The sequence below is a fragment of the Streptomyces sp. NPDC001668 genome, assembly GCF_042893155.1.
GTDB lineage: Bacteria > Actinomycetota > Actinomycetes > Streptomycetales > Streptomycetaceae > Streptomyces.
In genome coordinates this window covers 218,020-333,362 of sequence record NZ_JBIAUQ010000007.1, presented here as the reverse complement: position 1 = coordinate 333,362, position 115,343 = coordinate 218,020, and the positions used below count along the sequence as shown (strand labels likewise).

Here is a 115,343-nt window from a genome sequence, read left to right as displayed (position 1 = left end):
ACAGCAGGGCCACGCACGCGTTCTTGCTCGTCTTGACGTCGATCGCGCCGGACAGCCGGCGACCGCCGACCACCCGCAGATGCATCGGGCCCGCGTAGCCCAGAGAGACGATTTCGCTGTCCAGCGCTTCACCGATTCGGGCGATCATCTCAAGGCTGATGTTCTGGTTGCCGCGCTCGATGCGATTGACGGCGCTCTGACTGGTGCCGAGCGCCTCGGCAAGCTGCGACTGTGTCCAGCCCCGGTGCTGCCGGGCGTCACGGATGAGCTTGCCGATGCGTACGAGGTAGTCGTCTGCCATGAGGTTGAGGCTATCTCAGATATGAGATGGCGCATTCCGGGAGGTCCGTTCGGGGGAAAGCCCGCACGGGCCTGAGGGAAGGTCAGTGGCGCTTGGAGGTGCGGGTCTTACGCCATCCGAAAGGTCCGGGCAAATCAACCGATGTCGTACGACGTCCCGTGCTGCTGTGCGTGTGCTTCGGGCCGTGGCTTCCGCCGCCCGTCGTGATGGACCAGGAGCGCCGGTTGATGTTCAGCCGCACCCCGGGAAGGATCCGGAAACTCTTGCGGAACGTGAGCGGCATGGGGGCCTCCCCTTGAAGGTCGGACGCGTGCTTTCGACGTTGTTCGAATACCCCGGCGCGGCGAAGTGATGGCTGTCGGGTTCGCACCGCCCCGCTGTGGCGGGCGAGTTGGGGCAGGGCGTGTCGTTCGCGGTGTTCGTCACCCGCGACGCCCGTGCCGGCGGCGCGCCGTCTGGATGCCGTCGTACTGCCGGGACGGCATCCGGCCGGCGCGCTCTTCCGGGTTCGGGCGAGCTGCCCGGCGACAGGTTGCGCGGCGGTGAGCGGCAGGGGCCCGGCCCGTGTCCGTGGCCGAGGTCGGCAAACCGGCCGACGCGGGCCCGGGGGGCGCGGCCGCCCTCCCGGCGGGGACCGGTCGGGCATGGCGAGGCGCAAGGAGCCCGCGAACGGCCGCCGTCAGGTCACCGGCGCGGGTCGGTCGCGGCGAGGCTCGATGCCGCAGGCGCCCCCGCTCGCCGGCGGATCCGCGGATCGCCGGGACATCACACCGAGGCCGGGCATGACCATCCGGGCCTCATGTACTAGAGTTATCTCGACATCGAGATATCTGCCGAGGCGTACCGCAGTCGCACGCTTTCGCTGGGTCTGGCAGTAAGGCATACCTAACTTAGCCTTACCTTAGCGGATCGGCCAAGACGGCGTGGCGGCAGGATGCGGTGGTAAGCGCACAAAAATGAAGGAGACTGTCGTGTCGGCGAACAGCTTCGACGCCCGCGCCACGCTCAGCGTGGGCGACGAGTCGTACGAGATCTTCCGGCTGGACAAGGTGGAGGGCTCGGCCCGCCTGCCGTACAGCCTCAAGGTTCTCCTGGAGAACCTGCTCCGTACCGAGGACGGCGCGAACATCACCGCCGACCACATCCGCGCCCTCGGCGGCTGGGACTCCCAGGCCCAGCCGTCGCAGGAGATCCAGTTCACGCCGGCCCGCGTGATCATGCAGGACTTCACCGGCGTGCCCTGTGTCGTCGACCTCGCCACCATGCGTGAGGCCGTGAAGGAGCTCGGCGGCGACCCCGCGAAGGTCAACCCGCTCTCCCCGGCCGAGCTGGTCATCGACCACTCCGTCATCGCCGACAAGTTCGGCACCCACGAGGCGTTCGCGCAGAACGTCGAGCTGGAGTACGGCCGCAACCGCGAGCGCTACCAGTTCCTGCGCTGGGGCCAGACCGCGTTCGACGACTTCAAGGTCGTCCCGCCGGGCACCGGCATCGTCCACCAGGTGAACATCGAGCACCTGGCGCGCACGGTCATGGTCCGCAACGGCCAGGCCTACCCCGACACCCTCGTCGGCACCGACTCGCACACCACGATGGTCAACGGCCTCGGTGTGCTGGGCTGGGGCGTCGGCGGCATCGAGGCCGAGGCCGCGATGCTCGGCCAGCCGGTCTCCATGCTCATCCCGCGTGTCGTCGGCTTCAAGCTGACCGGTGAGCTCAAGCCCGGCACCACCGCCACCGACCTCGTGCTGACCATCACCGAGATGCTCCGCAAGCACGGCGTCGTCGGCAAGTTCGTCGAGTTCTACGGCGAGGGCGTCGCCGCCACCTCGCTCGCGAACCGCGCCACCATCGGCAACATGTCGCCGGAGTTCGGCTCGACCGCCGCGATCTTCCCGATCGACGACGAGACCATCAAGTACCTCAAGCTCACCGGCCGCTCCGAGCAGCAGCTCGCGCTCGTCGAGGCGTACGCCAAGGAGCAGGGCCTCTGGCTGGACCCGAAGGCCGAGCCGGACTTCTCCGAGAAGCTGGAGCTCGACCTCTCCACGGTCGTCCCCTCCATCGCCGGTCCGAAGCGCCCGCAGGACCGTATCGTCCTGGCGAACGCCGCCGAGCAGTTCAAGCAGGACGTCCGCAACTACGTCGACGACGTCGACGAGTCCGGCAAGGAGTCCTTCCCGGCCTCCGACGCCCCGGCCGTCGCCCCGAACGGCGCCCCGTCCAACCCGGTCACCGTGACCGCCCCCGACGGCTCGACGTACGAGATCGACCACGGCGCGGTGACGGTCGCGGCCATCACCTCCTGCACCAACACCTCCAACCCGTACGTCATGGTCGCTGCCGCGCTCGTCGCGAAGAAGGCCGTGGAGAAGGGCCTGACCCGCAAGCCGTGGGTCAAGACCACCCTCGCCCCGGGCTCCAAGGTCGTCACCGACTACTTCGACAAGGCGGGGCTCACCCCCTACCTCGACAAGGTCGGCTTCAACCTCGTCGGCTACGGCTGCACCACCTGCATCGGCAACTCCGGCCCGCTGCCGGAGGAGGTCTCCAAGGCCGTCAACGACCACGACCTCGCGGTCACCTCGGTCCTCTCCGGCAACCGGAACTTCGAGGGCCGTATCAACCCCGACGTCAAGATGAACTACCTGGCGTCCCCGCCGCTGGTCGTCGCGTACGCCCTCGCCGGCTCCATGAAGGTGGACATCACCAAGGACGCCCTGGGCGCCGACCAGGACGGCAACCCGGTCTTCCTCAAGGACATCTGGCCCTCCGAGGCCGAGGTCAACGACGTCGTGGCGAACGCCATCGGCGAGGACATGTTCAACAAGTCCTACGCCGACGTCTTCGCGGGCGACGCCCAGTGGCAGGCGCTGCCGATCCCGACCGGCAACACCTTCGAGTGGGACGCCGAGTCGACCTACGTCCGCAAGCCCCCGTACTTCGAGGGCATGACGATGGAGACCACCCCGGTCTCCGACATCACGGGCGCCCGGGTCCTGGCCAAGCTGGGCGACTCGGTGACGACCGACCACATCTCGCCCGCCGGTGCCATCAAGGCCGACACCCCGGCCGGCAAGTACCTCACCGAGCACGGTGTGGAGCGTCGTGACTTCAACTCCTACGGCTCCCGCCGAGGCAACCACGAGGTCATGATCCGCGGCACGTTCGCCAACATCCGCCTGCGCAACCAGATCGCGCCGGGCACCGAGGGCGGCTACACCCGCGACTTCACGAAGGACGACGCCCCGGTGTCGTTCATCTACGACGCCTCGCGCAACTACATCGAGCAGGGCATCCCGCTGGTCGTCCTGGCCGGCAAGGAGTACGGCTCCGGCTCGTCCCGCGACTGGGCCGCCAAGGGCACCGCGCTCCTCGGCGTCAAGGCCGTCATCGCCGAGTCGTACGAGCGCATCCACCGCTCGAACCTCATCGGCATGGGCGTCCTGCCGCTCCAGTTCCCCGAGGGCCAGTCCGCCGCGACCCTCGGCCTGACCGGCGAGGAGACCTTCTCCTTCACCGGCGTCGAGGAGCTCAACAACGGCACCACGCCGAGCACGGTCAAGGTCACCACCGACACGGGCGTCGAGTTCGACGCGGTCGTCCGCATCGACACCCCCGGTGAGGCCGACTACTACCGCAACGGCGGCATCATGCAGTACGTGCTGCGCAGCCTGATCCGCAAGTAGGCCGCACGGACACCTGCGCCTGAGGGCCGCACTCCCGGTGACGGGGGTGCGGCCCTTCGTCGTTCCACACCGGACGGCCCCCACCTGCGCGACAGTCTTGGCGGGCTGAGCCATGCCAACTAGCCAAGGAATGCCAGTACTTGAGCCATTGGAGATGTAAAGCGGTTTGCATGGAGGGCAGTTGGGAACGCCGACGAAGTGGCTACTTGATGTGAGACCTGGCGGTCGCAATGGCGTACGGCATATCGACAGATTCGGGTATGGCTGTGGGGGACTGGGATCATTTAGGCTGAGCATGTAGTAGCTGTGTGTAGTCTTGCGAGTGCCGCGCGTGGTTCCTTGCCCTGACGTTCGGGGGCACTTGCCTGCGGCAGTGCGTGGCCGCCCACTAGCATGGACGGGCACTGCCCAGGCGCATCGGGGGAGCAGGAGGGCTGAGGTGGTGCATAGGGGGAAACCCTTGTGGCGCAGGAGCAGTAGGTGTGGCAATGAGTCGGACTGTGTGGAGGTCGCTGTGTTCGGGGACCGAGTGCTCGCCCGTGACTCCAAGGAACCCTGCTGCTCGCCCGTACAGTTCACCGCTCCGGTCTGGGCGCGGTTTCTTCACGCGGTGATACAGGACGCGTTAGAGCATTCGTGAAGTTCTTGACCGGCCATCGGCAGTAGGTAGGGGGCCTGGATGGGTGCCGAGGCATCTGCGGTGCAGCAATCAGAGAAGAAGGCGTGGAATCGGTTCGCGCTCACGACAGGGTTAGTGGCGTTCGCGCTGGGCGCCGGAGCGTTGGCGACGCTGGCCGCGGCCCTCGCCTCCCTGCTGGTCGACAGCGTGCTCGCCAAGCGGATCCTGTGGGTGACCGTCGCGGTCGCCATGGCCGTCGGCGCGGGAGTGTGGAAGGCCGGCTATGTCACTGCGGCGCCGTCCCGACCTGGTTCGGATCGCCTCCCGCAGGGTTCTGGGACACGGGCTCCGCGGTAGGCGGGCTCGATGCTCGGCGCCGCTTGATCCGGCGCATCACCCACCACTTCACGACTCCGGCTATCCCGGACGCGCCGAGGAACGTGACCACGACGGTACCTATCCGGTGCCACGGGAGGTGCAGCTCACCGGCCGCCTCGACGACGAAGAGGACCGCTCCGACCACCATCGCGAGTCCGATGAGCGCGAGAACGCCGATCCGCGTCACGAGCCTCGCCTTCACGGCGCCACGGGCGTTCTCGATGTCGATGAGATTCTTCGTCTGTTGCGGGTCCTGGATGGCCTGTGCTTTGAGGTCCTCGTCGGACGATCCAGAAGCCGCGGTGCCCTGTACAAAGGTGCGGACCCACTCTTGTAGGCCCTGAGATATCGACCTGACGACCACGTCGGTCCTCCCCTGGCTTCACCGCCAGCCATGGGCGCCGCAGAACTAGCGGGCCCCGAGGTCTTGCTTGATGCGATCGATCAGGTCGCGAGACTCGGTGTCGCCGAGTGCCAGTTCCGTGATCGTATGAAAGCACTCCTGGTAACGCGCCAGCAGCTCCAGGTCCTCGCCGCCGGTCATGCTGCCGGCGGCATGTTCCAGGTACAGCAGGTCGTCGTCGTCGGGGAAGCTCAGCAGGACGAAGCTGCCCAGAGTGCTGTAGTGCGCCCCGGCCTCGAACGGCAAGATGCGGATCGTGATGCCGTCGCGTGTGCCGAAGTCGAGCAACTGATCCAACTGCCCATCCAGGACTTCCTTTCCGCCGATCTGTCGTCGCACTGCGGCCTCGTCCAGAACGAACGTCGTGGCCGGCCTGCCAGAGCCGTCGAACATCCGCTTCTGCCGTTCCATCCTCAGATCCACGACCCGCTCGGCCCGCTCGGGCGCGAGGCCGCGAGGGGCCAGGAGGGCTTCCGCGTACGAACGGGTCTGCAGGTGGCCTGGGACGACGATGGGGTGGTATGCGTGCAGGGACGTGGCCGCGCTCTCGTAGCCCAGGTACTGGGCGAACTGAGGGGTGACGACGTCGTGATACTTCGACCACCAACTCGCCCCTTTGCTACCCCGGGCCGCCTGTTCGAGCTCCTGCACCTGGGTCGCGTCGGTGATGTGATAGAGCGTCAGCAGTGCCCGTAGGTCGCTGACGGACACGCTGACCGTACCTGTCTCCACCCGGATCAGTTTCGACTGAGACCACTCCACCTGTTCGGCGGCCTCACGCTGACTCAGACCGGCGCGCTCGCGCGCCTGTCGCAGGGCGAGACGTAGTTTGCGCCGGTTCAGACTGGGGTCCACGGGGGTCATCGCCGCTCCTTCGCCCGTGCACGTACCCTGAACCTGATCGGCCATGCACAGAAAGTTCCTAGCTTTTTGCTCCTCTCATTATGGCCCTAGCAAAGAGCATAGAGCCAAAGCCAGGAGCGTGTTCGTGGCCTGGTGCCGATGAGGTGCCGGCAGTCCTGTGAGCCCCATTGAGCTGCGACCGAGCGGGCCGTCTCGTGTAGAAGAGAACGCCGGAACGGCTGTTTGTGCTCCGAAAAGACGCGCTCCGGTTCCGAGGTGTCGGAGCACGGGAGCTCGAAGAGCGCACGAAACCCCCTATAGGTGCGCCGAGTTGCGCTCGGCGCACAAAGGCGGCGCTCGACGTGTACGGGGTGCGGTCGCCAAGTCCGCGCGCTTCGGGTGAGGTTCCCGAGACGGGAGGCGACCGCTGTTCGAGACAAGGGGACGTGGAGCTGGTCGACGTTCGGGTCAGTGATCGTAGGCGGTCAGCGCGAGGATGTGTCGAATGACGCGTGCTATGACAGCTCCGGGTGTGCGCCTTCGGTGCCGTTCCCGTTTCGCGTTCGGCTGCCAGGAGGTCAAGGAGAAGCCGAGTGCGGCCTGCGTCGTGGCGAGGGCGACCAGTTCGAGGAGAAGCCCGCCGACGCGAAGAAGCTGTTGAGTCTCCCGCGTATCGTCGCGATCTGCGACGCCACCCGCTTCATGACCGAGATGAACGGGGCCGAGGCGTTCAAGGTTCGACTCGACGATCTGCACCGGGCGAAGATCCGCCTCGCAGATGAGGTGCTGGTACTCGGCGACCACATCGGAGACAGCACCCGAGCCGAAAACGCCTACGCTCTGGTAGCGCTCGAGCCGCAGCCGTGCGAGGCCGACCGAAGCACTCACGGAAGTGTTCCTCGGCCTCACCACCGACGGCGAGTAGCTCGATGACCTGCACACGGTCCAGTCCACGCACGTCCGGTACGGACTGTGGCCCACATGCCGTCCAGGGCCGCCCAGGCCAGCTCCTTTCCAACCGGACGCCAGGAACTCGAAGCTTCCGTCGGATGTGCCGCCATCCGATCTCCGGTGAAGCCATGCCACGCCATTGACGGGAGTGCGGGCCGTTTACAACTGCGCCCCATGCCGCTATCTTCCGCAGAAGTGGGGTGGGAGCGCTCCCACGCGGACGGACCGGAACCCGCCCGCGCGCGCCGCTCCCGCCCCACGGCATGACGCACCACGCACCTCACACCACCCACACCCCGCACGGCCCGTACCCCAAGGAACGGACTGGACTGTCATGATCCTGACAAAGTTATCGAGGGTGACCCGCCCCAGAGTCCTCTTCCTGGTCCTCGTCTCCCTGCTCGCCACCATCCCCGCCCTCAGCCTGGTCCTCACGACCGGCGGCAAGGCGGAGGCCCACGGCACTCCGATGAAGCCCGCCAGCCGCACCTTCCTGTGCTGGCAGGACGCGCTGACCGACACCGGTGAGATCAAGCCGATCAACCCGGCCTGCAAGAACGCGCAGGCGGTCAGCGGCACCACGCCGTTCTACAACTGGTTCTCCGTGCTCCGCTCGGACGGCGCCGGCCGCACCCGCGGCTTCGTGCCGGACGGCCAGCTGTGCAGCGGCGGCAACGCCAACTTCACCGGCTTCAACGCTGCCCGCGACGACTGGCCGCTCACCCATCTCACCTCCGGCAAGACGGTCGACTTCTCCTACAACGCCTGGGCCGCACACCCGGGTTGGTTCTACGTCTATGTCACCAAGGACGGCTTCGACCCGAAGAAGACCCTCACCTGGGACGACATGGAGGCCCAGCCGTTCCTCAGCGTCGACCACCCGCCGCTCAACGGCAGCCCGGGCACGGTCGAGGCCAACTACTCCTGGACCGGGCAGCTTCCGGCCAACAAGTCCGGCCGCCACATCATCTACATGGTCTGGCAGCGCTCGGACAGTGCGGAGACCTTCTACTCCTGCTCCGACGTCGTCTTCGACGGCGGCAACGGCGAGGTCACCGGCATCCACGAGCCGGGCAACCCGACCGAACCGGTACCGGGCACCTGCACGGCGACCCGTAAGACCACGGGCAGTTGGAACGGCGGCTACCAGTCCGAGGTGACCGTCACCAACTCCGGCGACGTCCCGATGCTGGGCTGGATGGTCGACTGGACCCTGCCGTCCGGCCAGAAGGTCGACAGCCTCTGGAACGGCAACGCCACCTACAACGGCCAGGCGGTGATGGTCCACAACGCCAACTGGAACGGCTCGCTCAGTCCGGGGCAGAGTACGACGTTCGGCTACGTCGTGACCGGCTCCGGAGGCGACACGGCCACGGCCCTTCCCTGCCGCGTCGGCTGAATCACCGTCAGAACGTGCTCGAACCTTCCGCTCGGGGCGGACCCGGTGGGGCTGTGCGCCACCGGGTCCGCGAGCCGCGCCGGCGCAGGGGGGGGGGTGATGGCCGACGCGGATGGTGCATGGCTTGTGGCGACCCGACACGCGACAACGTTGTCGAGTGGTCTATACATGACTCTACAGCCCCAACGGACAACGATGTCAAATCAGTTGGGGGAAACGGCTGGACCGGCACCGAACCCGCACCGGCACATGTCCACCCCGGCTACCGGCTGATCGGCAACACCGTGGCCAGCCAGTCGAGTTGGCGGCGCACCTGCACCGCGTCACCGCCCTCGTGGCCGTTGTACGGATAGGCGTGGATCTCCTTGCGGGGGCCCACGCCGGTCAGTTCGCCGTAGCGGTTGAAGGCCGCGTAGGCCCCGCTCGGCGGACACACCGTGTCGCGCAGGCCCACCCCGAAGTGGGCCGGGGCGGTGGCGCGCCGGGCGAACGAGACGCCCTCCATGTACGCGAGCGTGCGATACGCGGCCTCCGCCGCACCCCGGTGCACGGAGAGGTACGCGCTGATCTCGCCGTACGGGCTCGCGTCGGTCAGGTCCAGAGCGCGCCGGATCCCGCACAGGAAGGGCGCGGTGGCCAGGACGGCCGCCAGATCCGGCACCAGCCCCGCAACCGCGAGCGCCAGTCCGCCGCCCTGGCTGTTGCCGACGGCCGCGACGCGTCCCCCGTCCACGTCCGGCAGTGCCCGTACCGCCGTCACCGCGCGCACCGCGTCCGTGATCAGGCGACGGTAGTGATAGGTGTGCGGGTCGAGCAGGCCCCGTGCCGCGGGACCCGGGCCGCCCGGTGCCGAGGCGTGCGGGTCGGGGGTCGCGCCGCCGTTGCCGTACTGGTCGCCCTGGCCGCGGTTGTCCATCAGCAGATGCGCGTATCCGGCGGTCACCCAGGTCAGCCGCTCGTGGGGGAGCCCGCGGCCGCGGCCGTAACCGGCGTACTCGACGACCGCGGGCAGCGGCTCGCGCACCCCGGCGGGTCTGCTGTACCAGGCGCGTACCGGATCGCCGGCGAAGCCCCGGAAGGTGACGTCCCAGGTCCGTGTCAGCCGCAGCCCGCTCTCCACCGGGCGTGCCGACACCAACACCTCTGTCTGCGCCGCCTCCTTCAGGGTGTCACGCCAGAACTCGTCGAAATCCGGGGGTTCCTGGACATCGGGACGGTAGTGCTCCAGCTCGTCGGCGGGCAGGTCGAACGCAGGCACAGGACACCTCGCATGAGTCGGTCCAAGTAGTGAAACTTGCGGGGACAGCCGGGCGTTGGCGTTCCCTGTCCTACCCCACTCCTGCCCCAGGTATCTCCCGCACACCCCATTGACAGCGCTTTCTCCCTGGCTCTAAGTTGCCGCGCAGTTACCGGTAAGAGCTCGAAAGTTTCGGTTCCGTGTCTCCGTCTGAGAGGACCGAGCGTGAGCACATCCGTCAAGTCGGCCTCTCCACCACTCAGCGTCGAGGACCCGCCCGGAGCCCCCGCCCGCCCCGCGCCGCGCGGCGGATGGCGCCGGTCCCTGCGCCGTGACTGGCAGCTCTACTCGCTGGCGGTCCTGCCGCTGCTGTTCTTCCTGGTCTTCCGCTATCTGCCGATGATCGGCAACGTGATCGCGTTCCGGCGCTTCGAGCCCGGCGGCTCGATGTTCGGCGAGGACTGGGTGGGCCTGCGCTATGTGCGCATGTTCCTCAGCGACCCGACGTTCTGGCAGGTGTTCCGCAACACCCTGTGGCTCGGCGGGCTCACGCTGGTGTTCTGCTTCCCGATCCCGATCGTCCTCGCCCTCCTGCTCAACGAGGTGCGCCGGCGCTCACTGAAGCGGTTCGTGCAGTCGGTGTCGTACCTCCCGCACTTCCTGTCGATCGTGATCGTCGCGGGTCTCACCATGCAGATGCTCGCCACCGACGGGCCGGTCAACCACGCTCTCGGCTGGTTCGGGCACGACGAGATCCGCTTTATCCAGGAGCCCGAGTGGTTCCGCACGATCTACGTCGGCTCGGAGATCTGGCAGACCGCCGGCTGGGGCACGATCCTCTACCTCGCCGCGCTCACCACCATCGACGAGGACCTGTACGAGGCCGCGCGCATCGACGGCGCCAACCGCTGGAAGCAGATCTGGCACGTCACCCTGCCCGGCATCCGCCCCACCATGATCACGCTGCTGATCCTCAACATCGGCACGTTCATGGCGGTCGGCTTCGAGAAGGTCCTGCTGCTGTACAACCCCCTGACCTATCCGACCGCCGACGTGATCTCGACGTACGTCTACCGGGCCGGTGTCGAGTCCAACAGCTTCAGCTACGCGGCCGCCATCGGCCTGTTCGAGGCGGTCATCGGTCTGTTCCTCATCACCACCGCCAACACGCTCTCGCGCCGCACAGTGGGGACCAGTCTGTGGTGAAGCCGAGCCGTTCCTACCGGGTCTTCCAGGGCGTCAACGGGGTGGTCCTCACCCTGGTCGTCCTGGTGACGCTGTATCCCTTCGTCAACATCGTCGCGCGGTCCTTCAGCGGGGAGCGGCAGATCCGCGCCGGTGAAGTGACCCTGTGGCCCAAGGGGTTCAACCTCACCACGTACCGGATCGTCTTCCAGGACTCGATGTTCTGGCGGAACTACGGCAACACCGTCTTCTACACGGTCGTCTCCACCGCCGTGGCCATGGTCCTGACGACCTGCTACGCCTACGTCCTGTCGAAGAGGCACCTCAGGGGGCGCGGGGTGCTCGTCGGCATCGCGGTGTTCACGATGTTCTTCACCGGCGGTCTGATCCCCAACTACATCCTGGTCACCGAACTCGGACTGAAGAACAGCGTCTGGGCCATCGCGCTGCCCAACGCGATCAGTGTCTTCAACCTGCTGGTGATGAAGGCCTTCTTCGAGAGCCTGCCGACCGAGCTGGAGGAGGCCGCGCAGATCGACGGCCTGAGCACCTACGGCATCCTCTTCCGGATCGTGCTCCCGCTGTCCAAGGCGGTCGTGGCGACCATGGTGCTCTTCTACACGGTGTCCTTCTGGAACTCCTGGTTCAGCGCCTTTCTCTACATGGACCACTCCGACCTGATGCCGGTCACGATCTATCTGCGCAACCTCATCGCCGGTGCCACCGGCGGCGGCAACGCGGGCGCCGGCACCGCGGAGCTCAGCCAGGTCGGCGCGAGCATCCAGGCGGTCACGATCGTGCTCACCGCCCTGCCGATCATCTGCGTGTACCCGTTCGTCCAGCGCTACTTCGTCTCGGGCGTGATGCTCGGCGCGGTCAAGGGCTGACAGCCCGTCAATTCACTTACGGAACAAGGGAGTATCCGTGGAGAACACCGGACAGCTGTCACGGCGTCAGATCCTGGCCGCCGCGGGATTCATCGGCCTCGCCGGTCTCACCGGCTGCGGCGGCGGTGAGGACGGAGGCGACTCGAAGGACCTGTCCAAGAAGCAGAACGGCGCGATGAAGGAGTACCAGGCCGGTCAGCAGTTCAAGGCCACCAAGGCACTGTCCTTCTCCATGCTGCACAACGACAACCCGGTCTACCCCCTCAAGAAGAGCTGGCTGTTCTGGAAGGAGGTCACCAAGCGCACCGGGGTCACGATCAAACCCCTCGACGTCCCGCTGGCCGACTACGAGAAGAAGCGCAGCGTCCTCATCGGCTCGGGCGACGCCCCCTTCATCATTCCGAAGACGTACCACCCCGGTGAGGTCCCCTTCGTGTCCTCCGGCGCGATCCTCCCGGTCAGCGAGTACGTGCACCTGATGCCCAACTTCCGCGACAAGGTGAAGAAGTGGAAGCTGGAGCCGGAGCTGGACTCCATCCGCCAGTCCGACGGAAAGTACTACCTCCTGCCCGGCCTGCACGAGAAGCCCAAGTCCGGCTACTCCCTGTCCTTCCGCACGGACATCCTCGACAAGCACGGACTGGCCCTGCCCACGACGTGGGACGAGGTGTACGACGTCCTCAAGGCGCTCAAGGCGGAGTACCCCGACAAGTACCCGTGGACCGACCGCTGGAGCACCAACACCCCCTTTCCGTGCGGGGCGTTGTTCCAGTACCTCGGCCAGGCCTACGGGGTGAAGGCCGGCTGGACGTACGACAACATCAGCTACGACACCAAGGCGCAGAAGTTCGTCTTCACCGCGGCCCAGGACGCCTACCGGCAGATGATCGAATACCTGAGAAAGATCGTCGCCGAGAAGCTCCTCGACCCCGAGAGCTTCACCCAGCAGGACGACCAGGCCGTGCAGAAGCTGCTGGCCGAGAAGTCCTACGTGATCAGCGCCAATCCGCAGGAGCTCGTGCAGAACTACCGCTACAACCTGGGCAAGCAGGTCAAGGGCTCGAAGATCGAGATGGTCCCGGTCCCGCTCGGCCCGGCCGGCCCGATCCTGCTGAGCGGCATCCGGCTGGAGAACGGCGTCATGATCTCCAGCAAGGCGCTCAAGAGCGCCGACTTCGTCGCGATGATGCAGTTCGTGGACTGGCTCTGGTACTCCGACGAGGGCCAGAAGTTCTGCAAGTGGGGCGTGGAGGGCGTCACTTACACCGAGTCCGGCGGCAAGTACACGCTGAAGCCCGGCATCTCGCTGATGGGATCCGACCCGGACGCCCCGAAGGACCTCCAGAAGGACTTCGGCTTCTTCAACGGCGTGTTCACCTACGGCGGCAGCTGGGAGCTGGTCTCCTCCAACTTCAGCCCGGACGAGAAGAAGTTCCAGGACGTCATGTCCCAGCGCAAGGAACTCCCCGTCGACCCGGCACACCCCCTGCAGTCCTTCGAGCAGGAGCAGGCGACGCTCTGGGACACCCCGCTCAAGGACCACGCCATCCAGAACACCCTCCAGTTCGTGCTCGGCAAGCGCCCCATGTCCGAATGGGGCGCGTACATAGCCGAGTTGAAGGCGAAGAACATGCAGCAGCTCGTCGACCTGCACAACAAGGCACACGAGCGGTTCAAGAAGGAGAACGGGTGATCCACCGCATCCCCGCCCAGTCGTCCGGCCCCCTCTCCGACGCCTGGCGCCACTGCGTCGGCACCGGACGGATCGAACTCGCGCTGCGCCGCGACTACCAGGACTCCCTGAAGCTCCTCCAGCGCGACATCGGCTTCCGGCACATCCGCGGGCACGGACTGCTGAGCGACGGCATGGGCGTCTACCGGCCCTACGAGTGGCCCGAGGGCGTCCGGGGTGTCCGCCACTCCTTCACCTACGTCGACCAGGTCGTCGACGCCTACCTGGAGCTCGGCATCCGGCCCTTCCTCGAACTCGGATTCATGCCCAAGGAGTTGGCCTCGGGCACGCAGACCGTGTTCTGGTGGCACGGGAACGTCACCCCGCCCCGGGACATGGGGGAGTGGGCCGGCCTGGTCCGGGGGACCCTCCGGCACCTGGTCGACCGGTACGGCCTCGACGAGGTGCGCACCTGGCCCATCGAGGTGTGGAACGAGCCCAACCTGGCCGACTTCTGGGAGGGCGCGGACGAGAAGGCGTACCACCGCCTCTACGAGGTGACCGCGGGCGCGGTCAAGGAAGTGGACGCGGATCTCCAGGTGGGCGGTCCCGCGATCTCACCCGCCTCGGACGAGTGGCTGGACCGCTTCGCCGAGTTCGCCGAACACCACGATGTCCCCGTCGACTTCGTGTCCAAGCACGCCTACACCTCGGGCCCTGCCCAGCACGTCCCCTTCGGCACCCATCAGGTCCTGGCCCCCGCTCAGCACCTCCTGGACCAGTTCGCCACGCCCCGCGCGCGTCTGAAGGGCACCAGGCTGGGCGAACTCCCGGTCCACATCACCGAGTTCAACTCGTCCTACCGCCCCGACAACCCCATTCACGACACCGCATTCCACGCGGCGTACCTGGCTCCGGTCCTCGCCCACGGCGGCGATCGCGTCGACTCCTTCGCGTACTGGACCTTCAGCGACGTGTTCGAGGAGGAGGGGCCTCCCACGGCCCTCTTCCACGGCGGCTTCGGCCTGCTCACCCACCGACAGATCAGGAAACCGACGTACCACCTGTACGCCTTCATGGCCCGCATGGGCCCCGACCTGCTCACCCGCGGCACCGACCACCTGGTCACCCGGCACCCCGACGGCCGGGTCACCGTCCTCGCCTGGGCGCCGGTCGACGCGAGCGGCGAGACCCCCGGGCCGTCCCGCCACAGGCTGCGGCTGTCCGTGCCGGTGCCGGGCGCCCGGGAGGCGTTCGTACGGCGGTCCGTGGTCGACGAGGAGCACGGCAACGCCCGTACGGCCTGGCAGCGGATGGGCAGTCCGCGCTCACCCGGCCCGCACCAGCTCGACGTACTCCACGAGGCCGCCGAGCCCGGCCGCCGGCACCTGCGCCTTCCGGTCGAGGACGACCGCACCGAACTGGACCTGACGCTGGCCCGCCACGAGATCACGCTCGTGGAGGTGAGCCCGGTCGCGGAGGAGGCACCGGAGTGGTGGGACGAACGACGACTCCTGGGGAGGGAGCCACAGTGAGCGGAGTGAGCGGAGTGAGCCGGGACAGTCGAGCGCCGGGGGCAGCCGCCCGCGCCCCCCGGCCCACCCCTGCCTCCTTCGGCACCGGATCTCTCTCCCGCGCCGCAGCCCTCATCCACACCCTCGTCACCGTCGAGGCCCTGCTCCTCCTCGCCGCCTCCCCGGGCCTGGCGGGGCTGCTCCTGCTGGGCCCCGCCCCCGCCAACCTCCCCCTCGCCGCCGTATGCCTGCTGCCCCTCGGCCCGGCGACGGCCGCCGCCCTGTACGCCCTCCATCACCGCGACCACGACCTCACCGACCTGCACCCGGCCCGGACGTACTGGCGCGGCTGGCGGCTCAACGCGCTGCCGTCGCTCAGGCTGTGGGCCCCGCTGCTGGTCTGGCTCGCGGTGATCGCCTTCACGCTCACCCACTTCACCGCCACCGGGCTGCCCGCCTGGTGGGCGGTGCTGCTCGCGGCGATCGGCGCCGGTTCGCTGCTCTGGGGCGCGCACGCGCTCGTGCTCACCGCCCTGTTCGCGTTCCGGACCCGCGACACCGCCCGCCTCGCCGGCTACTTCCTGTTCCGGCACGCCGGCGCCACCCTCGGCGCCGCCTCGCTGCTCGTCCTGACCGCCGCCGGGACCGCCGTACTGACCGAGGCCCTGCCCGCCCTGCTGGCGGCCCCACTGCTGCTGTCCCTGCTGCACAGCAGCCGCCCGGTGATCGCCGAGACCCAGAAGGACTTCACCGTATGAGCCCGTCGAGCTCCGGGATCCCGTACGGCGGCGACTACAACCCCGAGCAGTGGCCCCAGGAGGTCTGGGACGCGGACCACCGGCTGTTCACCCGGGCCGGCATCGACACGCTCACGGTGGGCGTCTTCTCCTGGTCGCTCACCCAACCCGCCGAGGACACCTACGACTTCACGGTCCTCGACCGCATCCTCGACCGGGCGGCGGCCGAGGGCCGACGGGTCTGTCTGGCCACCGGCACGGCCGCCCTGCCGCCCTGGCTCGCGCACAGGTATCCCGAGGTCAACCGCACCGACTTCGAGGGCCGACGGCACCGCTACGGCCAGCGCCACAACTTCTGCCCCAGCTCACCGGCGTACCGCAGGCCGGCCACGGCGATGGCGGCCCGGCTCGCCGAACGGTACGCGGACCACCCGGCGTTGCTCGCCTGGCACATCAACAACGAGTACGGCGGCGTCTGTTACTGCGAGCTGTGCGCCGAGGCGTTCCGGGACTGGCTGCGCGACAAGTACGAGGGAGCACTCGACGCCCTCAACGACGCCTGGTGGACGACGTTCTGGTCGCACCGCTACACCGACTTCGCCCAGATCGAGCCGCCCAACGCCCTCACCGAGCACTGGCGGGGCCCCGACCACACCGCCTTCCAGGGCTTGACGCTCGACTACTTCCGCTTCACCACCGACGCGCTGCTCGGCTGCTTCCTCGCCGAGAAGGAGGTGATCCGCGCCCATGATCCGGTCACCCCTGTCACGACCAACTTCATGGGCATGTTTCGCCCCCTCGACTACCACCGCTGGGCACCCCACCTCGACTTCGCGTCCTGGGACAACTACCCGCCCCTCGACGCCCCGCCGACCTGGCCCGCCCTCGCCCACGACCTGATGCGCGGCCTCAAGGACGGCGCCCCCTTCTGGCTCATGGAGCAGACCCCGTCCACCACGGCCTGCCGTGACGTCAACCCCCTTCGCAGACCGGGCGAGTTGCGCCTCGCCACCTTCCAGGCGATCGCCCACGGCGCCGACGCGGCCCTCTACTTCCAGCTGCGCGCCTCCCGGGGAGCCTGCGAGAAGTACCACGGGGCGGTCATCGGCCACGCGGGTCGCGACGACACCCGCGTCTTTCTGGAAGTGGCCGCGCTGGGCGAGGAGTTGGCGCTGCTCGGCGACGCGTCCCTCGGCGCCCGCACCCCCGCCCGCACCGCCCTGGTCTTCGACTGGGACAGCTGGTGGGCCCTGGAGATCTCCGACGGCCCATCCCGGCTGGTCAAGTACCAGGAGGTGGTCCACGCCTATTACCGGGCCGCCCGTGAGGCGGGCGCCGACGTGGACGTCGTGCCGCACACCGCCGACCTCACCCCGTACGACGTGGTCCTCGCCCCCGCCCTGCACATGGTCAAGGGCGACCTCGCGGCCCGCCTCGAAGCGGTGGCGGAACGCGGCGGCACGGTCCTCACCACCTTCCTCTCCGGCCGCGTCGACGAGCACGACCGCGCCTTCCTCACCGACGTGCCCGGCCCCCTCGCGCCTCTCATGGGCATCAGGATCGACGAATGGGACGCGCGCCCACCGGAGTTCACCCAGCCGGTCCCCGAACTCACCTCGTCGGGACGGCTCGTCTTCGAGATCGTGCGGCTCCGGGGCGCCGAGACGATCGCCACCTACGGCACGGACTTCTACGCCGGGACCCCCGCCGTGACCCGCAACGCCTACGGGCAGGGCGAGGGCTGGTACGTCGCCACCGCCCTCGACCAGCCGGGCGTCGACCGGATCGTCCGCCGCGTCCTGGCCCGCCACGACCTCATCGGCCCGTACGCCGGCCACGAGGGACTGGAGACGGCCACCCGGGTCGCCCCCGACGGCACCCGTCTGCTCTTCGTCCTGAACCACACCGACTCGACAGTCGAGTTGAGGGCGCACACCACCGCCACCGACCTGCTCACCGGCAAGCGGGCAGAGGCCGGCGCCCCCTTCGCCCTCGACCCGCGAGGCGTGGCGGTCCTGCGGCTTCAGTAGATCGTCCGCCCCCGCTCGTCCGGCACCCCCGACTTCCGGAAGAAGTAGCTGTTGATCTGATCGCGCCACTCGCGGGCGCTGCGCAGCTGCTCCTCGAACCGCTCCGCCCCCCGCGCGTGGCGCGCCGGGTCCACGAGGTCGACCAGCGAGGCCCAGACGTCCTGGGCAGCCTCCACCTCCTCCACGCCCTCGAAGTGCGTGTCGTAGATGTGCTGGATCACCGTCTTGCCGCTGTGCAGCATGTGTCCGTACGACACGTGGTGGAAGAACAGCAGCAGCTCGTCCGGGCAGCTCTCCACGGACTCGTACACCTCGGCCCACGGCTTGGCGTACTGCCCCGCGTATCCGGTCCCGCTCGCCACACTCCGGTCGACGCCGATGCCCTCGCGGTCGGCGAAGTGGTAGGTCCCCCACGGGCTGTACTCGTAGCCGTCGACGCTCGGCCCGTAGTGGTGCCCCGGCTGGACCATGAACCCCACGCCGAGGGGAGCGGTGTACTTCTCGTACGTCCGCCACGAACCGTCCAGCACCGAGCGCAGGCCCGCCCTGAGGCCGGGCGCGGTCCCGAAGGTGAGCCCGATCCACTCGTCGAGGACCCGATGCGGGTCGGCGCCCGGCTCCCAGGCCAGCCGCCCGAACGTGTACAGGTTCGCCTGGGCCAGCGGATGCCCTGTCCAGAACGGGTCGTCCCCGACGTTGGACACGGCGACCAGCCCACCGCGCGCCGACCCGCCGACGGTGGACTCCCCGTCGATACCGAACCGCAGCACCTCGCTCCACATCGGCCCCAGCCAGCACACGTGCCGTTGCTGCCCGGTGTACTCCTGCGTCGCCTGGAACTCCACCGCCAGCCGGGTACCGGGCATCGCCCCGATCAGCGGGGAGACCGGCTCCCGCACCTGGAAGTCCATCGGCCCGTGCTTGACCTGGAGGACGGCGTTGTCGGCGAACTCCCCGTCCAGCGGCACGAAATGGTCGTACGCGGCCCGCGCCCGGTCGGTCGAGCGGTCCCGCCAGTCCTGACGGTGGTCGTAGACGAAGGCCCGCCAGTGGACCGTACCGCCGTACGGCTCCAGCGCGGCGGCCAGCATGTTGGCACCGTCGGCATGCGTGCGCCCGTACGCGAACGGCCCGGGCTGTCCCTCGGAGTCGGCCTTCACCACGAACCCGCCGAAGTCCGGGATCACCGCGTACACGCGCGCGGTGGCCTCGGCCCACCACGACCGCACCGACTCCTCCAGCGGATCCGCGGTCGGCAGCCCGCCCAGCACCATCGGCGCGGCGAAGGTGACCGACAGATGGGTGCGGATGCCGTACGGCCGCAACGCACCCGCGATGTCCGCCACTTCACCGACCCGGTCGGTGAGCAGCCGAGCCTCGGCCGCGTGCACGTTGACGTTGTTCACGGCCACGGCGTTGATCCCGCAGGCCGCGAGCAGCCTGCCGTACTGCCGTACCCGCTCCACCTGCCCGCGTGCCCGCCCGTCCTCCCAGAACAGCGATCCTCCGGCGTACCCGCGCTCCACCTGGCCCATCACCGGGTGCACGGCCACGTTGTCCCAGTGGTCGAGCATGCGAAGCCCCGACGCAGGTTCATGCGTGGCAGGTTGAGTGTCTCCGTGAAAGGCCGACTCCCCGAGCCGTACGACGTGGAACAGCCCGTACAGGAGCCCCCGCGCGCCGGACGCCGTGACGGTCGTGCACCCGTCCCGGCGTCCGTACTCGAATCCCTCGGAGCCGTCGTCACCGGCCAGCTCCAACACCAGGTCGTACGACCCTGGTTCACGCGAGACGGTGCCTCCGAAACGGTCGCAGGCCGCCGCCACCTCCCCGTGGACCGTGTCCACCAGCGGACCCGAGCCGCGGATCAGGGTCCGCCGGGTGCCGATCGGCCGGAACGCCCCGTCCGGCAGCCAGGCCGGATCGACACCCTGCATGTGACCCCCAACTCTGCTGCTCAGGCGAGCAGTTCGACTTCCGAGACCACCGCCTCGCCGTCGAACACGAGTCGGTACTTCCCGTACGTACCCGCAGACCTCACGGAGAACGCCCGTGTCTGCCGGTCCCATGCGAAGGACTCACCGGACCGCTGGTCGAGGGTCTTCCACGTGGCCCCGTCGTCCGAACCCTGGAGCGTCCAGCCACTCGGCGCCTTCGTGCGGTCCGCGGCGGAAGTCACCGTGTACTGGACGCCCTTGACCGAACCGGACACCGGAAGATCCACCGAGGTCACGGGCGCGTCGGTCGCCGAGCTGTTGTCGAACAGCGCCCCTTCCCCGGCGAGCACGTCCGCACGCGGTGTCGGCACCTCGTCGTCCTGGGTGATGGACACCGGAGCCGCGTGCTTCCCCGTGCCCCACTTGGACGGCCGTGGACCCATGTCGAAGTCCAGGACGGCACCCCTGGACAGGACCGAGTGGGGGAGCGAAGTCGACGTCCACGGCCGGCCGTTGACCCGCAGGCCCTGCACGTACACGTTCCGCGCGCTGTTCTCCGGCGCTCTGACCACCAGGTCCCGGCCGTTCTCCAGATGGACCGTGGCCTTGGTGAACAGCGGTGAGCCGACGGCGTATTCGCCGCTGCCCATCACCAGGGGGTAGAAGCCCAGCGCCGAGAACAGGAACCAGGCCGACTGCTCGCCGTTGTCCTCGTCACCGTGGTAGCCCTGACCGATCTCGCTGCCGACGTACAGCCGCGACAGCACCTCCCGGACGTTCCGCTGCGTCTTCCAGGGCTGACCGGCCGCGTCGTACATGTAGGTGACATGGTGGGCGACCTGGTTGGAGTGCCCGTACATGCCCATCCGGACGTCCCGCGCCTCCGTCATCTCGTGGATGACACCGCCGTAGGAGCCGACGAAGTCCGGCGATGCCGTCTCGGGCGTCGCGAAGTACTGGTCCAGTTTGTCGGCGAGCCCGGAGCGGCCCCCGTACAGGTTGGCGAGGCCCCGGCTGTCCTGCGGAGCGGTGAAGGCGTACCCCCAGCCGTTGGTCTCGGTGTAGTCGTAGCCCCACACCCGCGGGTCGTAACCCGTCGACTCCACTCGCCACTTGCCGTCCGCGTCCCGGCCCTGGAAGAAGCCCGCCTTCTTGTCGAAGAGGTTCACGTAGTCCTGGGCCCGGTTGAGGAAGTACTCCGACTCCTCCTGGTAGCGCTTCTCACCGGTCCGCGCGTACAGCGCCTGTCCCATGCGGGCGATGCCGTAGTCGTTGAGGTAGCCCTCCAGCGCCCAGGACAGGCCCTCGTGGGTGTCGGTGCCGGTGTAGCCGAGGAAGGGCGAGGTCGCCATGCCCTTGCGGCCCACACCGGAGGACGGGGGCACGACCGTGGCGTTCTTCAGGGCCGCGTCGTACGCCGACTTCGCGTCGAAGTCGACACCCTTGACGTACGCGTCCGCGAACGCGACGTCGGAGGAGGTGCCGGTCATCAGGTCCGCGTACCCGGGGGAGGACCAGCGCGAGGTCCAGCCGCCGTCCTTGTACTGCTGGACGAACCCGTCGACCATCTCGCCCGCCTGAGAGGGCGTCAGCAGGGAGTACGCCGGCCAGGTGGTCCGATAGGTGTCCCAGAAGCCGTTGTTGACGTACACCTTGCCGTCCACGATCTTCGCCCCGGTGTGCGTCGGGGTGTCGGGAGACGGCATCGGGGAGAACGGGGACGCGTACTGGTACGTCGAACCGACCTTCTCGAAACCGGAGTTGGGGTACAGGTACAGCCGGTACAGGCTGGAGTACAGGGTGGTCAGCTGATCCTGCGTGGCGCCCTCCACCTCGACCTTGCCGAGCAGCCGGTCCCACTGCCGCTGGGCCCGGTCCCGGACCCTCTCGAAGGAGGTGCCGTCAGGGATCTCCTGGCGCAGGTTGTCCCTGGCCTGGTCGAGACTGATCAGCGAGGTGGCGAGCCGCAGCGTGACGGTCCGGTCGGACCCGGCGTCGAAGCGCAGGTACCCCTTGACGCCGCTCGACGTGCCCTCCTGCACGGGCCGGTCGAAGACCCCGTACACGAACAGCCGGGTCGCCCCCGTCGACAGCCCGGACTTCACGTCCGAGTAGCCGGTGAAGGTCCCGCTCTCCTTGTCGAGCGTCAGCCCCGCCTGGTCCGTCACGTTGTCGAAGAGCACGCTCGCGTCGTCGCCCGGATAGGTGAAGCGCAGGGCCGCCGCGTGGTCGGTCGGGGCCATCTCCGCCTTCAGCCCGTTCTCGAACCGCACCCCGTAGTAGTACGGCCGCGCGGTCTCGTTCTCGTGCCGGAAGGCCAGCTCCCGTGCCTCCCGGCCGGTGTCCGGGGTGCCGGAGGCCGCCGACGGCATCACCTGGAAGGTCTGCCGGTCACCCATCCACGGGCTCGGCTCGTGGCTCGCGCTGAACGCCTGGATCGTCGGCAGGTTGTCGTCGTTGTTCGCACGTGCGTAGTCGTAGAGCCAGCTCAGCGAGGACGCGTTGGTCACCGGCGTCCAGAAGTTGAAGCCGTGCGGCACGGCCGCCGCCGGGAAGTTGTTGCCCCGGGAGAAGCCACCGCTGGAGTTGGTGCCGCGGGTGGTGAGCGCGTAGTCCGACAGATGCGCCTTCGGTTTCTCGGGCGCGGCCCGCTCCAGCGTCACGTCGTCCAGCCAGCCCCGGAACTTCGCGGGCCCGCTCGGGGAGTCGTACCCGACGAGGATCCGGTCGACGGTCCTCCCGGCCGCGACCGAGCCGATCCGCGAGACCACGTTGTTCCACTGGTTGACGTAGAGCGCCTTCGCGGCGCCCTGTCCCTGCGGCGAGAGCGGGAATCCGTGCTGGTCGCGCGCCCCGAGGCCGCTCAGAAAGGTGCCGTCGGTGAAAGCCAGGTCCACGGAGACATTGGTCGCGTCGTAGTCCCGGTCGCCGTCCGCCATCGACGGGAAGATCCGGTACGACAGCCGGGTCAGCGGATCGACCCGCACGTTCACGTCGAAGACCTTGTTGTACGAGTAGGCCCGCCCGCCGGCGGTGTGCCGACCGGCGTAGCGCAGCGCTCTCTTTCCGGTGAATCCGGCGCCCGCCTTCGCGGTGGGCGATCCGCTCGGCCCGCGGTCGACCAGCGAGAGCATGTCCTGCGGCACCGGCCCGTCGCTCCCGCCCGTGGAGAACTGCACGTCGGCCAGCTGGAGGATGCCGGACGCGCCGTTGTTCTCCGTGATGTCCAGCCGGAAGTGCTGGTATTCGGCCGGATCCGCGATGTCGTACGACTTTGTCCGGAACCGTTCGTCGAACGACTCGCCGGAGCGGGTGTCGAGGGTCTTCCAGTCCTTGCCGTCCGTCGAGCCCTGGAGCGTCCAGTCCTTGGGGTCGCGCTCGGCGAAGTCGTTGGCCGAGGTCAGCGCGTAGGTGACCACCTTGGCCGGCTTGTCCAGGTCGAACTCGGCCCAGCCGGTGGACTGGAAGGCCAGCCACTTGGTGCCGGACTCGCCGTCGACGAGGTTCTCCTTCACCTCGCCGCCGCCGGTGTTCTCCGCGCTCGCCCGGACGTCCGTGACATGGTCGGTGATGTTGCCCGGGATGCCGGTGCTGTAGCCGCCGTCGACACCGGACGCCCGGCCGCCGTCGACGCTGTTGATCCAGTCGGGTGCGGGATCACCCGCCTCGAAGGAGGAGGCGAACCCTCGCTCGGCCCGGGCGGCGGCCTCGGGCAGGGCGACCGCCGCGCCCTGCGAGCCCACGGTCACGCAAAAGGCGGCCGTGATCACGGCCGCCGTACTCCGTCTGAGTCGAGTTCTGTACCGATCCATCGGCGAGTACCCTCCCTGCACAAGGATGGACAACGTTGTCACACAATCCGTGCAAGGATCAGTAGGGGTCCAAGTGGTCAGTGGTGTCAAGGGTGTTGGCTACGGCATTCGGGGCCTATGTCGCGGATTTTTCCGGCAAGCTTCGCACAGGCCGCGCATATTTCCGCGAGGTCTCAACTCGAAAACACCCATGGCCAACCTTGCATTCGATCTTGCTCCGCCGACCGGAAGTGGACTATACCTGTCGGCGATTCACCCCTCTTGCGTGAACCTCTACACGAACCTCTTGCACGAACCTGCTTGACCTGACCGCGGTGCCGGGGAGGATCCGGTTCACCGCCTGAGTCCTGGAGAAGGCGAGGACTTGAGCATGGGATCCACTTCCGCCGAGAACAGCACCAACGGCAGCGCGGGTGTAGGCCGCCGCGATCTGATCAAGCGGTCGGCCGCGCTCGGACTGATCTCCGTCCCGACGATGAGTTTTCTGTCCGCGTGCGCCAGCAGCGGCGGTGATGACAGCGGCGACAAGGCCAAGGCCGGCAAGAAGACCGCGAAGAACCCCCTCGCGGTCAACGACACCGCGCAGATGGAATTCGTCCTGTTCGACGGCGGTTTCGGCAAGGAGTACGCCGAGGACGCCGTGAAGATCTACGAGAAGAACTTCCCCAAGGCCACGGTGAAGTTCTCCGCCACCCAGAAGATCCAGTCCACGCTCCAGCCCCGCTTCAACCAGGGCACCCCGCCGGACCTCATCGACAACTCCGGCGCCGAGCAGATGGACATGGGCGTCCTGGTCGGCAAGAACCAGCTCGCCGACCTCACCCCGCTCCTGGACGCCCCGTCCTACGACGACCCGAACAAGAAGGTCCGCGACACCCTGCGCCCCGGCATCGTCGAGATGGGCCAGTTCGACGGCGACCCGGTGTGGATCATGTACTACGCGTACACGGTCTACGGCGTCTGGTACTCCCAGAAGGCCCTCGACTCCCTCGACGCGGAGTACCCGAAGACCTGGGACGAGATGCTCGCCGTGTGCGAGAAGGCCAAGAAGAAGGGCATGGCGGGCTGGACGTACGCGGGCAAGTACCCGTACTACATCCCCTTCTCGCTGTACCCGATGATCGGCAAGGTCGGCGGCCGCGAGGTCCTCGACGCGATCGACAACCTGGAGCCGAACGCCTGGAAGAACCCGGCGGTCAAGGCGTGTTTCGAGGCCTACTACGAGCTCTACAAGAAGGGCTACGTCCTCAAGGGCACCCCCGGCCTCGACCACATCCAGTCGCAGACCGCCTGGGCCCAGGGCAAGGCACTGTTCATCCCGAACGGCTCCTGGGTGGAGAACGAGTCGGCGAACGTCATCCCGGCCGACTTCGACCTCGCCGTCTCCGCGCCCACCGGAATCGACTCCTCCGACAAGATGCCCTTCGGCACCATCTGGGCCTCCGGCGGTGAGCCCTTCATCGTCCCGGCCAAGGCGAAGAACACCGCGGGCGGCATGGAGCAGCTGCGCATCATGCTCAGCGAGGCGTCCTCGAAGAACTTCACGTCCAAGGTGAAGTCGCTGACCGCCTACAACGGCGGCACCGAGGGCATCACCCTCACCCCGGGCCTCAAGTCCGGTGTGGCGGCGCTGAAGCTGGCCGGCGACAACGTGGTGAACCCGCGTCTTCAGGACTGGTACGTCCAGCTCCAGAAGGAGCAGATCGGGGTGGCGGGCCTCGGCGAGATGATGGCCGGGCGGCTCACCCCGGCGGAGGCGATCAAGAAGATCCAGGGCTTCGCCGACGCGGCCGCGAAGGACTCGTCGATCAAGCACTACAAGCACCAGTAACGGCGACGGAGCAGCGATGCAGCACGGCAAGTACCGGTTCATCGTGGGGTTTCTGGCGCTGCCCCTGGGACTGTACGCGCTATTCGTGGTCTGGCCGTTCATCCAGTCCATCTACTACTCGTTCACGGACTGGACCGGCCTGAGCCCCGAATTCAAGATGGTCGGGCTGGACAACTACCGGAGGATGCTGGACGACGAGATCTTCTGGAAGTCCCTGCAGCACAGCTTGATCTTCGCGCTCGTGCTGCCGCTGGTGACGATCAGCCTGGCGCTGTTCTTCTCCTTCATGATCAATGTCGGCGGACGGAAGAGAAGGGGAGGGCCGGTCGTCACCGGCGTCCGGGGCTCCTCCTTCTACAAGATCGTGTATTTCTTCCCGCAGGTCCTCTCGATCGCGATCGTCGCCCTGCTGTTCGCCTTCGCGTACAACCCGGACAGCGGTGCCATCAACTCGATCCTGCGCGGAATCGGCCTCGGCAGCGTCCAGCCCCTGTGGCTGGGCGACCCGAGCCTCGCCCTGTGGGCCGTGATGGCGGTCCTCGTGTGGTCCACGGTCGGCTTCTTCGTGGTCCTGTTCAGCGCCGGTATGGCCTCCATCCCGGCGGACCTGTACGAGGCCGCGCTGCTCGACGGGGCGGGGCGGGCCAGCACGTTCTTCCGGATAACCCTGCCGCTGCTGTGGGACACCGTGCAGTCCGGGTGGGTCTACATGGGCATCCTGGCCCTCGGCGCCGAGTCGTTCGCGGTCGTACAGATCATGACGACCGGGCCCGGCGGCCCCGACTACTCGACCACCGTCATGGTCCTGTACGTGTACCAGAAGGCGTTCCGTGACGGGCAGGCCGCCTATGCCACCACCATCGGCGTCGCCCTGCTCGTCGTCACGCTGGCGTTCGCCGCCCTGGTGATGCGGCTGGGCCGGCGCGAGCGGCTGGAGTACTGATCAGATGAAGACGACCGAAACCCCCGTACCGGCCGAGTCCGGTGCTCCCGTCGCCAAGGTCGACACCCATGACCGGCCGCCCCGGAAGGAGAAGAAGGAGGGCGGCGTCCTCAACGTCTTCTCGCACGGCGTCCTGGTCCTCTGGGCGTTCATGGTGGTGATGCCGCTGCTGTGGGCGGTGATGACGTCCTTCAAGGACGACAGCTCCATCTTCAACTCGCCCTGGGCGCTGCCCGACAAGCTGCACTTCGACAACTGGGCGCGGGCCTGGACCGACGCCAACATGAGCGACTACTTCCTCAACACCATTCTGGTGGTGGCGGGTTCGCTCATCGGCACCCTGGTCCTCGGCTCCATGGCGGCGTACGTGCTGGCCCGGTTCGACTTCCCGGGCAACCGGTTCATCTACTTCCTGTTCATCGGCGGCATGAGCTTCCCGATCATGCTGGCGCTGGTCCCGTTGTTCTACGTCGTGAACAACATGGGCCTGCTCAACACCATCCACGGCCTGATCCTCGTCTACATCGCCTACTCGCTGCCGTTCACGGTGTTCTTCCTGACCGCGTTCTTCCGCACGCTGCCGACCTCGGTGGCGGAGGCGGCCTTCGTGGACGGGGCCTCGCACTCCAGGACCTTCTTCCAGATCATGCTGCCGATGGCCAAGCCCGGCCTGATCAGCGTGGGGATCTTCAACTTCCTGGGCCAGTGGAACCAGTACATGCTGCCCACGGTGCTGAACACCGACCCGGACAAGCGGGTGCTGACCCAGGGGCTGGTGCAGCTCGCGGCCAGCCAGGGCTACAAGGGCGACTGGTCGGGCCTGTTCGCGGGCCTGGTCATGGCGATGATCCCGGTCCTCGCGGCCTACATCGTCTTCCAGCGACAGGTGGTGGCCGGGCTGACGGCGGGCGCCCTGAAGTAGATCTCGGGCCGCCCGCGCGGGCGTCACCCCTTCAAGATCCGGATCTTGAGCGGGCGGCGCCCCTTCGGCATGGGCAAGAGCGCGGATAGTGTTCAACCTCTTGACGGGAGGCGACCCGAACGGCTCAGCTTAGAGTTCACTAGTTGGACATAGACGGGGCCTCATTGGTGCGGTCCCGCGCGCAGGAGGTCGTCGTGGAGACTCCGGGGTCGCAGTCGTCACTGCATCGGGCCAACCTGGAACGGGTCGTCCGAGCCGTCCGGCTGGCCGGGTCGCTCACGCAGGCGGAGATCGCACGGACCACGGGACTGTCCGCCGCGACCGTCTCCAACATCGTCCGTGAGCTCAAGGACGGCGGAACCGTCGAGGTCACCCCCACCTCGGCCGGGGGCCGGCGGGCCCGCGCGGTCTCGCTGAGCGGAGACGCCGGCATCGTCATAGGGGTGGACTTCGGGCACACCCATTTGCGCGTCGCGGTCGGGAACCTCGCCCACCAGGTGCTCGCCGAGGAGTCCGAACCGCTGGACGTGGACGCCTCCTCCACGCAGGGCTTCGACCGGGCGGAACAGCTGGTCAACCGGCTGATCGAGGCGACCGGCGTGGACCGCTCGAAGATCGCCGGGGTGGGCCTCGGCGTACCCGGGCCCATCGATGTGGAGAACGGCTCCCTGGGCTCCTCCGCCATCCTGCCGGGCTGGATCGGCACCAAGCCCGCCGAGGAGCTCCAGGGCCGCCTGGGTGTGCCCGTGCACGTGGACAACGACGCCAACCTCGGCGCCCTGGGCGAGCTGGTCTGGGGCAGCGGTCGCGGGGTGCGGGACCTGGCGTACATCAAGGTCGCCAGCGGTGTGGGCGCCGGGCTGGTGATCAGCGGCAAGATCTACCGCGGTCCGGGTGGCACAGCGGGAGAAATCGGGCATATTACTCTTGATGAGTCCGGTCCCGTCTGCCGCTGCGGCAACCGTGGCTGCCTGGAGACCTTCGCGGCCGCGCGCTATGTGCTGCCGCTGCTCCAGTCCAGTCACGGCACCGATCTCACCATGGAAGGCGTTGTTCGACTCGCACGGGACGGAGACCCTGGCTGCCGTCGGGTGATCGCCGACGTCGGCCGACACATCGGCAGTGGAGTCGCCAATCTCTGCAACTTGCTGAACCCGAGCCGAGTGGTCCTGGGCGGTGATCTCGCCGAGGCCGGTGAGCTGGTGCTCGGGCCGATAAGGGAGTCCGTCGGCCGCTATGCGATCCCCAGTGCGGCACGTCAACTGTCCGTGCTTCCAGGGGCACTTGGAGGACGCGCGGAGGTGCTCGGAGCACTCGCCCTCGCACTCAGCGAGATGGGTGATTCGACCCTTTTGGACAGCACGCTGCATGCAGCGGCACCTGCCTTCACTTAGAGAACGCAGGACGCCGTTGCCATCTCGTTAAGTATTTACTTCTTGACGTCGCACGTGTGGCCGAGTTGACTTCCAGCCACCTCGGCCGCAACGACGCGGCCTCGTCAGGGAGGTTTCTCAAGTGAACACGCTCATGCGTCGTGCCGCCGTGTCCGTAGCGATTTCGGCGCTCGCCGTCTCGGTCGCCGCCTGCGGCAAGGCCGGCGACGACAACAGCGGCAGCGACAGCAGCAGCTCCGGCTCCGGCGGCAAGTCGATCGGCCTGCTCCTGCCCGACAACGTCACCGCGCGGTACGAGAAGTTCGACAAGCCGTACTTCGAGGCCAAGGTCAAGGAGCTGTGCAGCGACTGCACCGTCTCCTACGCCAACGCCGCGGCCGACCCGGCCAAGCAGGCCCAGCAGATGAGCAGCATGGTCACCAAGGGCGTCAAGGTGATCGTGGTCTCGGCGCAGGACTCCGCCGCCATCAAGTCCTCCATCGCCTCCGCGGTGAACAAGGGCGTCAAGGTCGTCGCGTACGACCGTCTGGCCCAGGGCCCGGTCTCCGCGTACGTCTCCTTCGACAACGTCAAGGTCGGCGAGCTCCAGGGTCAGGCCCTGCTCGACGCCCTCGGCTCCAAGGCGACCCCGAAGTCGAACGTCGTCATGATCAACGGTGACGACGCCGACCCGAACGCCGGCCAGTTCAAGGAAGGCGCGCACAAGGTCCTCGACGGCAAGGTCAAGATCGCCTACGAGCAGTCCGGCCTGTGGAAGGACACCGTCGCCGCGCAGAAGATGTCCGCGGCCATCACCCAGCTGGGCGCCAAGAAGATCGCGGGCGTCTACGCCGCCAACGACGGCATGGCCGGTGGTATCGCCAACACCCTCAAGGGTGCGGGCATCAGCGGCATCCCGCTGACCGGTCAGGACGCCGAGCTCGCGGCCATCCAGCGGATCGTCGCCGGCACCCAGTCCTCCACGGTCTACAAGGCCTACAAGCCGGAGGCCGACACCGCCGCCGAGCTCGCGGTCAACCTGCTCCAGGGCAAGGACATCAAGTCCCTCGCCGACACCCAGGTCACCAGCGGTTCCGGCGACAAGGTCCAGGCGAAGCTGCTGACCCCGGTCTCGGTGACCGTCAAGAACATCAAGGACACGGTCGTCAAGGACGGCCTGTACAAGGTCACCGACATCTGCACCGCGGACTACGCCGCCGCGTGCAAGAAGGCCGGCCTTCAGTAAGGCCCGCTGAGCCCGGGGCGCGTTCTTCCACGGACCCGCCCCGAGGCCGGCACCAAGCCTGTCCGGCGCCCGCACCGCCTTCATACCCCGCTGCGGGGCGGGCGCCGGACGGAAGCATGGCGGACGCAGCCGTTGCCAAGGGGCATCGGCCGCGCGCATGTTCGACTAGTAAATCCGTGCTCACGACACAACTCGTCAGTCGAGTGCTACGAGCCTGAGTGTCCCGAGCACAACCCCTCCGCGCCTTACCCCAAGCGCGGCATCCCCGCCGGTCAGGCGGCGAAGGAGATGGTTAACGTGTCCGCTACGCCCGTGCTGGCGTTGCGCGGAGTCTCCAAGCGATTCGGTGCGGTGCAGGCCCTCACCGATGTCGAACTGGAGGTCCACGCCGGAGAAGTGGTCGCCCTCGTCGGCGACAACGGCGCCGGAAAGTCCACGCTGGTCAAGACGATCGCCGGTGTCCACCCCATCGATGAGGGTGTCATCGAGTGGGACGGCAACCCGGTCAGCATCAACAAGCCGCACGACGCCCAGGGACTCGGCGTCGCGACGGTCTACCAGGACCTCGCCCTGTGCGACAACCTCGATGTGGTCGGCAACCTCTTCCTCGGACGTGAGCTGCTGCACCGCGGCGTCATCGACGAGGTCACGATGGAGCAGAAGGCCCGCGAGCTGCTGAGCACGCTGTCCATCCGCATCCCGAGTGTGCGCATCCCGATCGCGAGCCTGTCCGGTGGCCAGCGCCAGGTCGTGGCCATCGCGCGTGCCCTGGTCGGCGACCCCAAGGTCGTGATCCTGGACGAGCCCACCGCCGCCCTCGGTGTCGAGCAGACCGCGCAGGTCCTCGACCTGGTCGAGCGGCTGCGCGAGCGCAACCTCGCTGTCATCCTCATCAGCCACAACATGGCCGACGTGAAGGCCGTCGCCGACACCGTCGCCGTGCTGCGCCTGGGCAGGAACAACGGCTCCTTCTCGGTGAAGGACACCAGTCAGGAAGAGATCATCTCCGCGATCACGGGCGCCACGGACAACGCCGTGACCCGTCGCGCGGGGCGTCGCAGCACGGAGGCCGCGAAGTGAGCGACACATCCAAGGTTTCCAAGAAGGACGCCACGACGGGCGACCAGGCCACCGTCGCCCCCGCCGACGACCCCACCGCCGCGCCGGTCGCCGTCGTCGACCCCCGGCTGCTGGTCCGCGAAGAGGGCTTCAAGGGCTACTGGACCGAGTTCACGCGCAAGGTCAAGGGCGGTGAGCTGGGCTCGCTGCCGGTGGTGATCGGTCTGATCATCATCTGGACGATCTTCCAGCTCCAGAACGACCGCTTCCTGAGCGCCGACAACCTCTCCAACATCAGCTACTACCTCTCGGCCACCGGCATGATCGCCATCGGCCTGGTGTTCGTGCTGCTGCTCGGCGAGATCGACCTGTCGGTGGGTTCCGTCAGCGGCCTGGCCTCCACGCTCTTCGCCGTGTTCGTGGTCAACCACGGCATGAACACCTGGCTCGCGCTGGCCCTGGCCATCGTCACCGGCATCGCCGCCGGCGCGCTGCACGGCTGGTTCTTCGCGAAGATCGGTGTCCCCGCCTTCGTCGTGACCCTCGCCGGTCTGCTCGGCTGGAACGGCCTGATGCTGTGGCTGCTGGGCTCCAGCGGCACCATCAACATCCCCTCCGACTCGGGCCCGATCCACCTGCTCGGCCAGAACTCCTTCTTCATGGACCAGGCCATCATCGGCGCCTACCTGCTGGCCGGCCTCGGTGTCGTGCTCAGCCTCGTCGGCAACTTCAACGAGCAGCGTCGCCGCAAGGCCGCGGGCGTGCCCTTCCGGCCCACCAGCGAGATCCTGGTGCGCGTGGGCGCCCTGGCCGTCGCCTCCTTCCTCACCGCCGCCGTGCTCAACAACGCGGCCGGTGTCTCCAACGCGCTGGTGATCTTCCTCGCCGCGCTGGTGATCGTCGACTTCGTGCTGCGCCGTACGACCTTCGGCCGCAAGGTCTTCGCGCTGGGCGGCAGCATCGAGGCGGCCCGCCGCGCGGGCATCAACGTGCCGGTGGTCCGGATCACCGTGTTCGCCATCTCCGGCGGCTTCGCGGCGATCGGCGGCATGTTCTTCGCCGGCCAGACCGCGAGCGCCACGCTCAGCGCCGGTACCGGCAACGTCCTCATGCTCGCCATCGCGGCGGCGGTCATCGGCGGCACCAGCCTCTTCGGCGGACGCGGCTCGGTGTGGTCGGCGCTGCTCGGCATGCTGGTGATCCAGTCCATCCAGACAGGTCTGGACCTGCTGAACATGAACCAGTCGATCCAGTACATGATCACCGGTGGTGTTCTGCTGGGCGCGGTCGTCATCGACTCGGTGTCGCGAAGGTCTCAGAAGGCCGCCGGTCGCGGATAACACCGCTGGGGAGAACCCCGTCAGGCTCATCATCTTGCCCGGTACCCACAAGGTGCCGGGCAAGATTGTTCTCGTAGAACACTAGACTCGACACACCCGGCAAGGCTCGATCAGCTCTAATGCAAGGAGGCACGGGTGCCGCTGCTGACCCGAATCAGGGGACCGCGTGATCTGGACCGGCTCAGCCTTGAGGAGCTGGACCAGCTGGCGGAGGAGATCAGGAGCTTCCTCGTCGGCGCTGTCTCCAAGACCGGCGGCCACCTCGGCCCCAACCTCGGTGTGGTCGAGCTGACCATCGCGCTGCACCGGGTCTTCGACTCGCCCAAAGACCGGGTGCTCTTCGACACCGGCCACCAGTCCTATGTGCACAAGCTCCTCACCGGGCGTCACGACTTCTCGAAGCTGCGCTCCAAGGGCGGCCTGTCCGGCTACCCCTCGCGCGCCGAGTCCGAGCACGACGTCATCGAGAACAGCCACGCCTCGACGGTCCTCGGCTGGGCCGACGGCCTCGCCAAGGCCAACCAGGTGCTCAAACGCGACGACCACGTCGTCGCCGTCATCGGCGACGGCGCCCTGACCGGCGGTATGGCCTGGGAGGCGCTGAACAACATCGCCGACGCCAAGGACCGCCCGCTGGTCATCGTCGTCAACGACAACGAGCGCTCCTACGCGCCGACCATCGGCGGTCTCGCGAACCACCTGGCGACCCTGCGCACCACCGACGGCTACGAGCGCTTCCTGGCCCGCGGCAAGGACCTCCTGGAGCGCACTCCGGTCGTCGGCCGGCCGCTCTACGAGACCCTGCACGGCGCCAAGAAGGGCCTCAAGGACTTCATCGCGCCCCAGGGCATGTTCGAGGACCTCGGCCTGAAGTACGTCGGCCCCATCGACGGCCACGACATCGAGGCGCTGGAGTCGGCGCTGGCCCGCGCCAAGCGCTTCGGCGGCCCGGTGATCGTGCACTGCCTCACCGAGAAGGGCCGCGGCTACAAGCCCGCCGAGCAGGACGAGGCCGACCGCTTCCACGGCATCGGCCCCATCCACCCCGACACCGGCCTGCCCGTCAAGACCTCCGCCGCCAGCTGGACCTCCGTCTTCGGCGACGAGATGGTCGAGCTGGGCCGGGAGCGCGAGGACATCGTCGCCATCACCGCGGCCATGCTCCAGCCGGTCGGCCTGAAGAAGTTCGCGGACACCTTCCCCGACCGCATCTACGACGTCGGCATCGCCGAGCAGCACGCGGCCGTCTCCGCGGCGGGCCTCGCTACCGGGGGCCTGCACCCCGTCTTCGCCGTCTACGCCACCTTCCTCAACCGCGCCTTCGACCAGGTCCTCATGGACGTCGCCCTGCACAAGTGCGGCGTGACCTTCGTGCTCGACCGGGCCGGTGTCACCGGCGACGACGGCGCCTCGCACAACGGCATGTGGGACATGTCGATGCTCCAGGTCGTGCCCACGCTCCGGCTCGCCGCCCCGCGCGACGCGGAGCAGCTGCGCGCCCAGCTCCGGGAGGCCGTCCAGGTGGACGACGCGCCGACCGTGCTGCGCTACTCCAAGGGCGTGGTCGGTCCCGCCGTACCCGCCGTGGGCACGGTCGGAGGCATGGACGTGCTGCGCGAGCCGGGGACCGACGCGCCCGACGTGCTCCTCGTCTCCGTCGGCGCCCTCGCCCCCATGTGCCTGGAGATCGCCGGCCTGCTCGACAAGCAGGGCATCTCCACCACCGTCGTCGACCCGCGCTGGGTCAAGCCCGTCGACGAGGCCATGGCCCCGCTCGCCGAGCGGCACCGCGTGGTCGTCACCGTCGAGGACAACTCCCGCGTCGGCGGTGTCGGCTCGGCGATCGCACAGGCCCTGCGGGACGCCGGCGTCGACGTCCCGCTGCGTGACTTCGGCATCCCGCCGCGCTTCCTCGACCACGCCTCCCGCGCCGAGATCATGGCGGAGATCGGGCTGACCGCGCCCGACATCGCCCGCCAGGTCACCGGCCTGGTCTCCAAGCTGGACGGCCGGTACGACAGCGACCCGGCCGAGGTGGAGCCGGCCCGCGACTGACGGGGATTCGGCCGTACGGGCCGGTCACGCCACTCTTGACAGTGGTATGACCGGCCCGTTCGCGTGAATCCGCCCGCGCCGGGGCATACGACCTACGCCCCCTCTCGATCATGTCGAGGACGACACAGCGTGGGAGGTACCCGTGAGCAGCACCCTCTTCCGGACGAAGAAGGTCGAGCAGTCCATCCTCGATACCGAGGAGCCAGAGCACGCGCTCAAGAAGTCCTTGTCCGCGCTGGATCTGACCGTCTTCGGCGTCGGTGTCATCATCGGCACCGGCATCTTCGTCCTCACCGGCACCGTCGCCAAGAACAACGCAGGCCCGGCGGTCGCCCTGGCCTTCGTCGTGGCCGGCGTCGTCTGCGCGCTCGCCGCGCTCTGCTACGCCGAGTTCGCCTCCACCGTCCCGGTGGCCGGATCGGCGTACACCTTCGCGTACGCCTCCCTCGGGGAACTGCCCGCCTGGATCATCGGCTGGGACCTGGTCCTGGAGTTCGCGCTGGGCACGGCGGTGGTGTCCGTCGGCTGGTCCGGCTACATCGCCTCACTGCTGGACAACGCGGGCTGGCATCTGCCGGCGGCGCTCGGCAGCCGCGACGGGGCCCACGGCTTCGGCTTCGACATCCTCGCCGCCGCGCTGGTCCTGGTGCTCACCGGCATCCTCGTGCTCGGCACCAAGCTCTCCGCGCGCGTGACCTCGATCGTCGTCGCCGTCAAGGTGACGGTCGTGCTGACCGTGATCATCGCCGGTGCCTTCTTCGTCAAGGGTGACAACTACCACCCGTTCATTCCCAAGGCGCAGGACGTGCCGGCCGGTGACAGTCTCCAGTCGCCGCTGATCCAGCTGATGTTCGGCTGGGCGCCCTCCAACTTCGGCGTGATGGGCATCTTCACCGCCGCCTCCGTCGTCTTCTTCGCCTTCATCGGCTTCGACGTCGTCGCCACGGCCGCCGAGGAGACCAGGAACCCGCAGCGCGACATGCCCCGCGGCATCCTCGGCTCCCTCCTCATCTGCACGACCCTCTATGTGGCCGTGTCGATCGTCGTGACCGGCATGCAGAAGTACACCGACCTGTCCATCACGGCCCCGCTCGCGGACGCCTTCAAGGCCACCGGCCACCCCTGGTTCGCGGGCTTCATCAGCTTCGGCGCCGCGGTCGGCCTGACGACGGTCTGCATGATCCTGCTGCTGGGCCAGACCCGGGTCTTCTTTGCGATGAGCCGCGACGGACTGCTGCCCACGTTCTTCTCCCACGTCCACCCGAAGTTCCGGACCCCGCACCGCCCGACCATCCTGCTCGGCGTGATCATCGCGATCGTCGCCGGCTTCACGCCGCTCAGCGAACTCGCCGAACTGGTCAACATCGGCACCCTGTTCGCGTTCGTGGTGGTCGCCATCGGCGTGGTCCTCCTGCGCAAGTCCCGCCCCGACCTGCCCCGCGCCTTCCGCACCCCCTGGGTGCCGGTCATCCCGGTCCTGTCGGTGGCGGCCTCCCTCTGGCTGATGCTCAACCTGCCGGCCGAGACCTGGCTGCGGTTCGCGATCTGGATGGTGATCGGGTTCCTCGTGTACTTCCTCTACGGCCGCACCCACAGCCGGCTCAACCAGCGGGCCGAGACGGAGTAGCTCGCACCGGTCGTATGTCGGCTGCGGGTGCGTTGTGGCTGGTCGCGCAGTTCCCCGCGCCCCTGGGTGGGTGCAGTGAAGCACCGCTTTCAGGGGCGCGAGGAACTGCGCGAACGGCCCCCACCGGCCCGCAGCCGAACGACGACGCTCAGGGACGTACCGTCCGCGGCCCCGCCACCTCCGCCCCCAACTCCCCGACCCTGCGCCGAAGTTCACGATCCGCCGTCACCACCAGCACCGGCCGCTCACCCGCCCCGGCCACCAACTCGACCATGTGGTCGTCCCCGCTCCCGGGAGCCGACTCCACCCGAACCCCCGGCACCGACTCCACCCCCCGGGCCGCCCCCTCCACCACCAGCACGATCTCCACCGGCCCGTCCCGCCCCGGCACCCCGTCCGCCGCCAGCCGGTCCCGCAACCGCTCCGCCGCCCCCCGCCGGTCCCGCCACCACCCGTCCGGCACCGACCCGACGACATTCGCGGCATCCACGACGACCAGCAGCACGTCACTCATGCCCCCAGCGTCCCACGCCCGCGTCCCACGCCCCGTCCCACGACCGGCCCCGGCGAAGAGGGCGTCGACCGTCTGATTAGAGTGGAGCCGTGTCAATGGTCCGTACAGTGAACGGCGACTGGCTCATCCGCGCCCGCGACGGCCGACTCGGCGTCTACGCCACCCGTGGCGACGCGGTGTGGTGCAGGGCGGAGCGGCACCCCGGGGGCGACACCTGGATGCCCTGGCGCAAGGTCGGCGGCGACCAGCGGCTGCATCCGGGGCTCGCCGTGGGACACGGCCCCGACGGCTACGCACACCTCGTCTCCTGGCGGCCCACCAAGGCCGAGGAGGCGGGCCTGGTCCACTCCACGCACTTCCGTGTCCACCTCGCCGCCCTCGACTGGATCCCGGTCGGCCACCCCGACAGGACCGGCGCGCGCACCGGCATGCCCGCCGTGGCCGTCGACGCGGAGGGCCGGGCCCATGTCTTCGTCGGCGACCGCGGGAAAGGCGTGCGCGCCCTCATCCAGAAGGAGCGCGGCGGCTGGAACGCCTGGGCCGACCTCAAGGGCACCGACGTGCACGAGCAACTGACCGCCGTGACGGGGGAGTCGGGCCGGATCGAGCTGTACGGCAGCAACCCGGCCGGCATCCTGCGCTGGCGCCAGGAGGAGGCGGGCGCGTCTCTCGTCCCGGCCGACCCGCTGCCGGCGCGCGTGGAGCCGGGCACGCTCAGCGCGCTGCCCACCTCCAAGGAACACACCACGCTGTTCTTCGCGGACCCGGAAGGCATGCTCTGCTCCTGGCGTGCGGGCACCGAGCCCACCCCGCTGCTCGCGGCGGCCGGACCAGGCCCGGCGGCCCTGCTGCGCTGCACGCTGGACGGCTACGACTGCACGGTGCTCGCCCAGCGTTCGGCGTCCGGCCGGGTCGCCTTCGCCGCCTGTCCGGCCGAGCAGGAGTCGGCGGGCCTGTGGTGGACGGAGTCCGGCCCGCAACTGCCCGTGGGCACGGCCGTGGCCCTCGCCGAGGACGCGGAAGGCCGTGTGGTCGCCGCGACGGTGACCCCCGACGGCGAGCTGAGGATCGCCCGGCAGAAGGACGAGCCAGGACTGGCCCTGGCGGCCTGGCAGGAGGTCTGAGCGCCCGTAAGGCACCGTGTCCCGATCCCCGGTGAACGACAGAGGGCCCCCGCCGCAGCGGAGGCCCTCTTCACTGCCTGGGTGTCACGCCGGGACCGACGCCACGCCCGGAGCCAGGAACTTCTTGCCGTTCACGCGCTCGGAGACACCCTCGCGGTCCAGGTACGGCGTGATGCCGCCCAGGTGGAAGGGCCAGCCGGCGCCCGTGATCAGGCAGAGGTCGATGTCCTGCGCCTCGGCGACGACACCCTCGTCGAGCATGAGCCCGATCTCCTGGGCGACGGCGTCAAGGACGCGCTCGCGGACCTGCTCCTCCGACAGGACGACATCGCCCTGCTCGAGGAGCGCGGCGACCTCGGGGTCGAGCTCGGGCTTGCCGCTGTCGTAGACGTAGAAGCCGCGCTTGCCCGCCTTGACGACGGCCGCGAGGTTCGGGGAGACCGTGAAGCGGTCCGGGAAGGCCCGGTTGAGGGTCTCCGAGACGTGCAGACCGATCGCGGGACCGACCAGCTCCAGGAGGACGAGCGGGGACATCGGCAGGCCCAGGGGCTCCACCGCCTTCTCCGCCACGGCCACCGGGGTGCCCTCGTCGATGACGTTCTGGATCTCGCCCATGAAGCGGGTGAGGATGCGGTTCACGACGAACGCCGGGGCGTCCTTGACCAGCACCGCGGTCTTCTTCAGCTTCTTGGCCACCGCGAAGGCGGTCGCCAGCGAGGCGTCGTCGGTCTGCTCGCCGCGGACGATCTCCAGGAGCGGGAGGATCGCGACCGGGTTGAAGAAGTGGAAGCCGACGACCCGCTCGGGGTTCTTCAGCTTCGACGCCATCTCTGAGACCGACAGCGAGGAGGTGTTGGTGGCGAGGATCGCGTGCGCCGGGGCGACCGCCTCGACCTCCGCGAACACCTGCTGCTTGACGCCGATCTCCTCGAAGACGGCCTCGATGATGAAGTCGGCGTCGGAGAAGCCCTCCGCCTTGTCCAGCACACCGGTGACCAGGGCCTTGAGGCGGTTGGCCTTGTCCTGGTTGATACGGCCCTTGCCGAGCAGCTTGTCGATCTCGGCGTGGACGTAGCCCACACCCTTGTCGACGCGCTCCTGGTCGATGTCGGTCAGCACGACCGGCACCTCCAGGCGGCGCAGGAAGAGCAGCGCGAGCTGGGAGGCCATCAGACCGGCGCCGACGACACCGACCTTGGTGACCGGGCGGGCCAGGTTCTTGTCCGGGGCGCCCGCGGGACGCTTGCCGCGCTTCTGCACCAGGTTGAACGCGTAGATGCCGGAGCGCAGTTCGCCACCCATGATCAGGTCGGCGAGGGCCTGGTCCTCGGCGTCGTAGCCCTGCTGGAGGTCGCCGTTCTTGGCGGCCTCGATGATGTCCAGGGCGCGGTAGGCGGCCGGAGCGGCCCCGTGCACCTTGGAGTCCGCGACGAAGCGGCCCTTGGCGACGGCCTGGTCCCAGGCCTCACCGCGGTCGATCGCCGGACGCTCGACGACGATCTCGCCCTTGAGGACGGACGCCGTCCACAGCAGGGACTGCTCCAGGAAGTCCGCGCCCTCGAACAGCGCGTCGGCGATGCCCAGCTCGTAGACCTGGGCGCCCTTGAGCTGCTTGTTCTGGTTGAGGCTGTTCTCGATGATGACCGAGACGGCCTTCTCGGCGCCGATCAGGTTCGGCAGCAGAGTGCAGCCGCCCCAGCCGGGGACCAGACCGAGGAAGACCTCGGGGAGCGAGAAGGCGGGCAGGGCCGCGGAGACCGTGCGGTAAGTGCAGTGCAGACCGACCTCGACGCCACCGCCCATGGCCGCGCCGTTGTAGTACGCGAAGGTCGGCACCGCGATGCCCGCGAGGCGCTTGAAGACCTCGTGGCCGCCCTTGCCGATGGCCAGCGCGTCCTTGTGCTCCTTGAGGAGCTCGACGCCCTTGAGGTCGGCGCCGACGGCGAAGATGAACGGCTTGCCGGTGATGCCGACACCGACGATCTCGCCGGCCGACGCCTCCTTCTCCACCTGGTCGATGGCGGTGTTCAGGTTCGCCAGCGACGCCGGGCCGAAGGTGGTCGGCTTGGTGTGGTCGAAGCCGTTGTCCAGCGTGATGAGCGCGAAGCGCCCCGCGTTGAACGGCAGGTCCAGGTGGCGTACGTGCGCCTGGGTGACGACCTCGTCCGGGAACAGCTCGGCCGCACCCTTCAAGAGCTCAGTGGTGCTCACTTGCTGCCTCCGGCGTCCTTGTGGTTCGGGTTCTCCCAGATGACCGTCGCGCCCATGCCGAAGCCGACGCACATGGTGGTCAGGCCGTAGCGGACCTCGGGCTGCTCCTCGAACTGACGGGCCAGCTGCGTCATCAGACGCACACCCGAGGAGGCCAGCGGGTGACCGAAGGCGATGGCGCCGCCGTACTGGTTGACGCGCGCGTCGTCGTCCGCGATGCCGTAGTGCTCCAGGAAGGCCAGGACCTGGACCGCGAAGGCCTCGTTGATCTCGAAGAGACCGATGTCGGAGATCGACAGACCCGCCTGCGCGAGCGCCTTCTCCGTGGCCGGGATCGGGCCGTAGCCCATGACCTCCGGCTCGACACCCGCGAAGGAGTAGGCGACCAGGCGCATCTTCACCGGCAGGTCGTTCTCGCGGGCGAAGTCCTCGGAGGCGATGAGGGAGGCGGTGGCACCGTCGTTCAGACCGGCCGCGTTACCGGCGGTGACCCGGCCGTGCACACGGAACGGCGTCTTCAGACCGGAGAGGTTCTCCAGGGTGGTGCCGGGACGCATGGGCTCGTCGGCGGTCACGAGGCCCCAGCCGGTCTCACCGGCCTCCGGGTTGGTGCGGCGCACCGAGATCGGGACGAGGTCGGCCTGGATCTTGCCGTTGGCGTAGGCCTTGGCGGCCTTCTCCTGGGAGCGCACGGCGTACTCGTCGGCGCGCTGCTTGGTGATCGTCGGGTACCGGTCGTGCAGGTTCTCGGCGGTCATGCCCATGAACAGGGCGGACTCGTCGACCAGCTTCTCGCTCACGAACCGCGGGTTCGGGTCCACGCCCTCGCCCATGGGGTGGCGGCCCATGTGCTCGACACCACCGGCGATGGCGATGTCGTAGGCACCGAAGGCGACCGAACCGGCGACCGTGGTCACGGCGGTCAGCGCGCCCGCGCACATGCGGTCGATGGAGTAACCGGGCACGGACTGCGGGAGACCGGCGAGGATCCCGGCCGTACGGCCGATGGTGAGCCCCTGGTCGCCGATCTGCGTGGTCGCGGCGATGGCGACCTCGTCGATCTTCTTCGGGTCGAGACCCGGGTTGCGGCGCAGCAGCTCCCGGATCGCCTTCACGACGAGGTCGTCGGCACGGGTCTCGTGGTAGATGCCCTTCGGGCCCGCCTTGCCGAACGGGGTGCGGACGCCGTCGACGAAGACGACGTCCCTGACGGTACGAGGCACGATGGCTCTCCTCCAGATGCGGGATCTGCACTGCCGCGCTGCGCTGAGCGCGCGCTCAGGACCCATGCTACTTATGGGTAACGTGACTGCCCACCCCTGGAGGCCGGAGCGGCGAAGGTCACACCGCGGGAGGCGCCGTGGAACCCCTCGGTGTCAGCACCGGAGTGGGCACGGGGTGCGATCCCGGCCCCTCCCCGGTGATCACCCCGAACAGCGTACGGGCCGCTTCCGCGCCGAATCCGTGCACGTCATGGCTCATCGCGGAGAGCGTGGGATGGGTGAGCCGGCACAGCTGGGAGTCGTCCCAGGCGAGCAACGAGACGTCCCGGGGGACGCTCAGCCCCATCTCCGCCGCGACCGCGAGACCGGCCACCGCCATGATGTCGTTGTCGTAGACGATCGCCGTCGGCCGGTCGCTCGGCGGGGCGGTCAGCAGGGACCGGGTGGCCCGCCCTCCGGACTCTCCCGAGTAGTCGGTGGTCACCTGCCAGGCCCCGGCCAGCCCGAGCCCCCGCGCCGCGTCGTCGAACGCGGCCGTCCGCAGCGCCGTGTGCCCGAGCGCCGCAGCGCCCCCCACCCGGGCGATCCGCCGGTGCCCGAGCGCCGCCAGATACCGCACGGCCTCGGTCACCGCGGTGGCGTCATCGGTCCACACGGAGGTGAGGCCGCCGGTGAACGACGGATGCCCTACGGCCACCACCGGCATCCCCAGCCGTTCGGCCGTCGCGACACGCGGATCGTCGGCCCGGAAGTCGACCAGGATCGAGCCGCCGACCTGCCGTCCCCGCCACCACGACTCCTGGAGCCCGACCTCCTCCTCCACGTTCCGCACGAGCCGCAGCAGCAGCGAGCAGTTCTGCTCGATCAGCACGCTCTCCACGCCGGACACGAACTCCATGTAGAAGGGTTCGAGCCCCAGCAGCCGGGCCGGCCGGCAGATCGCGAGCCCTACGACGTCCACCCGCGACCCGGCCAGCGTCCGCGCCGTGAGGTTCGGCGCCCAGCCCAGCTCACGCGCGGCCTGGAAGATCCGGTCCCGGGTCGCCTCCGACAACCCCGGCTTGTGGTTGAAGGCGAGGGACACGGCCCCCTTGGACACCCCGGCGCGCGCGGCGACGTCCTTGATGGTGACGCGAGAGGCCGGCTGGGCTGTCATCGGCTGGGCTCCAGGCAGTACAGGGCGGACCGGGCGGCGTCCGCGTCAGGAGTCTCCCAGCCGCTCACCCCGATGGTCACCCGCTCCCCGGGCAGCAGCGTCACCAGCCCCCGGTCGGCCCGCGCCGCCGGATCCAGCCGATCCGCCTGGAGCAACAGATCCCGTACGAGGGTGCGGGCGGTCACGGTCACGGCCCCCGGCGCCACGGACACCTCGAACTCGGGCCTGGGGTAGGGGATTTCCCGGTCGGGGGAGGGAAAGTACAGCGCCCGCAGAGCCCCCGGTACCTGGCCGACCCCGAAGCCGTGGCCTGCGCCCGCGCCGGGTTCCGCCTCCGAACCCCGCCCCGCGCCCGCGCTGGGTTCCGCCCCCGATCCCCGCCCCGCGCCCGCGCTGGGTTCCGCCCCGGAACCCCGCCCCGCAGCGGCGCCGGGTTCCGCCGCCGATCCTGCGTCCGCAGCCGCGCCGAGGCCCTGCCCCGTGCCCGCGCCCGTTCCCAGGCCCGAGCCCTGCCGTGCACCCCCAGCCGCACCGGGTCCTACCTCAGCGCCTTGACCTGCGTCTGCGCCCACTCCGGCTCCCGCGCCGTGGCCCTCCGGCTCCGTGCCCGCACCGGGTCCTACCTCCGCGCCTTGACCTGCGTCTGCGCCCACTCCGGCTCCCGCGCCGAGACCCCCCGGCTCCGTGCCCGCACCGGGTCCTACCCTCGCGCCTTGACCTGCGTCTGCGCCCACTCCGGCTCCCGCGCCGTGGCCCTCCGGCTCCGTGCCCGCACCGGGTTCCACCCCTGCCCCTGCCCCTGCGGCTGCCCCCGCCCCTGCCCCCGCGGCCGCCCCCGCTCCCGCGCCCGCGGCCGCCCCTGCCCCCTCGGCCGTCCCCCCGGCCCACCCCGCCCCGCCGCTTCCCCTCGCGTCCGCCACCAGGAACTCCTTCGCCCCCACCGGCACCACCTCCGCCGGTACCGTCACCTCCGTGACCGTCCGCCGGTCCGCGCGGAAGCGCACCTCGGTCTCGTCGATCACGTCGCCGTCCACCGACATCCGCCGCAGCCGCAGCACCCCCGCCCACGGATCGCCCGCCTGGTTGACCGCCGCCAACACCAGCCCGCGCTCCCGCTCCTGCACCGTCAGCAACCGGTCCGCGTACAGCCGACGCAGCTCGTGATACAGCGGCTTCTCCCGCCCGTCCCCGTCCACCGCCGCCCAACTCGTCACCGGCCAGCAGTCGTTGAGCTGCCACACCACCGTCCCCGCGCACACCGGCCAGTGCGACCGCCAGTGCTCGATCCCGGCGGACACGGCCCGCGCCTGGTTGACCTGCGTGAGGTAGTGCCAGCGGTCGAAGTCGCCCTCGGGGAAGGTGAAATGGCGTTCCAGCCCCCGCCGCAGCTTGCCGTTCCCGTCGTCGGCCTTCTGGTGGGCCAGCACACCGGGGGAGTCCGCCGCCAGCTCCTCCCCGGGCAGCGCACGCGCGAGCGTGGCGTACGCGGGCGGCGCCTGCCAGCCGAACTCGGCCACGAAACGCGGCACTTCACCGCGGTACTCGGCGTAGTCGAGACGGTTCCACACCTCCCACGAGTGATGGGTGCCGTGCGCGGGATCATTGGGATGGTGATCCCAGGACCCCGACCAGGGACTCCCCGCCGAATAGGGCCGCGTCGGATCCAACTCGGCCACCACCCGCGGCAGTACACCCAGGTAGTACCCCTCGCCCCAGGAGTCCCCGGCCAGCCGCGCCTCCCAGCCCCAGTCCCTGAAGCCCCACAGGTTCTCGTTGTTGCCGTTCCACAGCACCAGCGAGGGATGCGGCATCAGCCGTACGACGTTCTCCCGCGCCTCCGCCTCCACCTCGCCCCTGAGCGGCTGCTCCTCCGGATAGGCCGCGCACGCGAACGGGAAGTCCTGCCAGACCAGCAGCCCCAGTTCGTCGCAGGCGTCGTAGAAGTCCTCGCTCTCGTAGATCCCCCCGCCCCAGATCCGTACGAGATCGACACCCGCGTCGGCCGCCTGTCCGAGCCGCTCCCGGTACCGCTCACGGGTGACCCGGGACGGAAAGACATCGTCCGGGATCCAGTTCACGCCGCGCGCGAAGAGCCGCTCGCCATTGAGGACGAACGTGAACCCCGTGCCGTGCTCATCGGCCGACCGGTCCAGCCCGACGGTCCGGAAGCCGACCCGGCGCCGCCACACGTCCAGCGGACGACCCTCGTGCAGCAACGTCAACTCGACCTCGTACAACGGCTGTTCGCCGTACCCACGCGGCCACCACAGCAGGGCGTCGGGCACCTCCAACCGCACGGCCCCCGAGGTCCCGTCGATCGCCGCGCGCGCCCGTACCCCGCCCACGGAAGCCTCGACCGTCAGCGGCGCCTCGACCCTGGCCCGCTCCACGTCGACCGCCAACTCGACGACCCCCACGCCCTGTTCGACGGTCACCAGCGGCCGCACCCGGGCGATCCGGGCCGTCGACCACCGCTCAAGCCGCACCGGCCGCCAGATGCCGGCCGTCACCAGCGTGGGCCCCCAGTCCCAGCCGAACGAGCAGGCCATCTTGCGGATGTACTGGTAGGGCTCGGCATACGCGGCGGGCCGCTCGCCCAGCTTGCCGCGCACCGCCTCGGCCTCCGCGTAGGCGGAGGCGAACCGCACGGCGAGCCGCCCGGACATGCCGGTCACGTCGAAGCGGTACGAGCGGTGCATGTTCCGTGTCCGGCCGAGGAGTTGGCCGTCGAGCAGGATCTCGGCCACGGTGTCCAGACCGTCGAAGACGAGGTCGGTCTGCTCGTGCCCGTTCGTGGGGGCGAGGTCCCGCTCGTAGGTCCACTCCCGCCGCCCCACCCACGCCACCTCGGCCTCGTTGCGCCCGAGAAAGGGATCCGGGATCACCCCGGCGGCCAGCAGATCGGTGTGCGCACAGCCCGGCACGACGGCAGGCAGCGCCTCTCCCTCGTGCCGCAGGATCCATCCGTCGTGGAGCGGTGTGGCCTGAAGCATGTACGCCCTCCTAAACCGATCAAGTCCAGTGGTTCGAAAGCTTTTCGGCATCGTTGGCGAGATAGGGACTTTACCGGTTAAGAAAACGTTGTCAGAGTACCGAACCAGCCAACCCGCTCGTGCTCGTCCGTCCCATGAACGGAGCTGATGCACATGAACCGCCGTACAGTCCTGTCCTTGGCCGTGGTCGCGAGTGCCGCCCTGCTGCTCCCTGGGTGCACAGGCGCCGGGGGATCCTCAAAGGGCGCCGACGCCAAGGCTCCTGACGATCCGTCGAAGGTCACCGGAACCATCAAGGTCCTCACCCAGCGCACCGACCTCGTGCAGGACGGCACGATGAAGAAGTACGCCGCCGAGTTCAACAAGACCTATCCCAAGGTCAAGGTGGAGTTCGAGGCCCTCACGAACTACGAGGCCGAGGTCAAGATCCGGATGAACACCGAGAACTACGGTGACGTCCTGCTGATCCCCGCGGTCATCAAGAAGTCCGACTACCCGAGGTTCTTCGCCTCGCTGGGCACCCAGGCCGAGCGCAGCAAGAAGTACCGCTTCACCGACTACACCACCGTCGACGGCAAGGTCTACGGGCAGAGCCCGATCGGTGTGGCCCCCGGGTTCGTCTACAACAAGCGGATCTGGAAGGAGGCCGGGGTCACCGAATGGCCCACCACCCCGGCCGAGTTCATCAAGGACCTCAAGGCGATCAAGGCCAGGACCGACGCGATCCCGTACTACACCAACTTCGCGGCCGGCTGGACGCTCGCCTCGTGGACGTCCGTCAACGGCGCGGTCCACTGCGACCCGCAGGCCACCACCAAGCTGGCCCAGGACGACCCGTGGGCTGAGGGCGCCGACCTGCGCGTCGGCGACACCCTGCTCTACGACATAGTGAAGGCGGGCCTGATCGAGAAGGACCCGACGACCAGCAACTGGGAGGAGTCCAAGCCCCGTACCGCCAAGGGCGAGATCGCCACCCAGTGGCTCGGCACCTGGGCGATCGTGCAGTTCAAGGACGCCGCCAAGAAGGCCGGGGTGAACCCGGACGACATCGGTTTCATGCCCTTCCCGTCCCAGACGGACGGCAAGCTCTGCGCGACCGTCGCCCCGGACTACAACCAGGCCGTCAACGTCCACTCCCAGCACAAGGAGGCCGCCCGCGCCTGGATCGACTGGTTCACCGACAAGTCGACGTACGGGAAGGACAACCTCGCGATCTCGCCGCTGAAGAACGCCTCCATGCCCGCGGTCCTCAGGCCGTACGAGGAGCAGGGGGTGAAGCTCATCGAGGTCGATGACGCCCAGGGCGCGCGGGTCAAGCAGATCGACAGCGACTCGGAGGTGGGCATCTACGCCCCCGAGTACCGCCAGAACCTCGTCGACCTCGCCCGCGGGGCCCGCAAGGGCACTCTCGACGGCTTCCTCGACGATCTCGGCAAGCGCTGGACGGACGCCCAGAAGAACCTGGGGTCCTGATGACCGAGACGACAGAGAAGGCGGCCGTGGAGGTGACCCCGGCCGCCCCCGCCCCGGCACCCGCCTCGCGCACGACGCGTACCTGGCGGGGCGTCACTCCCTGGCTGTTCCTGATCGCCCCGCTCGCCCTGCTGGTCACCTTCACGTACGCGCCGATCGTCAACATGATCGCGTACAGCTTCACCGACTGGGACGGCGTCAGCCCTGTACTGCACTACACGGGCACGGAGAACTACCAGGAGGTCTTCACCCGCCCCGACCTCTTCGAGGTGTTCTGGGTCAGCGGCTACTACCTCGCCGCCTCCGCGGTCCAGATCGTCCTCGCGCTCTACTTCGCGACGGTCCTCAGCTTCAACGTCCGCTTCCGGAACTTCTTCAAGGGCGTGCTCTTCTTCCCGTACCTGATCAACGGGGTCGCGATCGGGTTCGTGTTCCTCTACTTCTTCCAGGACGGCGGCACCCTCGACTCGGTGCTGAGCCTGTTCGGCGTGCACACCGACCACGCCTGGCTCGGCACCCCGGCCTCCGCGAACACCTCGCTGGCCGGCGTCTCGGTCTGGCGCTACCTGGGCCTGAACTTCGTCCTCTTCCTGGGCGCGATCCAGTCGATCCCGGGGGAGTTGTACGAGGCGGCCGAGCTGGACGGCGCGGGCCGCCGGCACCAGTTCCGCTACATCATCGCGCCGGGCATCAAACCGGTCCTGACGCTGACGGTGATCCTCTCGATCTCCGGCTCGCTCTCGGTCTTCGAGATCCCGTACATCATGACCGGCGGCGCGACCGGCACCGAGACCTTCGTGATCCAGACGGTCAACCTGGCCTTCCGCTTCAACAAGACGGGCCTGGCCTCGGCGGCCGCCGTCGTCCTCCTGCTGATCATCCTGCTGGTGACCTGGGTGCAGCGGCGCCTGGTCCCCGACGACAAGGTGGACCTCGTATGAACCGCCGCACGATCACCCGCGCCCTGGTCCACCTCTCGCTGATCGCCGCGACGGTGGTCGTCCTGCTGCCGCTCGCGGTCGTGGTGCTCACCTCCCTCAAGTCGGAGCGGGAGATGGCGGACACGAGCGGTGCCCTCGACCTCCCGCACGACCTGCTGAACTTCCACAACTACGCGACGGCGTTCCAGGACGGCGAGATGCTCTCCGCCTTCACCAACACGGCGATCATCCTGCTGGTCTCGGTGAGCGGCACGGTCCTGATCGGCTCGATGACGGCCTACGCCATCGACCGCTTCACCTTCCGCTTCAAGAAGCTCGTGGTGGCGCTCTTCCTGACGGCAGCCCTGGTTCCCGGCGTCACGACCCAGGTGGCCACGTTCCAGATCGTCAACAGCTTCGGCATGTTCGACAGCCTCTGGGCCCCGATCGTCCTCTACATGGGCACGGACATCGTCTCGATCTACATCTTCCTGCAGTTCGTCCGGTCGATCCCGATCTCCCTGGACGAGTCGGCGCGTCTGGACGGCGCCAACGCCTTCACGATCTACCGGAAGATCATTTTCCCGCTGCTGAAGCCGGCGACGGCGACTGTGGTGATCGTGAAGGGCATCACCGTCTACAACGACTTCTACATCCCCTTCCTCTACATGCCCTCGGAAGATCTTGGCGTGATCTCGACGTCCCTGTTCCGCTTCAAGGGCCCCTACGCGGCCCACTGGGAGGTCATCTCGGCAGGAGCGGTCCTGGTGATCCTGCCGACCCTGATCGTCTTCCTGTCGCTGCAGCGCTTCATCTACAACGGCTTCATGCGAGGAGCGACCAGGTGACTCCCCAGGGGCGCGGGGCTGTGTCGGATGTGCGGCTGCCGCCGCGTGGGCGCGAGCAACCACGCACAACCCGCAGCCGCCGTACGTCAGGAACCTCTACGGCGGCCATGCGGACAGGGCGGCGACCAGAACCGGCGTGACCTGCTCGACCTGCCGGGCCCGAGCCCCGAAGCCGGCCAACGCGGCGCCCACCCGCCGCGGAGAGCCGGGCCGCGGCGGCTATGCGGACAGGGCGGCGACAAGAACCGGCGTGACCTGCTCGACCTGCCAGGCCCGAGCCCCGAAGCCGGCCAGGGCCGCCCCCACCGACTCCGCGCTGACGACGGCCGGCGGCTCCCAGCACACCCGCCGCACCGTGTCCGGTGTGATCAGGTTCTCCTGCGGCATGTTCAGGGTCTCGGCCAGCGCGGAGACGGCCGCCCGTGCCGCGGACAGCCGGGCCGCGGCGGCGGGATCCTTGTCGGCCCAGGCGCGGGGCGGCGGCGGCCCGGTGACCGGCTGCCCGGGCTGCGGCAGCTGTGCCTCGGAGAGGGCCCTGGCCCGGTCGACGGCCGCCTGCCACTGCTCCAGCTGCCGGCGCCCCATCCGGTGCCCGAACCCGTTCAGCGCGGCCAGCGCGTGCACGTTGACCGGCACGGCGAGCGCCGCCTCGACGATCGCCGCGTCCGACAGGACCTTGCCCGGCGACACGTCCCGCCGCTGGGCGATCCGGTCCCGCGCCTCCCACAGTTCCCGCACGACGGCCAGCTGCCGACGCCGCCGTACCTTGTGCATCCCGGAGGTCCGGCGCCAGGGATCCTTGCGCGGCTCGGCCGGCGGAGCGGTGGCGATCGCGTCGAACTCCTGGAGCGCCCACTCCAGCTTGCCCTGCCGGTCGAGCTCCTTCTCCAGCGCGTCCCGCAGGTCGACGAGAAGCTCCACGTCGAGGGCGGCGTAGCGCAGCCACGGCTCGGGCAGCGGGCGGGTCGACCAGTCGACGGCCGAGTGCCCCTTCTCCAGGACGAAGCCGAGCACCCCCTCGACCATGGCGCCGAGCCCGACCCGGGGGAACCCGGCGATCCGCCCGGCCAGCTCGGTGTCGAAGAGGCGTGAGGGGATCATGCCTATCTCGCGGAGACACGGAAGATCCTGCGTGGCCGCGTGCAGCACCCACTCCACACCGGAGAGGGCCTCGCCGAGACCCGAGAGATCGGGACAGGCCACGGGGTCGATGAGCGCGGTGCCCGCGCCCGCGCGGCGCAGCTGCACGAGATACGCGCGCTGTCCGTAGCGGTAGCCGGACGCCCGCTCGGCGTCGACGGCGACGGGGCCGGAGCCCGCGGCGAACGCGGCGATCACCTCGGCGAGCGCGTCCTCGTCGGCGATCACGGGCGGAATGCCCTCGCGCGGCTCCAGCAGAGGGATCGGAGCCTCCGCGACAGAAGATCCGCCATCGTCCGGAGGGCCGCCTCCGGTGGTTCGCAGTGAAACGTCTGCTGCGGTCTCTTGGGCGTCGGTCACATGTCAAGGGTATCTGTGTATGGACAGCGCCTGCCGACGGAACGTTCCGTCGGCAGGCGCTTGGGGGTCGTAAACCAGTCAGCCCGGTGAAAGCTCTGGTTCACGTCCGTGAACAGGGAGGCTCGAAAGGCCTCAGTGGATGATGCCGGTACGGAGGGCCACCGCCACCATGCCGGCGCGGTCTCCCGTGCCGAGCTTGCGGGCGATCCGGGCGAGGTGGCTCTTGACGGTCAGTGCGGACAGGCCCATCGAGACGCCGATCGCCTTGTTCGACTGCCCTTCGGCCACCAGCCGCAGCACCTCGACCTCACGGCCGGAGAGCTCGCGGTAGCCGCCCGGGTGGCTCGGGGCACCCGGGGGGCGGCGGTGCATACGGGCGGCGGCGGCGCCGATGGGGGCGGCTCCCGGTCGGGTGGGGAGCCCGACGTTGGTACGGGTGCCGGTGACGACATAGCCCTTGACGCCGCCCGCGAGGGCGTTGCGCACGGCGCCGATGTCGTCGGCCGCGGAGAGGGCGAGCCCGTTGGGCCAGCCCGCGGCGCGGGTCTCCGACAGCAGGGTCAGGCCGGAGCCGTCGGGGAGGTGGACGTCGGCGACGCAGATGTCTCTGGGGCTGCCGATACGGGGTCGGGCCTCCGCCACGGACGAGGCCTCGATGACATCGCGCACACCGAGCGCCCAGAGATGACGGGTGACGGTGGATCGTACGCGCGGGTCGGCCACGACCACCATGGCGGTGGGCTTGTTCGGGCGGTAGGCGACCAGGCTTGCGGGCTGCTCGAGGAGAACGGACACCGGGCCTCCTGGGGGTGCGGGACGGCTTGGAAGGTCACAGACGTCTTCGGCACCGAACCCGGCGTCCTTTAGAGAATGATCACGATCTAGTGAGTAACAATTAGTGCAATTCGGACGTACGGTCGATCGTTCGGTGAACACATCGGTTCGTTCGATGGTCCACTCCTGACTGAAAGTGGCCGTATCGACAAATTGATGCTCCGCAAGGGTCGTCAGCGCGCCTGCGGATCCCGCCGCTGTGGCAACGTCACGATCGACGCGTCACCCGGACCGGCCGGCGGCAGACCCGCGACCTGGGCCAGTAGATCGCACCAGGAGGCGAGGTGGGCCGCCGTGTCCGGCACCCCGCCCAGGCCCTCGCGGGGCGTCCAGGAGGCACGGATCTCGATCTGCGAGGCCGCGGGGCGTTCGGACAGACCGCCGAAGTAGTGCGAGCTCGCGCGCGTGACGGTGCCGCTCGGTTCGCCGTACGACAGCCCGCGCGCCGACAGTGCGCCGGTCAGCCACGACCAGCACACCTCGGGCAGCAGCGGGTCGGCGGCCATCTCCGGCTCCAGCTCCGCGCGCACCAGCGTCACCAGCCGGAAGGTGCCCCGCCAGGCGTCGTGGCCGTCCGGGTCGTGCAGCAGCACCAGGCGCCCGTCGGCGAGGTCCTGGTCGCCGTCGACGACCGTCGCCTCCAACGCGTACGCGTGCGGGGCGAGCCGCTGGGGAGCCCGTGTCGGCTCGATCTCGATCTGCGGCCGCAGCCGACTGCCGCGCAGGGCGTGCACCGCGGCCTGGAAGGCCGGCGGAGCCGCACCGCCCCCATCCCGGTCACTCCCCTTCGCGTCGTCCATTCCGCCCGAGTCGTCCGACAGTCGTCCCTGTGCCGCAGCCATGCGGGAAGGTTAAGGGGAAGGGGGGCGCGGTGCGGGCCTAGACACCCTGACTGGGTTCCATGCCCACACAGACACCGCGCACTCGGCACTCATCGCACCGTGCGAGACTTTCCGACGTGAGTGCACACCAGACGCCGCCGCCGGCCACGTACGAATCCGCCTTCCTCAAGGCCTGCCGGCGCGAACCCGTGCCGCACACCCCGGTCTGGTTCATGCGACAGGCCGGGCGCTCGCTGCCGGAGTACCGCAAGGTCCGCGAGGGCATTCCGATGCTCGAGTCCTGCACGCGGCCCGAGCTGGTCGCCGAGATCACCCTCCAGCCGGTCCGCCGGCACAACGTGGACGCGGCGATCTACTACAGCGACATCGTCGTCCCGCTCAAGGCCATCGGCATCGACCTCGACATCAAGCCCGGCGTCGGCCCGGTCGTCGAGCACCCCATCCGCACCCGCGCCGACCTCGCCCAGCTCCGCGACCTCACCCCCGAGGACGTCTCCTATGTCACCGAGGCCATCGGCCTGCTGACCGCCGAGCTCGGCCCGACCCCCCTCATCGGTTTCGCCGGCGCGCCTTTCACCCTCGCGAGTTACCTCGTCGAGGGCGGCCCGTCCCGCACGTACGAGAACGCCAAGTCGATGATGTACGGCGACCCCGAACTGTGGGCCGACCTCCTCGACCGCCTCGCCGAGATCACCGCCGCCTTCCTGAAGGTCCAGATCGAGGCCGGCGCCTCCGCGGTCCAGCTCTTCGACTCCTGGGCCGGCGCCCTCGCCCCCGCCGACTACCGCCGCTCGGTCCTGCCCGCCTCCGCGAAGGTCTTCCAGGCGGTCGAGGGGTACGGCGTCCCCCGCATCCACTTCGGCGTCGGCACCGGCGAGCTGCTGAAACTGATGGGCGAGGCCGGCGCGGACGTCGTCGGCGTCGACTGGCGCGTCCCGCTCGACGAGGCGGCCCGCCGGGTCGGCCCCGGCAAGGCGCTCCAGGGCAACCTCGACCCGACGGTCCTGTTCTCCTCCACGGAGGCCGTCGAGGCCAAGACCCGCGAGGTCCTGGACTCGGCGAAGGACCTGGAGGGGCACGTCTTCAACCTCGGCCACGGAGTCATGCCGTCCACCGACCCGGACGCGCTGACCCGTCTCGTGGAGTACGTCCACACGCACACCGCCCGCTGAGTCACCACGTGTGCCGGGGCCGCGCCTTCCTGCCGAAGAGCAGGCCGCGCGGTTCCGGCGGCGGGGGAGTGCCGGCCTTGAGCGGCCAGGCCAGCAGCATCCCGGCGAGGAAGCCGACGACATGCGCCGCGTACGCGACCGTGCCCGCCGCGGAGACGCCCTCGCCTGACGAGTAGAACGCCTGCAGCACGAACCAGAAGCCCAGCACCAGCCAGGCCGGCAGTCTGAGCGGCAGGAACACCAGGAAGGGCACCAGGACCCACACCCTGGCCTTCGGGTACAGCACCAGATAGGCCCCGAGGACGCCGGCGATGGCCCCCGAGGCGCCGATCAGGGGGTCGCCGGAGTCGGCGTTGAGGAGCGCGAAGCCGTAGGAGGCCGCGTAGCCGCAGACGACGTAGAACAGCGCGAAGCGCACATGCCCCATGCGGTCCTCGACGTTGTTGCCGAAGATCAGCAGGAAGAGCATGTTGCCCAGCAGGTGCAGCCAGCCGCCGTGCAGGAACATCGCCGTCAGGACCGACAGCGCGGGGGACTTGTCGTAGTCCGGCGGTGCCACCACACAGCCCGTCGTGCCCTGCGCGTTCGTGCCGACGTCGCCCGTCGGGACGAGGCGCGGCATCTGATGGTGGATCAACTCCTGCGGGACCGCCGCCCAGTGGTCCAGGAACGCCTGGAGATGGCACAGCTGCGACACGCTGCTGTCGCCCGCCACGGTGCCGGCCAGGCCGGGCGTGAACAGGAACACGAGGACGTTCGCGGCGATGAGCGCATACGTCACCACGGGGGTGCGGCGCACGGGGTTCACGTCATGGACGGGGATGACCACAAGGAAGTACTGCCCGCGATGGGCCCCGTGAATCGGTGCCGCTTCGGTGAACACCCGCACGCACGCGTGCGTATGTCTCCTCAACCGCCCGCGGCACGGGGAAGGCGGGCCGCGGGGACTACGTGAGGAACAGCGATGAACGACCGTATTACTCCTCCGATGCACGCTCTTCCCGACGGCGAGGCCGAACTCTCCCTGGTGGTGCGACTGCCGTGGGAGGACGTGGCCAGGCTCGGCCAGGAGGCCGGGCGGCTGGCCTCCCAGATGCAGCGGCCGGTGACGCTCGACGAGGCGGTGAGCAACCGGCTCAGGTCCACCCGGTCCGCGGCGCACGCGAAGCCGGCGGGTGAGCAGCCCGCCGCGATGCCCGCCAGCGCCAGCGCCTCCGTCTCGGCACTGCCGCCCCGGCCGCCCGCCGACCAGGCCCGCCAGGCCATCGAACGCATCAACGGCACCGCATAGCGGTCAGGAGGCCGCACGCACCTTCGCGGCGGCTTTCCTGGCCGCCACCAGCACCGGGTCCCACACCGGGCTGAACGGCGGCGCGTACCCCAGGTCCAGGGCCGTCATCCGCTCCACCGTCATCCCCGCCGTCAGGGCCACCGCGGCGATGTCGACCCTCTTGGCCGCGCCCTCTCTCCCGACGATCTGCACGCCGAGCAGCCGCCCCGTGCGGCGCTCGGCGAGCATCTTCACCGTCATGGGGGAGGCGCCCGGGTAGTAGCCGGCCCGGCTGGTGGACTCGATCGTGGCCGACACGAACTGCAGGCCCACCCGGCGGGCGTCCTTCTCCCGCAGCCCGGTGCGGGCGATCTCCAGGTCGCAGACCTTGCTCACCGCCGTGCCGACGACCCCGGGGAACGTGGCGTAGCCGCCGCCGACGCCCGTGCCGATGACCTGGCCGTGCTTGTTGGCGTGGGTGCCGAGCGCGATGTGGCGCTCCTGCCCGGAGACCAGGTCGAGAACCTCCACACAGTCACCGCCCGCCCAGATGTTCTCGTGGCCGCGCACCCGCATCGCCAGGTCCGTCAGCAGGCCGCCGTGGCTGCCCAGGGGCAGGCCGGCCGCCTTCGCGAGCGTCGTCTCCGGGCGTACGCCGATGCCGAGCACCACCACGTCTGCCGGGTACTCGGCGTCCTGCGTGGCCACCGCGCGGACCCCGCCGTCCTCGCCCGTGAGGATCTTGGTCACCTCGGTGTCGTTGACCATGGTGATGCCCAGGCCCTCCATGGCCTCGTGCACCAGGCGCCCCATGTCCGCATCGAGCGTCGACATGGGCTCGCTGCCCCGGTTGACGACCGTCACCCGGTAGCCCCGGTTGATCAGGGCCTCGGCCATCTCCACGCCGATGTAACCGGCGCCCACCACCACGGCGTTGCGGCCACGCGTGTGTGCCAGCGTGTCGATGAGCGCCTGGCCGTCGTCGAGGGTCTGCACCCCGTGCACGCCGGGGGCCTCGGCACCCGGCATGTCCGGGCGGATCGGGCGGGCGCCGGTCGCGATCACGAGTTTGTCGTACGACGTCCAGGACTCGGCCCCCGAATCGAGGTCACGCGCGCGGACCCGCTGCCCGTCGACGTCGATCTCCATGACCTCGGTGCGCATGCGCAGGTCGATGCCCCGCTCCCGGTGCTCCTCGGGCGTGCGGGCGATCAGCTCGTCCGGCGCGGTGACGTCCCCGCCGACCCAGTACGGGATGCCGCACGCCGAGTAGGACGTGAAGTGACTCCGCTCGAACGCCACGATCTCCAGCTCGTCGGGGTCTCTCAGCCGGCGTGCCTGCGACGCCGCGGACATCCCCGCGGCATCGCCACCGATCACGACCAGACGTTCCCTCGTGTCCCGCGTACGGCTCATGTTCATGCGAACACGCTACGAGGGCGGGGCATTTCGGTCCGGCTCGCCCCGCCTGAGCGCGTCAGTCCTGCTCACTCCGCTCCGGCGAGCGGTCCGGGTCCGGTACCGGACGGGCCGTGGGCAGCGGGCCCAGAGCGGTCGAGGCGGCCGCGGGGGCCGGCCGGCGCGGCAGCCGGGGACGGACCAGCCGCAGCCACACCAGCACGAGCAACGCGATCCCGGCCAGGAACGGCAGCACCGCGGCCAGCGCCATCACCACCCAGCGCAGCATGGTCACGAACGCGTCCCAGCCGCCCGTGAGGGCGTCGACGATGCCGGGATCGTCGTCCTCCTCGGCCTTGACGACGGGCTTCTCGGACAGCGACAGGGTGATGGTGGCCAGGGTCGTGCGGTCCTTCAGGGACGCCTGGCGGGCCAGCAGCGACTCCAGGTCGGCCTGACGGGTGCTCAGTTCGCCCTCCAGGGTCACCACGTCGCTCAGCTGGGTCGCCTTGTCCATCAGCTCACGGATCCGCGCCACGCTCGCGCGCTGTGTCGCGATCCGGCTCTGCACGTCGACGACCTGGTCGGTGACGTCCTGAGCGTTCGCGGTGCGCTCCAGGAGCTTGCCCGCGCCCTCCAGGTCGGCGAGGACCTCGTCGTACTTCTCGACCGGCACCCGCAGCACCACCTCCGTCTGCTCCTGGCCCTCCTCGTCGCGGGAGGTGGACTCCTTGCCGACGAATCCACCCGCGTTCTCGGTGGTGGTGCGGGCCGCGGCGAGCGCCTTCGGCACGTTCTTGACCTGCACGGTCAGCGTGGCGGTGCGGATGATGTGGTTCGCGGCGGGGTTCGGCGCGGCGGTGGCCTGCTTGCCGCCCGCGCTGTCCTCCGCACCGGCCGCGCCCTTGGCCTCGCTCTGCGCCGCCTTGCTGTCGGAAAGGGCGTTGCCGCCGTCGCTGCTGGTGTCGGAGGCTCCTCCGCCGCACCCGGTCAGGGCGAGGGCCGCGGCCAGCAGGAGCCCGGCCAGTGCCTGTACGGGCCGTACCGAACGTCGTGAACGTGATGTGCGCATGGGCGTCCCCCCGAGGGTCGTGAACAACTGACGCTCCTTCGACGCCGGAGGTGGCGCGAACGTTGGACCCGGGCGGTCCCGATGCGGTCACGGTCAGGACTCGTGATGGACACCGGGTCGCCGGTGGACTGTCAGTGGGGTCTGAGAGGCTGGGGCCATGAGCGGATCACAGGTCGTCGTCATCGGGGCCGGCATCGCGGGACTGGCCGCGGCCCACCGGCTGTCGCAGCGCGGCGCGCGCGTCACCGTCCTCGAGGCCTCCGACCGTGTCGGCGGCAAGCTGCTGCCCGGCGAGATCGCGGGCGCGCGCGTCGACCTCGGCGCCGAGTCGATGCTGGCCCGCAGGCCGGAGGCGGTGGCCCTCGCACGCGAGGTCGGTCTCGACGAGCGGTTGCAGCCGCCCGCCACCGCGACCGCCTCGATCTGGACCCGCGGCGCCCTGCGCCCCATGCCCAAGGGCCACGTCATGGGCGTCCCCGGCACCGCCGAGGCCCTCGCCGGAGTGCTGTCCGAGGAGGGCCTGGCCCGCATCGGGCAGGACGCCGAGCTGCCCCGCACGGAGGTCGGCGACGACGTGGCGGTCGGGGAGTACGTGGCGGCGCGCCTGGGCCGCGAGGTCGTCGACCGTCTCGTCGAGCCCCTTCTCGGCGGGGTCTACGCGGGCGACGCCTACCGCATCTCGATGCGCTCGGCGGTCCCGCAGCTCTTCCAGGTCGCGAAGACCCACACCTCGCTCACGGAGGGCGTCCGCGAGATCCAGGCGAGGATGGCCGCCAACCAGCAGACCGGGCCCGTGTTCATGGGCATCGAGGGCGGCATCGGCACCCTCCCGCCCGCCGTCGCCGACTCGGTGCGCGCGCGGGGCGGCGAGATCGTCACCGGCGCCCCGGTGAGCGAGCTGCGCCGCGAGCCGTCCGGCGGCTGGAAGGTGGTGGCCGGCGACCGCGTCCTGCACGCCGACGCGGTGATCGTCGCTGTCCCGGCCCCGGCCGCCGCGGGCCTGCTGCGCGCCGAGGCCCCCGAGGCCGCCGCCGAGCTCGACACCGTGGAGTACGCCTCCATGGCCCTGGTCACCCTCGCCTACCGCCGCTCCGACACCGCCCTGCCCGCGGGCAGCGGCTTCCTCGTCCCGCCGGTCGACGGCCGCGCCATCAAGGCCTCCACCTTCGCCTCCCAGAAGTGGGGCTGGATCGCCGACGAGAACCCCGACGTGGTGGTCGTGCGCACCTCCGTCGGCCGCTACGGCGAGACGCAGATCCTGGAGCGCGACGACGCGGCCCTGGTGGACGTCTCCCGTCACGACCTCGAAGCGGCCACCGGGCTGACCGCGACCCCCCTCGAGACCCGCGTCACGCGCTGGACCGACGGCCTGCCCCAGTACCCCGTCGGCCACCACGCGCGCGTGGCCCGTGTCCGTGAGCACCTCGCGAAGCTTCCCGGCCTCGCGGTGTGCGGCGCGCAGTACGACGGCGTCGGCATCCCGGCCTGCATCGCGAGCGCCCACGCGGCCGTGGACCAGATCCAGGGCGACCTGACCGCGGTGCGGGAGCTCACGGCCAACCCGGTGCAGAGCCTGCACGGCGGAGCGGGAGAATAGGGCCCATGAGCAACGACGCCCCCACCCCCGAGTCCGGCAGGGTCCCGAACAAGGGCAAGCTGGCCAAGGACCTCAACGAGGTCATCCGTTACACGCTCTGGTCCGTCTTCAAGCTGAAGGACGTGCTCCCCGAGGACCGCTCCGGTTACGCGGACGAGGTCCAGGAGCTGTTCGACCAGCTCGCCGCCAAGGACGTCACGATCCGCGGCACCTACGACGTGTCCGGGCTGCGCGCCGACGCCGACGTCATGATCTGGTGGCACGCGGAGACCAGCGACCAGCTGCAGGAGGCGTACAACCTCTTCCGCCGCACGAAGCTCGGCCGCGCCCTGGAGCCGGTCTGGTCGAACATGGCGCTGCACCGCCCCGCCGAGTTCAACCGCTCGCACATCCCGGCGTTCCTCGCGGACGAGAACCCCCGGGACTACGTGAGTGTGTACCCGTTCGTGCGGTCGTACGACTGGTACCTCCTGCCCGACGAGGACCGGCGCCGCATGCTCGCCGACCACGGCAAGATGGCCCGCGGTTACCCGGACGTCCGCGCCAACACGGTCGCGTCGTTCTCGCTGGGGGACTACGAGTGGATCCTGGCGTTCGAGGCCGACGAGCTCTACCGCATCGTCGACCTCATGCGCCACCTGCGCGCCTCGGAGGCCCGCATGCACGTCCGCGAGGAGGTCCCGTTCTACACGGGCCGCCGCAAGGACATCGGCGACCTCGTGGCGGGCCTCGCCTGATCAGCGAGCGGGTCTGACGGCCGCCTTCGGGGAGGCGGCCCTCGGCGTCGGCTCGGGGTGCGGGGCGCACGCGGCGCGCCGCACCGGGAGGCGGCCCTCCAGCAGATAGGCGTCCAGGTAGCCGTTGACGCAGGGGTTGGGGCCGCCCGCGATACCGTGCGTGCCCGCGTCCCGCTCGGTCACCAGCACCGAGCCGGACAGCCGCCGATGCAGCTCCAGGGCGCCGTCGTACGGGGTCGCCGCGTCCCGCTCGGCGGCCAGGATCAGCGTCGCGGGCAGCTCACCGGGCCCCGTCCGCACGTCCAGGGGCTCCTGCCGGGCCGCGGGCCAGTACGCGCACGGGAGATTCGTCCATACGTTGTCCCACGTCTCGAACGGCGCGATGCGCGCCAGCCGGGTGTTGTCCCGGTCCCAGACCCTCCAGTCCGTCGGCCAGGACGCGTCGTTGCACTCGACGGCCGTGTAGACCGCGTTGGCGTTCTCCGCCTCCTTCGCCGCCTCCTGGTGCGGCCCCGCCTGCTGGATCAGCGGCTTCGGATCGCCCTTGAGGTACGCCGACAGGGCCTGCGCCCGGTGCGGCCAGAAGTCGTCGTAGTACCCGGTGGACAGGAACGCCCCCTGCAACTGCCCCGGCCCGACCTTCCCGCCGGCCGGCTCGGCGGCCAGCCGCGCCGCCGCCCTGTCGTAGCTGTGCTGCACCTCCTCGGCCGTGGCCCCGAGCCCGTACACGTCGTCGTGCCTGGCGACCCATTCCCGGAAGTCCGCCCAGCGCTCCTCGAACGCGGCCGACTGGTCCAGGTTGTTGCGGTACCAGACCTGCTCAGGGTCGGGGTTCACCGCCGCGTCGAACACCATCCGCCGTACATGGGAGGGGAACAGCGCCGCGTACAGCGCGCCGAAGTACGTCCCGTACGACGCCCCCATGAACGTCAGCCTCCGCTCGCCCAGCGCGGCCCGCAGCACGTCCAGGTCGCGGGCGTTGTTCAGCGAGGTGTAGTGCCGGAGCGTCGCGCCCGCCCGCTCGGCGCACCCGCGCGCGTAGGCCTTCGCCTGCGCGATGCGTTCCTTCTTGTACGACTCCGAGGGGTGCCTCGGCGCCTGCGTGGGCGCCTTGAAGTACCGCTTCGGGTCGGTGCAGGACAGCGGCGCCGAACGGCCCACCCCGCGCGGGGCGTAGCCCACGAGGTCGTACGCCGCGGCGAGCCCCTTCCACTCCGGGAGCACGCCGATCAGCGGGAAGTACATGCCGGAGGCGCCGGGGCCGCCGGGGTTGTAGACCAGGGCGCCCTGCCGGGGCACCCGGCGCTTGCTGTTGTGCGGGTCCTTCTGGGTGGCCCGCACCCGGCTGACGGTCAGCTTGATCTGCTTGCCGTCGGGGTGCGCGTAGTCGAGCGGGACGGACACCGTGCCGCACCGGACGTCCTCGGGCAGGTCCTCCACTGCGGGGCAGGCGCCGAAGCGGACACCGGCCGCACCGGCGCGCGCGGCGGCGACCGCGGTGCCGTGGAGTTCCGCCGCGCCCGGGGCGGCCGGAGCGCCCCCGGCCGGTGCGGCGGCGAGCGTGGTCAGGAGCAAGGACCCGGCGGCCGTGTAGAGGGCGGGAGCTCTCATCGGTATCCCTTCGGTGCGCGGCAGCGACAAAAGGGATGTTTGGTTCGGCTGTGGGGGAAGGCAAGCACCGCCCCGCCGGTGTCGGCCCCAATGCCTCCGTGCGCCCCCGGGTGAGCTCAGTCGCGCCGGTACGGACGGCGCTGCTCCTCGCCGTCTCCGCCGGGCCGCTCGCCCGGCCACTGCCCACGGTGCCGGCCGTGGTGCTGCTCATGGTGGGCGAAGGCCGCGCGCAGCTCCGGTTCGCCGACCGCCCTGATCCCGCGCACGGCGACGGAGGTGAGATACGTCCGCTCGTCCGTGCCGCCGGTACGCCGGGTCAGGGCCCCGAGCAGCCGCTGGCCGGCCGGGGACGCCCAGCGCGAGTACGGGTGGACCTCCACCCGCGCGATGGCCAGACAGCTCAGGCTGAGGGCGAGCGGCAGCGCGAACCAGAGGGCGACCAGATGCCGCGGCATCTCCGAGGGGGCCGGCGTCAGCAGCGCGATCGCGCCCAGCGCCACGACGGCCGCCGCGGCCAGCCGCACCTGACGGACCCCTTCCGCGATGCCGGAACGGGTGCCGTCGGGCACGGCCAGCCCCGCGTCCACGAGCCGGTCGGCGAGGCTGCGCACCGCGGCCGCCGAGGCCGCGCCCGCCCGCACCGGAGCGATCCGGGACTGTCCCTCCGGGCCGATGGCCCCGATGACCGTGCGCTCCATCTCGTCCCGCCCGCGCGGATCGACGACGGTCGCCCAGCCGGTGTGGGCCAGCAGCAGCCGTCGCTGCCGGGCCATGGAGACGAGCGTCAGATCGGCGACCCGCCGCGGGCCGCCGGACAGGAACGCGGCCTCGTACAGCGTCAGATCGTGTGCCCGGGCATCCGCGTCCGCGGCCGCCGCGTGTACGGCGGCCAGGCACAACCGCGTACACGCGGTGCCGGCGGCGGCCCAGGCCAGCAGCAGAAGAAGAACCCAGAACATGCCGCGTTTCTATGCCAAAGGCTCCTTGCGGCGCCATGGGCTGTTCACGATCCGGACGGAGTGTTGTCGGTGTGTGACGTTCCGTTTGTCCGGAAGCGGACTACGACGGCACGGGGACCGGGGGCGGGCTGGAGGCGGCCGGGGGAAGAGTGAAGGTCGTGGCGTACGGCGACGGGGTGACCGGAACGACTTGGCCCGGGTCGGTCGTCGGGCCGGGCGGTGCGGGGGAGTGGGTGATCGGCGGGGTACTGCCCGCGGCCATCTCCTGTGCCAGGGCGCCGAAGTCGACGTACCCGGTGGCCTCCAGGATCTTGATGTGGTCCAGCACGGTGGTGTTGGCGTCGTCGGCCAGGGCGCGGACCAGGGAGTTCTGGGTGCTCGCGCGGACCTCGGCTACGACGGAGAACACCCTGCCGTGTGCGAGGCGCAGGATGTTGGCGAACTGGCGGTCGTAGTCGACGCCCTGCGCCTGGTTCAGGGTCTCGAGCCACTGCTTCTGCTGGTCGTTGGGCTCGTTGGGCAGGGCGAGCCCGAGCTTGGACGCCACGTCACGCACCCGAGCGTCGAGGAAGGTGTGTCCCTCGACGAGGTGTTCACCGGCCGTCCGTACGGCCTGTGTCGTCCCCTTCTGCTGCGCCTGCTGTCCCGCGGGCAGCTCCCACAGTCCCGCCAGCCGCACCTTCGTGACGAACTCCCGGTCCAGCGCGGAGAGCGGCCCGTACGGCGTCGTGACGGTCCCTGCGTTGAACACGCTCAGTCCCGTGCCGGAGCGGTCGGCGTACGACCACATCGGGATGAGCAGGGCCACGAGGGTCGCCGTCAGTCCGGCGATGATGACCCCGGTGCCGGTGAATATGCCTCGTCCCTTGACGGGCGGTCGCGGTCGCATGGTGCCTCCTGTTGCGGCACCGCACGCTAGTGGGATTCAGGTGCGGGACTGACATATTACTGCCGGGTCCGGGTCGTCCTTGGTCGGCTGCGGGGCTGCGGTGGCCGTCGCTCCGTCAGTGCCGCAGCAGTACCCTCCGCGTGGCGCGGGCCAGCCGGATCGCCGGCCTTCGGGACCTCGGCGCCGGTCCCGACCGCTCCAGCCACCACTCCCGCACCTCCCGCCGAGCCCTCGCGTCCGCCAACTCCCCGCCCAGCAACAGCTGTTCGGCGAAGTTCAGCGCGTCCCGCCGGTACCCGTCCGTCATCGGCGACCCCTGGGCGTACGCCAGGAACGCCGGCCGGTAACCCGCCCCGAGGATCATCGGCAGCTCCGGCGCGACCTTCGCCACCACATCCGCCCGCTTCCCCGCGAGCGCCCGCGCCTGCACCCCCAGCCGCACCCGGTCGAACCCCTCTGGCGCCGGGGTCCCGGCCACGAGCGCCGACAGCAGCGCGGTCTGGGCGAGGGCGAGGCGCTGGCGGGCGGGGTCCGTGGGAACGCCGGACGGCTCCTCCGGGGCAGCGGCGCGCAACGTACCGCCCGGCTTCTCCCCACCCTTCTCCACCGCCTCCCGGATCGCCCCCAACTCCCGCTCCAGCTCGGCTGGTTCCGGAAAGTTCTCGTCCCGCTCCAGCAGCACCCCAGGCGGCGAGATACGGGAGGAGAGGTCGGTGAGGATGTCGAGGACCGGCCGCGGAACCGGGTGGGCGTGGCTGTCGTGCCACACTCCGTCCCGCTCGAAGCCGCCCGCGACATGGACGTACGCGATGGCCTCCAGGGGGAGTTCGGCGAGTGCGTCGGCGGGGTCCTCGCCGCGGTTGACGTGGTTGGTGTGCAGGTTGGCCACGTCGATCAGCAGCCGCACGCCCGTCCGGTCGGCGAGGTCGTACAGGAACTGCCCCTCCGTCATCTCCTCGCCCGGCCACGAGATCAGCGCGGCGATGTTCTCCACGGCGAGTGGCACCGGGAGGGCGTCCTGTGCGATGCGGATGTTCTCGCAGAGGACGTCGAGGGCGTCCCGGGTGCGCGGCACGGGCAGCAGGTGCCCGGCCTCCAGCCGAGCGGAGGCGGTCAGCGGGCCGCCCGCCCGGACGAAGGCGATGTGCTCGGTGACCAGCGGCGAGCCCAGCGTCTCGGCCCGCTCGGCGAGAGCGAGCAGCCGCCCCGGGTCGGGCCGCTCCGCACCGCCGAGGCCGAGCGAGACACCGTGCGGGACCACGGTCACCCCGCGCTCGCGCAGCCGCCGCAGCGACTCGGGCAGGTGCCCGGGGCAGAGGTTCTCGGCCACGGCCTCGACCCAGTCGATGCCCGGCATGGCCTCCACGGCGTCCGCGATCTCCGGCCGCCATCCGATACCTGTCCCCAGTCGCTCCATGGTCCGTCCCCTCCCCGCCCTCGCGTGACGGAGGTATGGCCCCGGGGTCCGGGCCCGAACCCTGCCTGGAGGACCTTCAGAGCAACATTTGAGGTTCGACCCCAGCGCGGCCGGCGAGCTCACAGCCCCCTTCCGGACCACGCCTCGGGCTTGCGGCCCAGCAGTCGCAGGGTCTCCTCCAGCGGTCCGGCCCCCTGGGGGACCTTCAGCGCGGGGGCGAAGGCGAACCCCGGTCCGCGGACCGTCGGGTCGGTCGGGACGCGCCGGGCTACGCCGAGGGCCGCGGCGAGCACCTCGTCCGTCAGCCGGAGCCGTACACCGAGCGTGGCCGCCACGTCCCACGCGTGCACGACGTAGTCGACGAAGTGGAAGCCGATCGCGGTACGGCCGGAGAAGCCGCCGCCCAGCTCCGGCAGCACGAACTCCCTTCCTCTCACAGCCGGTTCGGCGAACGCCGCGAGCACGTCGGCCGCGGCCGCGTGATGAGCGCGGGTGGGGTCACCGGGTGCCTCCCGCTCCCGCCAGTGGCTCAACTCGCCGCCCGCACCCCGTGCCGCGGCCGCGAACCCGTGGTGCTGCGCGGTCATGTGCGCCACCAGGCGCCGCAGGTTCCACCCCGCGCACGGGGTGTCCCGCTCCCAGACCCCGGAGTCCTCGGCCCCAGCCAACTCCACCACCCGTAAAGCCTCTTGTACGGCGATCCGGTCCAGCTCGACGACATCCATCAGCGCTCCTCGGTGATCAGGCCCAGGGCGTACGCCCACACGGCATCGGGCTCGAACTCCTCGAACTCCCGCCGAGCCGACCGCAGTTCACCCCGCCCGTGATGCGCGCGGACGATCCGCGCATGGTCGGGGCGACCGGTGAACTCCTTCAGCCCGCGCTCGTCGGCCCATACGGACACGGACCCGGAGCGCCGGCGCAGGGGGTCCGCCCACAGCCACATCCCGACCGCCCCGGGTGTCGACGGCCAGGTGCGGCGCAACCGCATCCCGGCCAGCGCGACCGCCACCGCCTGTCCATGGCCGTCGGCCGTGAAGTCGGTGACGCCGACGAGGACAGGACCGTCGAGCGGGATCGCGGGGCCGGACTTCCATCGGGAGCGAAGGATGCGTCGTCGAGGAGTACCCATGCGCCGACCATAAAACTAAACGAACGATCGTGCTACTAGTTTTCGAGGTCGAAAAGGCCGAAACGACCGAAGCGACCGAAGCGACCGGCCGGCCTCAGGCTCGCAAGCGTGCGGCGATGCCCCGCCGGGCCCTGGCATAGGGCGCGGACTCACCGTGCAGCACCGACATCGCGTTCGCCGTCTCCATCAACGCGACCACCTCGAAGGCCAGTTGCGCCGGATCCGTCTCCGCGCCCAGCTCACCCGCCGCCCGCGCCCGCTCGGCGCACCGCTCCAACTCCGCCAGCCACGCCCGCTGTGCCTCGACTAGGGCGTCATGGACGGCTCCCTCGCGGGCGTCGAACTCGGCCATCACGCCGTAGAAGAAACAGCCTCCCGGGAAGACCCGCTGCTCCGAGTACCGGAGCCAGCTCTCGCACAGCCCGCGCAGCCGGGCGAGCCCGTCGGCCGCCCCGGAGACCGGCTCCAGCACCTCGGCGACGAAGATCCGCGAGGCCTCCCGCACGGTCGCCAGTTGCAGCTCCTGCTTGGACCCGAACAGCGCGAACACGCCGCTCTTGCTCAGCGCCAGTTCCCCGGCCAGCCGCCCCACGGACAACGCCTCCAGCCCCTCGACCGAGGCGATGTCGACGGCCCGCCGCAGCACCGTCCGCCGCGTGCGGTTGCCCCGCTCGACGCGCCCGTCGACCCTGGTCACCGCAGCGCCGGATGATCCGCGACCACCGTGCAGGAGCCGGGTGCGATCTCGGTGAAACCGGCGTCACGGACCAACGGCAGCCCGCCGGCGGTGAGTTCGGGCCAGCGCCCGGGATCCGCGGTCCGTACGGCGAGCGGAAACCCGGCGTCCCGCCAGACGGCCCGCTCCTCGTCCGACAGTTCCCACCAGGCCAGTTGGGCGCCGTGACCGGCCTGCGCCATCGCCTTGCCGGCCGACATCTCGAGGTCCGGGTTGAGCCACAGGACGGGGGCGGTCGTATCCGCGGCGGCGGGCGGTTCGGGGTCGTCGAGGTCGGTGCCGGAGACCTGGAGCTTGGCCAGTTCCCTGGGCCACCCGTCGAGCGGCACCGGCGGGAACACCCGTACCTCCGCCGCCTTCCCCGTCACCGTGATCCCGGGCAGCGCCTCGGCCCGCCGCCACTCGGCCCCGCGTGCCCGCCGTACGACCTTCCGGATCCGGGCGTCCTGCCAGTCCCGCATGACCTCGGCCCACTCCCCGTCGCCGGCCGAGCGCTCGTCGGCGAGCATGACGAGGACGGCGCGGGCGGCGGTCTCCAGGGCGTCGGTCCGAGCGGGCGGGGCGGCCTTCTCGATGCGGACGACCAGGGGCAGCACGAACTGCGGTGCCTCGTCGCGGGCGGTCGGCTCGGTGCGGAAGGGGCTGTCGGTCGAGGGCGTCACATCGTGGCTCACCCGCCCAACCCTAAGGTCACCCCGAACAAGCCGTCCGCTGCGCCTCCTGCCACTCGCACACCGGGCACAGGGTGATCCCCTTGTACGACTCCGGATACTCCGTCGGCTCCCGGCACAGCACGCAGTCCGCGTAGGGCGGCCCGTCGGCGACCGGAGGCTTCGGCACGTTCCCGATCGTGCAGTGGTCCTCGCTCATACCCCCAGCCTAGGACCCGATCAGCTCGGACACTCGTACGAACCGGAACCCCCGCGCACGCAGCTCCGGCACCACCGTCCGCACCACCCGCTCCGTCGTCGGCGCGGCACTGCGGGTGCAGTGCATGACCACGACCGAACCCGGCCGCACCCCCTCCAGCACCTGCCGGGAAACGGCCTCCGCGTCCGTGGCGAACGCGTCCCCGCTCACCACGTCCCACTGCACGGCCGTCACGCCGACCGGGGTCAGCGCCTTCAGTGCCCGCCGGTCGTAGCAGCCGCCGGGAAAGCGGAAGTACGGCCGGGCGTCCGGCACCCCCGCCTTCCGGAAGGCCGCGTACGCGCGCTCCACATCCGCCCGCATCCGGTCACCGGAGACCGTCGGCAGCCCGTAGCAGTCGTCCGTGAAGGCGTAGTGGCTGTAGGAGTGGTTGGCGATCTCGAAGAGCGGGTCGCGCCCGATGGCGCGGGCCTGGTCCGGATACTCCTCGGCCCACCGCCCGGTCATGAACACGGTGGCCGGCACCCGCAACGCCCGCAGGGCCGCGATCAGCCCCGGGTTGTCGAAGCGCTCCCCGGCCGCCGCCCGGGCCCCCTGGTCCGCGGTCATGTCGGCGTCGAAGGTGAGCGCGACCGTCCGGCCGCGGGCACGGGAGCCGTTCCTGAAGACGGGGGTCAGGCCTCCGGGGCCGGGGGCGAGCGTGGGGGGCGCGGAGGTCGCGCGCGCGGAGGTCGCAGAGGGGGCCGGGCGGGCCTCCCGAAGGACCGGGTGGGGGGCGGCGGCGCAGGCGGCTAGGGCGGCTGCGGGGATGCAGATGGTAGTAATGCGCAGGGCACGTCTGATCACCAAATGAACATATAGTGATCAAACGGAAATTTCTTGCGAGCGGTTTGTATGTCTGGCGAACATCACTCGCTTGGTACCGGTTCAGTCTGCCTTGACGTCTCACCATTCCCATGCGAAGCCAACGGACGTTTCCTCGATAAAAGGCACGTAATGCCGGACGGTGCCGTTGTGAGGGGTCATGGGCTCTCGCTGAAGGATCGCACCGGCCAGATGGTCGTCCCAGACGCACCACCACACGCGGCGCGGCACCCTGGCCTGGGGAAAGCTGACCGCCAGATCGACGTGCTCCGTGCGGGCGTAGGCGGCCCGCCTCACCTCGGTGGTGAAGAAGGGCGCTGCCGCGGCGAAGTGTGTTCGGTATTCCAAAGCTGTGGTCTGAGATTTCAACAGAGGCGGGGTGAGGATGATCTCTCGTCCGATCAGGCCTCCGCCGTAAACGTGTCGCAGACCTGGTCTTCCTCCGTGCAACACTTCGACATCCGAAGCTTGGGGCTCGTGGTTGAAGATGTAGAGGTCCACGCCGTCCTCGATCGCGCGGATGGTGTGAAACGTTGTCCGCAACTTCAGCGAGCCTGTCTCGTCCAGGAAATAGCGCTCGACGAGACTGACGGTGCGATGGCGCTGACGTCTGACCATTTCCCGGCGCTTGCTCAGTGTGTGCGCGATGCCGCGACCGCAGCCCAGTTCGGCGGAGTACGTGGTCCATAAGTCATCCACGTCGCCGCGTTCCATGGCAAAGGCGTGCATGATCCATTGGAGAGTCTCCGCAGACACGTAGCTTCCCCCCAAGGCTCGCGACACCCTGTCCTTGAGTGTCCGCTGGAGCGATGTCTCACTTTCACTCCGTTCCCCGGATTCCCACAGGTGCAAAGCAATGACCTTCGCCACCGCCGATTGACTCGGGCCCCTCCGTACACGTTTCGTCTGGCTGAGCCACATTCGCCGATACCGTGGGTTCGTCATGAGGAGATGCTGGAGGAGCTCCCCCGTCGCAGGAAACTTGCGCACCGTCGAGACCGACACCGATGACCTCCCAGCCTGCCCGCAAGCAGTAGCTCCCAGGTAGCCCCAGCCCTGATGGGCGGCTTCGAGTATGCGGCTTCCCAGCAGCGGCTGTCGCTCGTCGGCCGCTTTTCGCACGCGCTCTGCGACATAAGCGCGACACCCGTGTCCTGAAGTTGTACTCGTGGCGCCGGGCCGCCCAGGAAGGGCCGGCGAGCAACGAGTGCAACGAAGGAGGCGTTCGTGAACGACAAGGTCGGCTTGGGAGACGACGACGGGCAGGAGCACGTGACTGCTGGTGACGACGACGGGGCTACTGCGCGCGCGGACCTACCTGCCATGCAGGCTGCCCTCACCGCGTTGGAGACCCTCGATCGCAGGGGACGTGCACGAGTGCTTGCGTGGCTGTCTGACGCCTTGGACGTTGAGGCGGTGTCACATGCCACGGTTGGGGGCAGGCCCGTTGCCTCGGCCCTGCGGGCTACTACGGGGGTGACCGCGGTCATCGCAGCCGAAGGAGCGGCGCCGAGCCCTCGTGAGTTCGTCAGTCGTAAGCGCCCGGCCTCGAATGTGGAACGCGTGGCATGCCTGGCGTATTACCTGGACCGGTTCCGTAGCACGCCGCACTTCAGGACGCCGGACATCGTCGACCTGAACACAGAGTCCGCTGGTCCCAAGTTCGGCAACCCATCCCGCGATGTGGACAACGCTGACCGAGGGAGCGGGTTTCTCGTCACCGCGGGCAAGGGGACCAAGCAGCTCTCGGTGCGCGGCGAAGCGCTGGTCGAGGCCCTGCCGGACAGGGAAGCAGTGAAGGCGGCCCTGCGCGAGCATTCCTATCGGCCGCGTAAGCGCGACAACGGAAACAAGAAGCCGCAGGTGAACGGTGGCGTCAGCGGTGACTGAAACCGTGCAGGCGGTGCTCAAGGCCGCCTACGACGAGAAGCTCGTCGATGAGCTCGTGGCCGCCTACGAAGAAGCGAAACGGAACTACTACCTAGGCGGTCACCGGCTCAGCGCTGTGGAGGGCGGACGGTTCTGCGAGGCGGCGTTCCGTATGCTTGAGGACGTGGCAAAGGGCCGGCACACACCATTAGGAGGCAACCTCAAAACGGAGGAGCTCGCCAGGTATCTGGCCTCACCGGCAACGAACACGCTCTCCCGGTCCGTTCGTCACTTCATCCCACGGGCGTTGCGGATCGTCTACGACATCCGGAACAACAGGGACGCGGCTCATCTCGCTGATGACATCGATCCCAATCTCCAGGATGCGACACTTGTCGTACACGTCCTGGACTGGGTGATGGCCGAGTTCGTCAGGATGAGCAAGGGGACATCCTCGGAGAATGCTCGCGCCATGGTCGAAGGTCTCGTCACGCGCAAGATTCCGGTGGTGCAGGAGTTCGGAACGTTTCCCAAGCTGCTGCTTCCGGGCGCACGAGCCGGCGATCACGTTCTGATGGTGCTCTACCACAAGGGCCCGCAGGGAGTTCCCTACGCCCATTTGTTGCAGTGGGTCCCTGCTGCCATGCGGAAGCACCTGCGCAGAACGCTGCGAACTCTCGAGGACAAAGCGCTTGCCCATCAGGAAGGAGAAACGGTCCACATCACGTATGCGGGAGAACGCCTGATCGAATCCCGAGCGCTGTTTGACGTGCCGACCGCCGTCTGAATGCCCGCGTCCGCGCGCGAATCGGTTAAGTGGTTGAGTCCCGCTCAGATCTCCCGCTGCTCCAGCGGCTTGGTCGCCGGGCCCTGGATCACCTTGCCGTTCGTGTCGAAGCGGGAGCCGTGGCAGGGGCACTCCCAGGCGTCCTCGGCCCCGTTGAAGGAGACCAGGCAGCCGAGGTGGGCGCAGCGGGGGGAGACGGCGTGCAGGTTGCCGTCGTCGTCGCGGTAGACCGCGAGGCGGTCGCCGTTCACGCGGACCACGGCACCCTCTCCCGGCGGGAGGGACTCCAGCGGGGGTGCGGGACGCAGGCGGTCGCCGACGTAGTGGCGGGCCACCTGCGCCTGGGTCTTGAGGAAGGACGGTGCCTCGCGCACCTGTGAGCGCAGCCGGCGAGGGTCGTACAGCTCGCTCCACTCGCACCTCTCGCCGGTGATCCGGGCCGCGAGCAGCCTGCCCGCCATGACCCCGCCGCTCATGCCCCAGCCGCCGAAGCCGGTGGCCACATAGGTGTGCCGGGCGCCCGGGTGCAGCGGGCCGACCATCGGCACGGTGTCGGTGGGGTCGTTGTCCTGGGTGGCCCAGGCGTGGGTGAGCTCGACGTCGGGGAAGTGCTGGGCGGCCCAGGCGGAGAGGTCGTCGAACCGGGCCCGGGTGTCTCCTGTGCCGGGCGTGAAGTGCTCGCCGGTGACGATCAGCAGGCGCCGGCCGGCGTCCCAGGGGGCCGTACGGACCGAGCGCGTGCCCTCGTCCGGCGTGATGTACATCCCGTCCGGATCCCGCTCCCGGTCGACCGTCCCGGCGACGACCAGCTCGCGGCGCGGGGAGAGCCGGGTGAACAGCAGGGCCCGGTCGAAGATCGGGTAGTGCGTGGCGACCACGACGTCCCGGGCCGTGACCGTCACTCCTGTGTCCGTCGTCAGGCGGCACGGCCGGCCCTCTTCCAGGCCGACCACGACGGTGTGCTCGTGGACGGCGGCTCCGGAGGCGACCAGGTCCTCGGCCAGGGCCAGCAGGTACTTGCGCGGATGGAACTGCGCCTGCCCGGTCACCCGCACCGCGCCCGCCACCGGGAACGGCAGCCCGGTCTCCGTCACGAACGACGCCGGCAGCCCCGCCTCCCGGGCGGCCGCCGCCTCGGCCCGCAGCTCTCCGACCCGGCCCTCGTCACGGACGTAGGTGTACGCGCTGCGCTGCTCCCAGTCGCAGTCGACGCCCAGCTCGTCCGCGATCTCCGCGGCCCGTTCGATCGCCTCGCTCTGCGAACGCGCGTACAGCCGGGCGCCCTCGGGACCCCGGGTGCGGCGCAGTCTGTCGTAGACCAGGGTGTGCAGGACGGTCAGCTTGGCGGTGGTGTGGCCGGTGACGCCGGCGGCCACCCGCCCGGCCTCCAGGACCGCCACCCGCCGCCCGGCCCGCGTCAGCTCCCACGCCGTGCTCAGTCCGGCGATGCCGGCACCGATGACGGCCACGTCGACGTCGAGGTCCTCGGTCAGGGGCGGGTGGGGCCCGCCGGGTGCCGTCTCCAGCCAGTACGAGCCTTTGACATGCCGGTTCTCCGTCATGCGCCCCGAGTACCCCGGGATCACTGTTCCAGCAGCCGCCTGCGGGCGTCCTCCACGTCGAAGTCCGCTTGCGGGTAGTGCGGGTCCAGTTCCGCCAGGTGTTCCAGGAGGAGCCGGCTGACCGCCCAGTTCCGGTACCACTTGCGGTCGGCGGGGACCAGGTACCACGGGGCGTGCGGGGTGGAGCAGCGCTCCAGGGCGATCTCGTACGCCTGCTGGTAGGCGGGCCACAGGGCGCGGTCGTCGATGTCCGAGACGTTGAACTTCCAGTGCTTGTCCGGGCGGTCCAGGCGCTTGAGCAGGCGGTCGCGCTGTTCGTCGTAGGAGATGTGCAGGAAGCACTTGACGACGGTGACGCCGTCGTCGGTGAGGGACTTCTCGAAGCGGTTGATCTCGTCGTAGCGGCGCTCGAGCTCGGCGGGCGGGGCGAGTGAGCGGACGCGGGCGATGAGGACGTCCTCGTAGTGCGAGCGGTCGAAGATGCCCAGCTCACCGGCGCGCGGCAGGGCCTTCTTGATGCGCCAGAGGAAGGGGTGCGTGAGTTCCTTCGGGGTGGGTGCCTTGAAGGCGTGGATACGGCAGCCGGACGGGTTGAACAGGCCGATGACGTGCTTGACCGTGCCGCCCTTGCCGCTGGTGTCCATGCCCTGCAGCACCAGCAGGACCCGGCGCCGGTCGCCCGCCGTGCTCGCCGCCCACAGGCGTTCCTGCAGGTCGGCGAGTGGCGTGGCCAGCTCGGTCATCGCGGCCAGCCCCGCCTGCTTGTCCTGCGGGCCGGCCGGGGTCTCCCGGGCGTCGTGGGCGGCCAGGTCCACCGGCTTGCCGCCCGGCAGGCGCAGCAGCTCGCGCAGGGCGAGGTCGCCCCCGCCCCGCGAGCCCTTCTTCGCCTCGTGGGTCTTCTTCGAGCCCTTCTCGGTCATGGAGCACCCCTTCCGGCCGGGTCCGGCCCCTCGATCCTGCGCCGGGGGACCGGGGGCGCGCCAGCCGTCGTGCGGGGCGGCTACCTGCGCCAGGGGCCCGTCACCGCGAAGGTCGTCCCGGGCGTGTAGCAGTTGACGTACATCGTCTGCCCGTCGGGGGAGAAGGTGACGCCCGCGAACTCGCCCCACTCCGGGGCGTCCGGCGTCCCGATGTTCTGGGCGTTGCGAGCCATCGCGTAGACCTCGCCGTGCCGGGTCACGCCGAAGACGTGCTGGGCGCCGTTGCCGTCCTCGCACACCATCAGGCCGCCGCTCGGGGCGAGGCAGATGTTGTCCGGGGACTCGCCGGGCAGCTGCACGTCGGTGTCCGGGCCGAAGACGATCACCAGGGTGAGCCGGCGCGCCGAGGGGTCGTAGCGCCAGATCTGCCCGAAGTGGTCGGCGGCCGAACCGTCGGCGCTGTGCGCGAACGACGACACGAAGTAGACGGACTTCCCGCCCCAGTAGCAGCCCTCCAGCTTCTGGGCGTGCGTGATGCCCTTGGGGCCGAAGTCCTGGAGCCGGACGGGGGTCTCGGTGGCCAGTGGGTCCGGTACGTCGACCCACTCGATGCCCTCGAAGCAGGCACCGGTCTCCTGGATCACCGACAGGTCGGGGACGCCGGGCACGCGCATCGCCTGGAGCCGGCCGCCCGCGCGCAGCGAACCGAGGCCGCCCTCGGGCCGGTTGGGCAGGAAGCGGTAGAAGAGGCCGAAGGGCTTGAGGAAGGCGTCCTCGGTCTCGTAGACGATGCCGTGCTTCGGGTCGATCGCGATGGCCTCGTGCTGGAAGCGGCCCATCGCGGTCAGCGGTACGGCGCCCGAGCGGTGCGGGTCGACCGGGTCGACCTCGAAGATGAAGCCGTGGTCCTTGGTGTAGCCGTTGGTGCCGGCCCTGTCCTCGGTCTCCTCGCAGGTCAGCCAGGTGCCCCAAGGGGTGGGCCCGCCCGCGCAGTTGACGGCGGTGCCGGCGATGGCGACCCGCTCCGACAGCACGTTGTTGCGGGAGTCCAGGGTGAGGGCCGTACAGCCGCCCTTGCCCGCCGGGTCGTAGGTCAGACCCTTGACGGTGGGGACGGCGAGGGGCGCGGTGGGGCGGTTCTCGTGGTTGCGGACCAGGTGGACACGGCCGTGTCTGCCGGGCAGAGCGGTCATGCCGTCGTGGTTGGAGGGGACCTTGCCCTCGCCGGAGCGGAGCTGGTCGCCCTCGCGGGACAGGACCTCGTAGCGGAAGCCCTTCGGCAGGTCCAGCAGACCCTTGGGGTCGGGGACGAGGGGGCCGTAGCCGGTGTGCCCGAGGGACTGGGCGGCGGCGGTGCCGGCGAAGAGTTCGGAGAGGGCGCCGCTGAAGGCGATGCCCACCCCCAAGGCCCCGGAACGGGCCAGGACCTGACGTCGTGTCGCCGGAGAACCGGACAAAGACATGGCGAAGCAACCTTCCTGCTGGCGGACAGGACTGTGACGTCGCTGTGTCTATCACCTGGGTCGGCCCCCGGGAACCACGCGCGTAGCGTGTCCCGGCCGTCACGTCCCGGTCGGGTGCTCCTGCGCCCGTTCCAGGAAGCGCAGCAGCTCCACCGGGAAGGGCAGGACGAGCGTCGAGTTCTTCTCGGCGGCCACCGCCACCACCGTCTGGAGCAGCCGGAGTTGGAGCGCTGCGGGCTGCTCCGACATCTGCTCGGCGGCCTCCGCGAGCTTCTTGGAGGCCTGGAGTTCGGCGTCGGCATTGATGATCCGGGCCCGCCGCTCACGGTCGGCCTCGGCCTGGCGGGCCATCGACCGCTTCATCGCGTCCGGCAGCGACACGTCCTTGATCTCGACGCGGTCCACCTGCACGCCCCAGCCGACGGCCGGGCTGTCGATCATCAGCTCCAGGCCCTCGTTGAGCTTCTCGCGGTTGGACAGCAGGTCGTCCAGCTCGCTCTTGCCGATGATCGAGCGCAGCGAGGTCTGGGCCATCTGGGAGACGGCGAACTTGTAGTCCTCGACCTTGACCAGCGCGCTCGCCGCGTCGACGACCCGGAAGTAGACGACCGCGTCCACGCGCACGGTGACGTTGTCCCGGGTGATGCCCTCCTGGGCCGGCACCGGCAGCGTGACGATCTGCATGTTCACCTTGTGCAGCCGGTCCACGAACGGCACGATCGCCGTGAACCCGGGCTCGCGCACCTCACCCGTGAGGCGCCCGAGGCGGAAGACCACCCCGCGCTCGTACTGCTTGACGACGCGGGCCGCCGCCGCGAGGTAGACCAGCGCCGCGGACCCGGCCACCGCGGCCGCCGTCACCAGTTCCTGGAGCATTCCGACCTCCTCGTCGAGAGGTCTGTATGTCTGCTCCTGCAACGATATGCCCGATGCCCGGTCCGGGGCCACGCTGGGCCCCGGACCGGGCGGGAGCGCACTACGGCGTGGTGGCCTTCACCAGCTCGGGCTCCGTGACCCGGACCGGCTCCGTGCCGACCGCGCTGTGCCGCTCGGCCCAGTTCTCCAGGGCGGTACGGCAGGCGTGGTCCAGGTGGTGCAGACCGGAGAGGTCCAGCTCCACGGGACGGTCCTGGGGCAGCGACTCCAGGCTGTCGAGGATCTTCGGCAGCCTGAGGAAGGTCGCGTTGCCCGACAGGTGGGCCTGGATCGGGCCCGCACCCTTGTCGACGATCTCCAGCTTGAGGTGCGAGGCCTCCCACGCGGTCTTGACGACCGACAGGGCCAGACCGATCAGCACGCCCTCGAACATGTTCACCGCGACGATCGAGACGGCCGTGGCCACCAGGATCAGCGCCTCACCGCGGTGGCCGCGCCACAGCGACACGATCTCCTTGAAGGGGATCAGCTTGAAACCGGCGTGGACCAGGATGCCGGCGAGGGCGGGCAGCGGGATCAGCGCCAGCGTCGAGGGCAGCAGGGCCGCGAAGAGCAGCAGCCACACGCCGTGCATGACCCGGGAGGCCTTGGTCTTCGCGCCCGCCTGGACGTTGGCGGAGCTGCGCACGATGACCGCGGTCATGGGCAGGGCGCCGAGCGCGCCGCACACGGTGTTGCCCACGCCCTGGGCCATGAGCTCCTTGTCGTACTCGGTGCGCGGGCCGTCGTGCAGGCGGTCCACCGCGGCCGCGCTGAACAGCGATTCGGCGGAGGCGATCAGCGTGAACGCGATGATCGTGCCGAAGATGGCCGGGTTGGCCAGTTCACCGAAGGCGTCCATGCCGGGCGGCTGGATGGAGGCCAGCAGGCCGTTGACCTCGACGGTGGCGATCGACAGACCGAAGACCTGGGTGACCACGGTGGCCAGCAGGACCGCGGCGAGTGCGCCGGGCACCGTCTGCGCCTTCTTGGGCAGCTTCTTCCACAGCACCAGCACCGCGATGGTGCCCGCGCCGATGGCGAGCGAGACGAGCGCCGTGGTGCTGCCCAGCGCGTCCACGACGGCGCCGGGCAGGCCGAGGATCTTGTCGAGTCCGGAGGCGGGGGCCTTCAGACCGGCCGCCGAGTAGAGCTGGCCCGCGATGATCACGAGACCGATACCGGCCAGCATGCCCTCGACGACCGAGACGGATATCGCCCGGAACCAGCGCCCCAGCTTGAGGGCGCCCATGGCGAGCTGGATCAGTCCGGCGGCCAGCACGATGACACCGAGCGCGGGCAGCCCGAACTCGTTCACCGCTTCGAAGACCAGCACCGTCAGACCGGCCGCGGGGCCGGAGACCTGGAGGCTGCTGCCTCGCATCAGGCCGGTGACGATGCCGCCGACTATGCCGGTGACGAGGCCGAGTTCGGCCGGGACGCCGGAGGCGACGGCCACGCCCACGCAGAGCGGGAGCGCGACCAGGAAGACGACCAGGGAGGCGGCGAAGTCCTGCCGCAGGTGAGGGTATTTGGTCATCACGGCGATCACAGACCCTCGAACGCGTCGGTCTCGGCGCGGTGGACGCGTACCGCGCCCGTGTGCACCTCGTAGTACCAGGCGTGCAGGGTCAGTTGGTCCTCCGCCAGCTTCTTGTCGATGAACGGGTACGACCGCAGGCGCAGCACCTGGGCCAGGATGTGGTTCTGCACGCCCTCGGCCACTTCCGGGTCCTCGGTCGTGCCGGACGGGCGCGGGGTGGCGTGATGGAGCCAGGCGCGCACGGCCGGGACGGCGTCCAGGTCGTCGCCCCGCACCAGGGCGCCGACGGCTCCGCAGTGCGAGTGTCCGCAGACCACGATGTCGCGGACGCCCAGCACCTCCACGGCGTACTCGATGGTGGCCGCCTCGCTGGTGGGGTGCTCGGAGGCGTAGGGGGGAACGATGTTGCCCGCGGTGCGCAGCTCGAAGAGCTCGCCCGGGCGGGCGCCCGTGATCAGGGCCGGGACGACCCTGGAGTCCGAGCAGGTGATGAACAGAACCTGGGGGGACTGGCCTTCGGCCAGCTTGGCGAACTCCTCAGGGCGCTGTCCGAACGTACGGGCGTTGTCGATGAGGGGCTGCATGTGGTGACTCCTCCTGGCGCGCCGTGGGGGCGCGTCGGGTTACCTGGCGCGCCGAAGGGCGCGTCGGCTTACATGACAGGTGGGGGAACAGAGGTGGGGGACTGCTCTGCTGTCAGCAGCGGAAAACCTGAAGTGCCGCCGGAGCATGGGCTGTCGAGGGTCTCGACAGGGGGAACTCGCCGGATGCGACCCGCTCGGGCGCGGCCGCCTGCTCCTGAACGGGCAGTGGGCGCTCGGGCCCCTGGGGGGCGAAGTCGACGGCGCGGTGCCGGTCGCGGGTGCGCAGGGGACCGGTCGGGTCCCCGGTGTGGTGGCAGTTGCGCTTGCCGGAGGCCTCGGCGCGCGACAGCTTGCCGGAGAGCTTGGTTCCGGTCTGAGCTTTGGCCTCGGCTTGACGTCCTGTGTGCGCGGTTGCGAATCCCTCGGACGGTGCGAAGAACGGGAGCGCCAGAAGAACGGCGGCGAGGACCGCTACCACGGTCCGTACCGTCGCACCTCGGAACATGCGCCCCCCTCTCGGCAGTTCACGCTTCTAGTCCAGACCAACCATTGGTCAACGGTCGGTCAAGAAACACCTTAACTCGGCAAAGTCGTTTGCTGGGTTAACTTAACGTTTCCGGCTGAAGAGAGGCTGAAGCGTGCCGGGTCGCTGACGCGAACTGGCCCTTGACGTGCGAGGTTTCGCTGTGATTAGGCGACGAGACCCTTGGCGTCGCGCGCCAGCGCGGTGAGGCGGGATATCGCGCGGAAGTACTTCTTGCGGTACCCGCCGTTCAGCATCTCCTCGCTGAACAGCCGGTCGAACGGCAGCCCGGAGGCCAGCACCGGCACCTCGCGGTCGTAGAGACGGTCGGCGAGCACCACGAGCCGCAGCGCCGTCGACTGGTCCGGCACCGGCTGCACGTTGGTGAGGCAGACCGCCCTCAGACCGTCGGTCAGGGCGCCGTACCGGCTGGGGTGGACCTTGGCGAGGTGGGCCAGCAGGTCCGGGAAGGCGTCGAGCGAGGCGCCCTCGGTGGCGTACGCCGCCTTGGTGACCTCCTCGGCGGCGAACGGCGCCGGCGCCTCGGGCAGCCCGCGGTGGCGGTAGTCCTCGCCGTCGATGCGCAGCGGGCGGAAGTGTGCCGAAAGGCCCTGGATCTCGCGCAGGAAGTCGGCGGCCGCGAAGCGGCCCTCGCCGAGCTTGCCCGGCAGGGTGTTGGAGGTGGCGGCGAGCGCCACGCCCGCGTCGACCAGCTTGCCGAGCAGTGTGGAGACCAGGACGGTGTCGCCCGGGTCGTCCAGTTCGAACTCGTCGATGCACAGGAGGCGGTGGCCGGAGAGTGTCTGGACCGTCTTCTGGAAGCCGAGGGCGCCGACCAGGTTGGTCAGCTCGACGAAGGTGCCGAAGGCCTTCAGGGAGGGCTCGGCGGGGGTGGCGTGCCACAGGGAGGCCAGCAGGTGGGTCTTGCCGACGCCGTAGCCGCCGTCGAGGTAGACACCGCGGGGGCCCGCCGGGGTCTTCGGGGCCCTGGACCTGCCGAGTCCGAGGAAGCCGCGCCTGCCGCCGCCGACCGCGTGCGCGCCGCCGAGGCCCGCGGCGAAACCGGCGAGGACCTGGACGGCCTCGGTCTGGCTGGGCTGGTTCGGGTCCGGGATGTACGTGTCGAAGCGCACCGAGTCGAACCGCGGCGGCGGCACCATCTCGGCGACCAGCCGGTCCGCGGGGACGTGCGGCTCACGGTCGCACAGGGACAGCGGGGCGGCGTCGGTCATCGAGCCGAACCCGGACGCGGCGGGGGAAGTAGACACGGTTCACCATGCTAAGGGCCGTGCCACACTGCACGACATGCGACGCCTGTTCCCTGTGACCGACCAGACAGCGATCCGGAGCCCCGAAGGCGAGGCCGGCCCCGACTGGAGCCTCGCCGAGCTGGCCGCCGCGTACGCCTATCCCGAGCTGGGACCCGGGCCCGGGACCCCCGAGGTGTGGCTGCGCGCCAACATGGTCTCCACGATCGACGGGGCCGCCCAGCACGACGGCCGCTCGCACCCCATCTCCAACGCGACCGACATGCGGATCTTCGGGACGCTGCGGGCGCTGGCGGACGTGGTGATCGCCGGTGCGGAAACGGTCCGGCAGGAGGGCTACCGGCCCGCACGCGTGCGGGACGAGTTCGCGGCGATGCGGGAGGCGGCCGGACAGGCCCCGGTCCCCGCGATCGCGGTGATCACCGCCAGCCTGGACCTGGACTTCTCGCTCCCGCTGTACACCTCGCCCCTGGTGCCCACGCTGATCCTCACGGGCGCGGCGGCCGCCCCGGACCGGATCGCCGCGGCCGAGAAGGCCGGCGCGCGGGTGGTGATCGCCGGGGACGGTGTCGGGGTGGACCCCGCGCGGGCCGTACGGGCGCTCGCCGAGCTGGGGCACACCCGGCTGCTGACCGAGGGCGGCCCCCGGCTGCTCGGGCAGCTGGTGGCGGCCGGGGTGCTCGACGAGCTGTGTCTGACCCTGTCCCCGATGCTCACCGCGGGGGACGCGCAGCGGATCGCCGGGGGACCGTCGGTGGCGGTCCCGTCGCGGTTCGTACTGGACTCCCTGCTGGAGGAGGACGGATTCCTCTTCAGCAGGTACCGCAGGCCATGACCGTCCGGATAAGGGTTCGATGGGTACCGCTGGTCCCGACATCGGCGGAATATGCCGTTCCGGTTGGCTTCCGGCGGGCACACTGAATCCGGCAGTACCCGTGCGATCACGGGGCAGGATGGTTTCCGCAGAACGCAGAGAAGGGGACGCCCGGTGTTCACAAGCGTTTTGATGATCGAGAAGGCCCTGACGTCCGCCGACGTGGAGTTCGTCACCACCTTGCACGGCGACGAGCCGGTCGCCTTCCATGTGCTGCTCCAGCCGCGGGGGGACCAGGCGGACCGTCTGCTGCGGGCCATCGACGACGTGGCGCTGGGCGAGCTGGACGAGGCCGTACGGGAGCGGGAGACGCCCGAGGGCGAGGCCGCGAAGGGGGTCGGGGAGCAGGCCCTCGAGGTGTCCCTGCAGGCCCTGAGGGCCTCCGGGAGCGAGGCGGAGGGGCGGCTCATCGAGGACCACCCCCTGGACGCGCTGAAGTCCCTGGTCGACGAGATCCGCGCGGACGAGGTGATCGTGCTGACCGACCCCCACTACGTCGAGGAGTTCTTCCACCGCGACTGGGCCTCCCGCGCACGTCACAAGGTGGGCGTACCGGTGCTGAAGCTGTTCTCGCACAGCAAGGCATAGGCTGAGCCCGCATCCGTACCGCACCACTTTGGGGAGACACACGCATGGCACCCGGCCTTCCTACCGCCATGGACCGACCGCACTTCATCGGGATCGGTGGGGCCGGGATGTCGGGGATCGCGAAGATCCTCGCGCAGCGCGGGGCGAAGGTGGCCGGCAGCGACGCCAAGGAGTCGGCGACCGCGGAGGCGCTGCGCGCGCTCGGAGCGACCGTGCACATCGGACACGCGGCCGGGCACCTGGCGTCCGACGCCACCTGTGTCGTGGTGTCCTCGGCGATCCGGGCCGACAACCCCGAACTGGCCCGCGCCGCCGAGCTCGGCATCCCGGTCGTGCACCGGTCCGACGCCCTCGCCTCGCTGATGGACGGCCTCAGGCCGATCGCGGTCGCCGGCACGCACGGCAAGACGACCACCACCTCGATGCTGGCGGTCTCCCTGTCCGAGCTGGGCCTGAAGCCGTCGTACGCCATCGGCGGCGACCTGGACGCCCCCGGCTCGAACGCCCTGCACGGCGAGGGCGAGATCTTCGTCGCCGAGGCGGACGAATCGGACCGCAGCTTCCACAAGTACGCCCCCGAGGTCGCCATCGTCCTCAACGTCGAGCTCGACCACCACGCCAACTACGCGTCGATGGACGAGATCTACGAGTCCTTCGAGACGTTCGTCGGCCGGGTCGTCGAGGGCGGCACGCTGGTGGTCAACGCGGACCACGAGGGCGCCCGGGAGCTGACCCGCCGGGTCACTGCGAGCGGCGCGCGCGTGGTGACGTACGGCGACGCCGAGGACGCCGACGTGCGCGTCCTCTCCGTCGTCCCCCAGGGCCTCAAGAGCGAGGTCACCGTCGAGCTGGACGGTTCGCCGCTCACCTTCACCGTCTCCGTGCCCGGCCGCCACTACGCGCACAACGCGGTCGCCGCGCTCGCCGCGGGCGTGGCGCTCGGGGTCCCCGCCGCCGAGCTGGCCCCCGCCCTGGCCGCGTACCCCGGCGTCAAGCGCCGCCTCCAGCTGAAGGGCGAGGCGGCCGGGGTGCAGGTCATCGACTCCTACGCCCACCACCCCACCGAGATGACGGCGGACCTGGAGGCCATGCGCGCGGCCGCCGGCGACGCCCGCATCCTGGTCGTCTTCCAGCCCCATCTGTTCTCGCGGACCCAGGAGCTCGGCAAGGAGATGGGCGACGCCCTCGCACTCGCGGACGGCTCGCTGGTCCTGGACATCTACCCGGCCCGCGAGGACCCGATCCCCGGGGTGACGAGCGAACTGATCATCCAGGCGGCGCGGGCCGCGGGCGCGGACGTGACGCCGGTCCACGACAAGGCGGACGTGCCGGACGTGGTCGCGGGAATGGCGAAGGCCGGTGATCTCGTTCTCACCATGGGCGCGGGCGATGTCACCGACCTCGGCCCGCTGATCCTGGACCGTCTCGCGAAGTAAGGGGCTGAGCTTCATGTCGTACGACGTCGAAAAGCCGGACGAGCAGTGGCGTGCGGAGCTGAGCCCGGCCGAGTACGCCGTACTCCGCCAGGCCGGGACGGAACCCGCCTTCACCGGTGAGTACACCGACACCAAGACCACCGGCGTGTACTCCTGCCGCGCCTGCGGTGCCGAACTGTTCACCTCCACCACGAAGTTCGAGTCCCACTGCGGCTGGCCCTCCTTCTACGACCCGAAGGACACCGACGCGGTCGAACTGATCGAGGACCGCTCGCACGGAATGGTGCGCACGGAGGTCCGCTGCGCCCGCTGCGGCTCGCATCTCGGGCACGTCTTCGAGGGCGAGGGGTATCCGACCCCCACGGACCAGCGGTACTGCATCAACAGCATCTCGTTGCGGTTGACGGAGCGTGAGGGCTGAGCGGGAGCAGGCCGAGGACGTCCCGTTCCCGCTCCGTGAGCAGCGGGAACGCCCGGGCCCTGGTGCCGGCCCTGCTCGGGGTGGCCGCGGTCGTGGTGTTCTGGACCGGGCTGCCCGTGGTCCCCGCCGTGGGGGCGGCGGTTCTGGCCAGGTTCTCCCGGGTGCGTACCGGGCGGTGGGGACCGTGCGCGGTGACGGCCGCGGCGCCGGCGGCCGTGACGCCGGCCTCCGCGGGGTGGCCGGCCCTGGCGGGGTGACGGGCGCCGGGTGACGGGGGTGCCGCATCGGCCCTTGAACGCCGGGGGCGATGCGGCACATGGAGCTCGGCCGCTCGCCGGTTCCCCGGCACCGACCGATCAACTCCGGCCACCTGCACACCCTTTGCGATGCGGTGTGCGGCACGCGGGCGGGATACGGTGCGGATTCGGTGATCCAGAGGGAGGCCCGGATGCGTGTCGGGGGAGTGGCCGAGGTCCGGCCCGTGGCGGAGCTGCTGGTGGGGAACTCCTCGCGGTACGGCGGGAAGGTCGCGTTCGCCGATGACCGGCGGCAGGTGAGCTGGACCGAACTGGAGCTCCGGACACGGCGGTTGGCGGGGGCGCTCGGTGTGGAGCGCGGGGCCCGGGTGGCGTTCTGTCTCGACAACAGCGTGGAGCTGGTCGAGGGGCTGCTGGCCACCGTACGGGCCGGTGCGGTCGGCGTGCCGCTCAGCCCGCGCGGGACCCACGCCGAGCTCGCGGCGCTGCTCGCCGACTGCGATCCGGACGTACTGGTCGTCGACCGGCGGCAGTTGGCGCGGATCGCCAGTGTGGTCGGGGAGCGGTCGCCGCGACTGGTCGTCACCGGGGAGGGACCGGTGCCGGACGGCGTCGCGTGCTTCGACGACCTTGTCGCGGAGGGGAGTTCACCTCGGCCGTGTGACGATCTCGGGCTGGACGAGCCCGCCTGGCTGCTCTACACCTCCGGCACCTCGGGCACCCCCAGGGCCGCCGTCGCCAGTCAGCGCTCCGCGCTCTGGTCGCCGGTCGCCTGCTATGTGCCCCGGCTGGGGCTCTCGGCGGACGACCGGCTGCTGTGGCCGCTGCCGCTCGCGCACACCTACGCCCACTCGCTCTGTGTGCTCGGCACCACCGTGGCGGGCGGCAGCGCACGGATCACGGCGGTGCGGGAACCGGCCGCGCTGGTACGGCTGATCGAGGAGTTCGCGCCGACCGTGCTGGGCGGAGTACCGCTCACCTACCAGCAGTTGCTCGACACCGGACTGGGTGAGGTGCCCTCGCTGCGGGTGTGTGTCACCGCCGGGGCGCCGAGTGCGCCGGAGCTGCGGGAGCGGGTCGAGGAACGGCTCGGGGCGCCGCTGCTCGACGGGTACGGCAGCACCGAGACCTGCGGCAAGATCGCGATGGAGTCGCTGACGGGGCCGCGGGTGCGGGGCAGCAGCGGGGCCGTGCTGCCCGGCATGGAAGTGCGGCTCGTCGATCCCGGGACCGGGGCGGAGACCGAGAGCGGTGAGGGCGAGATCTGGGTGCGCGGTCCCGGCGTCATGCTCGGCTACCGCGACGGGGCGGGGGCGGCCGCCGAGGGCTGGTACCGCACCGGTGACCTGGGGCGCCGGGGTGAGCACGGACACCTGACCGTCACCGGGCGCGCGAACGACCGGATCGTCCGGGGCGGGGAGAACGTCGACCCCGTCGAGGTCGAGCAGGTGCTGCGCGCACTGCCCGGAGTGCTGGACGCGGCCGTGGTGGCGCGACCGCATCCGCTGCTCGGGGAGGTTCCGGTCGCGTTCGTCGTACCGGGGGAGGGAGCCCTCGACACGGGCGCTCTGCTGCGGGTCTGCGCCGAGGTGCTCTCCGCGCACAAGGTGCCCGACGAGGTCCTGTTCACCCCGGCCATCCCCCGCACCGCGGCCGGCAAGCCCCGGCGGGCGGTCCTGAGGGAGGGCCTCGCCGCCCGCCCGGCCGAGGAGACCCTGGCGGGGCTCGCCGACCGGACGCCGGGGGAGCGGCGGGCGGTGCTGACCGAGCTGGTCTGCGCGGAGACGGCGGCCGTCGGCGGGGCGGGGGCGGGGGCGGGGGCGGGGGGTGCGGTGGGTGCGGTGACGTCGGCCTCCGGGGAGGACGGTGCCTTGGCCGGCGGGGGCTCCGCATCCGCCCCGGCGGACGTGGGCCGTGAGGCTCCCGTCACCGATGCCTCGGCGATCGACCCCCACACCGCCTTCACCGACCTCGGGCTCAGCTCCATGGGGGCGATGACCCTGTGGCACCGGCTCGGTCTCCGTACCGGGCTGCGGTTGCCCGCCACCCTGGTCTGGGACCATCCGACGCCCGCCGCCGTCGCCGCCCACCTGGACGAACGCCTCCACGGCGGCGCCCGGGAGACGGCGCACCCGCGCCGCGGGCCCGCCGCCGAGCCCATCGCGATCGTGGCCGTCGGCTGCCGCTACCCGGGCGGGGTCGGCTCGCCCGAGGACCTCTGGCGGCTGGTGTCCGACGGTGTGGACGCCACCGGCGAGTTCCCCACCGACCGGGGCTGGGACGTCGACGCCCTGTACGACCCCGACCCCGACCGGCTCGGGACGACGTACACCCGACGCGGGGGCTTTCTCACCGACGCGGCCGACTTCGACCCGCTGTTCTTCGGCATCTCGCCGCGCGAGGCCACCGCCACGGACCCGCAGCACCGGCTGCTGCTCGAGGTCGCCTGGGAGACGCTGGAACGGGCGGGCATCCCCGCGCCCTCGCTGCGCGGCAGCGCCACCGGCGTCTACGTCGGTCTGATGCACGGCGGATACGGCGGCGGGGTCTCCAAGCACGCGCTGGAGTCGCACATCGGCGTCGGCTCGTCCGGCAGTGTGGCCTCCGGGCGGATCTCCTACGTGCTCGGCCTGCGCGGCCCCGCCCTGACCGTCGACACCGCCTGTTCGTCGTCCCTGGTCGCGATGGACCTGGCCGCGGCCGCCCTGCGCGCGGGCGAGTGCACGCTGGCGTTGGCCGGCGGGGTGACCGTGCTGGCCAGTCCGAAACCGTTCGTGGTGTTCAGCCGGCAGCGCGGGCTGTCGGCGGACGGCCGCTGCCGGTCCTTCGCGGACGGCGCGGACGGCACCGCGTGGGCCGAGGGCGGCGGCCTGGTGCTGCTGGAGAAGCTGTCGGACGCCCGCCGCAACGGCCATCCGGTCCTGGCGGTGCTGCGCGGCTCCGCCGTCAACCAGGACGGCGCCTCCAACGGCCTCACCGCCCCCAACGGCGAGGCCCAACGGGAGCTGATCCGGCTGGCGTTGGCCGACGCCGGGCTCGGCACGGCCGATGTCGACGTCGTCGAGGGGCACGGCACCGGGACCGCGCTCGGCGACCCCATCGAGGCGGGCGCCCTGCTCGCCACCTACGGCCAGGACCGCGACCCCGGCGACCCGGTGTGGCTCGGCTCGGTCAAGTCGAACTTCGGGCACACCCAGGCCGCGGCCGGGGTGGCCGGCGTCATCAAGATGATCGAGGCGATGCGCCACCGCGAACTGCCCAGGTCGCTGTACGCGGAGCAGCCGTCGCCGCACGTCGACTGGTCCGAGGGGGCGGTGCGGCTGCTGGACCGGGCCCGGCCCTGGCCGGAACGCGACCGGCCGCGACGGGCGGCGGTCTCGTCGTTCGGGATCGGCGGGACCAACGCGCACGTGATCATCGAGGAGGCCGTCCGCGAGACGGAGGAAGCCGGGGAGGAGCGCGACCACGTCCGCCCGGGTCCGGGCACCGTCACCCCCTGGCTGGTCGGCGGCAGCGACGAGGCCGGACTCCGCGCCCACGCCCGCGAGTTGGCGGACGCGCTCGCCGACGTGGAGGGGAAGGCGGCCGCCCTGGACGTCGCGTACTCGCTCGCGACCACCCGCGCACCGCTCCAGCGCCGCGCAGCCGTGCTGGCCACGGACACCGACGGACTGCTCGCCGGGCTGCGGGAGCTGGCCGACGGCATCGACAGTCCCGCAGTCCGCAAGGGCACCGCACGCGGCACCACCAAGGTGGCGCTGCTGTGCGCGGGCCAGGGCGCCCAGCGGACCGGCATGGGGCGCGAACTCGCCGCCGCTCACCCCGTGTTCGCCACCGCCTTCACCGAACTGTGCGACACGTTCACCCCGTTGCTCGACCGCCCCCTGCGCGAGGTGATCGACGACCCCGACAGCCGTCTTCTGCACCGCACCGACTACGCCCAACCCGCCCTGTTCGCCTACGAGGTCGCGCTGCACACCCTCCTCGCCGACTGCGGGGTACGGCCGGACTTCCTGGTCGGCCACTCGATCGGCGAACTGGCCGCCGCGCACATCGCGGGCGTCCTCTCCCGGTCCGACGCGGTACGGCTGGTGGCCGCGCGCGGCCGTCTGATGGCCGAACTGCCCGCGGGCGGCGCGATGTTCGCAGTACGGGCACCGCTGGCGGACGTCGTGAAGCAGCTCGACGAGGTGCCCGACGCCCGGGTCGCCGTCGCGGCGGTCAACGGGCCCGAGTCCGTGGTGCTGTCCGGAGCGGAAGAGGCGGTGTCCGCCCTGGTCGATCGGCTCGGACGTACGGCGACCCGGTTGCAGGTCGGGCACGCCTTCCACTCGCCGCTGCTCGACCCGATGCTGGACCGCTTCCGGAAGGTCGCCGAGTCGGTCACCTGGCACCGGCCCGCCCTGCCGGTGGTGTCGACGCTGACCGGCCGCCCGGAGCCGGACGCGATGCGGACCGCCGAGTACTGGGTACGGCAGGCGCGCGAGACCGTGCGGTTCGCCGACGCGGTGCGGTGGCTGGCGCGGGCCGGGGTGACGGCGTACGTGGAGGCGGGGCCGTCGGCGACGCTGAGCGCGGCGGCCGGGGAGTGCGTCGAGCCGGACTCCGGGGCGCTGTTCACACCCGGCGCCGAGACGGCCGTGGCGCTCGCGGAGCTGCACGTCCACGGCGTGCCGGTGGACTGGCGGGCCGTGTACGCCGGGACCGGTGCACGGCGGCGGCCGTTGCCGACGTACCCCTTCCAGCGGCAGCGCTACTGGCTCGACACCGGCGGCAAGGCCGGCGGTGACGACCGCGGGCTGCTCGGCGAGGCGCAGCCGGACGCCGACGGCCCCGCGACCCGGTACAGCGGTGTGCTGTCCACCGCGCGGCGGCCCTGGCTCGCGGACCATGTGATCGGCGACCGGGTGCTGGTGCCCGCGGCGGTCTTCGCCGAGCTGGCCTTCAGGGCCGCCGGGGCGGGCGTGGCGAAGGGTCCGCTGCGGCTGTCCGAACTGATCCTGCACGAGCCGCTGGTGCTGCCCGCGTCCGACGAGGTGCGCGTCCAGGTCGTCGCGGACGCCCCGGACGAGGAGGGGAACCGTCCGGTCACCGTGTGGGCGGCACGGTCGGCCGGGTCGTGGACGCGCCATGCCAGTGCGGTGGCCGCCCCGGCCGGGGCACCGGTCGCGACTGCTCCGGACTTGTCGTGGCCGCCCGCCGGCGCCGAGGAGGTCGCCGTCGACTACCGGCGGCTCGCCGCGTACGGCCACCACTACGGGCCCGCCTTCCGCGCGGTCGGCAGGCTCTGGCGGCGCGGCACCGAGACGTTCGCCGAGGTGGCGCTACGGCCGCGGGAGGCGGCGGACACCGGCTCGTACACCCTGCATCCCGCGCTGTTCGACGCCGCTCTGCACGCGGCGCTGCTGGCCGAGGGGCCCGGCGAGGCGCGGGTGCCGCTCGCGTGCACCGGCGTGACGGTGCACGCGACCGGCGCCACCGCCGCGCGGGTACGGCTGGAGCGACTCGGGGCCGACGAGGTACGGGTGACGCTGACCGGCCCGGACGGGCAGCCGCTGGCCACCGTCGAATCCCTGGTCACCCGGGTGATGAAGGTCCGGCCCACCGAGCTGTACACGGTGGCCTGGCGGCCCGCCACGGGAACCGGGCACGCCGACACCAGGCACGAACTGCTGGACACGGCGGACCTGTTGAACCAGTCCCGCGAGGACCTGCCGGGCCGGGCCCGGGATCTCGTCACCGCCACCCTCGCCCGGGTCCGCGACTGGGTCACCGACGCCCGTCCCGGCCGCCTGCTGGTACTCACCCGGCACGCCACCGGGGACGACCCGGACCCGGCACAGGCGGCGGTGGCCGGCTTCGTGCGCAGCGCGCAGTCCGAGCACCCCGGCCGGATCGTGCAGGTCGACCTTCGCGCAGGCACCGCCATGCCCGACGCACTGGACGCGGCCCTGCGCACCGGCGAACCCCAACTCGCCCTGCATGACGGCGCGGTCCTGGTGCCCAGGCTCGTCCCCACGGAGCCCGGGACCACCGCCGCGCCCGCGCTCGACCCCGACGGGACCGTGCTGATCACCGGCGGAACGGGCGCGCTCGGCGCGAGCCTCGCCCGGTATCTCGTCGCCGAACACGGCACCCGGCACCTGCTGTTGGCGAGCCGCAACGGCCGTACCCCCGGCTGGGCGGCCGAACTGCCCGCGCATGTACGGGTGGTGGCCTGTGACGTGAGCGACCGGGCTGCCGTCGCCGAGCTGGTCGAGTCCTGCGCACCGCCCCTGACCGGCGTGTTCCATCTCGCCGGCGTGGTGGCCGACGGGATCGTGGACGGCATGACCCCGGAGCGGGTGGCCGACGTGCTGGCCCCCAAGGCGGACGCCGCCTGGCATCTGCACGAGGCGACCAGGGACCTCGGGCTGTCCGCGTTCGTGCTGTACTCCTCGGCCGCCGGTGTGCTGGGCCGGCCGGGGCAGTCCAACTACGCGGCCGCCAACGGTTTCCTCGACGCGCTCGCCGAGTACCGGACCGCCCGCGGGCTGCCCGCGCGGTCCCTCGCCTGGGGCCCCTGGACCACCGAGCACGACGAGGGCATGGCGGGCCGGGTCGCACCGCACCTGCCGGCCGACGGCGGGGTGCCCGCGATCACCGAGCAGGAGGGTGTCGAACTGCTGGACTCCGCGCTGCGCACGGCGGCACCGGTGCTGGTGCCCGTCCCGTTCGCCCGCGCGACGGCGAACGGCTCGCCCCCGCCGTTGCTCACGGACCTGTTTCCGGCGCGCCAGGCCCCGGTCGCCGTGTCCCCGGCGGCCGACCAGGCTCCCGGTGCCTGGCGCAAGAGGCTGGCCGCGGCTCCCGAGGCCGAGCGGGCGGGTGTGCTGGCCGGTCTGCTCCGTGCCGAACTGGCCCTGGTGCTCGGCTTCCCGGACGCGGACGCGTTCCCGGCCGACCGGGAGTTCGGGCAGCTCGGGTTCGACTCGCTGACGGCCCTTCAGTTCCGCAACCGGCTCAGCGCGTTCACCCGGGTGCGGCTGGCGCCGGCGGTCGTCCTCGAACACCCGACGCTGGAGGGGCTGTCGGCGCACATTCTCGCCGCGCTGGGAGAAGCGGGCGCGCTGCCGGACTCGGGGGAGTCCGAGGAGTCGGACGACACCCCGGTGACCGACACGGCGGCCCAAGTCCCTTCCTCCGCCTACCGGTTCAGCACCCTCTACCACCGTGTCCTGCGCGAGCGGGGTCCGCTGGAGGCGATGACCCTGCGGTACGTCGCCTCGTACGCCCTGCCGTCCTTCACCGCGGCCGACCGCGCCCGGCATGGCGTCGGACCCGTCCGACTCGCCCGGGGCGGCACCGCGGGGCGTGCGGCGGCGCTCGCCTACCTCCCCGACTACCTCGCACCCTTCCACCGCGTCCCCACCGGACTGGCCCGGCAGTTCGCCGGGGAACGGGACGTGTACCTGCTGGAACACCCCGGATTCGGGGACGGCAGGGCGGTGCCGGACTCCATGGAGACGCTGGTCCGGACGCACGCCGACGCGGTGCGCGAGATCGCCCGCAGCGGCCCCGTCGTGCTGGCCGGCTACTGCGCCGGTGGCGTGATCGCCCACGAGGTGGCCCGCCACCTGGCGACCGCGGGGCAGCCACCGGCCGGTGTCGTCCTGATCGACACCCACGCGGGCGTGCTCCAGCGCGGAGACGCCCGCGCCCTCGCCCTGATGGCCGCAGGCGCCGCTCTGCCGGAGGACGTGGTCGAGGGGTTCGACGACTCGTTGCTGATCGCGGGCGGCGGTTACGCGCGCGTCCTGGAGGGATGGCAGCCCGGGGCCCGGCCCGAGCCTGCGCCCGGGACCCCGCCCGGGCCCGCCCCCGGCCCACCTTCCGTCCCGACACCCGAGACTCCGCCCGTACCCACGCTCCTGCTCCGCGGCCGTCCGACCGCCGAGATGCGGCGGGCCGATCCCGACGCCGACTGGCTGCCGCACTGGCCGTTGCCCCACGAGGCCGCCGACGTTCCCGGTGACCATTACTCCGTCGTCCACCAGGACGCCGGCTCCACGGCCGCGGCCATCCGTGCCTGGCTGACCGCGCAGGCCCAGGACCCGCGTAACCCGTAACCCCGTGACCCGCGCCCGGCAACCGACCCCGCCTCCGACCCCGACCGAGAACTGGAGTCCCGGATGAACCCCGAGTACGACCTGATCGTCGTCGGTGGCGGGCCCGCCGGCTCGACCGCCGCGGCCGCCGTCGCGATGCGCGGGCACCGCGTGCTGCTGCTGGAGCGGGAGACCTTCCCGAGGTACCAGATCGGCGAGTCGCTGCTGCCCGCGACCGTGCACGGCGTGTGCGGCATCCTCGGTGTCGCCGACGAGGTCGCCGCGGCCGGGTTCACCCTCAAACGCGGCGGCACCCTGCGCTGGGGGCGCGACCCGAAGCCCTGGCAGTTCTCCTTCGCCATGACGCCCCGGCTGCCCGAACCCACGGCGACCGCCTTCCAGGTGGAGCGCTCCCGGTTCGACGAGATCCTCCTGCGCAACGCCGCCCGCGTCGGCGCCGAGGTGCGCGAGGGCAGCCCGGTGCGCCGGATCGTCGCCGACGAGGAGCGGGTGCGCGGGGTCGAGTACACCGACAGGGACGGCACCTCCCGTACGGCGTACGGCCGTCACGTCATCGACGCGTCCGGCAACACCAGCCGGGTGCACTCAGGGGTGGGCGGGACGCGGGTGTACTCCGACTTCTTCCGCAACCTCGCGGTGTTCGGCTACTTCGCGGGCGGCCGCCGGCTCCCCGAACCGAACCGGGGCAACATCTTCTGCGCCGCGTTCGACGCCGGCTGGCTCTGGTACATCCCGCTGCGCGACGACCTGACCAGCGTCGGCGCCGTGATCTCGCCCGAGCACACCCCGGCCGTCCAGCGGGACCCGCGAGCCGCCTGGCAGGACATGATCCGCGCCTGCCCGGAGGTCGCCGAGCTGCTCGACGGGGTACCGGCCGCGACCGAGCCGCCGTACGACCGGGTGCGGGTGCGCAAGGACTGGTCGTACTGGCGGACGTCCTTCTGGACGCCCGGCATGGCGCTCGTCGGCGACGCCGCCTGCTTCGTGGACCCGGTGCTGTCCTCCGGTGTCCATCTGGCCACCTACGGCGCCCTGTTGGCGGCCCGCGCGGTCAACTCGGCGCTCGACGGCAGGGTGCCCGAGGAGCGCGGCTTCGCCGAGTTCGAGGCGCGCTACCGGCGCGAGTACGGGGTCTTCTACGAGTTCCTCATCGCTTTCTACGACATGGAGCGCAACGACGAGTCGTACTTCTGGTCCGCGAAGAAGGTGACGAAGGTAGACAGCACCGAGGCGGCGGCCTTCGCCGAACTGGCGGGCGGACTGGTCTCCGGTGACACGGCGGTGCTGGGGCCGCGGCGGCTCGGGGACCGGTGGAGCGCGGCGGCGGCCGAACTGGACGGCGCGGTGGGCCGGTTGGCGGCCCCGGACGAGCGGACGAACCCCCTGCTGTCCACCCGGATCGTCGGCGAGACCTTCCGGACCGGCAACGACCTCCAGGAGCAGGCGCTCTACGGCGGCCCGCTCGACGGCACCGCGCCCGCCGCGCCGGACCACCTCGTGGCCTCGGCCGACGGGCTGGGCTGGGAGCGGGCCGATGAATGACCGAACCGTTGGTATGTTGACTTTCGGCTGAGTGAGCCAGAGGATTCCAGGGGTGACCCACACCGAGCGCCCGTCTGCCCGCACCGCCCTCCCCGTCGACCTCGACGAGGCAGCCCACCGCTGCCTCGTCGCCGGGTTCGAAGGCACCACGGCCGTCCCCGACACCCTCAAGCGGCTCATCGACCGCGGGCTCGGCGGAGTCATCCTGTTCACCCGCAACGTGCGCGACGCGGAACAGGTCCGCCGGCTCACCGACACCCTGCGCGCCCTGCGCCCCGACCTGCTGGTGGCCATCGACAACGAGGGCGGCGGCATCGGCCACCTGGTCGCCGCGGGCGCCCCCGAGGTCCCCGGCTCCTACGCCCTCGGCGTCGTCGACGACCCGGCCCTCACCGCCCGCTGCGCCGACGCCCTCGCCGGCCATCTGGCCACCCTCGGCATCACCGCCTCCTACGCGCCCGTCGCCGACGTCCAGCGCCAGGCCGACAACCCCATCGTGCGCACCCGTGCCTTCGGTGAGGACACCGCGCTGGTCTCCCGGCACCTCGGCGCCTGGATCGCGGCCACCGATGCGCGGGGCATCGCCTCCTGCGCCAAGCACTTCCCGGGCCACGGCGGCACCCTCACCGACAGCCACCACGAACTCGCCGTCGACCCACGCCCGTACGAGGAACTCGACCTCGAACCCTTCCGGGCCGCGATCGCCGCGGGCGTGCCGATGGTGATGAGCGCGCACGTCGTCTTCCCGGCGCTGGACGCCAACCGGCCGGCCACGCTCAGCCGGCGCATCCTGAGGGATCTGCTGCGGCACGAACTCGACTTCGACGGGGTGCTGGTCAGCGACGCGCTGGAGATGAAGGCGATCTCCGACCTGTACGGGGAGGCCGCGGGCGCGCGGATCGCCCTCGCGGCCGGGGCGGACCAGGTCATCGTCGCCGTGGCCGATCTGGCGGTCACCCTGGAGTGCCGGGACGCGGTGCTGGAGGCGCTGCGGGACGGGGTGCTGGGCGAGGAACGGGTCCGGGAGGCCGCCGGGCGGGTGCAGCGGCTCGTGGAGCGGTATGCGACGCCGGCCGACGAGATCGCCGTATGGGACGAGGGAGCGGGGCTGGAGGCGGCCCGGCGGGCGGTACGGGGGCAGGCGGCGCCGGACGCCGTGCCGGGGGCGCATGTCGTCGACCTGTTCCCCTCCCCGCATCCGGCGCTGAACTGGGGCGGGGAGGATCTGCTGACCGAGGTCCTGGCCGTCGACCCGACGGCCACGGGGACGGCGGTGGCCGGGGAGCCGGTGGACCTGGACGGCCTGGTCCAGGGGATCCTGGCCAAGGCCGCAGGCGCGCCGCTGGTCGTGGCCACGTGTGACGCGGGGCTGTATCCCTGGCAGGGCCGTCTGCGGGATGCGCTGGTGGCCCGGCGGCCCGGGGCGGTCCAGGTCGCCACGGGGCTGCCGGACGGGGGTGCGCTGTGTTCCTACGGGCGGGGGAAGGTCAATCTGCGGGCGGTGGCGGAGGTGCTGGCCGGAGCGCGGTGATCTCCGCCGCGGGTGGGCGGGGGGCACGGCCCCGCGCCCCTAGAACCCCTCACCGATGACCTTCTTGATCCCACGCGCCGCGAGATGTCCGGCGTCCTCCGCCCGTTCCGCCAGCACCACCGCAGGGCGCACTCCCTGCTGCCGCAGCCGCATCCACTCCTCGAAGTAGGCCCCGCCCGGGCCCGAGACTGAACGGGTGGACGGCGTGCAGTCCAGGACCAGGGCCGTGTCGCGCGGCTCGGCCGACGACGGCCCCGCCCGCAGCTCGGCGATCGTCGCCGCCACCGCCTCGGCGATCGGCTTCGGCCGGCCCTGCGCGTCGAACAGCCCCAGCGTGTACTCCAGCTCCGGGAAGTCCGCCAGGGACCGGTCCACGTCGTGGGAGCACCACCACGTCACACCCCACAGGTCCGTGCAGCCCGCCGCGTTGAGGATCGTCTCGCGGGCGAAGGGCGGGGCGTCGGCGGCCGGGATGTGGGGTTCGGGGGCGCCCGTCTCCTGGACCCAGACGGGGCGGGACGGGGTCTCGGCGTAGGCCTTGGCGAGTTCCGTGCCGTACTCGGCGAGGTGCAGGACCTCGGGGGAGCGGGGGCCGTAGAGGCTCGCGCAGCCGCCCGAGAAGACCCAGGGGTGGACGGTGGTGACGTCACCCTTGCGGGCCGAGGCCTCGGGGGTGAAGGGGTGGTCGTCGCCGTACCAGGCCGCGTCGTACGCGGAGTGGGTGACCAGGCCGCCGTCCGGGCCTAGGCCCTCCCGGGCGGCCGCCAGCAGCGCGTCCAGGTAGTGGTCGACCTCCGCCGGCGTGGCCGGGTTGTGCTCGATCAGGTTGTTGAGCTCGTTGCCCAGCTGGAGGCCGATGAGGTTGGGGCGGCCGGCGAGGGCGCGGCCGAGGGTGCGCAGCAGCTCCGCCTGGGCGGCGATGGCCTCCGGGTCGGTGAAGACGTTGCGGTGGTGCCAGCTGCGGGTCCACTCCGGGTAGAAGTCGAAGCTCGACAGATGGCCCTGCACGCCGTCCACCAGCACGTCGAGGCCCGCCTCGGCCGCCAGGTCGACCAGCTGCGCCAGCTGGTCCACGGCGGCGGCGCGGATCAGGGTGCGGTTGGGCTGCAGGAGCGGCCAGAGGTGGAAGACCCGGACGTGGTCGAGGCCGAGCCCGGCTATCTGGGCCAGGTCGTCGCGGGTGCGGGCCGGATCGAAGTCGTGCCAGGCGTGGAACCAGCCGTGGCGGGGCGTGTAGTTGACGCCGAAGCGGAGCGTGGGAATGGGATCCTCCTCGGGCCGGGCCCTTGTCCTGCGCGAATGTATCAATCACCATAGTCGTCGATGGGTAATGATTTGAACCAAGATTTGGTCGTCGGCCTCGATGCCGGCGGCACCCGCACCCGCGCGGTCCTCGCCGCCGCCGACGACGGCCGGGTACTGGGCGAGAGCACCGGCGGCCCGGGCAACGCCATGACGGTCCCGGTCCCGCAGCTCACCGACCACCTCACCGAGGCGCTGGCCGGTGTGGCACCTGACGCGGTGCGCACCCGGATCGCGGCCGTGACCGGCGGCTTCGCGGGCGCCACGGCAGCCTCCGAGGAGGACCCCGGCACCCGCAGGGCCCGCACCGCCCTCACCGGGGCCCTGACCCGTCTCGGCATCCCGGCCGACCGGGTCGGCGTGTGCAGCGACATCGAGGCCGCCTTCGCCGCCGCCCCCGGCACCCCCGCCGACGGCCTCGCGCTGGTCGCGGGCACGGGCGCGGTCGCCATGCGCATCACCGACCGGCGTGCCACGACCACCGTGGACGGCGACGGCTGGCTCCTCGGCGACGAGGGCAGCGGCTTCTGGATCGGCCGCAGCGCGGTCCGGGCGGCCCTGCGCATGGCCGACGGCCGCGGCCGTCCGACCGTCCTCGCCGGCTGGGTCGGCCGCACCCTGGGCCTGCCGGTCGACGTCCTCCCCAAGGGCGGAATCCCTTCGTACGACCATGGCGGCGCCGTCCCGCCGCCCGGTACCGGAGCCCACCCGACCGGCGTCCCCGGCTGGGAGCGCGCCCGGCGTGAGGACTTCCGCCGCCATCTGCTGCCCGCCGTGATGGCCGATCCGCCGATCCGGCTGGCCCGTTTCGCCCCGCTGGTCGCCGAGGCGGCCGCCGAGAAGGACGCCGTGGCCGAGACGATCCTCAATGAGGCGGCGGACCACCTGCTGGTGGCCGTACGGGCGCTGGAACCGCGCCCCGGCGAGCGGATCGTCGCCACCGGCGGGCTCCTCGGTCCCGAGGGGCCGCTCACCGCCCTGCTCGCCGAACGGCTGCACTCCCACGGCCTGAGCCTGGACTGGGTGGCCGACGGCCGCCCCGGCGCGGTCGCCCTCGCACGGCTGGCGCTCCTGCCGTGAGCGACGCCGTGTACCGCGACCCCACCGCCCCGACCGACGCCCGCGTCCAGGACCTCCTCGCCCGGATGACCCTGCGCGAGAAGGTCGGCCAGCTCAACCAGCGGATGTACGGCTGGGACGCCTACCGCCGCACCCCCGACGGCGGCTTCGAGCTCACCGAGGCCCTGCACGCCGAGACCGACCGCTTCGAGGGACTCGGCGCCCTGTACGGCCTCCAGCGCGCCGACGCCTGGTCCGGCGTCGACCACGGGAACGGACCCGGCGCTCAGGACGGGGCCGCCCTCGCCGAACTCGTACAGCGGCACGTCGTGCACCGGAGCCGCCTCGGCATCCCCGCGCTGTTCGTCGAGGAGGTCCCGCACGGCCTCATGGCCCTCGACGGCACGGTCCTGCCCGTGAACCTCGCCGTCGGCGCCACCTGGGACCCCGGCCTGTACGAGCGGGCCGCCGCCCACGCCGCCGCCGAACTGCGCGCCCGTGGCGGCCACATCGCCCTCGTCTCGGCCCTGGACATCGCCCGCGACCCGCGCTGGGGCCGTACCGAGGAGTGCTTCGGCGAGGACCCCCACCTGGCCGCCCGGCTGACGGAGGCGCTGGTCCGGGGCATGCAGGGCTCCCCGGTCGACGGCGTCTTCGCCCCCGACAAAGCCCCCGTGGTCCTCAAGCACTTCGCCGGGCAGGGCGCCACCGTCGGCGGCCGCAACTCCGCCGAGTCCGAGCTGGGTTGGCGCGAGCTGCACGAGATCCACCTCCCCGCCGCCCGGGCCGGTGTCCGCGCCGGCGCCGCCGCCGTCATGTCCGCGTACAACGAGGTCGACGGCATGCCCTGCTCCGGCAACCGCGCCCTGCTCACCGGGCTGCTGCGGGAGGAGTGGGCCTTCGACGGGCTCGTCATGGCGGACGGCCTCGCCGTCGACCGGCTGGCCCGGATCACCGGCGACAAGGTCACCGCGGGCGCCCTCGCCCTCAACTCCGGTGTGGACCTGAGCCTTTGGGACGAGGGCTTCACACATCTGGAGGAGGCGGTCGAGCGGGGGCTGGTCAAGGAGACCGTCCTCGACGCCGCCGTGGCCCGCGTCCTCGGTCTCAAGTTCCGCCTGGGCCTCTTCGACCGCCACCACCCGACCACACCCCTGCCGGCCGGTGGCGCGGAGCTCAGCAAGGACATCGCCCGGGCCGCCGTCACCCTCCTGCGCAACGACGGCGTGCTCCCGATCGGCGAGAACGTCTCCCGGATCGCCGTCCTCGGCCCCCAAGCCGCCACCACCGCCCACCAGTCGGGCGACTACACGGCCCCGCAGCGCCCCGGAACCGGCAGCAGTGTCCTCGACGCCCTGCGCCGGCTCGCCCCGCCCGGCCTCGACATCCGGCACGCCCCCGGCTGCACCCTCACCGGCACGGACCTCTCCGGCATCCCGGCGGCGATCGCCGAGGCCGCCGCGTCCGACCTCGCCGTGCTGGTCCTCGGCGGCAGCAGCGCCCGGACGACGGACACCGAGTTCGACGCCAACGGGGCCGCGCTCAAGGCGGTCTCCGAGATGACCTGCGGCGAGGGCGTCGACCTGGCCGGACTGCGGCTGGGAGCCGCCCAGTACGCGCTCCTCGACGCCGTCGTGGCGACGGGCACCCCCACCGCGGTGGTACTGGTCCAGGGCCGCCCGCACGTACTGCCCGACACCGCGCCCGCCCTGCTCACCGCCTGGTACCCCGGCCCCTGGGGCGGCGAGGCGATCGCCGAGGTACTGCTCGGGCTCGCGGAGCCGACTGGCCGGCTGCCGGTCTCCGTGCCGCGCTCGGCGGCCCAGCTCCCCGTCTACTACAACCACAAGGACACCGAGTACGGCGGCTACGTGGACGAGAGCGCCGAGCCGCGGTACTCCTTCGGGCACGGGCTGTCGTACACGAGCTTCGCCTACGGCACACCGCGGACCGCAGGCGGGACCGTGACCGTCGATGTGACCAACACCGGTCGGCGGTACGGGCGTTCGGTGGTCCAGGTGTACCTCCGCCGACTGATCGCCCCCACCTGGCCGCGCACCCTCGAACTGTGCGCGTTCGAGGGTGTCGGCCTGGCTCCGGGCGAGAGCCGTACGGTGACCGTGCCGCTGGAAGGCATCAGCGGCACGGTCGAGATCAGGGTCGCCGCGTCCGCACGGGAGGCGCTCGCGGCCCGGGGTCAGATCTTGACGGCCCCCGACGACACGCCCTTGTAGAACCACCGCTGGGTGATCACGAACAGCACCAGGACCGGGATCACCGAGATCACCGAACCGGCCATGACCATCCGCTGGTCGTAGCCGAACGACGACGACTGGAGCCGGGAAAGGCCCAGCGTCAGCGTCATGTTGCTCTCCGAGCGCAGCACGATCAGCGGCCACAGGAAGTCGTCCCAGGCGCTGATGAACGTGTTGATGACGACCACCATGATCGCGCCCCACGCGGACGGCAGGTACAGGTACCGGAAGCGCTGCCACTCGTTCGCGCCGTCCAGCATCGCCGAGTCCTCGATCTCGCGCGGGACCGCGAGGAACGCGCCGCGCATGAGGAGGACGTTGATGGCTCCGACGAACCCGGGCAGCCACACGCCGGCCAGGCTGTCGACCAGGCCCAGGTCGCGGATGCTGATGAACAGCGAGACCATGATCGACTCGAAGGGGAACATCATCGAGGCGATCAGCACCACCCAGACCGCCTTGCGGCCCTTCCAGCCGGGCTTGGAGAGCATGTAGCCGGCCGTCGTGGAGAAGACCAGCTGGCTGGTGATCGACAGGGCGACCACGATCAGGCTGTTTTTGATGTACGACCACACCGGCACCTGGTCGAAGACCGTCCGGTAGGCGCGCAGGGTCGGGTGGTGCGGCAGCAGGGTGGCGTCCGCGCCGAAGACGTCCTCGCTCGTGCCCTTCAGGGAGGCCAGCAGCTGCCACAGCAGCGGGCCCACGGTAAGGCCGAGCACCAGGAGGAGCAGCAGGTAACGGACGAAGAGCTCGCGCGGGCGGCCGTAGTCACGCCAACGCGGCATCAGGCGACGGCCCTTGGTCTCGACGGCGCTCGTCGTCATGACTCGTCCTCCTTGGTCAGACGCTGCGCCAGCAGGGTCAGCCCCAGCGTCAGCGCGAACAGGGCCACGCTGACGGCCGAGCCGTAACCCGCGTTGCCGGTGATCGGGTCCAGGCCGACGTCCCGGATGTAGAAGGGCAGGGTGCGGTCGGCGCCGCCGGGGCCGCCGGTGGAGCTGCCGAGCATGTAGATCTCGGTGAAGACCCTGAGCGAGCCGATGCCGGTCAGGGTGCCGACGAGCATCATGGCCTGCCGGACCCCTGGAATCGTGATGTGCCAGAAGCGGCGCACCGCGCCGGCGCCGTCCATCTGCGCGGCCTCGTGCAGTTCCTTGGGCACGTTCCCGAGGGCGGCCAGGTAGAAGACCATGTACCAGCCGAGGCCCTTCCACAGGGTCAGGCCCATCGCGGACAGCAGGATCAGCCAGGAGTCGGAGAGGAAGGGGATGGCCGACTTGATCAAGTGGGCCTTCTCCAGCCAGGTGTTGACCAGCCCGTCGTCCGCGAGAAGCCACTGCCAGCTCAGGCCGACGACCACGCTGGACGCCAGCACCGGCGTGTAGAAGGCGGACCGGAAGAAGCCGATGCCCGGAAGGTTCTTCTCCACCAGGACGGCCAGCATCAGCGGCAGCAGCACCATCAGCGGCACCACGATCACCGCATACAGGATGCTGTTGCGGGTGGCGAGCCAGAAGTCGTCGTCCTGGAGCATCCGCGTGTAGTTGTCGAGTCCGACGAAACCCGCGGTGCCGCCCAGCGGCTTGGCGTTGGTGAACGACAGCAGGACCGTGTTGAGGAACGGGAACACCCCGAAGACGACCGCGCACGCGATCGCCGGGGCGGTCCACAGCCACGGCAGCCACCAACGGCGGTACATGGCCGCTCCGTTGGCGCCGGGAGCGGGACCGGGCAGCACGGCCCTGGCGAGTCGGCGCAGGCGGGACGGGGACGGGGCCGGGCCCGGCGTGGCGGTCGTGGACCCCACGTCGGGCACCGGCTTCATGATCTGTGCCGTCACCGTCAGCTACCCTGCTTCAGCAGCTCGTTCGACTTCTCCTGGGCGTCCTTCACGGCGTCCGCCGCGCTCTTCTTGCCCTGCATGGCCAACTGCACCTGGGACACGATGGCGTTCTGCACGGCCGGGGAGAGGTTGGTCTGGTTGGTGTCCGCCGTCTTGAGCTGGTCGGCGACGAGCTTGCGGGCCTGTGAGAACGGGTCGCTGCCGGTGACGTTCTGGAAGAACGGGTCGTTCAGCGACGCGGTGGTGGTCGGGAAGATCACCACGTCCGGGTCCTTGCACCAGGCCGTCTGGTTCTCGGCGTTGGTGAGGAACTCCGCGAACGACAGCGCCACCGGCGCGTGCTTGCTGGTCGCGGCGACCGAGATGTACTGCGGGGCACCGGCGGAGGCGCGGCCGAGCGCGTCGTAGGGCTGCTGGCCGACGGCCGTCTTGTCGTAGACGGAGGGGCTGTTCTGCTTCACGAACCGCACGAAGCTCGGGTTCGTCGAACCGTAGGCCACCTTGCCCTGGCTGTAGAGCGTGGAGGGGTCGTTGCTGGAGGACAGCGAGTCCTTCGGCATCGCGCCCTCCTTGTAGAGCTTCGCCATCCACGCGACCCACTGGGTGGTGCGCGGGTCGTCGGCGAAGACGGCGGACTTGCCGTCGGCGGAGAGGACCTTGATGCCCATCTGGTCGAAGTCGGCGGGGATGCGCCAGATCGGGTTGGCCATCGTCGCGAAGAACTTGCCGTCGGCGGCCTTGGCGACCTTCTCGTAGTCGGCGAAGAGCCCGAAGATGCTCGTCGGCGGCTTCGCCGGGTCGACACCCGCCTTCTGGAGGAGGTCCTTGTTGTACGTCAGCAGGACACCGCCCGTGTACCAGGGCAGCGTGGTGTGGATCGACTTGCCGGAGGCGTCGGCGAAGGTGGCGGTCTTCCAGAACGACGGGACGAAGGGCCCCGCGGCGTCCGGGTCCTTGGTGCCGATGTCGAGCAGGTAGCCGGCCTTGGTGAGGGCGGTCGCCGTCGGCGCGTTGACGTTGATGACGTCGGCCATCGTGCAGGCCTGGGCGTCGGCGACGGTCCGGCTGGTGAAGGTGTTGTCGCCGGGGTCGTCGATCCACTTGACCTTGGTGCCGGGGTGGGCCTTCTCGAAGTCGCTGATCACTCCGTTGAAGAAGCTCCCGAAGTCTTTCTTCAGGTTGGTGGTCTGGAAGGTGATGTTGCCCTTGACCTCACCGGTGAGCTTCCCCGACCCGACGTTGCCCTTGTCGACCTTGCAGCCGCCGGCGGTGGCGTCACCGCTGTCGGAGCCGCCGCTCAGGCCGCAGCCGGTGGCCGCGAGGGACAGAGCGGCGATACAGGTCAGGGTGCGGGTCAGTCTCTTTGCGCGCATGTGATGCCCTTCCACGGCTGGTTCAATGAACCAACTCCGACTCCGATTGATGAAAAGGTGGACCAGAATTCATCGGAGGTCAATGGGTTCCTGTGTTGCGTTTAGGTTCCGTAGGAGATCAGTGACGGTGTTCGTGGTCCGGGTGGGAGGGGTCGCCCGGGTGTTCATGGCCGTGGGAGTACACGACTGTGCTGCGGGCCTGGTCCAGCCAGCCGAAGAAGGCCTGGCGGCCCGCCGCTTGGCGCAGCTCGCGTGTGATGCGGTCGCGGACCACTTCGTAAGGCTGGACGTCTTCCGATGCCGTCTCCTCGCCGAAGGGGTCGGCGCCGCGTCTGAGGGCCTCTGGGGTGAGGAAGCGGTCCTGGTTGCGGGCGTAGTAGTCCTGTACGGCCGCTTCCGGGACCGTCTGTTCGGCTTCCAGGGCGGCGAGGAGGGTGCGGGCGGCGGGGGAGTGGGCCAACGCTGCCGCGACGATGCTGCCGAGGTCGGCGACGTCGGACTCGGCCAGGGTGAGGATCTTGGCCGGGGAGACTTCGGGCGGGGGTTCGAGGCCTCGGTCCGCGCAGGCACTTCGGGCGAGTTCGTCCGTGACCACGACTTGCGTGGCCCAGCGGCGGCGTTGTCTCGCGACAGAGGGTGCCTCTGGCTGCCGTCTGGCGGGTGCCGGCTCGTTGTGGCTTGTCGCGCCCCGCGGCGGAGCCGCAGATTGATACAGCCCCGCGCCCCTATAGGGCGCTTCCAGGAACGAGTCGACCCGTTCTGTCGGTAGTGGCTCGCCGTCTATCAGTGCCGCGTGTTCTGGCCTCACGGGGTCACCTCCAGGGGGATCGTCCTCGTGTACGCCACCTGCCCGTTCCACGCGGCCTTCGCCATCAGCCAGTACGAACCCGGCGGGATCGACGAGCCGTCCACCTCGATCACGGACTCGACCCGCTCGCCGCCCGGCACCGTGAAGCCCTGCAACCCCGGCGCCACGCCCTGCCAGGTGCCCCAGGACGACACCGCCCAGAGCTGTCCGCCGACCGGGCCCCGGGTGGTGTTGCGCAGGCTCACCGGAACCTGAGCCCGCTCACCGCGACGCACGGTGACCCGGTCGGCGTTCAGCTCGCACGTCAGTCCCGGACCGGCGGGCGGGGCGCCCGGCACGTCGAGGCCGACGACGTCCTCGTAGGTCTGGCCGCCGTACGAGAGGCGGGCCCGGAGCCAGTGGCGGCCGGGCTCGGCCTCCGGTGGCGGCGTCACGGTCACCTCGGTCAGGGAGAAGCCGCCGGGACCGAGCGCGTAGGGCAGTTCCGCGGGCTCGGCGGTCCAGCCGGGTGGTACCTCGAAGACGACGGTGCCGTTCGTCGAGGTGTCCGTGAGTTCCGAGCCGATCCGGACCGTCGCGGTGACGGGGCCGGTCGCGGTGAGGGCGGTGGGGGCGAGGTGGACGGACACGGGCATGTTGCCGCGCGGGGCCGGTCCGGAGTTGTGCAGCCAGTAGCGGGTGTGGACGGGCTGGGCCGGCTCGTGGGCGGCGACGCCCGGGTCGGTCGTCGGCTCCGGCGCCTGCGGGGGCGCGGCCAGGACGGTGGCGACCTCGAAGCCCGTGAGTCCGGCCTCCAGCGCCCCCTCGCCGTCCGGCGTCAGGGACTCCCCGGGCCTTTCCAGTACGTCCGCCCGGGCGCCCTCGGTCCAGGCGACCGGTCCGCGCACGCGGGCCCGCACCGGCCGTCCGTTCACCTCGTGCACGCGGACGACGACCCCGCGTCCCGGGTCCACGGGCGCCGCGCTGCCCCTGGCCAGCGGGGAGCCGAGCGGCTTGAAGGCGTCGAGGAGCACCTCGCGGGCCGGTTCCACCTCCAGCAGGGAGGTCGTCCGGGGCAGCAGCGGGGGCTCGCCGTCGCCGCGCACCCGGGCCGTGAGCGGGTGGTTGAACTCGTGTCCCCGCGCGGGGAGTCGGAGGTCCCGCCAGTCGCCCTCGCCCGCGACGACCGCGTACTCGAAGGTGTGCGACCAGCGCTGGAGCTGGAAGCCCGAGCCGTCGGGAGTCGTGCGGCGGGGCGGGTCGACCCAGATGCCGGACGGCCAGCCGGTGCAGGAGCGCATCAGGGACATGTAGAGGTCGCCCGAGGTGGTGACCACGCAGCCGGGCGTGCCCCGGTTCAGGACGGCGAAGCCGCGCCCGTCCCAGGCGTCACCGGGCGGCAGGGCCTCACCGCCGCCCGCCGCCGTGGCCGTGACGGTGAAGTCCTCCAGGTCCGCGATCAGCGTGTCCACCGCCTTGGCGTCCCCCGAAGGGTCCGCGCCCGCGATCACCAGCAGCGGCAGCCGCTCCAGGTCGCGCAGGTCGGCGCCGGGCACCCACTCCTCGCGCAGGGAGGCGCGGGGCGCGACCCAGACGGCGGCCACGCCCTGCTCGGCGATCTGGCGGCGCAGTTCGCGGTCGGCGGCCGGGTCCATGGCGAGCGCCTCGGCGACCAGGGAGTTGCGCCCGGGACCGCCGACGGCGATCCGGATGTCGGGAAGGTTGGAGTCGACTTCGAGGTCGCCGTAGCGGGGGCCGCCGGCGATGGTCGAGGTGGCGGTGACGCCCGCGCGGACGAGGGCCGCCGCGAGCGGGGCGCCCAGCTCACCGGCCTCCTCCCAGTCGGCGTACACCAACTCGGCGACCCCGAAGGCCCGTTGGCCGAGCTGCGCCCCGGTGTCGTCCTGGAGCGCGACCCGTGCCGTGGAGCCCAGCCCGAACCAGGTGTTGGCCGGGTTGTCCAGGGTCCACGGGAACTCCTCGCTGTTCACCTCCACGAACCCGAACCCCCGCCCGATCACCGCGTCGGCGACCTCGTGCACGGGCAGCCCGCCCCGCACGTCGGAGGGCCAGCGGACCCGGATGAGGCGGTCCTCGCCGTCGTAGCCGTCGATCGTCGTGGAGACGTCGAGCCGGTTCACGCCGGTCCACAGGGTGAGCTGTTGCGTGTACGTGAAGAGTCCGAGGTCGGCGCGGACGGTGATGCGGGACCCGGCCGGGGAGTGATCGACATCGATGTCGGCGCTCACGTCACGGCTGCGCGCGGCCGTCGTGCCGGTGGGAGTGAGGTGCCAGGGACCCTCGCCGAAGCGCGGGTGCCTCGGGAACTCCTCCTGGACGACGAGTTCGTTGCCGATGTCACCGGCGGGCAGCAGTTCACGGCCGCCCTCCGGCACGGCGCGCAGGCTGCTCACGGCGCCGCCGCGCGCGGGGTCGACCGTCACCTCGTAGAACTCGTTGCGGATGGTCGTGCCCTCGCCGCGGGTCCACTCCGGGAGCGAACCGGCCGCCAGGGGGAGGGACTTGAGGCCCATTCCGGGCACCTGCGGGACGACGACCCGGAGGGTGCCGTCCTTCTCGCGTACGGCGGGCAGCGGCTGGAAGTCGTCGCCGACGGGGACGAGCCCCGGGTCGCCGACGGTGAGCACGTCCTGCCGTTCCCAGGTGACGGAGTTGAAGACGACCAGATCGGGACCGGTGCCCGGCTCCACCCGGTCGGCCAGCGCCTGCGTCGCGTCCGCGTGCACGGTCTCGGCGAGGTCGGCCAACTCCCGCCAGCCGGTGAGGAGATCGATGTACACCTGGTCCGACTCGGAGCCGGTGATGGCGTCGTGGTGGGCGCCGTAGACCAGCTGCCGCCAGGCCTTGTCGAGGGCCGCGTCCGGGTAGGGGTGGCGGGTGACCAGCGAGGCGAGGGTCGCCCATGCCTCCGCGTCGGCGAGCAGCGTCTCGCCGTACCGCTGGGCCTGCTTGGTGTCGATGTAGGAGACGTCCTTGCCGGTGTAGACCGGGTTCATGTCCCGGGTCTGCGGCGAGGCCTTGCGCCCCTCGGCCTCCAGCTCGGCGCGTACGGCGGCGAAGAAGTCCCGCGGGATGCCGGAGACGAACCGGGGCCAGACGTAACGGGCGTTCCAGTCACGGTGGATGTCCATCACCCAGCGGCACGGCGGCGCGTAGTCACCGCCGACGGGGAGCAGCACGTTGCGGGTGAGCGCGACCTGCTTGAGCCCCTTGAACAGCTTGAACGCCTCGGCCTCCGCTTCGGCCAGCGTGGGCGCGTTGTCGATCCGCCAGCCGGCGCCGTAGTGGTTGACCATGTACGCGGTGAGGATCCCGCGCCCCGAGGGGGCGATCCAGTCGAACTCGGCCGGGAACTGCATCCGGTTCGGGTCCCGCGGCTCCTCGCCGAACACGGACAGGGTGGGGCCCCACTGGTGGAAGGGCCCGCGCGCCCACGAGCTGGACGTGACCCCCGCGTCCGCCATGATCCCCGGGAACTGCGGGTCGTGCCCGAACGCGTCCAGCTGCCAGGCCGTCTCCGGGGACGCCCCGAGGATCGCGCGCTGGTAGCCGTCGCCGTACAGGGCGTTGCGTACGGTGGCCTCGGCGCCGGTGAGGTTGGTGTTCGGCTCGTTGTAGGTGCCGCCCATGATCTCGACGCGGCCCGTGCGGATCAGCTCGCGCAGGAAGCCGCGCTCCTCCGGGAAGGCGTTCCAGTACGGCTTGAGGTAGTCGACCTCCGCCAGTACGAAGGTGTACGCCGGGTCGCGCCGGGCCAGGTCGGAGTGGGCCCGGACCAGGCTCATCCCCGACTGGCCGCGCGAGTCGAAGGTGCGGGCCGTGAGGCCGGTGGCGGCCGGGTCGTCGGCGACGTCCCAGGTCTCGGTGTAGGCGCCCTGGGTGTTCCACCAGACGGGGTCGTAGTGGAAGTGGCTGACCATGAACATGGTCCAGCCCGGCTCGGCGACCGTGAACTCTCCGGTGCCGCTCGCGGACTCGGCCCCGTCGGTCGCGGTGACCGTGATCGGGCCGCCCTCGCCGGTCACGGGTATCTCGGCGCGTACGGTGCCGTCCTCGCCGACGGTGACGACCGTCTCCCCGGTGGCGCTTCCCTCGACGGTGACGCGGACCGGGCGGCCCGGAACATGCTCGATCCCGGCCGCCACCACCTGGCGCGGCTGCTCGGGTGTACCGATGAACAACTCGGTCGACTCAACGGCGGTGACACGCACAGGGGGCTCCTACGAGATGACTCGGGGGAGCCCCATCCTGGCACCGAGAGGATGATTCAAACAACCATCTTCGCGTTATCTCGGTGGTTCATCCATGCAAGATCGGTCATGGTCAACGCGAACGGCGGGCCTTCACCGCGTGCTGCGGCGTGATGTGGTCGGTGAGCGCGAGGGAGGAGCTGGCCCGCTGGTACGCGACCTGGCCGACCCGGACGTAGAGGCAGTCCACGATCATCAGGACGGAGTGCCGGCCGCCGATGCTGCCGGTACGGAAGCTGGTCTCCGAGGTCGCCGAGATGAGCCGGATGTCCGCGGCCTTCGCCAGCGGGGAGCGCGGGTCGGTGGTGATGGCGATGGTGGTCGCGCCCCGCTCCTTGGCCATTTCGAAGGGTTCGAGCGTCTCGCGGGTGGCGCCCGAGTGGGAGATCCCTATGGCCACGTCGGCCGGGGTGAGCAGGGCCGCGGAGGTGGCCGCGCCGTGCACCTCGGTCCAGCCGCGCACCTGGCAGCCGATGCGGAACAGCCGGGTCTCGGTCTCCTGGGCGACCGCCCCGCTGCCGCCGACTCCGTACACGTCGATGCGGCGGGCCTTGGCGAGGGCCTGGGCCGCGCGCTCCAGGGCGTCGAGGTCGATGCGCTCGATGGTCTGCTGGATCGCCCGCAGATCCGCGCTGCCGACCACCTGGACGACCCGCTCCAGGCTGTCGTCGGGGGAGATGTCGGGGCCGATCTCGGCCGAGCCCCAGTCGGAGACCTCGCCGCGGCCGCGCTCCTGGGCCAGCTCGATCAGCAGATGCTGGTAGGAGTCGAGCCCGATGGCCCGGCAGAACCGGGTGACCGTGGCCTGCGAGGTTCCGGTGCGGCGGCCCAGCTCGGCGGCGGAGCAGTGGGTGACGGCGGCCGGATCCTCCAGGATCAGCTCGCCGACCTTCCGCAGGGAACCGGCCAGCCGGGGCAGCTCGGTGCGGATCAGGGTGGTGACGTCGGTCGGAGGCATGGAAAGAAGGTATCAGCCACCCTTAGGTCCACTGATTGAATACCAGGACCGCGTTGTGGTTTATTGATTCATCGATGGGTGATTGAATGGTGGTTCAATCCATCAGTGGGGAGTGTCGCGTGTCCGTCGAGTCAGTCAGCGCCCAGGGCTTCGCCGAACAGAGCCTGGACGTCCTCCGTCACGTCACCGAGTCCGCCCGCGAGGACGTGCGCCGCGCCGCCGAACTGGTCGCCGACTGCATCAGCGCCGACGGTGTCATCCACGCCTTCGGCACCGGCCACTCCCAGGCGATGGTCCTGGAGGTCGCGGGCCGCGCGGGCGGACTCGTGCCCACGAACCGGCTCCAGATGTCCGACCTCGTCCTCTACGGCGGTGACGCGCCGAGCGTCCTCGACGACCCGCTGCTGGAGCGCCGGCCGGGGGTGGCCGTCCGCCTCTACGACCTCGCCGCCCCGCAGGCCCGGGACCTGTTCGTCATCATCTCCAACTCCGGTGTCAACAACGTCATCGTGGAGATGGCGCTGCACGCGAAGTCGCGGGGACACAAGGTCCTCGCGATCACCTCTCTCACGCACACGGGGGCGGTGCCCGCGGGGCACGAGAGCGGGAAGAAGCTCGTGGACCTGGCGGATGTGGTGCTGGACAACGCGGCGCCGGTGGGGGACGCGCTGGTGTCGTTGCCGGGGGGTGGGGCGGTGGGGGCGCTGTCCACGCTGACCGGGGTGATGCTGGTGCAGATGGTGGTGGCGGAGGCTTCGGGGTTGCTGCTTGCCGCGGGTCGGCGTCCGCCGGTCTACGTGTCGGCCAACGTTCCTGGTGGTTTTGAGGGCAACTTGGAGTTGGAGAAGAAGTACGCGGGGCGGGTTCGGCGTACGGCCACGTAGGTTTTTCGGGGGGTTCGGGTATCGCGGGGAACTTGCGGCCGGTGGGGACGGTCGCGCAGTTCCCCGCGCCCCTAGGTGTGTTGCACCTCCCTCAGTTCACAGGTACCGGAGTCAGGGCTGCTGCCAGGGGATACGCGCCCGTTGTCAGGGGCGGCCTGGTGGCGCTCGTCGCCGTGTCCACCGGGACCAGGGTGTTGCCGTCGGCCGTTGTGACGTAGGCCGTGCTGCCGTTCCAGTCCAGGGCCACGTCGAAGGCCGATCTGCCCACCTTGACCCCGGGGCCCGGGGCGCCGGTCACCGTGTTCACCGGGGTGATCGTGTCGCCGTTGCTCGGGCTCACCCACAGGGTGCGGCCGTCCGGGGACAGTCCGAGGCCGTAGGCCTGGCCGGAGACCAGGAGGGTCGGCTCGGTGTCGTTGGTGGTCGTGTCGATAGGGGTCACCGTCGAGCCGCCGGAGTTGGAGACGTAGACGGTCTTCGAGTCGGGGGCGGCCACGACGTTGAACGGGCTGGGGCCGACCGGGATCGCCGCGCCCGCCCTGCCGGTGGTGAGGTCGACGGGGCTGACCGTGTTGTCGTGGATGTTCGCCACGTAGAGGCTTCTGCCGTCGGGGGTGACCGCCATGTTCTCGGGGCCGTCGCCGACCGGTACCGGTGTCCCGGTCCTCAGGGTGGCCGTGTCGATCGACTGCACCGTGCCGTCCGTGTAGTTGGCCACCCAGAGCGTGCCGCCGTCAGGGGTGAGCGCGAGGCCGGCCGGGACCTTGCCCACGGCGACCGTGGCGGTGGCCTTGCCGCTCGCCACGTCGATCACGCTGACCGTGTTGCTGCCCTGGTTCGCCGCGTACGCGGTACGGCCGTCCGCGCTCACCACGACCTCGCCGGGGTTGGCGCCGACCGCGATGTTCGTCGTCTTTCCGGAGGCGAGGTCGATCGAACTCACCGACGCGCCACTGAAGTTGGCCGTCAAGGCACGAGGTGTGCCGGTGCCGTCCGTGACCTGGACCGGGAGTGCGCGGTCGAGGATGCCTGTGCCTTCGACGACGATCGAGTGCACGCCCTCCGTCCTGCCCGTGATGGTGACGGTGGCCTTGGTGTCCGTGCCTTCCGAGGGCGTTGCGGTGACGCCGTCCGGCACATGGAGCTTCCAGCCGACCGTGCCGGCCTGCGTGTCGGAGAGGTCGAGGGTGACCGTCGCGGAGGCCCCGGGCTTCAGGGACAGCGAGCTGGGGGAGAAGGAGGCGTCCACGCCGGGGTCAGGGGCGTTCTCCAGCATCGTCGTGTAGAGGAACTGGTCCATGACGCCCGGCGACACCTGCTGCGGGATCGCGTCCAGCTCCTTGCGGGCCTGCCGGAGTTGATTCCAGTACGTCGAGACCGCTTCCGTGTCACCGGCCTTGTGGGCCAGCAGCAGCTCCACGGCCGTCTCGCCCGCGCTGCCGTAGCGGCCGAGCTTGTCGAGCCAGGCGGAGGTCTCCTCCAGGAACCCCGGGTTGTCGAGATGTGCCCGCAACTGAGCGGGCGTGGCCGCCATGTCGGCGAAGTAGGCCTTCAGCCGGGCTGCCGCTCGGTCCAGGCCGCTGTCCTGTGCGTAGGCCGTGCGGAAGGCGGCGATCAGCTTCGTGAGGGTCGGGGACTCGGTGGAGTCGAGCGGGGAGGAGTAGTTGTTCTCGGCGAAGATCCGCAGCCACTTGGCGGACTCGGGTCCCGCGAGGTCCCGGACCGAGGCGAGGAACGCCTCGCGCGGGTCGTAGGCGTGCGGGTTCCACAGATAGGCGGCCGAGGTGAACAGGGCGATCCTGCTCGCCTCGCCCTGGATCATCGGGTTGGCGGTCACGCCTGTCGCCCGCGAAGCGACTCGGGGTTCGCGGCCCGTGTAGGGGCCGAGGAGCAGACGGCTGGTGATGTAGTCGTTGACCGGGTAGTTGTCCCAGACCAGGATGGGGTGGCCGTAGATCTCGCGGGCCTGTTCGACCTGGTCGGTGGTGATGGTGGGCGCGATGACGCCGACGCCGGTCCACTCGACGACCACCGACGGGTCCAACTGCTCCCTGAGGGCCTTCTTGTACGGCGAGTCGGCGAGGTCGGAGTACTCGGTGGGGACCATCTCCAGGGGCTGAAGTCCGGTGTGGTCCGCGGAGAACCGCTTCCAGACGGTGTTCAGCAGGTGCGCCTGCGCGGCCCCCGCGGCACCCCCGCCCGTGCCGAACTCCCGCTCGTCCTCGGGGCAGTTCCACTTCGTGTAACTGATGTCGTCCAGCGGGATCGCGAAGGAGCGGACACCGATGGCGTACAGCGAGTCGAACTTGGCGGTGAGCGCCTTCACGTCGGCGTCGGAGGAGTAGCAGACGGAGAGTCCGGGTGAGAGGGCGTAGGTGAAGCGGACGTGGTCGGCGTCGGCCCGGTCGACCAGTTCCTTCAACTGGGCCAGCGCGGCGGCCGGGTACTCGTCCCGCCAGCGGGCGCGCAGGTACTCGTCGTCCTTGGGCGAGTAGACGTAGACGTTCTGCTTCGTACGGCCGTAGAAGTCGAGCTGGGCGAGCCGCTCCGTGTGCGTCCAGGGGGTGCCGTAGAAGCCCTCGATGACGCCGCGGAGGGCGGCGGTGGGCCAGTCGCGGATCGTGACGGCGGGCAACTCTCGCTTGCCGTCGAGGAGTTGGCGCAGGGTCTGGGCGGCGTAGAAGGTGCCGGCGGTGTCGACGCCGGAGAGGGCCAGGAGAGCCCGCCCGTGGCTGCGGCCGGAGGCCAGGACGTAGCCGCCCGGGGCGAGGCCGGCCGGGGAGGAGGCGTGGAGCTGTCGCAGCGTCCGGGCGGTGGCGGTGTTCTCGCCGGGGCCGCCGAGGTAGACGGTCAGAGCGGCGGCGGGCGGCCGGTCGCCGGCGTCGACCGTGGTGACGCGGTCGGCTCCGGCGGCTCTGAGGGCCGCCTCGGCGACGCGGATCGCGGACGGGTCGGTGCGGGGGCCGACGACCTCGACGACGCTGCGGGGGACGGGGATCCGGCCGCTCCCGATCCTCATGTTCTGCGGAGTCGGCCAGACCTGGGGCGCGGACTGTCGGGACTCCGCGGCGGCGGGCACCGCCGGGGCCGCGAGACCGAGTGTCAGGAGCAGGGCGACGGCCGTACGTCTGAGACTGATGAATGAATCCACCTTGAAATGCTATGGATGTTGAATGAAGCATTCAATGGGGCGAACGTTCAAAGAACCTTCCGGTGCACGAGGGCCGACATGCACAGCACCCCGGGCAGCAGGGGCAGCCACACCGTCAGGACGCGGTAGCCGATCAGCGTCGCCGTGCCGACGCTCACCGGGACGCCGTAGACGGCGAGGGTGAAGACCATGGCCGCGTCCACCGGGCCGATGCCGCCCGGCGCGGGCACCGACCCGACCGCGCTGCTCGCGGCGAGGTACGCGAACGCGACCTGCGCCCAGGACAGGGTCAGACCCAGCGAGGCGCCGACCGCGTGGATCACGCTCGCCTGGAGCAGCGGCGCGGCCGCCGCGCCGCCCCACAGGGCGAGGACCCGGCTGGGCATGGTGTGCAGACGGCGGGCGTCGGTCAGGGCGGTGCGCACGAACGTGACCGCGGGGCGGCGCAGCGGGCGGACGAGGGTCAGCAGCAGGAGCGTGCCGCCGAGTCCGAGTCCCGCGGCCACCAGGGGCAGGAACAGCATGCGCCGGTCCGGGACGAGATCACCGAGCCGCAGCAGACCGGGCAGGGCGATCAGGAAGCCGATCAGGACGAGTGTCTTGGCGATCGGCCTGACCAGCGCGTACAGGGCGAGTGAGGCGGTGGCACGGGCCAGCGGGATGCCCCGGCCCTGGAGGAAGCGCAGCGTGACCGCGTGGGCGCCGAGGCTCGCCGGCAGCACGTGGTTGGCGGCGCCGGCGGCGAACTGCGAGGCGACCAGGAGGCCCGGCGGCAGCCGTTCGGGCAGGGCGCCCTGACGCACGACGGAGGCGGAGATCCAGCCCAGGCAGGTGTAGAGGAGCCCGACGAGCAGCCAGCCGGGGTCGGCCGAGGCCAGCCGCGCGGTGCCGTCGTACAGGGCACGCCAGTCCAGCACCGCCCAGACGCCGATGAGCAGGACGGGGAGCAGGGTGAGCAGGCGGCGGGTGAGACGGCTCAGGGAGCGGCGGGAGGGGGCGGGGGCGGGAGCCGGGCAGCTGATGGGGAGCGGGGCCGGGGCGGCGGCGGGGAGCGGGCCCGGGGAACCTTCGAGCGGAAGCAGGGACACGGCGCACGTCGTCCTTTCGCGTCATGCCCCGTGCGGGACACGGGGCATGACGGAGGCAAGGCGATGCAGAGGGGACGAGGGAAACGTTCCCGCTCGGTGTGACGTTCAAATGTCCGGCAGTCGAAGGAGCGCGGGCGGGTGGGCGAGGACGGGGTGGGAGCCCGACGCCGTCATGGGCGGAGCACTCATACGGGCGGCCCCCGACAGCCGTCCCTCAGGTGAGGGGCCCCTGTGCGCACCGTCGAGATCCGGCCAACCACCGTCCAGCGGGAAGGCGGCTGTGAGGCTCCTGTGGACCAGCTGTCGGCAGCCGCTCAGGGCCCGCCGCGCGGCTGCCGACTGGCCGGATCCGGCCAGCGCCGCGCCGGTCCCGTCGTCCTCCGACACCGCCCGTCGATATCGTCGAACACGCATCCGTGGGGCGGGCGGTACGGCGATCGGGGAACGATGCTCCAGGTACGTCTTCTCGGTCCGGTGGAGGTCTGGGAGGGGAACCGGCGGGCACCGCTCGGCGGGGTCAGACCCCTCGCGGTCCTGTCCGCCCTCGTCGTCCACCTGGGCGAGGTGCTCTCCACGGACCGGCTCGTGGACTGTGTCTGGGACGAGCAGGCGCCCGCCACCGCCAGCGCCCTCGTCGCCACCCATGTCTCCGCGGTACGCCGCGCCCTCGCCCGCGTCGGCGAAGCCGAGGTGATCCGCACCCGGCCGCCGGGATACGTCGCCGCTCTCGACGCCTCCCAGGTCGACGCCCGCCGCTTCGAGGAACTGCTCACCTCGGGCCGGGCCGAGGCCGCCCGGGGCCGCGCGGACGAGGCCGCCGAACTGCTCTCCGAGGCCCTCGGGCTGTGGCGCGGGCAGGACGCCCTCGAAGGGCTGAACCAGTCGTTCGCCCGCATCGAGGCGGCCCGGCTGGCCGAACTGCGGCTGGTCGCCCAGGAGGAGTCCTTCGGCCTCCAGCTCGAGCTCGGCCGCGCGGACCGCACGATCGCGCCCCTGCTCGCCCATGTCGCCGCCCACCCCCTCCGGGAACGGCCGCGCGGCCAGCTGATGACCGCCCTGTTCCGCACCGGACGGGTCTCCGACGCCCTGCGCGCCTACCAGGAGGGCCGCGAGGTCCTGCGCGAGGAACTGGGCATCGACGCCGGGCCGGAACTGCGGGCACTGCACAAGGCCGTACTGACCAACGACCCCGCGCTCCTCGGCCCCGCCGCCTCCCGGTCCCACGCGTCCGCGCTGCTCGGCCCCGCCGCCTCCCGGCCTCACGACCTCGCGCAGCCCGGCTCCGGCTCGCGCCCCCACGATCCCCCGCAGCCCGGCTCCGGTGCCCGCTCCGGTACGCCGGCGCAGGAACCCGCCGCCAGGGGCCGACAGCGGACCACGGGCCGTACGACGGTCGCGGGCACCGGACCGGGCGGGCCGGCCCCACGCCCCGCACCTTCCCATCTCCCGCCGGACATCGCCGACTTCGTGGGCCGGTCGGACCAGATCGACTGGGCCGTCTCCCTGCTGGGCCGCGTCGACGACCCCGGCCGCACCGCCCCGCCGATCGGGGTGATCTCCGGACGCTCCGGCACGGGCAAGACCGCGCTCGCCGTCCACGTCGGCCACCGCACCGCCGAACTCTTCCCGGACGGACGCCTGTTCGTGGACCTGCGGGCCGCCGACACCGCCCCGCTGCAACCCGCCGACGCCCTCGCCCGGCTGCTGCGCGCCATGGGCGCCGAACCGGAGACCCTGCCGAGCTCCGTGGAGGAACTGACGGGGCTGTACCGCACGTACACCGGACACCGCCGCGTTCTGCTGATCCTCGACAACGCCGCGGGCGAGGCCCACGTACGGCCGCTGCTGCCGCCCGGCCCCGGCTCCGCGGTGCTCGTCACCAGCAGGCGCCGGCTGGTGGCGCTGGAGGGCGCGGCCCACCTCGATCTGACCGTCCCCGACGAGGAGGAGGCACTGGAACTCCTCCGACGGGTCGCCGGAGCGGACCGGGTCCGCTCCGAGCCGGAACAGGCCGCCGAGATCGTCTCCCTGTGCGGGCGGCTGCCGCTCGCCGTGCGCATCGCCGGAGCCCGGCTCGCGGCCCGGCCGCACTGGGTGCCCGGCCGGCTCGCCGCCCGCCTGCGGGACGAGCGGCTCCGGCTCAACGAACTGCGCGCCGGCGACCTGGAGCTGCGCACCAGTCTGGAACTCGGTTACGCCGACCTCGATCCGCAGGAGCGGCGCGCCCTGCGCCGGCTGGCCCTGCTCGACCTGCCGGACTTCGCGGCCTGGATCGCCGCGCCCCTGCTGGACATCGGCACGGAGGAGGCCGAGGAGGCCGTCGAGCGGCTGGTGGACTGCCACTTCATCGACGTGATCGGCGTGGACGGCACCGGCCGCGGCCGCTACCGCATCCACGACCTGGCCCGCGAACACGCCCGTGAACGCTGTCTGTCGGAGGAGAGCGCCGAGGAACGGGCGGCGGCCGTGGGACGGTTGGTGGAGTGCTGGCTGGGGCTGGCCGAGAAGGCCGCCGCGCGGGGCCCCGGCGGCACGGCACGGTACTTCCCCGAACCGGCCGCCGTACGGCCCCTCGACCCGCTCGACCCGCAGGCCGAGGAGGACCTGCTCCGGCGGCCCGCGGCCTGGTTCGCCGCCGAACAGGCCGGTCTGCTCGCGGCGGTGGAGTACTGCGCCGACCACAGCATGGACCGCGCCGCCCGGGACCTCGCCGGCGCGCTGATCGCCAGCTCGGTCGCGCTGTACAACCAGTTCGACGCCTGGTCCCGCTCGCACACCGCTGCCATGGCGGCGGTGCGCCGCAGCGGGGACGGCGAGGGCGAGGCG

The 115,343-nt window shown here is 70.7% G+C and carries 87 protein-coding genes (2 of these 87 only partly in view); 41 read left to right on the top strand and 46 right to left on the bottom strand.

The window, feature by feature from the left end; translation table 11 throughout:
• Window positions 1–301, bottom strand: the start of a protein-coding gene (locus ACFYZ8_RS23390) for a helix-turn-helix domain-containing protein (protein ID WP_388537202.1). 1,229 nt of this gene lie to the left of the window's left edge; the window shows 301 of its 1,530 coding nt (coding positions 1–301); the start codon lies at window positions 299–301; its stop codon lies beyond the left edge, outside the window.
• Window positions 302–383: 82 nt separating this feature from the next.
• Entirely contained in the window at window positions 384–584 is a 201-nt protein-coding gene (locus tag ACFYZ8_RS23385) for a DUF4236 domain-containing protein (protein WP_359028953.1), read from the bottom strand.
• A gap of 688 nt (window positions 585–1,272) precedes the next feature.
• On the opposite strand from ACFYZ8_RS23385, the gene acnA reads away from it, so the two are divergent.
• Both acnA and ACFYZ8_RS23375 read left to right on the top strand, forming a co-directional pair.
• Window positions 1,273–3,990 carry an aconitate hydratase AcnA gene (acnA, locus tag ACFYZ8_RS23380; RefSeq protein WP_388537200.1) on the top strand — a complete coding sequence of 906 codons (2,718 nt, stop codon included), beginning with the start codon at window positions 1,273–1,275 and terminating at the stop codon, window positions 3,988–3,990.
• A gap of 322 nt (window positions 3,991–4,312) precedes the next feature.
• Window positions 4,313–4,630, top strand: coding sequence for a DUF397 domain-containing protein (locus tag ACFYZ8_RS23375; protein ID WP_388537198.1), 318 nt, complete (start codon window positions 4,313–4,315; stop codon window positions 4,628–4,630).
• A gap of 265 nt (window positions 4,631–4,895) precedes the next feature.
• On the opposite strand, the gene ACFYZ8_RS23370 is transcribed toward ACFYZ8_RS23375, so the two are convergent.
• Window positions 4,896–5,351, bottom strand: a complete 456-nt coding sequence (locus ACFYZ8_RS23370) for a hypothetical protein (protein ID WP_359028945.1) — start codon at window positions 5,349–5,351, stop codon at window positions 4,896–4,898.
• Window positions 5,352–5,396: 45 nt separating this feature from the next.
• Window positions 5,397–6,254 (bottom strand): helix-turn-helix transcriptional regulator, encoded by an 858-nt coding sequence (locus ACFYZ8_RS23365; RefSeq protein ID WP_359028944.1) that lies wholly within the window; start codon window positions 6,252–6,254, stop codon window positions 5,397–5,399.
• A gap of 579 nt (window positions 6,255–6,833) precedes the next feature.
• Here ACFYZ8_RS23365 and ACFYZ8_RS23360 point away from each other — a divergent pair.
• Together ACFYZ8_RS23360 and ACFYZ8_RS23355 are read left to right on the top strand one after the other, a co-directional pair.
• Window positions 6,834–7,166: a hypothetical protein gene (locus tag ACFYZ8_RS23360; RefSeq protein WP_388537368.1), complete on the top strand. Its 333-nt coding sequence runs from the start codon at window positions 6,834–6,836 to the stop codon at window positions 7,164–7,166.
• A gap of 352 nt (window positions 7,167–7,518) precedes the next feature.
• Window positions 7,519–8,583 (top strand): lytic polysaccharide monooxygenase, encoded by a 1,065-nt coding sequence (locus tag ACFYZ8_RS23355; RefSeq protein WP_388537195.1) that lies wholly within the window; start codon window positions 7,519–7,521, stop codon window positions 8,581–8,583.
• A gap of 262 nt (window positions 8,584–8,845) precedes the next feature.
• On the opposite strand, the gene ACFYZ8_RS23350 is transcribed toward ACFYZ8_RS23355, so the two are convergent.
• Entirely contained in the window at window positions 8,846–9,841 is a 996-nt protein-coding gene (locus tag ACFYZ8_RS23350) for an acetylxylan esterase (protein WP_388537366.1), read from the bottom strand.
• Between the two features lie 204 nt (window positions 9,842–10,045).
• Between ACFYZ8_RS23350 and ACFYZ8_RS23345 the strand changes: the two genes are divergently transcribed.
• Genes ACFYZ8_RS23345 through ACFYZ8_RS23320 form a run of 6 tightly spaced genes read left to right on the top strand, consistent with a single transcriptional unit; the run spans window position 10,046 to window position 17,845 of the window.
• Window positions 10,046–11,026: an ABC transporter permease gene (locus ACFYZ8_RS23345; RefSeq protein ID WP_388537194.1), complete on the top strand. Its 981-nt coding sequence runs from the start codon at window positions 10,046–10,048 to the stop codon at window positions 11,024–11,026.
• Window positions 11,020–11,892: a carbohydrate ABC transporter permease gene (locus tag ACFYZ8_RS23340; RefSeq protein ID WP_359028940.1), complete on the top strand. Its 873-nt coding sequence runs from the start codon at window positions 11,020–11,022 to the stop codon at window positions 11,890–11,892. The genes ACFYZ8_RS23345 and ACFYZ8_RS23340 overlap by 7 nt, the downstream gene beginning before the upstream one ends.
• Window positions 11,893–11,929: 37 nt before the next feature.
• Complete coding sequence (locus ACFYZ8_RS23335; RefSeq protein ID WP_388537192.1) at window positions 11,930–13,585, top strand: extracellular solute-binding protein; 1,656 nt, start codon at window positions 11,930–11,932, stop codon at window positions 13,583–13,585.
• Window positions 13,582–15,099 carry a xylan 1,4-beta-xylosidase gene (locus ACFYZ8_RS23330; RefSeq protein WP_388537190.1) on the top strand — a complete coding sequence of 506 codons (1,518 nt, stop codon included), beginning with the start codon at window positions 13,582–13,584 and terminating at the stop codon, window positions 15,097–15,099. The genes ACFYZ8_RS23335 and ACFYZ8_RS23330 overlap by 4 nt, the downstream gene beginning before the upstream one ends.
• Window positions 15,100–15,113: 14 nt before the next feature.
• Window positions 15,114–15,836: a hypothetical protein gene (locus ACFYZ8_RS23325; protein ID WP_388537365.1), complete on the top strand. Its 723-nt coding sequence runs from the start codon at window positions 15,114–15,116 to the stop codon at window positions 15,834–15,836.
• Window positions 15,833–17,845, top strand: coding sequence for a beta-galactosidase (locus ACFYZ8_RS23320; RefSeq protein WP_388537189.1), 2,013 nt, complete (start codon window positions 15,833–15,835; stop codon window positions 17,843–17,845). Before ACFYZ8_RS23325 ends, ACFYZ8_RS23320 begins: the two co-directional genes overlap by 4 nt.
• Here ACFYZ8_RS23320 and ACFYZ8_RS23315 read toward each other — a convergent pair.
• Together ACFYZ8_RS23315 and ACFYZ8_RS23310 are read right to left on the bottom strand one after the other, a co-directional pair.
• Entirely contained in the window at window positions 17,839–19,782 is a 1,944-nt protein-coding gene (locus ACFYZ8_RS23315; protein WP_388537187.1) for an alpha-glucuronidase, read from the bottom strand. The genes ACFYZ8_RS23320 and ACFYZ8_RS23315 overlap by 7 nt on opposite strands.
• A 20-nt stretch (window positions 19,783–19,802) precedes the next feature.
• A complete protein-coding gene (locus ACFYZ8_RS23310) occupies window positions 19,803–23,594 on the bottom strand; it encodes a GH92 family glycosyl hydrolase (RefSeq protein WP_388537185.1) in 3,792 nt (1,263 codons plus the stop codon).
• A gap of 370 nt (window positions 23,595–23,964) precedes the next feature.
• On the opposite strand from ACFYZ8_RS23310, the gene ngcE reads away from it, so the two are divergent.
• The 9 genes from ngcE to ACFYZ8_RS23265 all read left to right on the top strand — a co-directional run bounded on the left by ngcE (window position 23,965) and on the right by ACFYZ8_RS23265 (window position 35,990).
• Complete coding sequence (ngcE, locus tag ACFYZ8_RS23305) at window positions 23,965–25,425, top strand: N-acetylglucosamine/diacetylchitobiose ABC transporter substrate-binding protein (RefSeq protein ID WP_359028935.1); 1,461 nt, start codon at window positions 23,965–23,967, stop codon at window positions 25,423–25,425.
• A gap of 16 nt (window positions 25,426–25,441) precedes the next feature.
• The gene (locus ACFYZ8_RS23300; protein ID WP_306975203.1) at window positions 25,442–26,368 is read left to right on the top strand and encodes a carbohydrate ABC transporter permease; all 927 of its coding nucleotides are present in this window, start codon (window positions 25,442–25,444) and stop codon (window positions 26,366–26,368) included.
• 4 nt (window positions 26,369–26,372) lie between these two features.
• Window positions 26,373–27,290 carry a carbohydrate ABC transporter permease gene (locus ACFYZ8_RS23295; protein WP_359028934.1) on the top strand — a complete coding sequence of 306 codons (918 nt, stop codon included), beginning with the start codon at window positions 26,373–26,375 and terminating at the stop codon, window positions 27,288–27,290.
• Between the two features lie 194 nt (window positions 27,291–27,484).
• Window positions 27,485–28,684: an ROK family protein gene (locus tag ACFYZ8_RS23290; protein ID WP_388537363.1), complete on the top strand. Its 1,200-nt coding sequence runs from the start codon at window positions 27,485–27,487 to the stop codon at window positions 28,682–28,684.
• A gap of 133 nt (window positions 28,685–28,817) precedes the next feature.
• Window positions 28,818–29,909, top strand: coding sequence for a substrate-binding domain-containing protein (locus ACFYZ8_RS23285; RefSeq protein ID WP_359029000.1), 1,092 nt, complete (start codon window positions 28,818–28,820; stop codon window positions 29,907–29,909).
• A 288-nt stretch (window positions 29,910–30,197) separates the two neighbouring features.
• The gene (locus tag ACFYZ8_RS23280; RefSeq protein WP_359028932.1) at window positions 30,198–30,989 is read left to right on the top strand and encodes an ATP-binding cassette domain-containing protein; all 792 of its coding nucleotides are present in this window, start codon (window positions 30,198–30,200) and stop codon (window positions 30,987–30,989) included.
• On the top strand, window positions 30,986–32,308 hold the full coding sequence (locus tag ACFYZ8_RS23275) for a sugar ABC transporter permease (protein ID WP_359028931.1): 1,323 nt from the start codon (window positions 30,986–30,988) through the stop codon (window positions 32,306–32,308). The genes ACFYZ8_RS23280 and ACFYZ8_RS23275 overlap by 4 nt, the downstream gene beginning before the upstream one ends.
• Before the next feature lie 135 nt (window positions 32,309–32,443).
• Window positions 32,444–34,363, top strand: coding sequence for a 1-deoxy-D-xylulose-5-phosphate synthase (dxs, locus tag ACFYZ8_RS23270; protein WP_388537182.1), 1,920 nt, complete (start codon window positions 32,444–32,446; stop codon window positions 34,361–34,363).
• A 142-nt stretch (window positions 34,364–34,505) separates the two neighbouring features.
• Window positions 34,506–35,990, top strand: a complete 1,485-nt coding sequence (locus tag ACFYZ8_RS23265; RefSeq protein WP_388537180.1) for an amino acid permease — start codon at window positions 34,506–34,508, stop codon at window positions 35,988–35,990.
• A 148-nt stretch (window positions 35,991–36,138) separates the two neighbouring features.
• Here ACFYZ8_RS23265 and ACFYZ8_RS23260 read toward each other — a convergent pair whose 3' ends face one another.
• The gene (locus ACFYZ8_RS23260; protein WP_356014181.1) at window positions 36,139–36,504 is read right to left on the bottom strand and encodes an NTP pyrophosphohydrolase; all 366 of its coding nucleotides are present in this window, start codon (window positions 36,502–36,504) and stop codon (window positions 36,139–36,141) included.
• Between the two features lie 95 nt (window positions 36,505–36,599).
• On the opposite strand from ACFYZ8_RS23260, the gene ACFYZ8_RS23255 reads away from it, so the two are divergent.
• The gene (locus tag ACFYZ8_RS23255) at window positions 36,600–37,628 is read left to right on the top strand and encodes a hypothetical protein (protein ID WP_388537178.1); all 1,029 of its coding nucleotides are present in this window, start codon (window positions 36,600–36,602) and stop codon (window positions 37,626–37,628) included.
• 84 nt (window positions 37,629–37,712) lie between these two features.
• On the opposite strand, the gene ACFYZ8_RS23250 is transcribed toward ACFYZ8_RS23255, so the two are convergent.
• The 4 genes from ACFYZ8_RS23250 to ACFYZ8_RS23235 form a co-directional block, all read right to left on the bottom strand.
• Entirely contained in the window at window positions 37,713–39,839 is a 2,127-nt protein-coding gene (locus tag ACFYZ8_RS23250) for a 3-hydroxyacyl-CoA dehydrogenase NAD-binding domain-containing protein (protein WP_388537176.1), read from the bottom strand.
• Window positions 39,836–41,062, bottom strand: a complete 1,227-nt coding sequence (locus tag ACFYZ8_RS23245; RefSeq protein ID WP_359028926.1) for an acetyl-CoA C-acyltransferase — start codon at window positions 41,060–41,062, stop codon at window positions 39,836–39,838. Before ACFYZ8_RS23245 ends, ACFYZ8_RS23250 begins: the two co-directional genes overlap by 4 nt.
• Window positions 41,063–41,180: 118 nt before the next feature.
• On the bottom strand, window positions 41,181–42,218 hold the full coding sequence (locus ACFYZ8_RS23240) for a LacI family DNA-binding transcriptional regulator (protein ID WP_388537174.1): 1,038 nt from the start codon (window positions 42,216–42,218) through the stop codon (window positions 41,181–41,183).
• A complete protein-coding gene (locus ACFYZ8_RS23235; RefSeq protein ID WP_388537172.1) occupies window positions 42,215–45,211 on the bottom strand; it encodes a glycoside hydrolase family 2 protein in 2,997 nt (998 codons plus the stop codon). Before ACFYZ8_RS23235 ends, ACFYZ8_RS23240 begins: the two co-directional genes overlap by 4 nt.
• Before the next feature lie 153 nt (window positions 45,212–45,364).
• On the opposite strand from ACFYZ8_RS23235, the gene ACFYZ8_RS23230 reads away from it, so the two are divergent.
• The 3 genes from ACFYZ8_RS23230 to ACFYZ8_RS23220 are packed head-to-tail and all read left to right on the top strand — an operon-like array spanning window position 45,365 to window position 48,452.
• Window positions 45,365–46,684 (top strand): ABC transporter substrate-binding protein, encoded by a 1,320-nt coding sequence (locus tag ACFYZ8_RS23230; RefSeq protein ID WP_359028923.1) that lies wholly within the window; start codon window positions 45,365–45,367, stop codon window positions 46,682–46,684.
• A complete protein-coding gene (locus ACFYZ8_RS23225) occupies window positions 46,684–47,625 on the top strand; it encodes a carbohydrate ABC transporter permease (RefSeq protein WP_388537170.1) in 942 nt (313 codons plus the stop codon). The genes ACFYZ8_RS23230 and ACFYZ8_RS23225 overlap by 1 nt, the downstream gene beginning before the upstream one ends.
• Window positions 47,622–48,452 (top strand): carbohydrate ABC transporter permease, encoded by an 831-nt coding sequence (locus tag ACFYZ8_RS23220; RefSeq protein WP_388537168.1) that lies wholly within the window; start codon window positions 47,622–47,624, stop codon window positions 48,450–48,452. Before ACFYZ8_RS23225 ends, ACFYZ8_RS23220 begins: the two co-directional genes overlap by 4 nt.
• Window positions 48,453–48,671: 219 nt before the next feature.
• On the opposite strand, the gene ACFYZ8_RS23215 is transcribed toward ACFYZ8_RS23220, so the two are convergent.
• From ACFYZ8_RS23215 to ACFYZ8_RS23205, 3 genes are all read right to left on the bottom strand, one after another.
• A complete protein-coding gene (locus ACFYZ8_RS23215) occupies window positions 48,672–49,952 on the bottom strand; it encodes a ribonuclease D (protein WP_359028920.1) in 1,281 nt (426 codons plus the stop codon).
• A 132-nt stretch (window positions 49,953–50,084) separates the two neighbouring features.
• On the bottom strand, window positions 50,085–50,747 hold the full coding sequence (locus ACFYZ8_RS23210; protein WP_359028919.1) for a response regulator transcription factor: 663 nt from the start codon (window positions 50,745–50,747) through the stop codon (window positions 50,085–50,087).
• A gap of 212 nt (window positions 50,748–50,959) precedes the next feature.
• On the bottom strand, window positions 50,960–51,628 hold the full coding sequence (locus ACFYZ8_RS23205) for a DUF3000 domain-containing protein (protein WP_359028918.1): 669 nt from the start codon (window positions 51,626–51,628) through the stop codon (window positions 50,960–50,962).
• 116 nt (window positions 51,629–51,744) lie between these two features.
• On the opposite strand from ACFYZ8_RS23205, the gene hemE reads away from it, so the two are divergent.
• Complete coding sequence (gene hemE / locus ACFYZ8_RS23200; RefSeq protein ID WP_388537166.1) at window positions 51,745–52,800, top strand: uroporphyrinogen decarboxylase; 1,056 nt, start codon at window positions 51,745–51,747, stop codon at window positions 52,798–52,800.
• Window position 52,801: 1 nt separating this feature from the next.
• On the opposite strand, the gene ACFYZ8_RS23195 is transcribed toward hemE, so the two are convergent.
• Complete coding sequence (locus ACFYZ8_RS23195) at window positions 52,802–53,629, bottom strand: rhomboid family intramembrane serine protease (protein ID WP_359028999.1); 828 nt, start codon at window positions 53,627–53,629, stop codon at window positions 52,802–52,804.
• 135 nt (window positions 53,630–53,764) lie between these two features.
• Here ACFYZ8_RS23195 and ACFYZ8_RS23190 point away from each other — a divergent pair, with 135 nt between their 5' ends.
• Window positions 53,765–54,091 (top strand): hypothetical protein, encoded by a 327-nt coding sequence (locus tag ACFYZ8_RS23190; protein WP_359028916.1) that lies wholly within the window; start codon window positions 53,765–53,767, stop codon window positions 54,089–54,091.
• Window positions 54,092–54,094: 3 nt separating this feature from the next.
• On the opposite strand, the gene ACFYZ8_RS23185 is transcribed toward ACFYZ8_RS23190, so the two are convergent.
• Window positions 54,095–55,492: an FAD-dependent oxidoreductase gene (locus tag ACFYZ8_RS23185; protein WP_359028915.1), complete on the bottom strand. Its 1,398-nt coding sequence runs from the start codon at window positions 55,490–55,492 to the stop codon at window positions 54,095–54,097.
• Window positions 55,493–55,547: 55 nt separating this feature from the next.
• Complete coding sequence (locus ACFYZ8_RS23180) at window positions 55,548–56,540, bottom strand: DUF4349 domain-containing protein (RefSeq protein WP_388537163.1); 993 nt, start codon at window positions 56,538–56,540, stop codon at window positions 55,548–55,550.
• Between the two features lie 157 nt (window positions 56,541–56,697).
• Between ACFYZ8_RS23180 and hemG the strand changes: the two genes are divergently transcribed.
• Together hemG and hemQ are read left to right on the top strand one after the other, a co-directional pair.
• Entirely contained in the window at window positions 56,698–58,137 is a 1,440-nt protein-coding gene (gene hemG / locus ACFYZ8_RS23175; RefSeq protein ID WP_388537161.1) for a protoporphyrinogen oxidase, read from the top strand.
• A 5-nt stretch (window positions 58,138–58,142) separates the two neighbouring features.
• Window positions 58,143–58,874 (top strand): hydrogen peroxide-dependent heme synthase, encoded by a 732-nt coding sequence (hemQ, locus tag ACFYZ8_RS23170; protein WP_388537159.1) that lies wholly within the window; start codon window positions 58,143–58,145, stop codon window positions 58,872–58,874.
• Here hemQ and ACFYZ8_RS23165 read toward each other — a convergent pair whose 3' ends face one another.
• The 11 genes from ACFYZ8_RS23165 to ACFYZ8_RS23115 form a co-directional block, all read right to left on the bottom strand.
• Window positions 58,875–60,485: an alpha/beta hydrolase gene (locus tag ACFYZ8_RS23165; protein ID WP_388537157.1), complete on the bottom strand. Its 1,611-nt coding sequence runs from the start codon at window positions 60,483–60,485 to the stop codon at window positions 58,875–58,877. It lies immediately after the preceding gene.
• A gap of 116 nt (window positions 60,486–60,601) precedes the next feature.
• Window positions 60,602–61,444, bottom strand: a complete 843-nt coding sequence (locus tag ACFYZ8_RS23160; RefSeq protein WP_359028910.1) for a TIGR04222 domain-containing membrane protein — start codon at window positions 61,442–61,444, stop codon at window positions 60,602–60,604.
• A 100-nt stretch (window positions 61,445–61,544) separates the two neighbouring features.
• The gene (locus ACFYZ8_RS23155; RefSeq protein ID WP_388537155.1) at window positions 61,545–62,333 is read right to left on the bottom strand and encodes a DUF4142 domain-containing protein; all 789 of its coding nucleotides are present in this window, start codon (window positions 62,331–62,333) and stop codon (window positions 61,545–61,547) included.
• A 115-nt stretch (window positions 62,334–62,448) separates the two neighbouring features.
• The gene (locus ACFYZ8_RS23150; protein ID WP_388537153.1) at window positions 62,449–63,750 is read right to left on the bottom strand and encodes a DUF692 domain-containing protein; all 1,302 of its coding nucleotides are present in this window, start codon (window positions 63,748–63,750) and stop codon (window positions 62,449–62,451) included.
• Window positions 63,751–63,869: 119 nt separating this feature from the next.
• Window positions 63,870–64,475, bottom strand: a complete 606-nt coding sequence (locus tag ACFYZ8_RS23145) for a TIGR03086 family metal-binding protein (protein ID WP_388537151.1) — start codon at window positions 64,473–64,475, stop codon at window positions 63,870–63,872.
• Complete coding sequence (locus ACFYZ8_RS23140; protein WP_388537149.1) at window positions 64,475–64,882, bottom strand: hypothetical protein; 408 nt, start codon at window positions 64,880–64,882, stop codon at window positions 64,475–64,477. The genes ACFYZ8_RS23145 and ACFYZ8_RS23140 overlap by 1 nt, the downstream gene beginning before the upstream one ends.
• 94 nt (window positions 64,883–64,976) lie before the next feature.
• Entirely contained in the window at window positions 64,977–65,579 is a 603-nt protein-coding gene (locus ACFYZ8_RS23135; protein ID WP_388537147.1) for a TetR/AcrR family transcriptional regulator, read from the bottom strand.
• Window positions 65,576–66,292, bottom strand: a complete 717-nt coding sequence (locus ACFYZ8_RS23130; protein ID WP_359028904.1) for an aminoacyl-tRNA hydrolase — start codon at window positions 66,290–66,292, stop codon at window positions 65,576–65,578. The genes ACFYZ8_RS23135 and ACFYZ8_RS23130 overlap by 4 nt, the downstream gene beginning before the upstream one ends.
• A gap of 16 nt (window positions 66,293–66,308) precedes the next feature.
• A complete protein-coding gene (locus ACFYZ8_RS23125; protein ID WP_388537145.1) occupies window positions 66,309–66,488 on the bottom strand; it encodes a hypothetical protein in 180 nt (59 codons plus the stop codon).
• 9 nt (window positions 66,489–66,497) lie between these two features.
• Window positions 66,498–67,334, bottom strand: a complete 837-nt coding sequence (locus ACFYZ8_RS23120; RefSeq protein WP_388537143.1) for a polysaccharide deacetylase family protein — start codon at window positions 67,332–67,334, stop codon at window positions 66,498–66,500.
• A 99-nt stretch (window positions 67,335–67,433) separates the two neighbouring features.
• Complete coding sequence (locus tag ACFYZ8_RS23115) at window positions 67,434–68,108, bottom strand: hypothetical protein (RefSeq protein WP_388537141.1); 675 nt, start codon at window positions 68,106–68,108, stop codon at window positions 67,434–67,436.
• A gap of 471 nt (window positions 68,109–68,579) precedes the next feature.
• Between ACFYZ8_RS23115 and ACFYZ8_RS23110 the strand changes: the two genes are divergently transcribed.
• Complete coding sequence (locus ACFYZ8_RS23110; protein ID WP_388537139.1) at window positions 68,580–69,242, top strand: hypothetical protein; 663 nt, start codon at window positions 68,580–68,582, stop codon at window positions 69,240–69,242.
• On the top strand, window positions 69,235–70,008 hold the full coding sequence (locus ACFYZ8_RS23105; protein ID WP_388537137.1) for a hypothetical protein: 774 nt from the start codon (window positions 69,235–69,237) through the stop codon (window positions 70,006–70,008). The genes ACFYZ8_RS23110 and ACFYZ8_RS23105 overlap by 8 nt, the downstream gene beginning before the upstream one ends.
• 44 nt (window positions 70,009–70,052) lie before the next feature.
• Here the strand turns inward: ACFYZ8_RS23105 and ACFYZ8_RS23100 are convergent, their stop codons facing one another.
• The 8 genes from ACFYZ8_RS23100 to zapE form a co-directional block, all read right to left on the bottom strand.
• Window positions 70,053–71,570, bottom strand: coding sequence for an FAD-dependent oxidoreductase (locus tag ACFYZ8_RS23100; RefSeq protein WP_388537136.1), 1,518 nt, complete (start codon window positions 71,568–71,570; stop codon window positions 70,053–70,055).
• Between the two features lie 20 nt (window positions 71,571–71,590).
• On the bottom strand, window positions 71,591–72,490 hold the full coding sequence (locus ACFYZ8_RS23095; RefSeq protein WP_388537134.1) for a polyphosphate kinase 2 family protein: 900 nt from the start codon (window positions 72,488–72,490) through the stop codon (window positions 71,591–71,593).
• 80 nt (window positions 72,491–72,570) lie between these two features.
• The gene (locus ACFYZ8_RS23090; RefSeq protein WP_388537132.1) at window positions 72,571–73,953 is read right to left on the bottom strand and encodes a PhoX family protein; all 1,383 of its coding nucleotides are present in this window, start codon (window positions 73,951–73,953) and stop codon (window positions 72,571–72,573) included.
• Between the two features lie 99 nt (window positions 73,954–74,052).
• Complete coding sequence (locus ACFYZ8_RS23085) at window positions 74,053–74,829, bottom strand: slipin family protein (protein ID WP_388537130.1); 777 nt, start codon at window positions 74,827–74,829, stop codon at window positions 74,053–74,055.
• A gap of 100 nt (window positions 74,830–74,929) precedes the next feature.
• Window positions 74,930–76,408 carry a SulP family inorganic anion transporter gene (locus ACFYZ8_RS23080; protein ID WP_388537129.1) on the bottom strand — a complete coding sequence of 493 codons (1,479 nt, stop codon included), beginning with the start codon at window positions 76,406–76,408 and terminating at the stop codon, window positions 74,930–74,932.
• 8 nt (window positions 76,409–76,416) lie between these two features.
• The gene (locus ACFYZ8_RS23075) at window positions 76,417–76,995 is read right to left on the bottom strand and encodes a carbonic anhydrase (protein ID WP_359028896.1); all 579 of its coding nucleotides are present in this window, start codon (window positions 76,993–76,995) and stop codon (window positions 76,417–76,419) included.
• 112 nt (window positions 76,996–77,107) lie between these two features.
• The gene (locus ACFYZ8_RS23070; RefSeq protein WP_359028895.1) at window positions 77,108–77,500 is read right to left on the bottom strand and encodes a hypothetical protein; all 393 of its coding nucleotides are present in this window, start codon (window positions 77,498–77,500) and stop codon (window positions 77,108–77,110) included.
• Between the two features lie 185 nt (window positions 77,501–77,685).
• Complete coding sequence (zapE, locus tag ACFYZ8_RS23065) at window positions 77,686–78,750, bottom strand: cell division protein ZapE (RefSeq protein WP_388537361.1); 1,065 nt, start codon at window positions 78,748–78,750, stop codon at window positions 77,686–77,688.
• Window positions 78,751–78,823: 73 nt separating this feature from the next.
• Here zapE and ACFYZ8_RS23060 point away from each other — a divergent pair, with 73 nt between their 5' ends.
• The 8 genes from ACFYZ8_RS23060 to ACFYZ8_RS23025 all read left to right on the top strand — a co-directional run bounded on the left by ACFYZ8_RS23060 (window position 78,824) and on the right by ACFYZ8_RS23025 (window position 93,543).
• Window positions 78,824–79,621, top strand: a complete 798-nt coding sequence (locus tag ACFYZ8_RS23060; protein WP_388537126.1) for a pyrimidine reductase family protein — start codon at window positions 78,824–78,826, stop codon at window positions 79,619–79,621.
• Window positions 79,622–79,774: 153 nt separating this feature from the next.
• Window positions 79,775–80,248, top strand: a complete 474-nt coding sequence (locus ACFYZ8_RS23055) for an indole-3-glycerol phosphate synthase (protein ID WP_388537124.1) — start codon at window positions 79,775–79,777, stop codon at window positions 80,246–80,248.
• A gap of 44 nt (window positions 80,249–80,292) precedes the next feature.
• Window positions 80,293–81,684, top strand: a complete 1,392-nt coding sequence (gene murC / locus ACFYZ8_RS23050; protein ID WP_388537122.1) for a UDP-N-acetylmuramate--L-alanine ligase — start codon at window positions 80,293–80,295, stop codon at window positions 81,682–81,684.
• Between the two features lie 13 nt (window positions 81,685–81,697).
• Window positions 81,698–82,105 carry a peptide-methionine (R)-S-oxide reductase MsrB gene (gene msrB, locus ACFYZ8_RS23045; protein ID WP_388537120.1) on the top strand — a complete coding sequence of 136 codons (408 nt, stop codon included), beginning with the start codon at window positions 81,698–81,700 and terminating at the stop codon, window positions 82,103–82,105.
• A gap of 35 nt (window positions 82,106–82,140) precedes the next feature.
• On the top strand, window positions 82,141–82,362 hold the full coding sequence (locus ACFYZ8_RS23040) for a hypothetical protein (protein WP_388537119.1): 222 nt from the start codon (window positions 82,141–82,143) through the stop codon (window positions 82,360–82,362).
• Window positions 82,363–82,553: 191 nt separating this feature from the next.
• Complete coding sequence (locus ACFYZ8_RS23035) at window positions 82,554–90,470, top strand: SDR family NAD(P)-dependent oxidoreductase (RefSeq protein ID WP_388537118.1); 7,917 nt, start codon at window positions 82,554–82,556, stop codon at window positions 90,468–90,470.
• A gap of 63 nt (window positions 90,471–90,533) precedes the next feature.
• The gene (locus tag ACFYZ8_RS23030; RefSeq protein WP_388537116.1) at window positions 90,534–92,012 is read left to right on the top strand and encodes a tryptophan 7-halogenase; all 1,479 of its coding nucleotides are present in this window, start codon (window positions 90,534–90,536) and stop codon (window positions 92,010–92,012) included.
• A gap of 52 nt (window positions 92,013–92,064) precedes the next feature.
• Window positions 92,065–93,543 carry a glycoside hydrolase family 3 protein gene (locus ACFYZ8_RS23025; protein ID WP_388537114.1) on the top strand — a complete coding sequence of 493 codons (1,479 nt, stop codon included), beginning with the start codon at window positions 92,065–92,067 and terminating at the stop codon, window positions 93,541–93,543.
• Window positions 93,544–93,582: 39 nt separating this feature from the next.
• On the opposite strand, the gene ACFYZ8_RS23020 is transcribed toward ACFYZ8_RS23025, so the two are convergent.
• Window positions 93,583–94,851, bottom strand: coding sequence for a glycosyl hydrolase (locus tag ACFYZ8_RS23020; RefSeq protein WP_388537112.1), 1,269 nt, complete (start codon window positions 94,849–94,851; stop codon window positions 93,583–93,585).
• 15 nt (window positions 94,852–94,866) lie between these two features.
• Between ACFYZ8_RS23020 and ACFYZ8_RS23015 the strand changes: the two genes are divergently transcribed.
• Together ACFYZ8_RS23015 and ACFYZ8_RS23010 are read left to right on the top strand one after the other, a co-directional pair.
• Window positions 94,867–95,925, top strand: a complete 1,059-nt coding sequence (locus tag ACFYZ8_RS23015) for an N-acetylglucosamine kinase (protein WP_388537110.1) — start codon at window positions 94,867–94,869, stop codon at window positions 95,923–95,925.
• Between the two features lie 65 nt (window positions 95,926–95,990).
• Entirely contained in the window at window positions 95,991–98,138 is a 2,148-nt protein-coding gene (locus tag ACFYZ8_RS23010) for a glycoside hydrolase family 3 N-terminal domain-containing protein (RefSeq protein WP_388537359.1), read from the top strand.
• Here ACFYZ8_RS23010 and ACFYZ8_RS23005 read toward each other — a convergent pair.
• The 6 genes from ACFYZ8_RS23005 to ACFYZ8_RS22980 form a co-directional block, all read right to left on the bottom strand.
• The gene (locus tag ACFYZ8_RS23005) at window positions 98,102–98,986 is read right to left on the bottom strand and encodes a carbohydrate ABC transporter permease (protein ID WP_388537108.1); all 885 of its coding nucleotides are present in this window, start codon (window positions 98,984–98,986) and stop codon (window positions 98,102–98,104) included. The two genes, ACFYZ8_RS23010 and ACFYZ8_RS23005, sit on opposite strands and share 37 nt — an antisense overlap.
• Window positions 98,983–99,987: a carbohydrate ABC transporter permease gene (locus tag ACFYZ8_RS23000; RefSeq protein ID WP_388537358.1), complete on the bottom strand. Its 1,005-nt coding sequence runs from the start codon at window positions 99,985–99,987 to the stop codon at window positions 98,983–98,985. Before ACFYZ8_RS23000 ends, ACFYZ8_RS23005 begins: the two co-directional genes overlap by 4 nt.
• Before the next feature lie 17 nt (window positions 99,988–100,004).
• The gene (locus tag ACFYZ8_RS22995) at window positions 100,005–101,378 is read right to left on the bottom strand and encodes an extracellular solute-binding protein (protein WP_388537107.1); all 1,374 of its coding nucleotides are present in this window, start codon (window positions 101,376–101,378) and stop codon (window positions 100,005–100,007) included.
• Window positions 101,379–101,496: 118 nt separating this feature from the next.
• Complete coding sequence (locus ACFYZ8_RS22990; protein ID WP_388537105.1) at window positions 101,497–101,973, bottom strand: peptidyl-prolyl cis-trans isomerase; 477 nt, start codon at window positions 101,971–101,973, stop codon at window positions 101,497–101,499.
• 209 nt (window positions 101,974–102,182) lie between these two features.
• The gene (locus ACFYZ8_RS22985; RefSeq protein WP_388537104.1) at window positions 102,183–106,397 is read right to left on the bottom strand and encodes an NEW3 domain-containing protein; all 4,215 of its coding nucleotides are present in this window, start codon (window positions 106,395–106,397) and stop codon (window positions 102,183–102,185) included.
• A 112-nt stretch (window positions 106,398–106,509) separates the two neighbouring features.
• Window positions 106,510–107,394, bottom strand: a complete 885-nt coding sequence (locus tag ACFYZ8_RS22980; RefSeq protein WP_359028881.1) for a MurR/RpiR family transcriptional regulator — start codon at window positions 107,392–107,394, stop codon at window positions 106,510–106,512.
• Window positions 107,395–107,513: 119 nt separating this feature from the next.
• Between ACFYZ8_RS22980 and ACFYZ8_RS22975 the strand changes: the two genes are divergently transcribed.
• Window positions 107,514–108,278, top strand: coding sequence for an SIS domain-containing protein (locus ACFYZ8_RS22975; RefSeq protein ID WP_359028880.1), 765 nt, complete (start codon window positions 107,514–107,516; stop codon window positions 108,276–108,278).
• A gap of 91 nt (window positions 108,279–108,369) precedes the next feature.
• Here ACFYZ8_RS22975 and ACFYZ8_RS22970 read toward each other — a convergent pair whose 3' ends face one another.
• Both ACFYZ8_RS22970 and ACFYZ8_RS22965 read right to left on the bottom strand, forming a co-directional pair.
• Window positions 108,370–111,429 carry a beta-N-acetylglucosaminidase domain-containing protein gene (locus tag ACFYZ8_RS22970; RefSeq protein ID WP_388537102.1) on the bottom strand — a complete coding sequence of 1,020 codons (3,060 nt, stop codon included), beginning with the start codon at window positions 111,427–111,429 and terminating at the stop codon, window positions 108,370–108,372.
• A 47-nt stretch (window positions 111,430–111,476) separates the two neighbouring features.
• The gene (locus tag ACFYZ8_RS22965) at window positions 111,477–112,517 is read right to left on the bottom strand and encodes a YbhN family protein (protein ID WP_388537101.1); all 1,041 of its coding nucleotides are present in this window, start codon (window positions 112,515–112,517) and stop codon (window positions 111,477–111,479) included.
• Between the two features lie 447 nt (window positions 112,518–112,964).
• On the opposite strand from ACFYZ8_RS22965, the gene ACFYZ8_RS22960 reads away from it, so the two are divergent.
• A protein-coding gene (locus ACFYZ8_RS22960; RefSeq protein ID WP_388537100.1) for a BTAD domain-containing putative transcriptional regulator crosses the window boundary here: on the top strand, window positions 112,965–115,343 show its 5' portion. It continues 870 nt past the right edge of the window; the window shows 2,379 of its 3,249 coding nt (coding positions 1–2,379); it begins with the start codon at window positions 112,965–112,967; the stop codon falls past the right edge of the window.

Bases quoted from the DNA above. Each gene is read 5' to 3' on its own strand.
- ACFYZ8_RS23060 (WP_388537126.1), top strand. From the start codon at position 78,824: ATGCGACGCCTGTTCCCTGTGACCGACCAGACAGCGATCCGGAGCCCC.
- ACFYZ8_RS23205 (WP_359028918.1), bottom strand. From the start codon at position 51,628: ATGGCTGCGGCACAGGGACGACTGTCGGACGACTCGGGCGGAATGGAC.
- hemQ (WP_388537159.1), top strand. From the start codon at position 58,143: ATGAGCAACGACGCCCCCACCCCCGAGTCCGGCAGGGTCCCGAACAAG.
- ACFYZ8_RS23285 (WP_359029000.1), top strand. From the start codon at position 28,818: ATGCGTCGTGCCGCCGTGTCCGTAGCGATTTCGGCGCTCGCCGTCTCG.
- hemG (WP_388537161.1), top strand. From the start codon at position 56,698: ATGAGCGGATCACAGGTCGTCGTCATCGGGGCCGGCATCGCGGGACTG.
- ACFYZ8_RS23385 (WP_359028953.1), bottom strand. From the start codon at position 584: ATGCCGCTCACGTTCCGCAAGAGTTTCCGGATCCTTCCCGGGGTGCGG.
- ACFYZ8_RS23280 (WP_359028932.1), top strand. From the start codon at position 30,198: ATGGTTAACGTGTCCGCTACGCCCGTGCTGGCGTTGCGCGGAGTCTCC.
- ACFYZ8_RS23080 (WP_388537129.1), bottom strand. From the start codon at position 76,408: ATGACCAAATACCCTCACCTGCGGCAGGACTTCGCCGCCTCCCTGGTC.
- ACFYZ8_RS23090 (WP_388537132.1), bottom strand. From the start codon at position 73,953: ATGTCTTTGTCCGGTTCTCCGGCGACACGACGTCAGGTCCTGGCCCGT.
- ACFYZ8_RS23160 (WP_359028910.1), bottom strand. From the start codon at position 61,444: ATGTTCTGGGTTCTTCTTCTGCTGCTGGCCTGGGCCGCCGCCGGCACC.
- murC (WP_388537122.1), top strand. From the start codon at position 80,293: ATGGCACCCGGCCTTCCTACCGCCATGGACCGACCGCACTTCATCGGG.
- ACFYZ8_RS23240 (WP_388537174.1), bottom strand. From the start codon at position 42,218: ATGACAGCCCAGCCGGCCTCTCGCGTCACCATCAAGGACGTCGCCGCG.
- ACFYZ8_RS23030 (WP_388537116.1), top strand. From the start codon at position 90,534: ATGAACCCCGAGTACGACCTGATCGTCGTCGGTGGCGGGCCCGCCGGC.
- ACFYZ8_RS23320 (WP_388537189.1), top strand. From the start codon at position 15,833: ATGAGCCCGTCGAGCTCCGGGATCCCGTACGGCGGCGACTACAACCCC.
- ACFYZ8_RS23125 (WP_388537145.1), bottom strand. From the start codon at position 66,488: ATGAGCGAGGACCACTGCACGATCGGGAACGTGCCGAAGCCTCCGGTC.
- ACFYZ8_RS23100 (WP_388537136.1), bottom strand. From the start codon at position 71,570: ATGACGGAGAACCGGCATGTCAAAGGCTCGTACTGGCTGGAGACGGCA.
- ACFYZ8_RS23015 (WP_388537110.1), top strand. From the start codon at position 94,867: ATGGGTAATGATTTGAACCAAGATTTGGTCGTCGGCCTCGATGCCGGC.
- ACFYZ8_RS23230 (WP_359028923.1), top strand. From the start codon at position 45,365: ATGAACCGCCGTACAGTCCTGTCCTTGGCCGTGGTCGCGAGTGCCGCC.
- ngcE (WP_359028935.1), top strand. From the start codon at position 23,965: ATGGGATCCACTTCCGCCGAGAACAGCACCAACGGCAGCGCGGGTGTA.
- ACFYZ8_RS23235 (WP_388537172.1), bottom strand. From the start codon at position 45,211: ATGCTTCAGGCCACACCGCTCCACGACGGATGGATCCTGCGGCACGAG.
- ACFYZ8_RS23000 (WP_388537358.1), bottom strand. From the start codon at position 99,987: ATGAAGCCGGTGCCCGACGTGGGGTCCACGACCGCCACGCCGGGCCCG.
- ACFYZ8_RS23315 (WP_388537187.1), bottom strand. From the start codon at position 19,782: ATGCAGGGTGTCGATCCGGCCTGGCTGCCGGACGGGGCGTTCCGGCCG.
- ACFYZ8_RS23185 (WP_359028915.1), bottom strand. From the start codon at position 55,492: ATGAACATGAGCCGTACGCGGGACACGAGGGAACGTCTGGTCGTGATC.
- ACFYZ8_RS23300 (WP_306975203.1), top strand. From the start codon at position 25,442: ATGCAGCACGGCAAGTACCGGTTCATCGTGGGGTTTCTGGCGCTGCCC.
- ACFYZ8_RS23255 (WP_388537178.1), top strand. From the start codon at position 36,600: ATGGTCCGTACAGTGAACGGCGACTGGCTCATCCGCGCCCGCGACGGC.
- ACFYZ8_RS23365 (WP_359028944.1), bottom strand. From the start codon at position 6,254: ATGACCCCCGTGGACCCCAGTCTGAACCGGCGCAAACTACGTCTCGCC.
- ACFYZ8_RS23220 (WP_388537168.1), top strand. From the start codon at position 47,622: ATGAACCGCCGCACGATCACCCGCGCCCTGGTCCACCTCTCGCTGATC.
- ACFYZ8_RS22980 (WP_359028881.1), bottom strand. From the start codon at position 107,394: ATGCCTCCGACCGACGTCACCACCCTGATCCGCACCGAGCTGCCCCGG.
- ACFYZ8_RS23095 (WP_388537134.1), bottom strand. From the start codon at position 72,490: ATGACCGAGAAGGGCTCGAAGAAGACCCACGAGGCGAAGAAGGGCTCG.
- ACFYZ8_RS23035 (WP_388537118.1), top strand. From the start codon at position 82,554: ATGCGTGTCGGGGGAGTGGCCGAGGTCCGGCCCGTGGCGGAGCTGCTG.
- ACFYZ8_RS23180 (WP_388537163.1), bottom strand. From the start codon at position 56,540: ATGCGCACATCACGTTCACGACGTTCGGTACGGCCCGTACAGGCACTG.
- ACFYZ8_RS23005 (WP_388537108.1), bottom strand. From the start codon at position 98,986: ATGACGACGAGCGCCGTCGAGACCAAGGGCCGTCGCCTGATGCCGCGT.
- ACFYZ8_RS23085 (WP_388537130.1), bottom strand. From the start codon at position 74,829: ATGCTCCAGGAACTGGTGACGGCGGCCGCGGTGGCCGGGTCCGCGGCG.
- ACFYZ8_RS23155 (WP_388537155.1), bottom strand. From the start codon at position 62,333: ATGCGACCGCGACCGCCCGTCAAGGGACGAGGCATATTCACCGGCACC.
- ACFYZ8_RS23165 (WP_388537157.1), bottom strand. From the start codon at position 60,485: ATGAGAGCTCCCGCCCTCTACACGGCCGCCGGGTCCTTGCTCCTGACC.
- ACFYZ8_RS23010 (WP_388537359.1), top strand. From the start codon at position 95,991: ATGACCCTGCGCGAGAAGGTCGGCCAGCTCAACCAGCGGATGTACGGC.
- ACFYZ8_RS23150 (WP_388537153.1), bottom strand. From the start codon at position 63,750: ATGGAGCGACTGGGGACAGGTATCGGATGGCGGCCGGAGATCGCGGAC.
- ACFYZ8_RS23145 (WP_388537151.1), bottom strand. From the start codon at position 64,475: ATGGATGTCGTCGAGCTGGACCGGATCGCCGTACAAGAGGCTTTACGG.
- ACFYZ8_RS23190 (WP_359028916.1), top strand. From the start codon at position 53,765: ATGAACGACCGTATTACTCCTCCGATGCACGCTCTTCCCGACGGCGAG.
- ACFYZ8_RS23355 (WP_388537195.1), top strand. From the start codon at position 7,519: ATGATCCTGACAAAGTTATCGAGGGTGACCCGCCCCAGAGTCCTCTTC.
- ACFYZ8_RS23140 (WP_388537149.1), bottom strand. From the start codon at position 64,882: ATGGGTACTCCTCGACGACGCATCCTTCGCTCCCGATGGAAGTCCGGC.
- ACFYZ8_RS23225 (WP_388537170.1), top strand. From the start codon at position 46,684: ATGACCGAGACGACAGAGAAGGCGGCCGTGGAGGTGACCCCGGCCGCC.
- ACFYZ8_RS23070 (WP_359028895.1), bottom strand. From the start codon at position 77,500: ATGTTCCGAGGTGCGACGGTACGGACCGTGGTAGCGGTCCTCGCCGCC.
- msrB (WP_388537120.1), top strand. From the start codon at position 81,698: ATGTCGTACGACGTCGAAAAGCCGGACGAGCAGTGGCGTGCGGAGCTG.
- ACFYZ8_RS23310 (WP_388537185.1), bottom strand. From the start codon at position 23,594: ATGGATCGGTACAGAACTCGACTCAGACGGAGTACGGCGGCCGTGATC.
- ACFYZ8_RS23075 (WP_359028896.1), bottom strand. From the start codon at position 76,995: ATGCAGCCCCTCATCGACAACGCCCGTACGTTCGGACAGCGCCCTGAG.
- ACFYZ8_RS22995 (WP_388537107.1), bottom strand. From the start codon at position 101,378: ATGCGCGCAAAGAGACTGACCCGCACCCTGACCTGTATCGCCGCTCTG.
- zapE (WP_388537361.1), bottom strand. From the start codon at position 78,750: ATGACCGACGCCGCCCCGCTGTCCCTGTGCGACCGTGAGCCGCACGTC.
- ACFYZ8_RS23295 (WP_359028934.1), top strand. From the start codon at position 26,373: ATGAAGACGACCGAAACCCCCGTACCGGCCGAGTCCGGTGCTCCCGTC.
- ACFYZ8_RS23260 (WP_356014181.1), bottom strand. From the start codon at position 36,504: ATGAGTGACGTGCTGCTGGTCGTCGTGGATGCCGCGAATGTCGTCGGG.